This window comes from Microbacterium zouquanmingi (assembly GCF_052266675.1).
In the GTDB taxonomy this organism is placed as follows: Bacteria; Actinomycetota; Actinomycetes; order Actinomycetales; family Microbacteriaceae; genus Microbacterium.
The window spans coordinates 506,557-621,899 of record NZ_JBQPRA010000002.1; the positions used below are offsets into that span (position 1 = coordinate 506,557).

95 protein-coding genes and 1 riboswitch (2 of these 96 only partly in view) are annotated in these 115,343 nt (G+C 66.2%); of the genes, 52 read left to right on the plus strand and 43 right to left on the minus strand.

All coding sequences use genetic code 11. The features are described 5' to 3' along the window. Positions 1-980: the beginning of a LuxR C-terminal-related transcriptional regulator gene (locus tag ACTU6V_RS06485; protein ID WP_443475262.1), read on the minus strand. 1,588 nt of this gene lie to the left of the window's left edge; 980 of the gene's 2,568 nt are visible here — the first part of the coding sequence; the start codon lies at positions 978-980; the stop codon falls past the left edge of the window. A 16-nt stretch (positions 981-996) separates the two neighbouring features. Further along, positions 997-2,820 carry an Hsp70 family protein gene (locus tag ACTU6V_RS06490; protein ID WP_443467386.1) on the minus strand — a complete coding sequence of 608 codons (1,824 nt, stop codon included), beginning with the start codon at positions 2,818-2,820 and terminating at the stop codon, positions 997-999. Positions 2,821-3,136: 316 nt separating this feature from the next. Between ACTU6V_RS06490 and rarD the strand changes: the two genes are divergently transcribed. The 3 genes from rarD to ACTU6V_RS06505 all read left to right on the plus strand — a co-directional run bounded on the left by rarD (position 3,137) and on the right by ACTU6V_RS06505 (position 6,257). Continuing rightward, complete coding sequence (gene rarD, locus ACTU6V_RS06495; protein WP_443475263.1) at positions 3,137-4,054, plus strand: EamA family transporter RarD; 918 nt, start codon at positions 3,137-3,139, stop codon at positions 4,052-4,054. Between the two features lie 92 nt (positions 4,055-4,146). Continuing rightward, positions 4,147-5,409: an ABC transporter substrate-binding protein gene (locus ACTU6V_RS06500; RefSeq protein ID WP_443467384.1), complete on the plus strand. Its 1,263-nt coding sequence runs from the start codon at positions 4,147-4,149 to the stop codon at positions 5,407-5,409. 392 nt (positions 5,410-5,801) lie between these two features. Next, positions 5,802-6,257, plus strand: a complete 456-nt coding sequence (locus tag ACTU6V_RS06505; protein ID WP_443475264.1) for a putative endonuclease domain-containing protein — start codon at positions 5,802-5,804, stop codon at positions 6,255-6,257. 66 nt (positions 6,258-6,323) lie between these two features. Here ACTU6V_RS06505 and ACTU6V_RS06510 read toward each other — a convergent pair whose 3' ends face one another. From ACTU6V_RS06510 to ACTU6V_RS06525, 4 genes are read right to left on the minus strand one after another with little or no spacing between them, the layout of a single operon-like run. Continuing rightward, on the minus strand, positions 6,324-7,097 hold the full coding sequence (locus tag ACTU6V_RS06510; protein ID WP_443467382.1) for an ABC transporter ATP-binding protein: 774 nt from the start codon (positions 7,095-7,097) through the stop codon (positions 6,324-6,326). Then, entirely contained in the window at positions 7,094-8,032 is a 939-nt protein-coding gene (locus tag ACTU6V_RS06515; protein ID WP_443467900.1) for an ABC transporter ATP-binding protein, read from the minus strand. The genes ACTU6V_RS06510 and ACTU6V_RS06515 overlap by 4 nt, the downstream gene beginning before the upstream one ends. A gap of 31 nt (positions 8,033-8,063) precedes the next feature. Continuing rightward, on the minus strand, positions 8,064-9,041 hold the full coding sequence (locus tag ACTU6V_RS06520) for a branched-chain amino acid ABC transporter permease (RefSeq protein WP_443467381.1): 978 nt from the start codon (positions 9,039-9,041) through the stop codon (positions 8,064-8,066). A 2-nt stretch (positions 9,042-9,043) separates the two neighbouring features. Then, positions 9,044-10,402 (minus strand): ABC transporter permease subunit, encoded by a 1,359-nt coding sequence (locus tag ACTU6V_RS06525; RefSeq protein ID WP_443475265.1) that lies wholly within the window; start codon positions 10,400-10,402, stop codon positions 9,044-9,046. A gap of 225 nt (positions 10,403-10,627) precedes the next feature. Here ACTU6V_RS06525 and guaB point away from each other — a divergent pair, with 225 nt between their 5' ends. The 7 genes from guaB (at position 10,628) to ACTU6V_RS06560 (ending at position 23,022) form a co-directional block, all read left to right on the plus strand. Continuing rightward, positions 10,628-12,130, plus strand: a complete 1,503-nt coding sequence (gene guaB, locus ACTU6V_RS06530; RefSeq protein WP_443467379.1) for an IMP dehydrogenase — start codon at positions 10,628-10,630, stop codon at positions 12,128-12,130. A 107-nt stretch (positions 12,131-12,237) separates the two neighbouring features. After that, a complete protein-coding gene (locus ACTU6V_RS06535; protein ID WP_443475266.1) occupies positions 12,238-12,804 on the plus strand; it encodes an OsmC family protein in 567 nt (188 codons plus the stop codon). Positions 12,805-12,854: 50 nt separating this feature from the next. After that, on the plus strand, positions 12,855-14,288 hold the full coding sequence (locus ACTU6V_RS06540) for a glycoside-pentoside-hexuronide (GPH):cation symporter (RefSeq protein WP_443475267.1): 1,434 nt from the start codon (positions 12,855-12,857) through the stop codon (positions 14,286-14,288). Beyond that, positions 14,275-16,218 carry an alpha-glucosidase gene (locus tag ACTU6V_RS06545; RefSeq protein ID WP_443475268.1) on the plus strand — a complete coding sequence of 648 codons (1,944 nt, stop codon included), beginning with the start codon at positions 14,275-14,277 and terminating at the stop codon, positions 16,216-16,218. The genes ACTU6V_RS06540 and ACTU6V_RS06545 overlap by 14 nt, the downstream gene beginning before the upstream one ends. Positions 16,219-16,233: 15 nt before the next feature. After that, positions 16,234-17,349: a GuaB3 family IMP dehydrogenase-related protein gene (locus ACTU6V_RS06550; RefSeq protein ID WP_443467899.1), complete on the plus strand. Its 1,116-nt coding sequence runs from the start codon at positions 16,234-16,236 to the stop codon at positions 17,347-17,349. A gap of 55 nt (positions 17,350-17,404) precedes the next feature. Then, positions 17,405-18,178, plus strand: coding sequence for an SURF1 family protein (locus ACTU6V_RS06555; RefSeq protein WP_443467898.1), 774 nt, complete (start codon positions 17,405-17,407; stop codon positions 18,176-18,178). 179 nt (positions 18,179-18,357) lie between these two features. Then, on the plus strand, positions 18,358-23,022 hold the full coding sequence (locus tag ACTU6V_RS06560; protein ID WP_443475269.1) for an ExeM/NucH family extracellular endonuclease: 4,665 nt from the start codon (positions 18,358-18,360) through the stop codon (positions 23,020-23,022). Here ACTU6V_RS06560 and ACTU6V_RS06565 read toward each other — a convergent pair. Beyond that, positions 22,956-23,297: a hypothetical protein gene (locus ACTU6V_RS06565; protein ID WP_443467374.1), complete on the minus strand. Its 342-nt coding sequence runs from the start codon at positions 23,295-23,297 to the stop codon at positions 22,956-22,958. The genes ACTU6V_RS06560 and ACTU6V_RS06565 overlap by 67 nt on opposite strands. Before the next feature lie 107 nt (positions 23,298-23,404). Between ACTU6V_RS06565 and ACTU6V_RS06570 the strand changes: the two genes are divergently transcribed. The 5 genes from ACTU6V_RS06570 to ACTU6V_RS06590 all read left to right on the plus strand — a co-directional run bounded on the left by ACTU6V_RS06570 (position 23,405) and on the right by ACTU6V_RS06590 (position 28,706). Continuing rightward, positions 23,405-23,956 (plus strand): DUF3817 domain-containing protein, encoded by a 552-nt coding sequence (locus ACTU6V_RS06570; protein WP_443467373.1) that lies wholly within the window; start codon positions 23,405-23,407, stop codon positions 23,954-23,956. Further along, the gene (gene guaA, locus ACTU6V_RS06575; protein WP_443467372.1) at positions 23,953-25,530 is read left to right on the plus strand and encodes a glutamine-hydrolyzing GMP synthase; all 1,578 of its coding nucleotides are present in this window, start codon (positions 23,953-23,955) and stop codon (positions 25,528-25,530) included. The genes ACTU6V_RS06570 and guaA overlap by 4 nt, the downstream gene beginning before the upstream one ends. A 5-nt stretch (positions 25,531-25,535) precedes the next feature. After that, entirely contained in the window at positions 25,536-26,903 is a 1,368-nt protein-coding gene (locus ACTU6V_RS06580; protein WP_443475270.1) for a glycosyltransferase, read from the plus strand. Positions 26,904-26,998: 95 nt separating this feature from the next. Then, entirely contained in the window at positions 26,999-27,427 is a 429-nt protein-coding gene (locus tag ACTU6V_RS06585) for a YciI family protein (protein ID WP_443475271.1), read from the plus strand. A 1-nt stretch (position 27,428) separates the two neighbouring features. Beyond that, a complete protein-coding gene (locus tag ACTU6V_RS06590) occupies positions 27,429-28,706 on the plus strand; it encodes an RNA polymerase sigma factor (protein ID WP_443467369.1) in 1,278 nt (425 codons plus the stop codon). 4 nt (positions 28,707-28,710) lie between these two features. On the opposite strand, the gene ACTU6V_RS06595 is transcribed toward ACTU6V_RS06590, so the two are convergent. Then, entirely contained in the window at positions 28,711-28,983 is a 273-nt protein-coding gene (locus ACTU6V_RS06595) for a GlsB/YeaQ/YmgE family stress response membrane protein (protein WP_443467368.1), read from the minus strand. 143 nt (positions 28,984-29,126) lie between these two features. Further along, positions 29,127-30,047 carry a Bax inhibitor-1/YccA family protein gene (locus ACTU6V_RS06600; RefSeq protein ID WP_443467367.1) on the minus strand — a complete coding sequence of 307 codons (921 nt, stop codon included), beginning with the start codon at positions 30,045-30,047 and terminating at the stop codon, positions 29,127-29,129. Positions 30,048-30,138: 91 nt separating this feature from the next. Here ACTU6V_RS06600 and ACTU6V_RS06605 point away from each other — a divergent pair, with 91 nt between their 5' ends. From ACTU6V_RS06605 to ACTU6V_RS06615, 3 genes are read left to right on the plus strand one after another with little or no spacing between them, the layout of a single operon-like run. After that, on the plus strand, positions 30,139-31,143 hold the full coding sequence (locus tag ACTU6V_RS06605; RefSeq protein WP_443467366.1) for a glycerophosphodiester phosphodiesterase family protein: 1,005 nt from the start codon (positions 30,139-30,141) through the stop codon (positions 31,141-31,143). A gap of 4 nt (positions 31,144-31,147) precedes the next feature. After that, complete coding sequence (locus ACTU6V_RS06610; protein WP_443475272.1) at positions 31,148-32,080, plus strand: ABC transporter ATP-binding protein; 933 nt, start codon at positions 31,148-31,150, stop codon at positions 32,078-32,080. Beyond that, positions 32,077-33,102 (plus strand): ABC transporter permease, encoded by a 1,026-nt coding sequence (locus ACTU6V_RS06615; protein ID WP_443467364.1) that lies wholly within the window; start codon positions 32,077-32,079, stop codon positions 33,100-33,102. The genes ACTU6V_RS06610 and ACTU6V_RS06615 overlap by 4 nt, the downstream gene beginning before the upstream one ends. Positions 33,103-33,132: 30 nt before the next feature. Here the strand turns inward: ACTU6V_RS06615 and ACTU6V_RS06620 are convergent, their stop codons facing one another. After that, positions 33,133-33,771, minus strand: coding sequence for an HD domain-containing protein (locus ACTU6V_RS06620; RefSeq protein WP_443467363.1), 639 nt, complete (start codon positions 33,769-33,771; stop codon positions 33,133-33,135). Positions 33,772-33,894: 123 nt separating this feature from the next. Between ACTU6V_RS06620 and ACTU6V_RS06625 the strand changes: the two genes are divergently transcribed. Beyond that, positions 33,895-34,857 (plus strand): GlxA family transcriptional regulator, encoded by a 963-nt coding sequence (locus ACTU6V_RS06625; RefSeq protein WP_443467362.1) that lies wholly within the window; start codon positions 33,895-33,897, stop codon positions 34,855-34,857. Between the two features lie 155 nt (positions 34,858-35,012). Continuing rightward, the gene (locus ACTU6V_RS06630; protein ID WP_443475273.1) at positions 35,013-38,255 is read left to right on the plus strand and encodes a lamin tail domain-containing protein; all 3,243 of its coding nucleotides are present in this window, start codon (positions 35,013-35,015) and stop codon (positions 38,253-38,255) included. Between the two features lie 106 nt (positions 38,256-38,361). Here ACTU6V_RS06630 and ACTU6V_RS06635 read toward each other — a convergent pair whose 3' ends face one another. Together ACTU6V_RS06635 and ACTU6V_RS06640 are read right to left on the minus strand one after the other, a co-directional pair. Continuing rightward, positions 38,362-38,757, minus strand: coding sequence for a YccF domain-containing protein (locus tag ACTU6V_RS06635; protein ID WP_443467360.1), 396 nt, complete (start codon positions 38,755-38,757; stop codon positions 38,362-38,364). 15 nt (positions 38,758-38,772) lie between these two features. Further along, positions 38,773-39,168, minus strand: coding sequence for a pyridoxamine 5'-phosphate oxidase family protein (locus ACTU6V_RS06640; RefSeq protein WP_443467359.1), 396 nt, complete (start codon positions 39,166-39,168; stop codon positions 38,773-38,775). A gap of 61 nt (positions 39,169-39,229) precedes the next feature. Here ACTU6V_RS06640 and ACTU6V_RS06645 point away from each other — a divergent pair, with 61 nt between their 5' ends. From ACTU6V_RS06645 to ligD, 3 genes are read left to right on the plus strand one after another with little or no spacing between them, the layout of a single operon-like run. Then, positions 39,230-41,701 (plus strand): ATP-dependent helicase, encoded by a 2,472-nt coding sequence (locus ACTU6V_RS06645; protein WP_443475274.1) that lies wholly within the window; start codon positions 39,230-39,232, stop codon positions 41,699-41,701. Between the two features lie 49 nt (positions 41,702-41,750). Beyond that, positions 41,751-42,899 (plus strand): SseB family protein, encoded by a 1,149-nt coding sequence (locus ACTU6V_RS06650; protein ID WP_443467357.1) that lies wholly within the window; start codon positions 41,751-41,753, stop codon positions 42,897-42,899. A gap of 39 nt (positions 42,900-42,938) precedes the next feature. Beyond that, positions 42,939-44,012 (plus strand): non-homologous end-joining DNA ligase, encoded by a 1,074-nt coding sequence (ligD, locus tag ACTU6V_RS06655; RefSeq protein ID WP_443467356.1) that lies wholly within the window; start codon positions 42,939-42,941, stop codon positions 44,010-44,012. A 12-nt stretch (positions 44,013-44,024) separates the two neighbouring features. Here ligD and ACTU6V_RS06660 read toward each other — a convergent pair whose 3' ends face one another. After that, positions 44,025-45,068 carry an ATP-dependent DNA ligase gene (locus ACTU6V_RS06660; protein ID WP_443467355.1) on the minus strand — a complete coding sequence of 348 codons (1,044 nt, stop codon included), beginning with the start codon at positions 45,066-45,068 and terminating at the stop codon, positions 44,025-44,027. Positions 45,069-45,240: 172 nt separating this feature from the next. Further along, positions 45,241-46,692, minus strand: coding sequence for a phytoene desaturase family protein (locus tag ACTU6V_RS06665; RefSeq protein WP_443475275.1), 1,452 nt, complete (start codon positions 46,690-46,692; stop codon positions 45,241-45,243). A 78-nt stretch (positions 46,693-46,770) separates the two neighbouring features. On the opposite strand from ACTU6V_RS06665, the gene ACTU6V_RS06670 reads away from it, so the two are divergent. Continuing rightward, positions 46,771-47,262 carry a hypothetical protein gene (locus tag ACTU6V_RS06670; RefSeq protein WP_443475276.1) on the plus strand — a complete coding sequence of 164 codons (492 nt, stop codon included), beginning with the start codon at positions 46,771-46,773 and terminating at the stop codon, positions 47,260-47,262. A gap of 1 nt (position 47,263) precedes the next feature. Here the strand turns inward: ACTU6V_RS06670 and ACTU6V_RS06675 are convergent, their stop codons facing one another. Continuing rightward, positions 47,264-47,929, minus strand: coding sequence for a TetR/AcrR family transcriptional regulator (locus tag ACTU6V_RS06675; protein WP_443467352.1), 666 nt, complete (start codon positions 47,927-47,929; stop codon positions 47,264-47,266). Positions 47,930-48,065: 136 nt separating this feature from the next. On the opposite strand from ACTU6V_RS06675, the gene sucC reads away from it, so the two are divergent. Together sucC and sucD are read left to right on the plus strand one after the other, a co-directional pair. Beyond that, on the plus strand, positions 48,066-49,232 hold the full coding sequence (gene sucC / locus ACTU6V_RS06680; protein ID WP_443467351.1) for an ADP-forming succinate--CoA ligase subunit beta: 1,167 nt from the start codon (positions 48,066-48,068) through the stop codon (positions 49,230-49,232). Between the two features lie 24 nt (positions 49,233-49,256). Next, positions 49,257-50,159 carry a succinate--CoA ligase subunit alpha gene (sucD, locus tag ACTU6V_RS06685; RefSeq protein ID WP_443467350.1) on the plus strand — a complete coding sequence of 301 codons (903 nt, stop codon included), beginning with the start codon at positions 49,257-49,259 and terminating at the stop codon, positions 50,157-50,159. Between the two features lie 11 nt (positions 50,160-50,170). Here sucD and ACTU6V_RS06690 read toward each other — a convergent pair whose 3' ends face one another. Both ACTU6V_RS06690 and ACTU6V_RS06695 read right to left on the minus strand, forming a co-directional pair. Continuing rightward, entirely contained in the window at positions 50,171-51,145 is a 975-nt protein-coding gene (locus ACTU6V_RS06690) for a glycerophosphodiester phosphodiesterase (RefSeq protein WP_443475277.1), read from the minus strand. 143 nt (positions 51,146-51,288) lie between these two features. Continuing rightward, entirely contained in the window at positions 51,289-52,725 is a 1,437-nt protein-coding gene (locus ACTU6V_RS06695) for an NCS2 family permease (RefSeq protein WP_443475278.1), read from the minus strand. Between the two features lie 90 nt (positions 52,726-52,815). Here ACTU6V_RS06695 and ACTU6V_RS06700 point away from each other — a divergent pair, with 90 nt between their 5' ends. Genes ACTU6V_RS06700 through purH form a run of 3 tightly spaced genes read left to right on the plus strand, consistent with a single transcriptional unit; the run spans position 52,816 to position 56,342 of the window. Continuing rightward, the gene (locus ACTU6V_RS06700) at positions 52,816-54,102 is read left to right on the plus strand and encodes a cell division protein PerM (protein ID WP_443475279.1); all 1,287 of its coding nucleotides are present in this window, start codon (positions 52,816-52,818) and stop codon (positions 54,100-54,102) included. 9 nt (positions 54,103-54,111) lie between these two features. Continuing rightward, positions 54,112-54,693 carry a phosphoribosylglycinamide formyltransferase gene (gene purN, locus ACTU6V_RS06705; protein ID WP_443467346.1) on the plus strand — a complete coding sequence of 194 codons (582 nt, stop codon included), beginning with the start codon at positions 54,112-54,114 and terminating at the stop codon, positions 54,691-54,693. 38 nt (positions 54,694-54,731) lie between these two features. Next, a complete protein-coding gene (gene purH, locus ACTU6V_RS06710; RefSeq protein WP_443467345.1) occupies positions 54,732-56,342 on the plus strand; it encodes a bifunctional phosphoribosylaminoimidazolecarboxamide formyltransferase/IMP cyclohydrolase in 1,611 nt (536 codons plus the stop codon). A gap of 21 nt (positions 56,343-56,363) precedes the next feature. Here the strand turns inward: purH and ACTU6V_RS06715 are convergent, their stop codons facing one another. Further along, on the minus strand, positions 56,364-56,795 hold the full coding sequence (locus tag ACTU6V_RS06715) for an Lrp/AsnC family transcriptional regulator (protein WP_443467344.1): 432 nt from the start codon (positions 56,793-56,795) through the stop codon (positions 56,364-56,366). A gap of 124 nt (positions 56,796-56,919) precedes the next feature. Here ACTU6V_RS06715 and ocd point away from each other — a divergent pair, with 124 nt between their 5' ends. The 3 genes from ocd (at position 56,920) to ACTU6V_RS06730 (ending at position 60,030) form a co-directional block, all read left to right on the plus strand. Further along, complete coding sequence (ocd, locus tag ACTU6V_RS06720) at positions 56,920-57,957, plus strand: ornithine cyclodeaminase (protein ID WP_443475280.1); 1,038 nt, start codon at positions 56,920-56,922, stop codon at positions 57,955-57,957. 76 nt (positions 57,958-58,033) lie between these two features. Next, positions 58,034-59,530 carry an AlkA N-terminal domain-containing protein gene (locus tag ACTU6V_RS06725; RefSeq protein WP_443467897.1) on the plus strand — a complete coding sequence of 499 codons (1,497 nt, stop codon included), beginning with the start codon at positions 58,034-58,036 and terminating at the stop codon, positions 59,528-59,530. Further along, positions 59,527-60,030, plus strand: coding sequence for a methylated-DNA--[protein]-cysteine S-methyltransferase (locus ACTU6V_RS06730; protein WP_443467342.1), 504 nt, complete (start codon positions 59,527-59,529; stop codon positions 60,028-60,030). The genes ACTU6V_RS06725 and ACTU6V_RS06730 overlap by 4 nt, the downstream gene beginning before the upstream one ends. Here ACTU6V_RS06730 and ACTU6V_RS06735 read toward each other — a convergent pair. After that, positions 60,017-60,469, minus strand: coding sequence for a hypothetical protein (locus tag ACTU6V_RS06735; RefSeq protein ID WP_443467341.1), 453 nt, complete (start codon positions 60,467-60,469; stop codon positions 60,017-60,019). The two genes, ACTU6V_RS06730 and ACTU6V_RS06735, sit on opposite strands and share 14 nt — an antisense overlap. A 129-nt stretch (positions 60,470-60,598) precedes the next feature. On the opposite strand from ACTU6V_RS06735, the gene ACTU6V_RS06740 reads away from it, so the two are divergent. From ACTU6V_RS06740 to ACTU6V_RS06750, 3 genes are read left to right on the plus strand one after another with little or no spacing between them, the layout of a single operon-like run. Continuing rightward, entirely contained in the window at positions 60,599-62,467 is a 1,869-nt protein-coding gene (locus ACTU6V_RS06740) for an ABC transporter ATP-binding protein (RefSeq protein WP_443475281.1), read from the plus strand. Then, positions 62,464-64,278 (plus strand): ABC transporter ATP-binding protein, encoded by a 1,815-nt coding sequence (locus tag ACTU6V_RS06745; RefSeq protein ID WP_443475282.1) that lies wholly within the window; start codon positions 62,464-62,466, stop codon positions 64,276-64,278. The genes ACTU6V_RS06740 and ACTU6V_RS06745 overlap by 4 nt, the downstream gene beginning before the upstream one ends. Positions 64,279-64,318: 40 nt before the next feature. Continuing rightward, positions 64,319-65,143 (plus strand): hypothetical protein, encoded by an 825-nt coding sequence (locus ACTU6V_RS06750; RefSeq protein ID WP_443475283.1) that lies wholly within the window; start codon positions 64,319-64,321, stop codon positions 65,141-65,143. Between the two features lie 12 nt (positions 65,144-65,155). Here ACTU6V_RS06750 and ACTU6V_RS06755 read toward each other — a convergent pair whose 3' ends face one another. The 7 genes from ACTU6V_RS06755 to ACTU6V_RS06785 form a co-directional block, all read right to left on the minus strand. After that, positions 65,156-66,592, minus strand: a complete 1,437-nt coding sequence (locus tag ACTU6V_RS06755) for a GH1 family beta-glucosidase (protein WP_443475284.1) — start codon at positions 66,590-66,592, stop codon at positions 65,156-65,158. Beyond that, the gene (yicI, locus tag ACTU6V_RS06760) at positions 66,589-68,826 is read right to left on the minus strand and encodes an alpha-xylosidase (RefSeq protein WP_443475285.1); all 2,238 of its coding nucleotides are present in this window, start codon (positions 68,824-68,826) and stop codon (positions 66,589-66,591) included. The genes ACTU6V_RS06755 and yicI overlap by 4 nt, the downstream gene beginning before the upstream one ends. Further along, positions 68,826-69,713, minus strand: coding sequence for a carbohydrate ABC transporter permease (locus ACTU6V_RS06765; protein ID WP_443467896.1), 888 nt, complete (start codon positions 69,711-69,713; stop codon positions 68,826-68,828). The genes yicI and ACTU6V_RS06765 overlap by 1 nt, the downstream gene beginning before the upstream one ends. Then, positions 69,713-70,675 (minus strand): carbohydrate ABC transporter permease, encoded by a 963-nt coding sequence (locus ACTU6V_RS06770; RefSeq protein WP_443467335.1) that lies wholly within the window; start codon positions 70,673-70,675, stop codon positions 69,713-69,715. Before ACTU6V_RS06770 ends, ACTU6V_RS06765 begins: the two co-directional genes overlap by 1 nt. Before the next feature lie 59 nt (positions 70,676-70,734). Further along, positions 70,735-72,039: an ABC transporter substrate-binding protein gene (locus ACTU6V_RS06775; protein WP_443475286.1), complete on the minus strand. Its 1,305-nt coding sequence runs from the start codon at positions 72,037-72,039 to the stop codon at positions 70,735-70,737. A 126-nt stretch (positions 72,040-72,165) separates the two neighbouring features. Beyond that, positions 72,166-73,176: a LacI family DNA-binding transcriptional regulator gene (locus tag ACTU6V_RS06780; protein WP_443467333.1), complete on the minus strand. Its 1,011-nt coding sequence runs from the start codon at positions 73,174-73,176 to the stop codon at positions 72,166-72,168. A 189-nt stretch (positions 73,177-73,365) separates the two neighbouring features. Continuing rightward, positions 73,366-73,824, minus strand: coding sequence for a GNAT family N-acetyltransferase (locus tag ACTU6V_RS06785; RefSeq protein ID WP_443467332.1), 459 nt, complete (start codon positions 73,822-73,824; stop codon positions 73,366-73,368). A gap of 117 nt (positions 73,825-73,941) precedes the next feature. Between ACTU6V_RS06785 and ACTU6V_RS06790 the strand changes: the two genes are divergently transcribed. Further along, entirely contained in the window at positions 73,942-76,158 is a 2,217-nt protein-coding gene (locus tag ACTU6V_RS06790) for an NADP-dependent isocitrate dehydrogenase (RefSeq protein ID WP_443475287.1), read from the plus strand. 179 nt (positions 76,159-76,337) lie between these two features. Here the strand turns inward: ACTU6V_RS06790 and ACTU6V_RS06795 are convergent, their stop codons facing one another. The 3 genes from ACTU6V_RS06795 to ACTU6V_RS06805 form a co-directional block, all read right to left on the minus strand. Further along, complete coding sequence (locus ACTU6V_RS06795; RefSeq protein ID WP_443475288.1) at positions 76,338-77,798, minus strand: L,D-transpeptidase family protein; 1,461 nt, start codon at positions 77,796-77,798, stop codon at positions 76,338-76,340. 225 nt (positions 77,799-78,023) lie between these two features. Next, positions 78,024-78,503 (minus strand): hypothetical protein, encoded by a 480-nt coding sequence (locus ACTU6V_RS06800; RefSeq protein ID WP_443467329.1) that lies wholly within the window; start codon positions 78,501-78,503, stop codon positions 78,024-78,026. 116 nt (positions 78,504-78,619) lie between these two features. Then, the gene (locus ACTU6V_RS06805) at positions 78,620-79,027 is read right to left on the minus strand and encodes a RidA family protein (protein WP_443475289.1); all 408 of its coding nucleotides are present in this window, start codon (positions 79,025-79,027) and stop codon (positions 78,620-78,622) included. Between the two features lie 26 nt (positions 79,028-79,053). On the opposite strand from ACTU6V_RS06805, the gene ACTU6V_RS06810 reads away from it, so the two are divergent. The 5 genes from ACTU6V_RS06810 to ACTU6V_RS06830 are packed head-to-tail and all read left to right on the plus strand — an operon-like array spanning position 79,054 to position 86,437. After that, a complete protein-coding gene (locus ACTU6V_RS06810; RefSeq protein ID WP_443467327.1) occupies positions 79,054-80,271 on the plus strand; it encodes a type III PLP-dependent enzyme domain-containing protein in 1,218 nt (405 codons plus the stop codon). Continuing rightward, positions 80,262-83,507, plus strand: coding sequence for a family 20 glycosylhydrolase (locus tag ACTU6V_RS06815; RefSeq protein ID WP_443467326.1), 3,246 nt, complete (start codon positions 80,262-80,264; stop codon positions 83,505-83,507). Before ACTU6V_RS06810 ends, ACTU6V_RS06815 begins: the two co-directional genes overlap by 10 nt. Before the next feature lie 5 nt (positions 83,508-83,512). Then, a complete protein-coding gene (locus tag ACTU6V_RS06820; RefSeq protein ID WP_443467325.1) occupies positions 83,513-84,700 on the plus strand; it encodes an ROK family transcriptional regulator in 1,188 nt (395 codons plus the stop codon). Next, positions 84,700-85,665: an ROK family protein gene (locus tag ACTU6V_RS06825; RefSeq protein WP_443467324.1), complete on the plus strand. Its 966-nt coding sequence runs from the start codon at positions 84,700-84,702 to the stop codon at positions 85,663-85,665. Before ACTU6V_RS06820 ends, ACTU6V_RS06825 begins: the two co-directional genes overlap by 1 nt. Continuing rightward, complete coding sequence (locus tag ACTU6V_RS06830) at positions 85,658-86,437, plus strand: glucosamine-6-phosphate deaminase (protein WP_443467323.1); 780 nt, start codon at positions 85,658-85,660, stop codon at positions 86,435-86,437. The genes ACTU6V_RS06825 and ACTU6V_RS06830 overlap by 8 nt, the downstream gene beginning before the upstream one ends. Here ACTU6V_RS06830 and ACTU6V_RS06835 read toward each other — a convergent pair. The 6 genes from ACTU6V_RS06835 to ACTU6V_RS06860 all read right to left on the minus strand — a co-directional run bounded on the left by ACTU6V_RS06835 (position 86,434) and on the right by ACTU6V_RS06860 (position 93,693). Then, a complete protein-coding gene (locus tag ACTU6V_RS06835; RefSeq protein WP_443467322.1) occupies positions 86,434-86,865 on the minus strand; it encodes an NUDIX hydrolase in 432 nt (143 codons plus the stop codon). The two genes, ACTU6V_RS06830 and ACTU6V_RS06835, sit on opposite strands and share 4 nt — an antisense overlap. Further along, complete coding sequence (locus ACTU6V_RS06840; protein ID WP_443475290.1) at positions 86,858-88,219, minus strand: FAD-binding oxidoreductase; 1,362 nt, start codon at positions 88,217-88,219, stop codon at positions 86,858-86,860. Before ACTU6V_RS06840 ends, ACTU6V_RS06835 begins: the two co-directional genes overlap by 8 nt. Then, on the minus strand, positions 88,216-88,587 hold the full coding sequence (locus ACTU6V_RS06845; RefSeq protein ID WP_443467320.1) for a YrdB family protein: 372 nt from the start codon (positions 88,585-88,587) through the stop codon (positions 88,216-88,218). Before ACTU6V_RS06845 ends, ACTU6V_RS06840 begins: the two co-directional genes overlap by 4 nt. Before the next feature lie 9 nt (positions 88,588-88,596). Further along, positions 88,597-90,642, minus strand: coding sequence for a sigma-70 family RNA polymerase sigma factor (locus ACTU6V_RS06850; RefSeq protein ID WP_443475291.1), 2,046 nt, complete (start codon positions 90,640-90,642; stop codon positions 88,597-88,599). A gap of 373 nt (positions 90,643-91,015) precedes the next feature. Next, positions 91,016-92,164, minus strand: coding sequence for an N-acetylglucosamine-6-phosphate deacetylase (gene nagA / locus ACTU6V_RS06855; protein WP_443475292.1), 1,149 nt, complete (start codon positions 92,162-92,164; stop codon positions 91,016-91,018). Then, positions 92,161-93,693, minus strand: a complete 1,533-nt coding sequence (locus ACTU6V_RS06860) for a beta-N-acetylhexosaminidase (protein ID WP_443475293.1) — start codon at positions 93,691-93,693, stop codon at positions 92,161-92,163. The genes nagA and ACTU6V_RS06860 overlap by 4 nt, the downstream gene beginning before the upstream one ends. Before the next feature lie 74 nt (positions 93,694-93,767). Beyond that, a riboswitch (ZMP/ZTP riboswitch) is annotated at positions 93,768-93,852 on the plus strand. Positions 93,853-93,896: 44 nt separating this feature from the next. Here ACTU6V_RS06860 and glyA point away from each other — a divergent pair. Together glyA and ACTU6V_RS06870 are read left to right on the plus strand one after the other, a co-directional pair. Beyond that, complete coding sequence (glyA, locus tag ACTU6V_RS06865) at positions 93,897-95,171, plus strand: serine hydroxymethyltransferase (RefSeq protein WP_443467316.1); 1,275 nt, start codon at positions 93,897-93,899, stop codon at positions 95,169-95,171. Between the two features lie 115 nt (positions 95,172-95,286). Next, positions 95,287-96,174: a bifunctional methylenetetrahydrofolate dehydrogenase/methenyltetrahydrofolate cyclohydrolase gene (locus ACTU6V_RS06870; protein WP_443467315.1), complete on the plus strand. Its 888-nt coding sequence runs from the start codon at positions 95,287-95,289 to the stop codon at positions 96,172-96,174. 18 nt (positions 96,175-96,192) lie between these two features. Here ACTU6V_RS06870 and ACTU6V_RS06875 read toward each other — a convergent pair whose 3' ends face one another. Both ACTU6V_RS06875 and ACTU6V_RS06880 read right to left on the minus strand, forming a co-directional pair. Next, on the minus strand, positions 96,193-96,750 hold the full coding sequence (locus tag ACTU6V_RS06875) for a hypothetical protein (protein ID WP_443467314.1): 558 nt from the start codon (positions 96,748-96,750) through the stop codon (positions 96,193-96,195). Further along, positions 96,747-97,466: a DUF6882 domain-containing protein gene (locus ACTU6V_RS06880; RefSeq protein ID WP_443467313.1), complete on the minus strand. Its 720-nt coding sequence runs from the start codon at positions 97,464-97,466 to the stop codon at positions 96,747-96,749. The genes ACTU6V_RS06875 and ACTU6V_RS06880 overlap by 4 nt, the downstream gene beginning before the upstream one ends. Positions 97,467-97,651: 185 nt before the next feature. Here ACTU6V_RS06880 and ACTU6V_RS06885 point away from each other — a divergent pair, with 185 nt between their 5' ends. Genes ACTU6V_RS06885 through ACTU6V_RS06895 form a run of 3 tightly spaced genes read left to right on the plus strand, consistent with a single transcriptional unit; the run spans position 97,652 to position 101,729 of the window. Continuing rightward, positions 97,652-98,980, plus strand: coding sequence for an MFS transporter (locus ACTU6V_RS06885; protein ID WP_443467312.1), 1,329 nt, complete (start codon positions 97,652-97,654; stop codon positions 98,978-98,980). Then, positions 98,977-100,740, plus strand: a complete 1,764-nt coding sequence (locus ACTU6V_RS06890) for a glycoside hydrolase family 2 protein (RefSeq protein ID WP_443467311.1) — start codon at positions 98,977-98,979, stop codon at positions 100,738-100,740. The genes ACTU6V_RS06885 and ACTU6V_RS06890 overlap by 4 nt, the downstream gene beginning before the upstream one ends. Beyond that, a complete protein-coding gene (locus ACTU6V_RS06895) occupies positions 100,737-101,729 on the plus strand; it encodes a DUF2804 domain-containing protein (protein WP_443467310.1) in 993 nt (330 codons plus the stop codon). Before ACTU6V_RS06890 ends, ACTU6V_RS06895 begins: the two co-directional genes overlap by 4 nt. 3 nt (positions 101,730-101,732) lie before the next feature. On the opposite strand, the gene xylB is transcribed toward ACTU6V_RS06895, so the two are convergent. From xylB to ACTU6V_RS06910, 3 genes are all read right to left on the minus strand, one after another. Further along, positions 101,733-103,019, minus strand: a complete 1,287-nt coding sequence (gene xylB / locus ACTU6V_RS06900; protein ID WP_443475294.1) for a xylulokinase — start codon at positions 103,017-103,019, stop codon at positions 101,733-101,735. A 2-nt stretch (positions 103,020-103,021) separates the two neighbouring features. Next, positions 103,022-104,227, minus strand: a complete 1,206-nt coding sequence (gene xylA / locus ACTU6V_RS06905) for a xylose isomerase (RefSeq protein WP_443467308.1) — start codon at positions 104,225-104,227, stop codon at positions 103,022-103,024. A 96-nt stretch (positions 104,228-104,323) separates the two neighbouring features. Then, on the minus strand, positions 104,324-105,322 hold the full coding sequence (locus ACTU6V_RS06910) for a LacI family DNA-binding transcriptional regulator (protein WP_443467307.1): 999 nt from the start codon (positions 105,320-105,322) through the stop codon (positions 104,324-104,326). Between the two features lie 190 nt (positions 105,323-105,512). Between ACTU6V_RS06910 and ACTU6V_RS06915 the strand changes: the two genes are divergently transcribed. From ACTU6V_RS06915 to ACTU6V_RS06940, 6 genes are read left to right on the plus strand one after another with little or no spacing between them, the layout of a single operon-like run. Next, positions 105,513-106,805, plus strand: a complete 1,293-nt coding sequence (locus ACTU6V_RS06915; RefSeq protein ID WP_443467306.1) for an extracellular solute-binding protein — start codon at positions 105,513-105,515, stop codon at positions 106,803-106,805. 8 nt (positions 106,806-106,813) lie between these two features. Continuing rightward, the gene (locus ACTU6V_RS06920; RefSeq protein WP_443467305.1) at positions 106,814-107,821 is read left to right on the plus strand and encodes a carbohydrate ABC transporter permease; all 1,008 of its coding nucleotides are present in this window, start codon (positions 106,814-106,816) and stop codon (positions 107,819-107,821) included. Further along, positions 107,818-108,708 (plus strand): carbohydrate ABC transporter permease, encoded by an 891-nt coding sequence (locus ACTU6V_RS06925; protein WP_443467304.1) that lies wholly within the window; start codon positions 107,818-107,820, stop codon positions 108,706-108,708. Before ACTU6V_RS06920 ends, ACTU6V_RS06925 begins: the two co-directional genes overlap by 4 nt. 2 nt (positions 108,709-108,710) lie before the next feature. Further along, positions 108,711-111,134, plus strand: a complete 2,424-nt coding sequence (locus ACTU6V_RS06930) for a beta-xylosidase/alpha-l-arabinosidase (RefSeq protein ID WP_443475295.1) — start codon at positions 108,711-108,713, stop codon at positions 111,132-111,134. Further along, positions 111,131-112,705, plus strand: a complete 1,575-nt coding sequence (locus ACTU6V_RS06935) for a glycoside hydrolase family 43 protein (RefSeq protein WP_443475296.1) — start codon at positions 111,131-111,133, stop codon at positions 112,703-112,705. Before ACTU6V_RS06930 ends, ACTU6V_RS06935 begins: the two co-directional genes overlap by 4 nt. Before the next feature lie 35 nt (positions 112,706-112,740). Further along, entirely contained in the window at positions 112,741-113,901 is a 1,161-nt protein-coding gene (locus tag ACTU6V_RS06940; RefSeq protein WP_443475297.1) for an ROK family protein, read from the plus strand. Positions 113,902-113,910: 9 nt separating this feature from the next. On the opposite strand, the gene ACTU6V_RS06945 is transcribed toward ACTU6V_RS06940, so the two are convergent. The 3 genes in view from ACTU6V_RS06945 to ACTU6V_RS06955 are tightly spaced (at most 16 nt apart) and all read right to left on the minus strand, a layout consistent with a single transcriptional unit that may run on beyond the window. Then, the gene (locus ACTU6V_RS06945) at positions 113,911-114,363 is read right to left on the minus strand and encodes a flavodoxin family protein (RefSeq protein ID WP_443475298.1); all 453 of its coding nucleotides are present in this window, start codon (positions 114,361-114,363) and stop codon (positions 113,911-113,913) included. A gap of 16 nt (positions 114,364-114,379) precedes the next feature. Next, the gene (locus tag ACTU6V_RS06950) at positions 114,380-115,189 is read right to left on the minus strand and encodes an HpcH/HpaI aldolase family protein (protein WP_443467299.1); all 810 of its coding nucleotides are present in this window, start codon (positions 115,187-115,189) and stop codon (positions 114,380-114,382) included. Then, a protein-coding gene (locus ACTU6V_RS06955; RefSeq protein WP_443467895.1) for a 2-keto-4-pentenoate hydratase crosses the window boundary here: on the minus strand, positions 115,174-115,343 show its final stretch. It continues 613 nt past the right edge of the window; only the last 170 of its 783 coding nucleotides appear in the window; its start codon lies beyond the right edge, outside the window — the gene reads right to left on this strand; its stop codon occupies positions 115,174-115,176. Before ACTU6V_RS06955 ends, ACTU6V_RS06950 begins: the two co-directional genes overlap by 16 nt.

The following is a 115,343-nucleotide window of genomic DNA, read 5'->3' on the forward strand; positions in this document are numbered from 1 at the left end:
GCGGCGCGCTTCGGATGCGTGGGAAGAAGCGTATCGGCATATCGGATCAGCACTTCGCCCGGTGGACTCGGGTCGCCCGGGGTCGCGCCCGCTATGTGGGCGACGGCGGCATCCAGCGCGATCAGGCGACCGGCTGGCATCCCCGCCTGCACAGTGATGCGCACGAGCGGAACAGGCTGTCCGTTGCGCAGGAGAAGCCCTTCGGCGTAACCGTGCAGGGCATGGTCGCCGGACTCATCAGCAGCGTCCGGCATCCCGGCGTTTGAGACGCAGATCCGCTCGATCTGCGCGCGCAGGCCTGGTGCGGTCATGCTCAATCGGTGCGCGATCCGCTCTTCAAGTGCCATGCGCAGTTCGCTGTGCGCCGCACCGCCTCGACAGTCGCGGTCATCGTGGGCGCGCAGCGCCTCGCTGACCAGCCAGGACACGCCTCCGGTGATCTCGAGAATGTCGCTCAGGCATGCCTCCGACATGCGCAGATCATGCTGAGACAGATGCGTCAGCAGGTCGGCGCGCGATACGTGTCCGAGGACGACGCTCGGATGATGCTGCTCGAGATGCTGCGAGATCTCGGCGACCGTGTCGTCCCAGCGCGCTGGGCGCAGCGCGACGATGAGGGACGCATCCGGGTCTGCCGCGCGAATGCGCAGCTGTGCCAGTTGATCGCCGCCGAGTCGGTGCAGGTCGTCGACGATGAGCACGCGGGAGCGCGGAACCTCAGTGATATCCGCGGGGCCAGGGCGCATGTACACGGCATCGCGGGCCCGCTCTGTCAGCAGCGAATGCAGATGGCGCAGGGTCGTAGACTTTCCCGACCCGGCGTTTCCGACCACCAGCGCACGCGGAGCAGAATCGTCGATGGCTTCGAGCGCCGGACCGATCATGTGCTCCCAGAGTGCGGGCAATGACAACCGACGTGATGTGGCGCGCGCGGAATCGTCGTACGTCGTCGCGGGCTGTCGCTGTTGCTCGGCGAGCATGATCAGGCGTCTCCGATCAGGTGGGCGTGGCTACCGGACCTGAGGGCTGTTCGCTGGTCGTCGGGGCTGTTTCAGGGGTTTCTGACACCGGGGTCGGGTTCTCCGGTGCAGGGTTCTCTGGTGGTGGCGTCGTGTCAGCGGGCGGAGCGGTCGGGTCTGTCGGGTTGGAGACGTCGGGGGTGGTGTCTTCCGGGGCGGGGTCTTGCGGGTTCGTGTCTTCGGGAATCGGGTCTGTCGGAGTGGTGTCCGGCGGAGGCGTCGTGGTCGTGTCGCTCGTACCACCTGTGTCTGCCGGAGGCTGCGTGGTGTCGGTCTGGCCGCCGGTGGTGGGATCGCTGCTCGTGTTGGTCGAACCGGGAGTGACCGGACCAGACCCCGGTGTGCCTCCGGAATCGTTGGAAGGCGAGGTCGGTTCCACCTTCGGCCCGGACTGCCTGGTCTTGGGCGGAGTCTGTTTCGCGCCAGCATCCGATTTCGTGCTGCTCACCGGAAGGATGCCCGACTCTGCGGCCGGAGTTTGGGGGGTCGCGGGTGCGGCCGGCGCCGGGTTCGGAGCCGGCGACGGTTTCGTCGGCGCAGTACCGAGAGGTTTCGGCAGGCTCATGATCTTGGATGCCGCCTCCGTGATGAAGTCTGGCCAACGGGTGCCAGCGGCTGTCGTGTTGCTGAGGACGATCGTGGCGGCGATGAAGACCGCAGCCACAGCGAGCAGCGCAGGAGAGGTCGTTCGAGACGGCTTGGCGAACAATGTGCGCACGAACGCGGCGGCCCTCGTCGGCTGGTTCTCCGACTCGTCCTGCTCCTCCTGCTCGGTCTCCTGGCCAGGCTTCTTCCCGGTCCATTGTTCAATGGCTCGCGCTGTGCGTGCGCTCGGCGCCGGGGCTGCGTCGGCGGGGGCATCGACGCCGGAGATCAGGTCGCGCGCGATGCGCGCGGCGCCGAGTACCGTGGTGGCCTTCGTATCAGCATCCGCGACGATCGGGACGTCGAACCGTTCGGAGAGCCGCTGGGCGACCAGCGGAGTGCGAGAGGACCCGCCGGCGAGGACGATCCCCTTCAGCCGATCTCCGTGTGCGTCTGCCGACTCGATCGCGAGGTCGAGGGCTTCGACGGTCTTGTCGAGGTCATCGACGATCATGCCTTCGAGTTCTGAGCGAGTGATGCGCACGCTCGCGCCACCGGCGAGCGCGCCGAGCTGCACTGTCGCATCTCCCGCCGAGGAGAGGAGCTCTTTGGCCTTGACGATCGCGCCGCGCACTTCGGCCAAGGCAGCCAGTGGTGCGTCGGAGACATCAGTGCTCTGGCTGGCGAGCACATGGCGCATCAGCTCGTCATCGAAGTCCGCACCTCCCAGGTGCTCAATGCTCACCTGCTCGCCGACGGGCTGATAACGCCCCCCGGAACGCTGGCGCAGGACACGCGCGTCGAACCGGGTGCCGCCGAGGTCGTAGACCGCGAGCATGTTCCCCGGATCGAGGGGAAGGACCGTCTCGGACTGTCGAGCGGATGCTTCGGACTCGCTCACCAGCACGGGTGCATCGATGCCCGCGCGCTCGAGGGCCGCGCGAAGGCGTGACAGGCGGTGTCCGCCCCAGGATGTGGGATGAGTGATGGCGATCAGCGCGGGGCGCTCGCCCTCTGCCGCGGTGACCTCATCGACGATCCAGGCGCACAGCCGCGCAACGATGTCCTCTGCGAGTACGGCGTGTTCACCGATCAGCACGGGGACATCGTCGCCGACGTCGTGGGCGAATTCACGGACCAGCCGGTGCGGACTCGTCGATCCGTAGTGCGCGGCCTCGTCGCCGAAGAACAGCGTGCCGTCCTCTGCGATGTACACAGCAGAAGAAGCACTGGGCTCGTTAGCGCTTAACGAGAACAGAGCTGGGTTATCGTATGGCTCGCGTGAACCGTGGGCAACGGCAGCTGAAACCCTGCTGTTGCCGACGTCAATCGCGACCAGGAAAGAAGGTTCGCTCATGTCGCTGGGATGAGCCGAGACCGCGTGTGCGGCTCGGTTCAGGTAGTTCGAACTGCTGGGGTGGGGCTCACTATAGAACTGTTCGGCGTAGAGCGCCAGAGGTAATAGTCAATTCGACGGATTTATTTTTCTGAACGCGCAGTAGCGCCTCCGATCCGGGCCCTAAGGTGGAGCAGTGAGCATCGTCGCATCCCCGCGGACCCGGGCGACAGGGGCCGCATACGCCACCGCCGCCTACCTGCTCTGGGGCTTTCTTCCGCTGTACTTCCTGCTGCTCGTGCCCACAGGTCCCTGGGAGATCGTTGCGGCGCGCGTCGTCTTCTCGTTCGTGTTCTGCCTACTGCTGCTCACACTCGCCAGGGGATGGCGGCGCATCATCGCGATCATCCGGCAGCCCAGACTCCTCGGGTGGACGGCGCTGGCGGGGACGCTGATCTACATCAACTGGCAGGTCTTCGTCATCGGCACGCTGAGCGAGCGAGTGGTTGAGACGTCTCTCGGGTACTTCATGAACCCCATCTTCACCGTCCTGCTGGGCGTCTTCGTGCTGCGCGAGCGCATCCGCAGACTGCAGTGGGTCGCCATCGGCGTCGCTGTGCTGGCTGTGGTCGTCATCATCATCGGCTACGGGGCCTTCCCGTGGATCGCGCTGTCGCTGACAGCATCCTTCGGGCTTTATGGCCTGGTCAAGAAGAAGGTCGGACCGGCGGTGGATGCCGTGAGCGGCCTCACCCTCGAATCCTTCTGGTTGCTGCCGGTTGCGGCCGTGCAGCTGATCATCGTCGCGCAGACGACCGGGATCACCTTCGGTAACGTCAGCACTGGACACACGCTGCTGCTGCTGTTCGCCGGCATCGCCACCGCAGTGCCGCTGCTGCTGTTCGCCGCGGGCGCTCGCCGCATCAACCTCACCGTGATCGGGATGATCCAGTTCATCACTCCGATCATGCAATTCCTCACCGGAGTGCTCATCCTGCACGAGCCCATGCCGGCCGAGCGCTGGATCGGATTCATCATCGTGTGGGTCGCTGTCGGGGTGTTCCTCATCGACCTCGCTCTGGCGGCCAGGCGATCGCGCCGGACACACCGTTAACGCATCGCAACACACGCGTGACCTCTTCGCGTATACGTTAAGGGCACGGACGACGCCCGAGTCGTCGCGATCATGAATAGCAAGGGAGCAGCATGAGCGTCTTCACACACATGCGTACGCGAAAGGTCATCGGCGGCATCGCCCTGATCAGCGCGGGCGCGATGGTCTTGGCAGGGTGCAGCAGTGGCGGCGGCGGCGACGCCGAAGAGCCGGCGGCACCGACTGATCGTGAAGCACTCACGCTCAGCATCGGAACGGTCCTCCCGCAGACCGGTCAGCTCGCCTACCTCGGCCCGCCCGAGGAAGCAGGCGTCGGTCTTGCCGTCGCCGAGATCAATGAGGCAGATCTCGGCATCACGGTGGAGGTCGAATACGGAGACTCCGGAGACCCCGACAACAAGGCGTTCGAGACCACGGTCCCGCGTCTGCTCGACTCGGGCGTTTCGGCGATCATCGGTGCGGCATCGTCCGGTGTCACCAAGCTCTTCCTCGACCAGGCGGTCAGCGCGGGTGTCATCACCTTCTCGCCGGCCAACACCTCGCCGGACTTCACCGAATGGCCCGATGACAACCTCTACTGGCGCACCGCTCCGAGCGACCTGCTCCAGGGCGAGGTCCTCGCCAGCGAGATCGGCATCGACGGCCACGCGAACCTCGGGATCATCTACCTCAACGACGCGTACGGCTCGGGTCTTGAGAAGTCGTTGACCGAGAACTTCGAGGCGGGCGGCGGCACGGTCGTGGCATCCGAGGCGTACAACGCCAACGACACCTCGTTCGACGCGCAGATCTCGACCATCCTCGCGCAGAACCCGGACGCCGTCGCGGTGATCGGATTCGAGGAGACCTCGACGATCGTTCCGGCGTTCATCTCGAGCGGATTCGACGGCAGCAAGTTCTACTTCGTCGACGGCAACACGCAGCAGTGGGGTGCCGACATGCCCGTCTCGATCGAGGGCAGCAAGGGAACCCAGCCCGGGCCCGTGCTCGCGGATGACTTCCAGCAGCGTCTGATCGACCAGTGGCAGGAGCAGTCGGGCAAGGAGCTCGTCGACTTCAACTACGCCGCGGAGTCCTACGACGCGGTGGTTCTGCTCGCACTCGCCTCGCTGGTTGCGAACTCCACGGATGCGACCGACATCGCAGGTGCCCTCCAGGAGGTCTCCGGCGGCTCGGGTGACGGTGAGAAGTGCGACACCTTCGCGGACTGTGCACAGATCATCCTCGACGGCGGCACTGCTGACTACGACGGATACTCCGGCGCGATCACGTTCGATGAGAACGGCGACCCGACCGAGGCGACCATCGGCGTCTTCCAGTACGGAGCCGACAACACTCACACCCGTATCAACTGATACGTGCGCGAAGGGTCGGATGCCGCGGCATCCGGCCCTTCTGCGCGCCCGGCCGCGTTCTGCGCGCCCGGCCGCGTTCGGCGCGGGCGTGCGCGCGCGGGATGGATTTCGGGGCTGGGGAGGGCGCTACGCGACGGGTTGGGCGCGCGTCACTCGTTCTGCACAGGGCCGGCTTGGGTGGGTTGTCCACCCGTACACCGGCGTCCGCTCCATGACGATGCCAGAGACGTTCGATGACCGGGTGAGGTGTTGCGCGCTGCGGCTCAAACCCGGGCAACGATTCGGCAGAACGACCGCCGCGCGGCTATGGGGGCTGCCGCTGCCGACGCGATGGAAAGAGGGCGAAGAGATCGACGTGGTCGTCCCGACCGGCACGACACCGCCGAATGTTCATGTGCGCGCCGGATCTCACCGTCGATCAAGCCATCGTCATGATCGACGCTCTGGTGACGCCCGCGCTGAACCATCCAGACCTCGGACCAGGAAAACCGATGGCGACGCTCTCGGAGATCGAGGCGCGCCTACTGATCATCGACAGCGGCCTCCCGGAACCAGTGGTGCAGTTCGAGGTTCGCGTGGAGGGCGAGCTCATCGCCCGCCCGGACCTCGCCTACCCCGAGCTCAAGGTCGGCATCGAATACGACGGTGACGGGCACCGCACTGACAAAGACGAGTGGCGGCGCGACATCCAGCGTCACCGCGCGCTCACCGCCGCCGGATGGGTGAGTCTTCACCTCACGGAGGCCGACCTGGCCGCGGGTGCGCGGGATGCTTTTGTCGCGCAGCTTCGGCGAGCCATGGCCGAGCGCAGGATGGAAATCACGGCGCAAACAGCATCCAAGCCGTGAAATCCATCCCGCACCGCGCGTAGCGGGCGCGCAACGCGGACGCGACGCACGCGGGCGGGGCGCGCCTCAGTCCTCCCCGAGCGTGCCGAGGTAGAGCCCGATCACCTTCGGATCGTTGAGCAGCTCCCGACCGGTTCCCGTGTAGGCGTCGTGGCCCTGGTCGAGAACGTAGCCGCGGTCGCAGATCTGCAGGCAGCGGCGCGCATTCTGCTCGACCATGATCGTTGTCACGCCCGCCTTGTTGATGTCGGAGACGCGGATGAACGCGTCATCCTGGCGCACCGGTGACAGTCCAGCCGAAGGCTCATCAAGCAGCAGCACCGAGGGATCCATCATCAGCGCTCGCGACATCGCGACCATCTGGCGCTCGCCGCCCGACAGCGACCCCGCGCGCTGCTTCAGTCTGGCGCCCAGTTCGGCGAAGATGCCGGTGACGAACTCCAGCCGCTCCTTGTACGCCTTCGGCCGCTGGATGATCCCCATCTGCAGATTCTCTTCGATGGTCAGCGAGGGGAACACGTTGTTCGTCTGCGGGACAAACCCCACACCGCGCTGCACGAGCTCATTGGCCTTCAGCCCGACGATGCTCTCGCCGTTCACGAGGATTTCGCCTCCGCGCACCTTCACCTGTCCGAAGATCGCCTTCAGAAGCGTCGACTTGCCCGCGCCGTTGGGGCCGATGATGCCGACCAGCTCGCCCTTCGCAGCCGTCAGATTCGTGTCGTTGAGGATGTTCACCCCTGGCAGGTACCCCGCAGTGAGGCCCTTGACCTCGACGACGATGTCCCCGACGGGCTGCGCGGCTGTCTGTTCGGCTGCGGGGGCAGTTGGCGTGCTCATGGCTTGTCCTCCTCGGCGGCCTGAACCGCGGCTTCATGCTCCTCGCGGATCTCCTCGAGCATCTCGCTGGCAGACTCATCGATCTCGCCCTTGTAGCGCCCGGTGACGACCCCGAGGTCGACGTCCTGGTGACTGCCGAGGTAGGCATCGATGACGGCCTTATCCTGCATGACGGTCTGTGGCGGACCTTCAGCGACGATCCGTCCCTCGGCCATCACGATCACCCAGTCGGCGATGTGACGGACCATGTTCATGTCGTGCTCGACGAACAGCACGGTCATGCCCAGATCCTTGAGGTCGAGAATGTGGTCGAGCAGCGACTGGGTGAGGGCCGGGTTCACACCGGCCATCGGCTCGTCGAGCATCACCAGCGAAGGGTCGCGCATCAGCGCGCGCGCCATCTCGAGCAGCTTGCGCTGACCTCCCGAGAGGCTGGCGGCGTAGTCGGACGCCTTCGTGTCGAGCTTGAACCGGGCGAGCAGGTCCATCGCCTTCGCTTCGAGTTCGGTGTCCTGCTTGCGCCAGATCGCCGGAATCAGAGCGGGAAGGAACCCTTCGCCCTTCTGGTCCGGCGCCCCGAGCTTCATGTTCTCGAGCACGGTCAGCAGCGAGAGCGCCTTGGTGAGCTGGAATGTGCGCACCTGCCCCATCTGCGCGACCTTGAACGAGGGGATGCCCGAGAGCTGGTGCCCGTCGAAGCTCCACTTGCCGGTGTTCGGCTTGTCGAAGCCGCACAGCAGGTTGAACAACGTCGTCTTTCCGGCACCGTTCGGCCCGATCAGCGCCGTGATGGCGTGACGGGGGACCTCGATGTGATCGACGTCGACGGCGGTCAGACCGCCGAAGCGCCGCGTTACTTTGTCGGCGACGAGAATCGGATCGACTTTCTCGCAACCGGGGACGGCATCGCCCTTGTGAAGACCTGTCGTCTTGATCCGTCCGGTCTTCGGCGTGCTCTCTGCAGAGTTATTTGACAAAGGTCAGCTCCCTCTTGTTTCCGAGGAGTCCCTGCGGGCGGAAGATCACCAGCAGCATGAGTGCGACCCCGACGATCACGAAGCGGAGTGTTGCCGCCTGGATCGCCGACATCGGAAGGATGCCTTGCGCTGCCAAGCTCGGCAGCACACCCTCGAGGAACGCCATGATGACCCAGAAGATCACCGCTCCCAGCGCCGGCCCGAAGACCGTTGCTGCTCCACCGAGTAGCAGGATCGTCCAGAGGAAGAACGTCAGCGACGTCGTGTAGCTCGCCGGCACCACCGCCGATGGCAGCGCGAATACGGCGCCGCCGAGGCCACCCATGATTCCACCGATGACCAGCGCTTGCATCTTGTATGAGAAGACGTTCTTTCCGAGCGAGCGCACGGCGTCCTCGTCCTCGCGGATTCCCTTGAGCACCCGTCCCCATGGGCTGCGCATGAGCGCCCACACCAGGTAGATGCACGCCGCGAGCACCAGCAGACCGAACACGCGCACCCAGAGCTGGCTGGCGTTGTAGGTCCAGGGGCCGAAGCCGTAGGTGCCTTCGGGGAAGGGATTGGCCGCACGGAACCCTGCGTGGTAGCCGCCGAGGCCGTCAGCGGCGTTCGTCTGCTCCTCGAACGCAGTCGAGGTGAACAGCAGGCGCACGATCTCGGCCGCGGCGATCGTCGCGATGGCCAGATAGTCAGCGCGCAGCCGCAGAGTCGGGATGCCGAGGATGAAGGCGAATACCGTCGACATCACCATGCCGACGATGATGCCCACCCACCACGGCAGACCGAACGTCAGGATCGAGATCGCGTAGCTGTACGCACCGATCGCCATGAATCCGGCCATACCGAAGTTGAGCAGTCCGGCGTAGCCGAAGTGGACGGCAAGCCCGGTCGCCGCGATGGCATAGGCGATGGTGGTCGGGCTCAGCATCCAGGATGCGGTGTTTCCGAAGATTGCTCCCCAGTCCATGATCAACCGATCCTTTCTCTTCGACCGAGGATGCCCTGTGGTCGAAACAGCAGCACCAGAATGAGGACGGCCAGCGCTCCGACGTACTTCAGGTCAGAGGGCAGCCACAGCGTTGAGACCTCGACGAGGAGGCCGACGATGATCGAGCCGATCAGCGCGCCGAAGGCCGTTCCGAGGCCGCCGAGGCAGACGGCCGCGAAGATGAGCAGCAGGATGTGCACGCCCATGTCCCAGCGGACGCCGGGGCGGAAATACGCCCACAGGATGCCGCCGAGGGCGGCGAGAGCGGATGCCAGGATCCACACGATCCGGATGACCCGGTCGACGTTGATTCCGGATGCCGCGGCAAGAGAGGGGTTGTCGGAGATCGCTCGCGTCGCCTTGCCCGTGCGGGTGCGCAACAGCCAGAATGCGACGGCTACGAGGACGACGATGCTGAGTCCCATCGACATCATGTCGATCGAGCTGAGCCTGATCGGGCCCCAGATCTCGATCTTCGGAGCGCCCGCGTTGGGAAGCTGCACGGTGCCGCCGCCGAAGAAGAAGAGGAACACGTATCGCAGCGCGAACGAGAATCCGATGCTCACGATCATGAGCGGGATGATTCCCATTCCCCGTTTTCGCAGGGGCTTCCAGAGGCCGACATCCATCAGATAGCCGAATATCGCGCCGGAGATCACGACGAGTGGAATCGTCAGCCACATCGGTATCGCCAGGGATACGCCGAAGACCACCGCCATCACCGCGCCGAACGTCACCATCTCGGCATGGGCGAAGTTGGTGAGGTTCATGGTTCCGAAGATCAGCGAGACGCCGATCGCTGCGAGGGCGAGCAGCAGGCCGAAGTTGAGGCCGTTGATTATCCGCTCTACGAGCTGGTCGACGAAACTCGTGGTCTCGCGCACGCCCTCACCGAGGAATAGGTTGACGATGACGCGGTTGCCGAGCCCGAATTCGACATCCTGCGAGGCAGAGTCGCCTTCGACGATGACTCCATCCGGCAGGGTCGACTCATCGACGGTGAGCTCGTACTCGCCCTTCTCGGGGACGTAGAGCGTCCAGCGCCCTGTGTCGTCGGTCTCGGTCTCGGCCTCGAAGCCGTTGCCCTCGATCGAGACAGCGACCCCGGGCAGGGGGTCTGCGTTGTACTTGATGACTCCGGCGAAGAAGAAGTCTGTGACCTCCTGCTCGTCGCTGCCTGAATCGCTGGGGGACGCCGTCGTGGTGTCCGTCTCTCCGTCACCGGTATCGGCGAATGAAGCAGGTGCTGCCATGAACAGCATCGCTGCCGCGAGCAGGAAGCTCACCAGGGCGATCACCCACGGTATGCGCCCGCGTCTGTGGCTGGTCGTCAGTTCCACGAAACCTCCCTTGTCGTCCGAGGGGTGCCGAGGCTTCGGGTCGCATCGGCTGTGATGAACGACGCTTTGAGCGTAATGTCTCGGCTCGGTTTCACGCCACTGTTCGGTGTGTCGTTATAGAAACGGTGGGCTGCGCGAAGTGCTCAGTGGATGCCGTTCTGGGAATTTTCCCGGCATCCGCGCCCTTAGAATTGGTAGAACACCACGCCTGCAGGAGGATCATTCATGGACCAGCACGATCCCTTCGGTTTCGTCGGACTCACGTACGACGACGTCCTTCTTCTTCCCGGGCACACTGATGTGATCCCGAGCGAGGCAGACACCTCCTCTCGCATCACGCGCCGCATCTCGGTCGCGACACCTCTCCTCTCCAGCGCCATGGACACGGTCACTGAGTCCCGCATGGCCATCGCGATGGCACGCGAGGGCGGCATCGGCATCCTGCATCGCAATCTCTCCATCGCTGACCAGGCCACGCACGTCGACCGTGTCAAGCGCAGCGAATCCGGAATGATCACCGACCCGATCACCACATCGCCGGGTGCGACGGTCGAAGAGGTCGACGAGATGTGTGCGAAGTACCGCATCTCGGGCCTTCCCGTCGTCGATGAAGAAGGCCGGCTCGTCGGAATCATCACCAACCGCGACATGCGGTTTGTCTCCGCGTTCGAGCGCCCGACGACCTTCGTCAAGGACGTCATGACCAGTGAGAGCCTCGTGACGGCGCCCGTGGGCGTGGCAGCCGGCGAGGTCATCGCGCTGTTCGCGAAGCACCGCGTCGAGAAGCTGCCGCTCATCGACGACAACGGCAAGCTCGCCGGTCTCATCACCATCAAGGACTTCGACAAGAGTGAGAAATACCCCCTCGCGACCAAGGACGAGCAGGGGCGCCTCCGCGTAGGCGCTGCGATCGGCTTCTTCGGCGACGCGTGGGAGCGCGCTGAGGCCTTGCGCGACGCCGGTGTGGACGTCCTCGTGGTCGACACCGCCAACGGCCAGTCCCAGGGCGTCATCGACCTCGTCACGCGCATCAAGGCAGACGAGTCGTTCGCGCACATCGACGTCATCGGCGGCAACATCGCCACCCGCGAGGGCGCGCAGGCGCTCATCGAAGCCGGTGTGGATGCGGTGAAGGTCGGCGTCGGCCCCGGATCCATCTGCACCACCCGCGTCGTCGCCGGTGTCGGCGTGCCGCAGGTAACCGCTGTGTACGAGGCATCCCTCGCCGCGCGTCCCGCCGGCATCCCCGTGATCGCCGACGGCGGTCTGCAGTACTCGGGTGACATCGCCAAGGCGCTCGTCGCCGGTGCGGATGCTGTCATGCTCGGCTCGCTTCTGGCCGGCACCGACGAGTCGCCCGGAGAGATCGTCTTCCAGTCCGGCAAGCAGTTCAAGCAGTACCGCGGAATGGGATCGCTCGGTGCGATGCAGACGCGCGGCAAGCAGACCTCGTACTCGAAGGACCGCTACTTCCAGGCGGATGTGCCCAGCGACGACAAGCTCATCCCCGAGGGCATCGAGGGACAGGTGCCCTACCGCGGCCCTGTCGCCGCGGTGGCGTACCAGCTCGTCGGAGGCCTTCGGCAGTCGATGTTCTACGTCGGTGCACGCACGATCGAAGAGCTGAAGACCCGCGGCAAGTTCGTGCGCATCACGGCCGCAGGACTCAAGGAATCGCACCCGCACGACGTGCAGATCGTGGTCGAGGCGCCCAACTACAAGAAGTAGTCGCTACCCTTCGTGTGCGCGGGGGCTTTATTGCGTCCGATGACGGGTGATGACGGCATGTAACGCGGTCGCCGCGAGCGAGCGGATGCCGTGGCTACGGTCGCGTCATGACTCTTTTTCAGGAACAGGCTTTTCAGGAACAGGCAGAGACCGTCGCATCCGTCACGCCCGCTGAGCGGAACGAGCGCCTGACCGACGCGGGTACGGCATGGACCCAGCGCATCGCGCGCGATGTGGGCAACGCCGCGCTCACCTACCGGGTCAGCGGGCGCGGTGTGGGATCGGTGGCCACAGAGGTGCAGGCCGGCAGACACCGTTTCCTCGTGGATGAGCCCGGAGCTCTCGCCGGAGACGACGCAGCTCCGAGCCCGGTCGAGTATGCGCTCGGAGCCCTCGTCTCGTGCCAGGTCGTCGTCTACCGCCTGTACGCGCAGTCGCTGGGCCTCACGATCGATGAGATCGAGATCATCGCGGAGGGCGACCTCGACGCGCGCAGGCTGTTCGGAATCGACGGGTCGGGACGCGCCGGATTCCACGATGTGCGACTGAAGATCGATATCGCCGGGCCGAACACCGCCGAGGAGTACGCGAACCTTCGACGGGTCGTCGACGAACACTGCCCGGTCCTCGATGTCTTCGCGAACCCGGTGCCGGTTTCGAGCGTCCTCGCCTGAGGTGCCAGGGCGCCACCGCGACGGCGGCAGGGCGCCACTAAGCTGGCGCGATGACGGAACCTGTGGCCGTCGGCAGCGCAGCCGACGTCGTCCTGCCCCCACGCACCGGCCCCTCCCGGCGCAACGCGTGGGGGTTCGGATTGGGCACGCTCGGCCGGGACATGGCAGCCACCATGGTCACGATGTTCCTCATCGTGTATCTCACCGAGGTCGTCCAGATCTCGAACGCTGTCCTCGCCGCGATCACGGTTGTGCTGGTGGTGATGCGGCTCTTCGATGCGATCAACGATCCGGTGATGGGCCTGGTCGTCGACAACACGCGTAGCCGCTGGGGAAAATTCAAACCGTGGATCGCGGGCGGTGCACTGGCGTGGGCTGGCGCGACAGTGGTGATGTTCTCCGACTGGGGGGTCGACGGCCCGTGGTTCGTCGTCGTGTTCATCGTGGTCTACCTGGTGTGGGAGGTCGCCTACACGGTCAATGACATCTCGTACTACGGGATGCTCCCGTCGCTGTCGCGCAATCAGGTCGAGCGCGAGCGGATCGGAGTCATCGCCCGGGTGTGCGCGAACATCGGGATCTTCGGCGTCGTCATCGCCATCGTTCCGGTGACGTCTGCGCTGGAGAGCATGCTCGGCTCGGCGCAGTCGGCCTGGCTCACGCTGGCCGTCGTCGTGGCGGTATTCATGCTGGTCTTCCAGACCATCACCCTCGTGACCACGAAAGAGCAGGTCGCCGGCGAGCGGGTGCACACCCCGTTGCGCGAGCTCTTCGCGGTGATCGGCCGCAACGACCAGCTCCTCTGGGTGACTCTCGCGATGGTGCTGTTCATGACCGGGTACACGATCACCGCGAGCCTCGGTCTGTACTACTTCACCTATATCTACGGCGATGTGGGAATGTATCCGATGTTCGCCGCGATCCTCGGCGTCAGCCAGATCGGCGGGCTGCTGCTGTTCCCTCTCGCCTCGGCGCGTCTGGGTCGCCGCCGCGTGCACCTGCTGGCGACCGCGTCATGCGCAGTCGGGTACGCGGTGTTCTTGCTCGCAGGCACCTCGATGCTGCTCATCGGGATCGCAGGTCTCCTGCTGTTCGCCGGTCAAGCGTTCATCCAGCTGCTGATGATGATGTTCATCGCCGACTCGGTCGAGTACGGACAGTGGAAACTCGGTCGTCGCAACGAGTCGATCACCTTCTCGCTGCAGCCCTTCATCTACAAGGCATCCAGTGCACTGGCATCCGGTGCCGTGGGCATCACCCTCATCGTCTCCGGCATCAATGAGGCCGGAAGCGCTGCCGACGTCACCGACGCCGGTGCGCTGGCGTTCAAGATCGCGATGCTGGCGGTTCCGCTGGTTCTGGTCGTCGTGAGCTGGCTGGTGCTCGCCCGGCGGTACCGGCTGGACGAGACGCGGTATGCCGAGATCGTCGCCGATCTGCGGCTTCGCGAGAAAGCGGAGGAGCTACCCGATGGCGCGTCGTGACGCCGGCATCCGCTTCAGAGACGTGTACGCGCATCCGGTCGGACGGGACGCCGTCGACAAGATCCTGCTGCAGCTGGGGCGTTCGCCGCGCTGGGTCACCAACCCTCTCGTCGCCAACCTCCGCCTCCGCACGCTCGGCACGCTCGCCGCGCCCCTCATCGGCCCGGGGGTCGCCGATGCGTTCGCGCACATCCTGGCGGAGCATCCGGAGCGCATCGGACAGGCGACCGGATCCGATGAACAGGCGAAAAGGAGCTGGTGGGAGAGCGCCGTCTTCTACCAGGTGTATCCGCGCTCGTTCCAGGATTCCGACGGCGATGGGATCGGAGACCTCCGAGGGATCATCGACCGACTCGACTACCTGCACGATCTCGGCGTGGACTGCGTCTGGCTGTCGCCGATCTTCGATTCGCCGAACGAGGACATGGGCTACGACGTGCGCGATTATCGCGCCGTGATGACCGAGATGGGCACTCTCGCCGACCTCGATGAGCTCATCGCCGGATGCCACGACCGAGGCATGCGGATCATCCTGGACCTCGTCGTCAATCACACCTCCGCGCAGCACGAATGGTTCCAGGCGGCCATCGCCGACCCCGACGGGCCCTACGGCGACTACTACCACCTGCGACCCGGGGCGCCGGGGGAAGACGGGTCCGGTGCGCCGCCGAATAACTGGACCTCGTTCTTCAGCGGCAGCGCATGGCGGTGGATTCCCGAAGCGGAGCGCTGGGCTCTGCACCTGTTCGCACCGGAGCAGATGGATCTGAACTGGGAGAACCCGGCGGTCCGCGCCGAGGTCGCAGACATCGTCCGATGGTGGCGGGCCCGGGGAATCGACGGCTTCCGGATGGACGTCATCAACTACATCTCCAAGCGCGCCGGCCTCCCGGACGGAAATGAGGCGATCGGGCGCCTGATGGGCTTCTTCGGCATCGAGAACTACTTCTTCGGCCCGCGACTGCACGAGTATCTGCACGAACTGCGTACCGCGGGCTTCACCGGTGGTGGGGCGCTGGACGGATTGATGGTGGGGGAGACCCCCGGCGTCGGGATCGAGATGGGGCGTCTGCTGAGCGATCCGGAACGCGCAGAACTCGATCTGGTGTTCAACTTCGACGTGCTCGAGATGCCGGGGCGCATCCGCTGGGATGACTACTCCTACGACCTCCGGTACCTGAAGACCTATTACACCCAGCTGCTGACGCGGCTCGGCCCTGGCGATCACGCTGCGCTGTTCTTCGACAATCATGACAATCCGCGGATGCTGTCGAAAGTGCTGGGCGCGCGAGCCGACGACCCGCGGCTGCGCACCGCGGTGGGCAAGGCCCTCGCGACCATCCAGCTCATGCTGCGCGGGGTGCCGTTCCTGTTCCAGGGGCAGGAGATCGGTGCGATCGATCAGGATTTCGCGGGGTTGGACGAGCTCCGCGACGTGGAGTCGCGCAACCGCCACGCGGAGCTACGGGCGGCGGGGCACAGCGATGCCGAGGCGTTCGCGCAGGTGCTGCCCGGTGCGCGCGATCACGCCAGGACGCCGATGCGGTGGGAGCCGGGGACTCATTCCGGATTCACGACGGGCGCACCGTGGCAGGCAGGCAATGAGAACTCGATCGGCTTCACCGTGGCCGAGCAGATGGACGAACCGGACTCGGTGTGGAGTTTCACCCGTGACCTGATCCGGCTGCGCCGCGAGCATCGGGCGCTCGCCGCCGGCGGCATCCGCTTTCTCGCCCCGCGCTCGCGCGACTGCTTCGCGTGGGTGCGTACCGGGGGCGAGGGAGAGGACGAATGGCTCATCGAAGTCAACCTCACCGATCGGCAGATCTCGCGTCCGCGCGGGATGCCGAAGGCCGAACCCGTGCTCGCAAGCGCAGCGGATGACTCGATGCTCGGCCCGTACGGCGTGCTCGTGAGCCGCTGCGGGTAGGCTTGACTCGTGAGCATGGACATCGAAATCGGTCGGGCCAAGCGCGCGCGTCGCGCATACACGTTCGACGACATCGCGGTGGTGCCGTCTCGGCGAACCCGCAATCCCGAAGACGTCTCGACAGCATGGGCGATCGACGCCTTCTCGTTCGACACTCCGGTGATCGGCGCTCCGATGGACTCGGTCGTCAGCCCCGAGACTGCGATCATGCTCGGCAAGCTCGGGGGCCTAGGCGTCCTCGACCTCGAAGGACTGTGGACGCGCTACGAGAATCCCGAGCCGCTGCTCGCCGAGATCGCCGCGCTGCCGGACGCGAAGGCGACCGTCCGGATGCAGCAGCTGTACTCCGAGCCGATCAAGCCCGCACTCATCACCTCACGCCTCGCAGAGATCCGCGAGGCCGGTGTGACGGTTGCTGGATCCCTCACCCCGCAGCGCACCCAGGAGCTCTACGACACCGTCGCGGCCGCAGGCGTTGATCTGTTCGTGATCCGCGGCACCACGGTGTCGGCCGAGCACGTCTCCAGCGTCGCTGAGCCCTTGAACCTGAAGAAGTTCATCTACGACCTCGACGTTCCCGTCATCGTCGGCGGTGCCGCCACCTACACGACTGCTCTGCACCTCATGCGCACGGGCGCGGCGGGCGTGCTCGTCGGGTTCGGCGGGGGAGCGGCATCCACGACTCGCGCGACCCTCGGCATCCACGCGCCGATGGCGACGGCCGTCTCCGACGTCGCCGCCGCGCGTCGTGACTATCTCGACGAGTCGGGCGGACGCTACGTGCACGTCATCGCTGACGGAGGAGTCGGCACATCCGGCGACATCGTCAAGGCGCTTGCGATGGGTGCGGATGCAGTGATGCTCGGCGTCGCGCTGGCTCGCGCGACGGATGCTCCTGGACGAGGTTTCCACTGGGGTCCTGAAGCGCACCACCCGCAGCTGCCGCGCGGTCGCCGCGTGCAGACGCCCGGCATCGCGACGCTCGAAGAGATCCTGTACGGCCCGGCTCCGGTCGCCGACGGCACCGCGAACCTGATCGGGGCGCTGCGCAAGTCGATGGCCACGACCGGATACTCTGACCTCAAGGAGTTCCAGCGCGTCGAGGTCGTGCTCGCTCCGTACGAGTCGTGAGCTGCGTCGAGTACTCGTGACGATCCCGGAGTTCCCCCCGACTCTTCGCGAGGTCATGCTGCGTGGCCGCTGGATCGCGGTGCTGTGCGCATGCCTCGTCGTGGCAGGCGTTTTCGCCTTTCTCGGCCAGTGGCAGCTCGACCGCGCCATCGATACCGATCCGCCGCCCGCGGGCATCACCGAGGACGTGCGCGCCCTCACTGCCGTGGTGCAGCCGGGCGAGTACCTCCCTGAGCCGCTGGTCGGCCAGCGGGTCGAGGCCGCTGGCACGTGGATCGGCGGCGACTTCCTCGTCGTCTCGTCGCGATTCAACGAGGGCGACGGTTCTGATGAAGGCGTGGCCGGCTACTGGGTGACCGGGCAGCTCCGGGTTGCCGAGGGCACGTCGATCGCCGTCGCACTCGGGTGGGCACCCGACCGCGAGAGTGCGGATGCTGCGGCGGCTGCCCTTGAGCAGAGCGCGGCAGGCACCGAGGTGGACGTCACCGGCCGCATCATCTCCGATGAGGGCCCCGCACTGCCGACGACGGACGAACCCTTCGGGATGAGCAGGATGTCTCCCGCGATGCTGCTCGGCCAGTGGCACGACACGGAACAGCTTGCGATGTACCGGCCGTATCTCGCGTCGACGACGGCTCCCGACGGGCTGGTCGATATCGTCTCACCCGCGCCGCACGAACTCTCCCCCGTGAACTGGCTCAACGTCTTCTATGCGATCGAGTGGGCGGTCTTCGCCGGATTCGCGTTCTACATCTGGTACCGCCTGGCGAAGGACCGCTGGCAGCTCGAGGTCGAAGAGTTCGAAGAGCGCACCGGCTCCGCGCTCTGACGGCAACGCGCAGGAGAACTTCCGGTGAGCGATCTTCGAATTCCCTCGAGAATGTCTCATCCAGTTCATAGACTCGCTCTGAGGTAGAAGGGGCACTCGCGCTGATGCGAGCGGCCGTCCACCTCCGCGGTGCCTGACCAAGGAGCCGTGTATACGTCGACGTCGAGGAGTACTACCGCATGATGTCCACCCCCTACGGTGCAGCACCCAACGCTGCATCATCGATTTCACGCAGACGGGGGCGCATCGGCGCTCTCGCGCTGACCACCGCATGCGCGATGGGCTTTGGAACGCTCATCGCCTCACCTGCCTTCGCGGCAGCAGACGCCACTGGTGTCGTGATCAACGAGGCCTATCTCTCCGGCGGAAGCGCCGGTGCCGCGTTCACGAACAAGTTCGTCGAGCTCTACAACCCGACAGATGCAGACATCGTCCTCGATGGCATGTCGCTGCAGTATCGCTCCGCGACGGGAACCGGGAACTTCAACAGCGTCATCGCTCTTTCCGGCACGATCCCCGCTGGCGGATACTTCCTCGTGCAGGGCGGGAGCAATGGCACCGCGGGTGCGGCGCTGCCGACCCCTGACCAGACCAGCAGCCTCTCGCCCAGCGGCACGACAGGGACCCTCGCGCTCGTGCAGGGGACCTCGGCGGCGGCTCTCACCCCGGGCTCGATCGTCAGCGCCGACGGTGTCGTCGACCTGCTCGGTTACGGCGGTTCGAACACCTTCGAGACCGCCCCCGCCACCGCCCCTGCGAACAATCAGGACGTGAAGTCGCTGAACCGCGCCGATGGCGTCGACACCGACGACAACTCGGCCGACTTCAGCCTGTCGGCGACGATCACACCGCAGGGAACCGGGACGACGGATCCGGAAGAGCCGGAAGAGCCAGAGGAGCCCACTGAGCCCGTCGCGGTGTCGATCGCCGACGTGCAGGGCACAGGCGACGCCACACCCCTTGCCGGGCAGACAGTCACGGTCGAGGGAATCGTCACCGGCGACTACCGCACCGGCGGCTACCAGGGCATCTCGATCCAGACCGCAGGCAGCGGAGGAGACACAGACGCCACGCCCGGAGCATCCGATGGCATTTTCGTCTACCTGAACGCTCTCGCTCCTGAGCTCGCGATCGGCGACCTCGTCTCGGTGACCGGCGTCGCCGGCGAGAACTACGGACAGACGCAGATCTCACCGTCTGCAGTCACAGACGTCACGGTCGTCACCGCGGGCGTCGGAGCGCCTGCCGCGACGGCACTCGCCGAAACAGTCGTCGGGGCAGACCGCGAAGCGTACGAGAATATGCTCGTCGCGCCCGCTGGCACCTACCGGGTGGCCTCGAGCCACCAGCTCTACAACTACGGCACGCTGTGGCTGAACCCCGGGGACCTCAACGTCAAGAGCACAGAGGTCACTCGTCCCGGTGCGGAGGCTGACGCGATCGTCGCCGCCAACCGCGCGGACCGCGTGCTGCTCGACGACGGTTACAGCGTGCAGGTCAGCAATAACGCGCATCCGGGAGAGCAGCCGTACTTCACCGAAGACGTCGTCGTTCGAAACGGCGATGTCGTCGATTTCGCCGAGGCCGGCTACGTGCTGCAGTACGGCTTCGATGACTGGCGTCTGCAGCCGGTCATCCCCATCGATGACGCGAGCGATGCGACATACAAGGCGGCCTTCACGACCGACAACCCGCGCCCGCAGACGGCTCCGGAAGTCGGCGGTGACGTGCAGGTCGCCGCTTTCAACGTCTTCAACTACTTCACGACGATGAGCGAAGACGACCCTCTGGCCCGCGGCGCGAAGAACCAGGGGTTCTTCGATGTCCAGCGTTCGAAGATCGTTACCGCGATCAACGGGCTCGACGCCGACGTGGTCGCTCTGATGGAGATCGAGAACTCGATCCACTTCGGCGACGGCACGGCAGATGTCGCGCTCGCCGATCTCGTCGACGGCCTCAACGCCGACGCGGATGCTGAAGTGTGGGACTACGTTCCGACTCCTGAGGCACTGCTCGACACCGAGACGGACGTCATCACCAGCGCCATCATCTACCGCAAGGACGCTGTCACGCCGGTGGGCGACAGTGCAGCGCAGATCGACGAGTCGGTCTGGGGCAATGCACGCGAGCCCATCGCGCAGACCTTCGACATGGATGGCCGGATCGTCTCGGTCGTCGCCAACCATTTCAAGTCGAAGTCCGGCGACGGCGCAGAGCCGGCCGACGGCCAGGGACACTTCAACGCCGACCGCACCGCCCAGGCGCAGTCGCTGCGGGAATTCACCGACGAGCTCGCCGAGACAAGCGGCAGCGAAGACGTCCTGCTGCTCGGCGACTTCAACGCCTATGCGAAGGAAGACCCGATCGACGTCTTCGCGCAGGCCGGCTGGACCGACCTGGTTCCCACGAACGCAGCGGGGCAGTACACCTACACGTTCGACGGTGAGCTCGGTTCGCTCGACCACGCGATCGCTTCTCCGTCGCTGGCCGGTTCCGTGACGGGAACGGGCGTCTGGGGCATCAACTCGCCTGAATGGAGCGACCGCGGCTATGCGTTCGGCGCAGCCGAAGCGGGCACACCGTTCCGCTCCAGCGATCATGACCCGGTCATCGTCGGAATCTCGAGCGAGATCCCACCGGTAGACATCGACATCGTGACGATCAACGACTTCCACGGTCGGATCGAGGCTGATGGTGCAGCAGCCGGTGCCGCAGTGCTCTCCGGCGCCGTGAAGTCGGTGCGCGAGGCGAACCCGAACACCGTGTTCGCGGCAGCCGGTGACCTGATCGGTGCATCCACCTTCACATCGTTCATCAATGACGACAACCCCACGATCGACGCGCTGAACGCGGCAGGGCTCGAAGTGAGCGCCGCCGGCAACCACGAGTTCGATCAGGGGTGGGAGGACCTGCGCGACCGGGTGCAGCAGCGCGCGGACTGGGAGTACATCTCCTCGAACGTGTTCCTCACCGAGACCGGTGAGACCGCTCTGGCGCCCGCGTGGGTCAAGGAGATGGACGGTGTCCGCGTCGGCTTCATCGGTGCGGTGACGGAAGAGCTGGATTCGCTCGTGTCGCCCGAGGGCATCGCTGATCTCGAGGTGCGCAGCATCGTCGATTCGGTGAACACGGTGGCTGATGAACTCACCGACGGTGACGCTGCCAACGGCGAGGCCGATGTGCTGGTCCTTCTCGTGCACGAGGGTGCGACGTCGACCGACGTCGCGAGCATCACCCCGGAATCGGCGCTCGGCGAGATCGTCGCCGGTGTGGATGACAGCGTCAGCGCGATCGTCTCGGCACACACGCACCTCGCGTACAACCACGTCATCGACGGCCGCCCGGTCGTCTCGGCGGGTCAGTACGGCGAGAATTTCGGTCTGATGAACCTGCAGGTCGACCCCGAATCGAAGGAGCTGCTCTCAATCACGAACGAGATCAAGCCGCTCACGAAGACGGAGAAGGACCCGGTCACCGGCAAGGACGTCATCACGCCGCTGTACGACGCTGATGGTGCGGTGCAGGCCATCGTCGACGCAGCCAAGCAGGAAGCCGACGTGCTCGGTGCGGAGCCGGTGGGAAACATCACCGGTGACTTCAACCGCGCACGCCAGACCGACGGGTCGGAGAACCGCGGAGGCGAGTCGACCATCGGCAACTTCGTCGCCGACGTTCAGCAGTGGGCAACCGGTGCGGATCTCGCGATCATGAACCCCGGCGGCATCCGTGCGAACCTCACGTACGCCTCCACGGGCGAGAGCGACCCCGACGGCAACGTGACCTTCCGCGAGGCGGCGACGGTGCAGCCGTTCGCCAACACGCTGGTCACTCTGAACCTCACCGGCGCGCAGCTCAAGGGCGTGCTCGAGGAGCAGTGGCAGCCGGAGGGCGCGAGCCGTCCGTTCCTGAAGCTCGGTCTTTCAGAGGGTCTGCAGTACACCTACGACCCGACGGCGGCAGCGGGGGAGCGGATCACCTCGATCACGCTGAACGGCGAGCCGATCGACCCTGCGGTGTCGTACCTTGTTGCGGCGAACTCGTTCCTCGCAGCGGGTGGAGACAACTTCGCCACCTTCGCAGAGGGCACGAGCAAGGCAGACACCGGAAAGATCGACCTGCAGTCCATGGTCGACTGGTTCGACGCGAACGGCACGGCAGCACCCGACCTCGCTCAGCGCGCAGTCGGCGTGACGCTGAGCGCCGCGGATGCTGACGGCTACAGCGCCGGCGACGAGGTCACGATCGACCTCTCCTCGCTCGCATTCAGTGGCGGAGACCCGGTACCCGGCGAGGTCACGGTGTCGCTCGGCGACACGGTTCTCGCAACCGGTGCTGTCGACCCTGCCGTCGTCGACACGACCGACGAGGCAGGACGCGCCAGCCTCGCGTTCACGGTTCCTGAGGGAGTCTTCGGTGAGCAGCTGCTCACCGTCGCGACGGCCGAGGGCACAAGTGTGCAGGTGCCGTTCACGATCGCGGATGCGGGTGAGCAGGAGTTCGCTGGAACCATCGAGGTCGAGGGCAACACTGTCTCGGCAGGCAAGGCGCTTCGTCTCTCGGGCGTGGACTTCATCCCTGGCGAGACCGTCACGGTCGCGCTCGAGTCGAAGAAGGGGAAGGTGATCGACCTCGGCGCTGTCGTGGTCGGCGATGACGGCTCCTTCTCGGCCTCGCTCACCGTGCCGAAGAACACCGACGCCGGACGCTACACCGTGAGCGTCTCACAGGCCGACGGCGACCAGGCCACTGACATGGTCACCGTCAACAAGGGCGGCGGTCATGGCGGCGGCATCGTGGGGCAGATCCTCGACTGGCTCTGGGACCTCCTCACCAGCTGGTTCTGATCGAGCAGTGACGCAGACGGCCCGTCGGGATCAATCCCGGCGGGCCCTCTGCGGCCGCACGCCTCTCCGATCTGGCCAGCGCTGTCGTCGAGCAGCAATTGCGCGTTCGCCGGCTGCGACACGATGAGCGAGAGCGTGTATCCGCGGAACACGGAGGCGGCGGCATCCGATTCGCGAAGTCGAAGCCGGTCTCCGAGCGAGAATGCCTGGGCGTAGAACGCTTCGGTGGCTGAGAGGTCGGCGACTTCGAGTGTGATGCTTTCGATAGTGTTCATGCGCTCAGCGCTACGAGCGCGTGCACGGCGGGCGCTTCTCGCCCGCCCGCCGGCGGCATGATCGAGGACGACCGGGCGCACGGCCGGCCCCGGGTAGACTGAACACCATGCCAGAGCCGAAAGTCGCCTCCTTCCCGAAGATCCGCGGGGCGCTGAAGTTCTATCAGATCGCGTCGATCATCACCGGTGTCATGCTGCTTCTGCTGCTGGCCGAGATGATCCTGAAGTACAGCCCCATCCACCTCGAGCTGTTCGCAGGCGGATCGGGGGGAGTCCTCTGGCTCGCCGACGTCATCGTCGGAGACGGATGTCAGTGGTACTCGCTGTTCGTGCCCGGTGGCATGGGGTGCGAGCTGATCTCCGTCGGCGACGGCACCAACATCTCGCTGCTGATCCTCGTCGCGCACGGCTGGTTCTATGTCTTGTACCTCTTCGCGATCTTCCGCCTGTGGAGCCTGATGCGCTGGCCGTTCAGCCGGTTTATCGTCCTCGCGCTCGGCGGCGTCATTCCGCTGCTCTCCTTCTTCATGGAGGCTCGTATCTCCCGCGAGGTCAAGGCGTACCTCGCATCCCGTGACCCTTCGACGGGCTCAGGGACCGCGACAGGCTCAGGGACCTCTAGCACTGAAGAAACCCACACTCAGGAGGCAGCGCGATGAGCGCAGACACCGCCCAGCGCCCGGTCCTCGTCATCGACTTCGGTGCGCAGTACGCGCAGCTCATCGCGCGTCGCGTGCGTGAGGCCGGCGTCTACAGCGAGATCGTTCCGCACACCGTCAGCGCTGCGGAGATCGCCGAGAAGAATCCGGTCGCGCTCGTCCTCTCGGGTGGGCCTTCGTCGGTGTACGAAGAGAACGCGCCGACGCTCGACGATGCGATCTTCACCCTCGGCATCCCCACGCTCGGCATCTGCTACGGCTTCCAGGTCATGGCGCGCGCCCTCGGCGGCGAGGTCGCCAACACCGGCCTGCGTGAGTACGGCGCGACGGATGCTGCGCTCACCGGTGACGGCGGCGTGCTGCTCGGCGGACAGCCCCGCACCCAGAACGTCTGGATGAGCCACGGCGACCAGGTGTCCCGCGCCCCGGAAGGCTTCGAGGTGCTGGCCTCCACCACCGACACTCCCGTAGCCGCCTTCGGCAGCGACGAGAAGTGCTTCTACGGCGTGCAGTGGCACCCCGAGGTCAAACACTCCGACCACGGTCAGCAGGTGCTCGAGAACTTCCTGCACAAGGCTGCAGGCCTCGCTGCCGACTGGAACAGCGGCAACGTCATCGACGAGCAGGTCGCCCGCATCCGCGAGCAGGTCGGATCGGCGCGTGTCATCTCGGCACTCTCCGGCGGCGTCGACTCCGCCGTCTCGACGGCTCTCGTGCACAAGGCCATCGGCGACCAGCTCACCGCGGTCTTCGTCGACCACGGCCTCCTCCGCAAGGGCGAGCGCGAGCAGGTCGAGCAGGACTACGTCGCGTCCACCGGCGTGCGCCTGATCACTGTGGATGCCGCCGACACGTTCCTCGGACACCTCAAGGGCGTCAGTGACCCCGAGCAGAAGCGCAAGATCATCGGCCGCGAGTTCATCCGCGCCTTCGAGAAGGTTCAGCTCGATCTCGTCGCCGAAGCCAAGGCTTCTGGCGAACCGGTGAAGTTCCTCGTGCAGGGCACGCTCTACCCCGACGTCGTCGAGTCCGGCGGCGGCACTGGCACGGCGAACATCAAGTCGCATCACAACGTCGGCGGTCTTCCCGAAGACCTCGACTTCGAGCTGATCGAGCCGCTACGCACCCTCTTCAAGGACGAGGTGCGCCAGATCGGTCGCGACCTCGGCCTGCCAGAGGCGATCGTCGGCCGCCAGCCGTTCCCCGGCCCCGGCCTCGGCATCCGCATCGTCGGCGAGGTCACCGCCGACCGTCTCGAGATCCTGCGCGAGGCCGATGCCATCGCCCGCGAAGAGCTCACCAAGGCCGGCCTCGACAACGAGATCTGGCAGTGCCCTGTCGTGCTGCTCGCCGACGTCCGCTCGGTCGGAGTGCAGGGCGACGGCCGCACGTACGGCCACCCCATCGTGCTGCGCCCTGTCTCCAGCGAAGACGCCATGACGGCTGACTGGACCCGACTGCCGTACGACGTGCTCTCGAAGATCTCCAACCGCATCACCAACGGGGTGCGCGACGTCAACCGAGTAGTGCTCGACGTGACCTCCAAGCCCCCGGGGACCATCGAGTGGGAGTAGTCGCGGTGGGGGACAGGTCTCTGCCGGATGCAGAGTATCTGGTCCTCTCCAGCCGACTGATTCCCGACCTTGACGGCGGGTACACGGTCGCGACATTGGCGCGCGCCCGCGCGCTGGTGGGCGCCGGAGTAAACGTCTCGCTGCTCACGTTCGATCCGGGGGATGCTACGGCGCACGCCGAGCATCGGTCGATGTTCACCCAGCGCGGCGCGATCGACGCGCCCTCTCGCCTGCGCAACCTCTTCGATGAAGCGGTCACGCCAGAAGGCGGTGCGGCGCAGTGGCTGCGCACCGCGGCATCCGCTGATCTTTCCCAGCCCCGCGAGGCTCGTGAATACCGGATGCTGCGCGACGCCGAATACCGTCCGTTCGCCGCGCTGCCGGTGATCCCCGGCAATCCTGACTGGCATCTCACGGATGAGCCGGTGCTCGTCTACGACGAGTACGGCAGCGTCGTCGGCGGTGTGGCCGGCTTTCGCGGACTGTACCGCGCCTGGCTCGAGCACCTCACAGCGGGGTTCGGCGACCGGCCGATCGTCATCATCTGCGAGTCCCGTCAGCTCGGCGAGCTCATCGCGGACTGGGACGATCCGCGCGTGCGAATCATCCATACGATCCACACCATGCACCTCGAGGCGCCGTACACGCCGGATGCTCCGATGAACGCCCTCTGGACGCGCTGGTTCGCCCTCGCGGACCGCTTCGATGCTGTGGCCTGGCCCACGCAGCGCCAGCGCGATGATGTCGCAGCCCGCTTCGGCGAGAGCATCCGCAGCATCGTGATGCCCAACGGTATCGAGATCACCGCAGGGGAGCAGTGCGCACCCGAGCCGGGCCTGGTGATCTCGCTCTCTCGGCTCGCGCCGGGCAAGCGCATCGATCACATCATCCGTGCCTTCCTCGCAGCGGACGTTCCGGGTTCCACGCTCGAGATCTGGGGAGGCGGTCCCTCGAAGCAGGATCTGGAGACACTCATCGCCGAACTCGGCTGTGGTGACCGCGTGCTGCTGTGCGGAGTCACGGCCACCCCCGCAGAGGTGCTCGAACGCGCCGCCGTCGTGGTTTCTGCCAGTGCATTCGAAGGACAGGGGCTCTCGCTCGCCGAAGCCCTCGCACACTCCTGCCCTGTCGTCTCGTACGACATCCGGTACGGCCCGAGCGATCTTCTCGCGGCCGGCGGCGGTCTCCTCGTGCCCGATGGTGATGAACACGCTCTTGCGGCCGCACTGACACGCGTCCTCACTGAACCGGCGCTGTATGAGCGGCTGGCGCACGAGGCGCCGGCTGCGGCATCTGTCTGGAGCAGCGAGCGCTCTCTCGCCGCCCTCGCCGCCGCAGCGCGCGATGTTCTGGACGCTCCCGCACGCCGCTGAATAGTTTTTCTCGCTCTGTGTCGATCCGGGGTCTTCCCGTTCGACGTCTTCAGTGAGAGGGTCGAAACCGGCCCGGTGACTGGAGGAGAACAATCATGAAGTACATGCTGATCATGCGATCGACCGACGCAGGCGTAGAAGCGTATAAGACCATCCCGTTCGAGCAGGTCATCGAAGCGATGGGCACGTACAACGAGTCGATGATCAAGGCTGGCGTGCTGCTCGCCGGTGAAGGCCTGACCGATGCGGCAGAAGGATTCGTCGTCGACTTCAGCGCCGAGAAGCCGCTGGTCACCGATGGCCCTTATGGCGAGACGAAGGAGCTGTTCAACGGCTTCTGGATTATCGAGGTCGCCAGCAGGGAAGAGGCCATCGAGTGGGCGAGCCGTGCTCCTCTCATCGAGGGCGGGCTCCTCGAGGTGCGTCGTGTCACCGGGATGGACGACTTCCCGGCCGACAACGAGTGGATCCAGAAGGAACAGGGCTGGCGCGACGACGCCGAGCAGCGCGCGCAGCAGCAGTGACATGACCGCAGAAGCTGACGACGCGCCGGTGCGTTCCGCGAGAGATGCGGAGCACACCGTCGCCGCGGTCTGGCGCATCGAATCAGCGAAAATCGTGGCAACGCTGACGCGGATGGTCGGCGACTTCGCGCTCGCCGAGGATCTGGCACAGGATGCTCTCGTCGAGGCGCTGCGGCAGTGGCCCGCCGAGGGAGTGCCGCGGAACCCTGCAGCATGGCTCACGGCGGTCGCCAAGCGTCGCGCGATCGACGGGTGGCGACGCCAGGAGCGCCTCGACGACCGGGTCGCATCGATCGCCCATGACCTTGAGCGTGCGCAGGTGGGCGCTGACACCGATCCGTGGGACCCCGATCTCATCGATGACGACGTGATGCGGTTGATCTTCATCTCGTGCCACCCGGTGCTCTCGCGTGAGGCAAGCGTCGCGCTGACCCTGCGCGTCATCGGCGGTCTCTCGAGCGAAGAGATCGCCCGCGCCTTCGTCGTGCCCACCGCCACGGTGCAGCAGCGCATCGTCAGAGCCAAGAAGACTCTGGGAGCTGCGAAGGTACCTTTCGAGGTGCCGACGCGCGACGAGTATGCGCAGCGCCTGTCTGCGGTTCTCGGCGTGCTCTACCTGATCTTCAACGAGGGCTATGCGGCCAGCAGCGGCGAAGACTGGATGCGCCCTGACCTCAGCTACGAGGCGATCCGCCTCGCGCGCGTATTGACAGCGCTCGTGCCTCGCGAGCGCGACGCGCACAGTCTGCTCGCCCTCATGGAACTCACCGCTGCGCGCTTCCCCGCGCGCGTCGACGCGCAGGGTGAGCCGATCCTGCTCGCCGATCAGGACCGTCGCCGTTGGGATCGCGGATGCATCTCACGCGGTCGCTCGGCTCTCGAGAGGGCGGATGCTTTCGGCAGGGGCCGTGGTGCCTATGGCCTCCAGGCAGCGATCGCGGAATGTCATGCGGTGGCAGCCTCCGTTGAAGAGACGGACTGGGAACGGATCGTCGTGCTCTATGAGGCGCTGGGGCGGCTGGCGCCGTCGCCGGTCGTGGAACTGAACCGGGCAGCAGCGGTGGCGATGGCAACAGGTCCAGCATCCGCTCTGCGCATCATCGATCAGCTCGCCGCCTCCGATGCGCTGCGCGGCTACCACCTGCTTCCCGCGACGCGAGGCGAACTGCTGCTGCGGCTCGGCAGAAAAGAAGAAGCGCGCTCCGAGTTCGTGGCCGCCGCGAAACTCGCGGGGAACGACAGGGAGCGCGCCCTTCTAGAGGCGAAGGCCTCCGACTAGTAGGTCAGTCGCGGACCTTGTTGCCACGGCCGACGATGAGGCCGTAGATCAGTAGCACGATGATCGCGCCACCGATGGCGAGAGCCCAGGTGCCGAGATCCCAGAACTCAGTGAGTGGTCGGTTGAAGAGGAGGCTGCCGATCCATCCGCCGAGAATGGCTCCGACGACCCCGAGCAGCAGCGTGATGAACCAGCCGCCACCCTGCTTGCCAGGAAGGATCAGCTTCGCGATCGCACCGGCGATGAGGCCGAGAAGAAGAAAACCGAGGAAACTCATGATGCGCTCCTTTACGTCGTTGGTGACGATGTACACACATCATGCTCTTGCTGGAGATTCTCAGACAACCCCTTGACGGAGTGTCTCTGGTACGAGCGAGGGGCCCATCTCCGAAGAAATGAGCCCCTCTGCCGTGAAAATCTTTAGTTGCTGCCGCGGGCGATCGCGATGATGCGCAGGATCTCGACGTACAGCCACACCACGGTGACCATGATGCCGAAGCCGCCGACCCAGCCGTACTTGCGGGGTGCGCCGTTGCGGACACCCTGCTGGATCTGATCGAAGTCGAGCACCAGCGAGTACGCGGCCATGAAGACAACCAGGACACCGATGATCAGGCCCAGCGGGATGCCGGCGATCGTCATGCTGCGCAGGCCGAAGGCCTGGTCGCCGGGAAGGACGTTCGTCCACATGAGAATCAGGTTCAGCACCGAGAAGACGAGGTAGCCGAGCATCGCGATCATGAAGATCTTCGTCATCTTCTTCGAGGCGCGGATCTTGCCGCTGGCGAAGAGAGCGAGCGTCACACCGACAACAGCGACCGTCGCGAGCGTCGCCTGAATGACGATGCCGGGGTACATGGTCTCGAAGAATGCCGAGATACCGCCGACGAACAGTCCCTCAAGCGCTGCGTAGCCGAAGATCAGCGCCGGGCGCACCTTCTTGCGGGAGGTGAAGGTGATGATCATCGCAAGGACGAAGCCGCCGAGTGCGCCGATGAGCATCGGAGCCATCGAAGCGCCCGCGCCGGGGATCGCCTCTACGCCACCGAGGGTCCATACCCAGCCGATCGCGGCGGTGACGAGGAGAATGACGAAGAGTCCCGCAGTCTTCCAGACGGTGTCTTCGACGCTCATCCGGTCGGTCTCGATCGCGCCGGCTGGCGGGGCTGCGTACATTCCCTCGAGCTGTGCGTTGGCGGCGGCATCCACCGCGCCGTGCGCGAGCGATGCAGTCTGGGAGCCCTGAACACCGGGCTGGGAGCCGGGCGCACCAGGGTAGGTGGCGACGTTGCGCGGATCCTGCTTCTGGAACGCCGGGTTGTTGAACGCGAAATTGCTCATGGTGGTTGGGCCTCACTCCGAGAGGTTTGAAGGTCGCTTTCCTCTACGATACCGGCGGAAGCCTATGAGCGGGGTGTTCTAACCTGAAACCATGCTTAGGAAATCGCCGCTCGTCATCGGCCATCGCGGCGCTCCCGGCTACCGTCCAGAGCACAGCAGGTCCTCGTACGAACTCGCGCTCGCGATGGGGGTGGATGCTGTCGAGCCCGACGTGGTCGCCACCAAGGACGGCGTGCTCGTGGTCAGGCACGAGAATGAGATCTCCGGCACGACGAATGTCGCAGACCATCCGGAGTTCGCCGACCGCAAGATGACCAAGCGCATCGACGGGGAGCCGTTGACGGGGTGGTTCACCGAGGACTTCACCTGGGAGGAGCTGGCGACCCTCCGAGTGCGCGAGCGGCTGCCGGAGCTGCGCGTCACGAGCGCGTCCTTCGATGACACGCAGCCGATTCTGCGCCTGATCGATCTGCTCGACCTCGTGCGCGACGGATCCAGTGATCACGGTCGGGAGATCGGCGTCGTCCTCGAGGTCAAGCACGCCACCTACTTCGCAAGCATCGGTCTGGATCTGGCTCCGCTGATCGCGCGCGACCTGCGTGCGGCAGGCTGGGCGGACGGCGAGCTGCCACTGACCATCGAAGCCTTCGAATCGACCGTTCTTCGACAGCTGCGTGCCGCGGGCGTCTTCGCGTCGTACATCTACCTGATCGAAGCATCCGGCCGCCCTTACGACCAGCTCGTCGCTCACGGGCGCCAGGCGCTCACCTACAAGGCGACCGTCACGCCCCAGGGCTTGGACGGACTCGTCGGAGAAGTGGATGGCATCAGCGTCAGCAAGCGCATGCTGCTGGCCGCAGGAAACACGATCGTCCAAGACGCCCACGAACGAGGCTTGACGGTCTTCACGTGGACGGCGCGACCGGAGAATACGTTCCTCTCCGCGGAGTTCCGCGGTGACGGCAGCCCGCAGGCCTACGGAGACTACGAATCCGAGTGGTCGGTCATCGCTCGCACTGGCGTCGACGGCGTCTTCGTCGACCATCCTGATCTCGGGGTGGCATTCTTCCGCGAAGGATGGTCCCTGACAGACTGACCGGATGAGCGGAATCGCAGCCGAAGGTGTCAGCAGATCGTTCGGCGCGGTGCACGCAGTGCGAGCCGCGAGTTTTCGTGCCGAGCGCGGTCGCGTCACAGGTCTCGTCGGTCCCAACGGCGCCGGCAAGACGACGCTGCTGCTGATGCTGGCATCTCTGCTCGCCCCCGACTCTGGCACGATCCGCATCGGCGACGTTGATCCGATCGACGATCCGCTGAGCGCAAGACGACTGCTGGGCTGGATGCCGGATGCGCTCGGTGCCTGGCCGTCGCTCACCGCGCGCGAGACGATCGTCACGACCGCACGCCTCTACGACATTGAACGGGATGCTGCGGCGGCGCGCGCAGCGGAGTTGCTGGCCCTGGTCGGTCTGGACGAGCTCGCGGATGCCCCGGCGAAGGTGCTCTCGCGCGGGCAGAAGCAGAAGCTCGGCCTGGCGCGGGCGCTCGTGCACGACCCTCAGGTGCTGTTGCTCGACGAACCGGCATCGGGGCTTGACCCTGAAGCGCGCGTGCAGCTGCGCGTGCTGTTGCGGCGGCTCGCGGCCGAGGGGCGCACGGTGCTCATCTCAAGCCACATCCTCTCTGAACTCGAAGAGGTCATCGACGATGCGGTGTTCCTCGTCGCCGGTTCCGTCGTCGACGGTGCGCCGGCACAGGCCACCGAACGCGCCTGGCGCATTCGTCTTGCGGGGACTGATGCCGGGCGGCTGCCTGCCGATGCCGACCAAGTGGCCGCGGCACTGGCCATGGAGCCGGGTACGCTCGGCATCGACCGAAATGCCGTCATCGTCGGCTTCGAGACCGAAGCGGCGGCAGCCGCAGGGCTTCGCCGGATCGTCGAGTCGGGTCTGGGCGTGAGCGAATTCGCCCCCGCGCAGAGTGCGCTCGAACACACCTTCCTCAACCTGCCGCGGACGGAGCCTCGAGCATGAACTTTTCGCACATCGGCACCATTGCCCGGCTCGAACTGATCCAGCGGCTGCGCAGTGTCGGCTGGTACATCTTGCTCGGCGTCTTCGCGCTCATTCTGCTCGGTGTCACCGTGCTCTCCTTCGCGGTCTACTCATTCACTGAAGCGGCGGGCGCTGGCGTCTACTCGATCGTCGTCAACGTCGTGCTGCTGTTGGTCGTGCTTGTCTCGCCGACGCTGAGTGGCAACGCGATCAACGGCGATCGGGATGCCGCAACGCTGGCGGCGGTGCAGGTGACTGCGGTATCCACCGGCGACATCATGGTCGGCAAGCTCGTCGCTGCGGTCGCCACCGGCGGGGTGTTTCTTGTTGTCGCGGTGCCGTTCCTCGCGCTATCGCTGGTCGGTGGGGGAGTGCATCCGGCGACACTCGCGGTGTCGCTGCTCGTGCTCGCCGCCGAGATCGTCATCGTCGCAGGCATCGGGGTGGGCCTGAGCGGCCTCATCGCGCGCCCGCTGTTCTCGGTCGCGGCGACCTACCTCGTTGTTGCGGCATTGACGATCGGCACCCTCATCGCCTTCGGGCTCGGTGGCACGGCGCTGCGCAGCGAGGCAACGAGCTACAACCGTCCCTACGACAGCATGGGAAACGTCGACTGCGACCGCTGGGAGACCTACACGCACGATGTACCGCGCTTCGATCGGGTCTGGTGGGTGCTCGCGGCGAACCCGTTCGTCGTACTCGCGGATGCCACCCCCACCGTTTACGACACGAACGGCTGGCCGGTGGATATGTTCGGTCAGGTCAAGTACAGCGTGCGCAGCTCGCAGCTGCCGCCGGAGGATTACCGCTGGGACGAGTGCGATCGGCCGACGATGCAGAACCCTTCACCTGCACCGCGTGAGGTGATCGAAAGCACTGTGCCGAGCTGGTTCGTCGGTCTCGGCATTCAAGTCGTCCTTGCCGGCGGGCTATTCGCTGGCGCCTGGGCGCGTACGAGGACTCCGGCTCGGATGCTGCCACCGGGAACTCGGATCGCCTGAACATCGCGCACCATTTCGGGCCATTTCACATCACTCTGACCAAGCATTGTTGCGGATGACCTCAACAAAGTCTCCGCGCTGGAAGCCGGGAAGGAAGTGCTGGAGCACATCGGCCTTGACGTTGCCGAAGGTGGTGTCCGGTCGGTCCTTGAGGCCGTCGGTGAAAGCGGCCAAGATCTGGTTCTTGAAGTCTGGGCGCGGGTGGGCCTGGACGACATTCTGACGTTGCTGGTCGGTGATCGCGTTGTATCCGATGCCCAGCACGTCAAGTTCGACGCCGCGCGTCACGAGAGCGACCACGGGGTCCATGTGGAGTGGGATTTCCGGGGTGGTGTGCAACGCGATAGCGTTCCACACCTTGTCACCAGCCTCACCGTCGATACCGTACTCGCTGAGGAAACTGCGGGCCACATCGGCAGCGTCGATCTCAAAACGCTGGTCCGTACGGCGATACTTTTCGGTCAAGCCGAGGTCATGGAACATCGCTCCGATGTACAGCAGCTCAGGGTCGTAGTCGAGCCCCTGTTCTTGCCCACGTAGCGAGCCGAAGAGAAACACTCGACGGGAGTGATCAAAAACCAGGTCGTTGGCGACGTCACGCAGCAGGTCGGTGGCGTCTCGCGCCATTTTGCTGTCGGGAACTGTCACGCCGGCAATGATTTCAGTCATGGTAGGTGCCTTTCGTCGAAGTCATGAGTTTGCTTGCTTCTCATTTTTGCGCCGCGGGTAGAGTGAAGCCATGTCCCGATTGTCATATAACCCTCGGTTTCGGACTTGAGTCACCGTATCGGAGTGTTGGTCTTCGATGGCATGACGCTGCTCGATGCCAGCGGGCCAGCCGAGGTGTTTCACCTAGCCGACCCTTCGCGCAGTCACTACGAGGTGACTTTCATCTCGGTCGAGGGCGGGCCGGTGGCCTCGTCGTCCGGCCTCGTGCTCGCTGACACGATCGCTGTAGCAGAGGCAGGGCCGTGTGACACCGTGCTGGTAGCCGGTGGCGAGGCGCTGGTGAATTTCCCACAGGACCCTCAGCTGATGGCTGCGGCGGAGACCTTGTCCGCTTCAGCACAGCGCGTGGCTTCGGTGTGCACGGGCGCGTTCGTTCTAGCTGCGCTGGGATATCTGGACGATCGTCGAGCCACGACACATTGGCGTCACGCGCACCAGCTAGCGCAGTGGCATCCGCGAATTGTCGTCGAGCCGGACGTGATCCATGTTCGGGACGGTCGCTTCCTGACCTCGGCAGGGGTGACGGCGGGAATCGATTTGGCATTGGCGCTGGTTGAAGACGACCTCGGGGTGGAGGCGGCTCGGAATGTAGCTCGTGAACTGGTGATGTTCATGCACCGCCCGGGCGGGCAAAGTCAGTTCTCCACTGCATTGAGCCATCCTCCGGCAACGAACGGGCTACTCCGCGCGGTGATGGATATGGTCGTGGCCGATCCTGCGGGGGACCATACCGTGAGCTCGATGGCGGCGGCAGTAGGGGTGAGCGTGCGTCACCTCAACCGGATCTTCCATGCCGACATCGGGACCAGCCCTGCGCGATGGCTGGAACAGATCCGCGTAGACGCTGCACGAACCCTGATCCTGGACGGCCACCCGATCACTCTCGTAGCTCAACTCAGCGGAATGGGCACCGATGAGACTCTCCGGCGAGCATTCGCTCGTCAACTGGGCATAACGCCGACGGCCTTCAGAGCGCGGTTCTCTACGACGCAGGGTGTTCGCCAACAGCCGGACGCACCCATCTGAGCACGACCAGGCGGTCGCCACCGGGGATGCCGCGGAGCCGGTTTCCGACACGCCACGGTCCGTTCACCTCCCGGTCGGATGCCGTACTTCTCTCCGACAGCCGGAGTCGGTCGACTGGGCAGGTTCCTCTCCTCGTCCCGACCCCCTGGAGTCACATGTCTCGCTTGTCCCGCGGGCTTTCGGCATCCGTTGTGTGCGCCCTCGGCGCTGCCACGCTGCTCGCCGTGCCGACCGCTGCCACAGCTGCTGAAGAGCCGCTCGGCATCCGCATCAACGAAGTCGTGTCCAACGGGGGGAGCCCCGACGACTGGATCGAGTTCTACAACTACTCGGACAGCGACGTCGACCTGGGTGGCTACATCCTGCTCGACAACGCGCAGAAGGATGCCTATACGTTCGCGTCGACGACGGTCGTCGAGCCGGGCGAGTACCTCGTCCTGGACACCGACACGGACTTCGCCTTCGGTCTCGGCAAGGGCGACAGCGTCCGACTGTTCGCTCCGGGGGCAACGACTGCTACTGACACTCCGGTGCTTGAGACCTCCTGGCCAGCCGACACCCACGCCGTGCCCAGCTGGGGCGCTCAGGGCGACGGTGCGGACGCCGAGTACGTCATCACCGCAGAATCGAGCAAGGGCGCCGAGAACATCTTCGCGACCGATGGCGGCGAAGAAGGCACACCCGGCACCGACTCCGACGTCGTGCTGAATGAGATCATCTACGACGAAATCTCCGGTTACTCCGACCGCGTCGAGATCTTCAACAGGGGCACCGATACCGCATCGATCGCGGGATGGACGATCTCCGACGACAAGCGCGACCGCTTCAGCACGCCGTTCGCCCGGGGTACGGAGCTCGCGCCGGGGGCGTTCGTAGTGCTCGAGACCGACGTTGACTTCGCGTTCGGCCTGGGCAAGGGCGATGAGGTCGTCCTCTACGATGCCACCAGCGCCGAGGTCGACGCATACACGTACGAGAACACCGCGCCGATCGCGACTTTTGCACGCTGCCCTGACGGCACGGGCGACTGGGCGCACGCGACCGAGGCCACGCCCGGCGCGGCGAACAACTGCGCGACGGCGCCGGTCCCCGGTGCAGTCGTTCTCAACGAGGTCGACTCGCAGCCCGCCGACTGGGTCGAGCTGTACAACCCCGGCACCGAGCCGTTCGACATCTCGGGCTACGAGATCCGCGACAGCGATGATGACCTCGACCATCGCTGGGCTTTCCGCGACGGCACTGTGCTCGCCGCCGGCGAGTTCCTCGTCGTCGAACAGGGCGACGTGGGCCTCACAAAGGGCGTGGAGACAGAGTTCGGCCAGTTCGGAATCGGCAGCGCCGATGAGATCCGCCTTTTCGACCCGGCGGGCGAACTGAGCGATCGCACTGGCGCATGGACCAGCCACGCCGCAATCGACGGCGACTTCGGGGCTGCCTCGTTAGCGCGCTGCATCGATGGCATCGGTGACTTTGCGCTCGCATACGCCACACCGGGCGAGGCGAACAACTGCGTCCCGCCGACGATCGCGATCAACGAGATCGACTCCAACGGTTCCCCGGACTGGGCGGAGATCGTCAACACCGGAACGGAGCCAGTCGACATCTCCGGCTGGACCCTCATGGACAACGACCCGGTCGGACACGCCGCTGATGTGAACCCGCTTGATGCGGGTACGATCCTCGCACCCGGCGAGTACTTCGTCTTCAACGGCACTGACCACTTCACATTCGGCCTGGGCAATGGCGACACCGTCACCATCCGCAACGCGTCAGGACTCACCGTTGCTGAGCACGTCTACGACGCCCACGCAGAAGGCATCTGGGCGCGTTGCGAGGATGGCGCCGGCGACTTCGCGGATGTTGCAGTGGGCACTCCCGGCATCCGCAACGCCTGCGGCAATCCGGTGCGCATCAACGAGGTGGAATCCGACGGCGAGCCCGACTGGGTGGAGCTCGTCAACCCGACAGGTAACGCGCTCGACGTCTCCGGCATCGTGCTCAAGGACGACGATGACGCTCATGTGTACGAGATCGCTGCGGGCACCAGCATCCCGGCCGCGGGCTATCTCGTCATCGACGACCTCGGCTTCGGCATCGGCAAGGACGACACTGTTCGTGTCTTCGACGGCGACCGTCTCGTGGACTCCACCGTCTGGGGTGCAGGACACGCCCTGACCACGTGGGGACGCTGCCCTGACACCGCAGGCCCGTTTGCGGTCACCGCAGAGCCGACACCGGGCGAGGCCAACATCTGCGTCGGTGAGGTCGCCGTCTCGCAGTGGCCGGGCTCTGCCGACGTGCGGGTGCTTGATGGGGCGCCGATGTTCCTTGAGGACAGCTCGGGACTGGACGTGCAGGAGACGGCAGAGGGCACGTTCCTGTGGGCGATCGACAACGGTACCGGCACGATCTGGAAGCTCGTCGCCTCAGCAGACGGCTCCGTCGCCTTCGCCGACGGATGGGCGGATGGTAAGCGGGTGCGCTTCCAGAAGGATGCCGCGAACCCGGATGCTGCCGGCCCCGACACCGAAGGCATCACTGTCGACGGCGATGGGCTCGTCTATGCGGCATCCGAGCGCGATAACAGCGCGAAGGGCGTCAACCAGAACACGATCCTCCAGGTGAACCCTGATGCACCCGGCCGCGACCTCGTCGCGCTGACCGAGTGGGATCTCACCGCGCTGCTTCCTGCCGTCGGCGCGAACCTCGGGATCGAGGCCGTCGAGTGGGTGTCGGATGAGACGCTCACCGGTGCGCTCTTCGACGACAACACGAAGGCGGCGTACGACGGCGCCGCGTATCCCGGCGACGGACTGTTCTTCGTCGCCGTCGAGGACGGTGGCGGGGTCTACGCGTTTGCGCTCGCCGCAGACGGCTCTGCAGTGCTCGTCTCGACCATCGACCCGGGACTCGCGGGAGTGATGAGCCTCGACTACGACTCCGTGCTCGGCGTGCTCTGGGCCGTCTGCGATGACGGCTGCGGCGGCAAGTCGGCGCAGATCACGCTGAACGGCACGGCCGATCCTGCGATCGCACACTTCGCGCGTGCGGCGTCCATGCCCGACATCAACAACGAGGGCTTCGCGACGGCACCGGCCTCGCTGTCGGCGGACGGTCAGCGTGCGGTGTGGTGGTTTGCGGATGGTTACGCCGCAGAGGCGCTGCGCGCAGGCACGCTGGCCGGTGTTGAGGGCGGCGGCGGTGGCGGGAGTGACGGCGGCGCAGGCTCCGGCGACGGCTCCGGCCCGGATGACGCTGTCTCCGGCGAGGCAGGCGCGGACGGGCTCGCCACGACGGGATCCGAACTCCCCGCCATGGCCCTCGTCCTGGCGCTGACGCTTCTGCTGGCTGGCGCCCTCACCATCGTCGCCCGCCGAGTGCGGCGCCAGTCGGCATAAGGCGTACGGGGCGACTCGGCATAAGTCGCGGGATGGAAAACGCGGCCCGCACGGGCGTGCGGGCCGCGAAATCCATCCCGCGCGCGTCAATATGCGTCGCGCGCGTCTACTTCGTGTCGAAGGGGCCACGCCTGGTGGAGACGATGTCCTTGCCGAGCGGCATGAGTGAGACCGGCACCATCTTGAAATCGGCGATGGCCATCGGGATGCCGATGATCGTGAGGCAGAGCACGACACCGGAGATGATGTGACCGATGGCCAGCCACCATCCGGCGAGGATCACCCAGATGACGTTTCCGAGGAATGCGCCCACGCCGGCGCGCGGCTTCTCGACGACCTCGCGCCCGAACGGCCAGAACGCGTAGCCGGCCAGTCGGAACGAGGCGATCGCCCAGGGGATCGTGATGATCGGGATGCACAGCAGGATTCCCGCAAGCACGTACCCGAGGAAGAGGGCCCAGCCGGCGAAGATCACCCAGATGATGTTGAGAATCGTGCGCATGGAGCTTTCCTTTGCTCAGTGCCGGTTGCGACGCACGCGTCGGCCGGAGATACTGTCGATGCGGAATCGCAGGGGTTTCGCGCGGTCTTCGCCCGCCCAGGGTGAGACTCGATCGAAGCCGTCCAGACCGCCTTCGGGCGAGGCCGTGGACACCTGGCCGTGCATCAGGACGCTCCAACCGGTGCCGGCGAGGTCATCGTGATAATCGATCTCGAACGCCACCTGCGCGCGTTCGTCGCCGAGTCGGCTGAGGCTGCCGCCGGATGACGTGCGGATCAGCAGGTCGCGCCCCGACACGGAATAGTTCACGGGGAAGATCTGGATGCGGTCGTTCTCGGTGAATCCGAGCCGACCGACGGTCGTGGTGGTGAGCAGTTCGTAGCACTCCTGCTCTGGCAGGTCGCTGATCATGTCGTCCTCCTGATCCGGATCGCAACCGGGTGTCTGCGGCCCAGCCTAGACTCGTAACGCCATGACCGACGCTCCTCTCATCGTTCCCTCATCCACCGGCCCCGACTCTCCCTCCGCATCAGGCCAGGACGACCTCCTCGCGGGTCTCAACCCGCAGCAGCTCGCAGCAGTGACCTACCGTGGTCCCGCGCTGCTCATCGTCGCGGGCGCGGGATCGGGCAAGACGAGTGTGCTCACCCGTCGCATCGCCTCGCTGCTGCGAAATCGAGAGGCGTGGCCGAGTCAGATTCTTGCGATCACCTTCACGAACAAGGCCGCGGGTGAGATGCGTGAACGCGTCGCAGACATCGTCGGCGAAGCATCCCGAGGCATGTGGATCTCGACCTTCCACTCGGCGTGCGTGCGGATCCTGCGCCGCGAGGCGGACCAGTTCGGTTTCACCAAATCCTTCACGATCTACGACTCCGGCGACTCGCGTGCACTGATCAAGCGCCTGGTGAAGGAGCATGAGGCCGATGCTTACGGTCTGACCCCGGCATCGACGCAGGGCCGCATCTCCAAGCTCAAGAACGAACTGCAAGACGCCGAGTCGTACGCGCGCGACGCGAACATGAGCGACCCCGCCGAGCGCAAGTTCGTCGAGATCTTCGGCGACTACCAGCGTCGCCTGCGCAAGGCGAATGCCTTCGACTTCGACGACCTGATCGGCCAGACGGTCTACCTGTTCCGTGCATTCCCGAAGGTCGCCGACACGTACCGCCGCCGGTTCCGGCACATTCTCGTTGACGAATACCAGGACACCAACCACGCCCAGTACGCGCTCATCCATGAGCTCACCCGGCCGGTGTCGGCGGATGCACCTGACCCATATGCCTCAGACGGCATGATGATCTTCGAGCCAGAGACGACGCCGGGGCTGCCCGGCGCATCCCTCACCGTCGTCGGTGACTCCGACCAGTCGATCTACGCGTTCCGCGGCGCCGACATCCGCAACATCAGCGAGTTCGAGCGCGACTTCCCCGGGGCGAAGGTCGTGCTGCTCGAGCAGAACTACCGCTCGAGCCAGAACATCCTCTCGGCCGCGAACGCCGTGATCGGGCACAACTTCGATCGCAAAGCCAAGAACCTCTGGAGCGACCGCGGCGACGGCGACAAGATCGTCGGCTTCACCGGGTACTCGCAGCATGACGAGGCGCAGTTCGTCGCAGACGAGGTCGAGTCCCTGCGCCGCTCAGGCACGCCGTACTCCGAGATGGCCGTGTTCTACCGCACCAACTCGCAGTCGCGTGCGCTGGAAGAGATCTTCATCCGCTCTGCTGTGCCCTACAAGATCATGGGCGGCACGAAGTTCTACGAGCGCGCAGAGATCAAGGACGCCCTCGCGTATCTGATCGCGGTGGCGAACCCGGCCGATGAGATGTCGGTCCGCCGCATTCTCAACAGGCCGCGTCGCGGCATCGGCGATGTCACTGAGACTGCGATCGCACGGTTCGCAGAAGATCACGACATCTCGTTCCGCGATGCGCTGTCGATCCCGGCTCAGCTCGGTGTCGGCCCGAAGATCCAAGCGGCGATCACCCAGCTCGATGCCGTGCTGAAAGAGGCGACCGCGCTGATGCTGCCGCCATCCGGCGAGGTTCCCCCGCCCACCGCTGTCGCTGATGGGCTCAGCCTGCTGCTGGGTAAGAGCGGCTACCTCGACGCGCTGCGCGCCAGTCGCGACCCGCAAGATGAAGCCCGCGTCGAGAACCTCGACGAATTGGTCGCCGTCACGCGCGACTTCGCCCGCAACAACCCTGAGGGCACGATCGTCGACTTTCTCACAGAGGTGGCGCTCGTCGCCGATGCAGACGATCTCGATGATGAATCCGGATCCGTGTCGATGATGACGATGCACACGGCGAAGGGTCTCGAGTACGACGCGGTGTTCGTCACCGGTGTCGAAGAAGATCTCATCCCGCACCGCATCTCCGCGGGTGAGCCGGGCGGACCGCAAGAAGAGCGACGGCTGTTCTACGTCGGCATCACCCGCGCCCGAAAGCGACTGCATCTTTCGCTCGCGATGACACGCGCGCAGTTCGGCGAAGTGTCTGTAGCGATGCCGAGCAGATTCCTGCAAGAGATCCCTGCCGAGCTCGTCGACTGGCGGCAGTCTCCAGGAGACGTGAACTCACGCGGCGGCACGCAGTCCCGTGCGCTCAACGCGCGGCGGGGTGGGTTCGGCGGCGGCTCCGGCGGCTTCGGCGGCGGAGGCGGCAACGACCGGTTCGCCGTGAAGCCACTCGGCTCGCGCGACGGGATCAAGCCACTGTCGACGGCGATGGACAAGTTCCCCAACAAGGTCACCGGCAAGGTCCGCGACAACGGCGACCTCGAGCTCACAGCCGGCGACCGCATCCGGCACGATGACTTCGGCGAGGGGCGAGTGGACGCTGTGACCGGTGAAGGCGCCAAGCGCATCGCCCATGTGCGATTCGATTCCGCAGGGCTCAAGAAGCTCCTCATCAAGATCGCTCCGATCCAGAAGCTCTGAAGCCCCCGCTGAGGCTCGCACGCGGCATCCCCACGTTAGGCTGATCGATATGGCAATGTTCTCCCGCCGCAAGAAGACCGGCGACGCGCTGTCCGAGTCGCAGACGCCGAACCAGGCGGATTCTCCGGACGAGCTTCCTGAATACGCACAGCCCGCAGAACCGGTCCCCGAGATCGGCATCTCCGTCCAGGCCTTCCGAGGTGTAGGCGCTGCGGCGGGTCCCGAGATCGCGTTGCCAGACCCCGCTCAGCCAGCCGCAGCGCGTCCTGCAGGATCAGCACCCGCAGCATCCGCACCCGTGCAGCAGACGGCGCCCGCCGCACCCGCGGCGGAGCCGAAGCGGACTCTTCCGCTGGCGCCGCTGCTTCCGCCGGAGCCGACCGAGTCGATGCCGGGCATGAAGGACAACGTGCTGCTGCGCACGGCCCTTGCCGAGCTCGCTGAACTCGCCGAGAGTGCTGAAGGCTCGACGAACGAACAGCTCATCGGCGTGCTGCGTCAGATGATGCAGAACCACCTGTACCTGCGGGTGCACGGTGATGCGCGCGCCCAGCTGGCCGAAGGTAAGCCGCTGTCCATCGCCGTGGTCCGCGACGCAGAGCGCAGCTACATGCTCGCGTTCAGCTCCGCTGCCGCCGTGCGCGAATCCGTGCAACGCGAGACCGAACCCACCGCGACGTCTGCGATCGCTCAGCCGGTGACGGCCGTGTTGCAGCAGCTCGTCGCCGGAGACTTCGCCGGCCTCATCCTCGACAACGCCTCCGGCGCGCGCCGGGCGGTGTTCCCCGCTGAGGTGCTCAAGAAGGCGCTCGAGCAGGCCGACGTCAACATGACCGTCAAGATGCTGCTCGCAGCCCCGCGCGAGCAGGATACCGTGCAGAAGGTCGGTGACGCGCTCGCGAAGACCAAGATGTGGGTGGCGGTCAACGACGGCGGAGGCAAGGGCGAGGTCGGCATCGCCGAAGCGCGCACCGCTGACGGTCGACGCTTTCTGCAGCTGTTCTCGCACCCGCTCGAGATCGTCGCCCTCGGCCGGGGCGACAAGCCGTTGCCCTTCGAGCCGGATCAGCTCGCGAAGGTGCTCTCCGCTCACACCGCCCTCTCCGGCGTGATCATCGACTCGGCTGGGCCCTCGCTCGTCGTCGAGCGTGACGCTCTGGGCGCGGTGCTGGTGCGCGCGGTCGACGTCAGCGACTGACCCCTACCGCAAGCCGCGCGACGCCCGTAGGGTCGGTGCATGGCTTCCGAGCGCGTGACATTGACGATCGCTGACCCTGAGGGGAAGCGCGACGTGGACCTGTCGAGTCCGAACAAGGTCATCTGGCCAGACCCTTCAACAGGCTCAGAGGGCATCACGAAGGCCGAGCTCGCCGAGTACGTGCAGACCGTCGCCGAGCCGTTCCTGAACGCGAACGGTCATCGGCCGGTGTCGCTCGAGCGGTTCCGCAACGGTGTGGGCCCTTCTTCGGAGAGCTTCTTCTCGAAGAACCCGCCCAAGGGAACCCCTGATTTCGTGGATGCGGTGACGGTCACGTACAACAGCGGTCGGCGGCATCCGCAGATCGTCCTGAACCGTCCGAGCGCGATCGTGTGGGCAGTTCAGATGAACACGATCGTGTTCCATCCGTGGGCGTCCCTCGCCTCGGATACCGACAAGCCGATCGAGCTGCGCATCGATCTCGACCCGCAACCGGGAACGGATTTCTCGGATGCCGTGACCGCAGCCCACGGCCTCCGAGAAGTGCTGCGTGAGGCGGAGCTGGAAGCCTTCATCAAGACCAGTGGCAACCGAGGACTGCACGTGTTCTGCCCGATCGAGCCCACGCACGAGTTCCTCGATGTTCGGCACGCGGTGATCGCTGCCGGCCGTGAGCTCGAGCGACGGATGCCCGACGAGGTCACCACGAACTGGTGGAAGGAAGAGCGCGGCGAGCGCATCTTCGTCGACTTCAACCAGGCCAATCGTGACCGCACGATGGCAGGAGCCTATAGTCCGCGCGCACTGCCGACCGCGAGCGTATCGACGCCGGTCGAGTGGGACGAACTCGACGACGTCGCCCCGCAGAGCTTCACTGTCCGAACCATCCCGCAGCGTCTTGCCGACGTGGGCGACCCCTGGGCGCGCATGCAGGAGAACCCTGGCCGCATCAGCACCCTGCTCGAATGGTGGGAGCGCGACGTGTCGAACGGTCTCGGAGAGCTGCCGTTCCCGCCTGATTTTCCCAAGATGCCCGGGGAACCGCCGCGGGTTCAGCCGAGCAAGCGGGTCGACGCGAATTGGGATGCCGACGGCAACCGCATCGAGGACTGAAACCCCGCGCGGTCACGCGAGCACGTCGGCCAGGTCGTACCCCGCGACGGTCTCCAGCTGCTCATACGTGCACGAGCGCGCGTCGCGGTCAGGGCGCCAGCGTTCGAACTGCACTGTGTGGCGAAACCGCGCACCCTCGAGCTGGTCATAGCGCACCTCGAGCACGCGCTCGGGGCGGAGTCGCACGAACGAGACATCCTTCGCGCCGGTGAAGCGGCTGCGCTCGCCCTCGCCCGTGACTGCGTCGCCGGACTCGTCCCGTTCGACCAGCGGCGCGAGTTCGTCGACGAGCTCCTGGCGGCGCTTGTCGCTCCAGGCCGCGACTGCGCCGACCTGGCGAAGCGTGCCGTCGCTGTCGTACAGTCCGACCAGAAGTGATCCGACGCCGGAACCGGACTTGTGAATGCGGTAGCCGAGCGCCACGACATCCGCGGTGCGTGCGTGCTTGATCTTGATGAGCGTGCGCTTGCCGGGTGCGTACGGCTGGTCCAGCGGCTTGGCGACGACGCCGTCGAGCCCCGCACCCTCGAACTGGGCGAGCCACTGCACGGCAACCGCGTGGTCACGTGTCGTGCGGGTGAGGTGGAGAGGGTGCGGCACACCACCCAGCAGCTTCTCCAGGCGGGTTCGGCGCTGGTGGAACGGGTCGGCCAGCAAGGACTCCTCGCCGAGGGCCAGCAGGTCGAACGCGATGAACATCGCGGGAGTCTCTTCTGCCAGTCGCGCGACTCGTGATGCGGCGGGGTGGATGCGTTGGCTCAGAGCCTCCCAGTCGAGGCGCTGTGCTCCCGGTGCGCCGGTGGCGACGACGATCTCGCCGTCGAGCAGGCACGGTTCCGAGAGGATCTGCGGCAGAGCGTCGACGAGCTCGGGAAAGTAGCGGGTGAGCGGCTTCGCACCGCGCGAACCGATCTCAACGGTGTCGCCGTCCCACGCGATCAGCCCTCTGAACCCGTCCCACTTCGGCTCGAACAGCATCCCGCCCACTGTTTTCACTGGGTCGGGAACGGATGTGGCCGCCTTCGCGAGCATCGGTGCGGGGATCTCGTAGCGCATGGCCCCATCTTCGCGCGTGTGCGCGCGGAGCGACAGGGACACATGTCAGTCGAAATGCGCGGACGGCTGGGAAACCGGCCGAAACACGCTGGCAGGTGTGAAAATCCACTGACAAGTGTCCGGGCCGCGGGCGGGCGGTCGGGCAGCCGCGGGGGCGCGGCCGCGCGGCCGATCAGGCGAACAGCTCGGTGAGCATGGACGGCCGCCCGGCATCTTCGAGCACGGTCCTGGCCGCGTGCCAGCCCGCCATTCCGTTCACCCCGGGGCCAGGCGGCGTGGATGCCGAGGCCAGATACACCCCGCGCATCGGAGTTCGCCACGGATGCGTCGACAGCACCGGGCGCGCCAGTGCCTGTGGGATGGTGAATGCCCCGCCCAACACGTCCCCGCCGATCTCGGAGGGGTTGATCGCTTCCCGATCGGATGCCGGGACCGAGTGCGTTGCGAGGATGAGATCGCGGAAGCCCGGCGCGAAGCGCTCGATCTGCGCGGTGATGAGGTCGGTGGCGTCCAGGTCGGATCCGAAGGGAACGTGGACGTACGCCCAGAGCACTGCCTTGCCCGCAGGGGCGCGAGAGCCATCAAGCACGGAGGGCTGCACGGCGAGCACGTACGGGCGGGCACAGACGCGACCGGCCATGACAGCGTTCTCGCTCGCCCAGATCTCTTCGCGGGTGCCGCCCACGTGGACGGTGGGGGACTGTGCGACCTGCGCGTCGAGCCACGGCACGGGGCCATCAAGAGCGAAATCGACCTTCGCGGCAGCGGGTCCGTACCGGTAGCGTCGCAGGGCGCGCGCGTACGACGCGGGGGTATCCGGATGCGTCAGCGCAAGGCGCGGCGACGAGTTCAGCAGCAGCACGTCGCCGTGATTCGGATCTCCCCAGTCGAGCGAGGCGAGATCGCGCACATGCACGCCGGTCTCGACCGTGCCGCCGTGTGCCTCCAGATCAGTCACGAGAGCATCCGCGATGCGCTGCGCCCCGCCGCGCGGATACATCCAGCCGCCCGCATGGCCCTGCGCGGCCAGCAGGAGTCCTGCCGCGGCTCCCGCCAGCGACGGCTGCGGAGTGTTCGCGTGGGCGAAGACCCCCGACAGCAGTGCGGCGGCCTCGGGTGTGCGGAATGCGCGTCGTGCGAGCGGTGTGCCGTGCTCGAGCATTCGCATCGCGAACCGCATGGCCGTGACCGGTTCGTGCGGCAGTCGCACCATCTGGTTGCCGGTGAAGTCGACGACGCCGTCGATGTGCGAGCTCAGCGGACGCAGCAGCGCGAGCCAGGAGCGCTCATCTGCACCCAGATCCTTCGCGGTGCGCTCGATGTCGCGCCAGGCGATGGCTGCCCTACCGCCATCCAAGGGGTGTGCGTATGAGATCTCCGGCGTGATCCAGTCCACGCGCTCGGCGAGCCCGAACGCCTGGAAGAACGGCGAAGCGAGTGCCGCGGGGTGCACCGCAGAGCACACGTCGTGCGCAAAGCCGGGGAGGGTCGCCTCTGTCGTGCGGATGCCGCCGCCGATGCTGTCCGCAGCTTCGAGGACGCGGACCTCGTAGCCGCCACGGGCGAGAGATACGGCTGCGGCGAGTCCGTTCGGCCCGCTGCCGATGATCGTCGCGCGTGTCATGCCTTCAGTATCCCAGGCCGATCCGCCCCGCGACCGGCGTTCGTCAGAATTCCCCAGTCGGACGTGAGACCCTTGGAGATGATGAATGAGATTCAGGGCCCTACGCCCGCAGGCACTTCCCGTCCATACCGCAATCTCTCCGACGCGCTGCGCGCGCATAGAACCGACCCGGCGAACATCGAGTTCATCACCGCGATCGTGGATGCCGTCGGTATCAGCTCGCTGATCGACCGAGGCCGGTACATCGAGGCGATCCGCCTCGGTGAAGGAGCACCGCTCCACATCGGCAAGACCTACACGAACGGCTTCACCGAGGACGAGCAGATCCTCGTCGGCTCCGCCGCGCTGCGACTTCGCCCGAGCGAAGGGCGCGCCCCTTACTTCTACGTCTCGCACCCGAGCGAGTTCCGACCGCTGAGCCCGCTCAAGAAGCCTGCATCGCGCGCACCGCGTGCGAGCTCGGCGGCTCCGGCCAAGCCGAAGGCGACGCCGGTGGCCGAACGCGAATACGGCGTGTGCGACGTGTGCTTCATGGTGCGCAACGCCTCCGGCGGCTGCAACTGCGACTGAGCTACGACTCCAGCTCAGACTGCAGCCGGCGCGATACCTCCGCGATCGGCATGGCCCGTGGGAACACCGCGACGATGACGTCGTCTGCGGCGGCATCCGGGGCCTCCGGCAGCACGCCGTATCGGCGGCGCACATCGTCGAGTGCTGACTGCAGCACCGATGGTGCCACGCGCTTCGTGCCGCGCAGCAGTTGGCGGAGCACGTGATTGTGCACCGCGGTGACGAGGGCGGCGAAGCCGACAGCATCCAACGGGTCGATCCCGGGAAGCGCACGGCGCAGGTAGTCATCGAAGAGCCGCTCGTAGCGGAACACCGTCACGATCTCGCGTTCACGCAGCGCCGGGACCTGCCGCACGACCTGGTAGCGGAGCCGGGCGATCTCTGGGTCGTGCGCGAAGTGCGAGAACACGTGCTGCGACGCGCGGCAGACTGCTTCCCAGGGGTCGCGATGCCCTTCGGCGAGAAACTCGCGCAGCTCTCCGAGGAGCACTTCATGATCGGCGAAGACGACGTCTTCCTTACCGCCGAACTGTCGGAAGAACGTAGACCGGGACACACCCGCGGCTTTCGCGATCTGCTCGACAGAAGTCTGGTCGAACCCCTGCTCGCGGAACAGAGCCAGTGCTGCGGCAACGACGCCGCCCGGCATTTTTGCGGACTCATGCATAGCACGAAGCCTAGGGCTATGCGCCATCACGGCGGTGCCGGATTACCCATTCAGACGAGAGTAGTAGGCTGTACTACTGGTCGATATCTCGATATCGAGAGACTTTCCGCCCCCGCAGCCCAGTGAAGGAAGCACAGTGGATCTGTACGAGTACCAGGCACGAGACGTTTTCGAGAAGTACGGAGTGCCGGTCCTCGCCGGCATCGTCGCGGACACCCCCGAGGAGGTGAAAGCGGCAGCGGAGAAGCTCGGCGGCGTGGTCGTCGTCAAGGCTCAGGTCAAGACCGGTGGTCGTGGCAAGGCAGGCGGTGTCAAGGTCGCCAAGAACCCCGATGAGGCGTACGAAGCAGCCAAGGCCATCTTCGGCCTGGACATCAAGGGCCACATCGTCAAGCGCGTCATGGTCGCAGCCGGTGCCCGCATCGCCGAGGAGTTCTACTTCTCCGTGCTGCTCGACCGCGCCAACCGCTCCTACCTGTCGCTGTGCAGCGTCGAGGGCGGCATGGAGATCGAAGAGCTCGCTGTCGAGCGTCCCGAGGCTCTCGCCCGCATCGAGGTCGACCCGCTGACCGGAATCGACAAGCAGAAGGCCGTCGAGATCGCTCGCGCCGCGAAGTTCCCCGAAGACCTCATCGAGAAGGTCTCCGACGTCTTCGTGAAGCTCTACGAGGTCTACAAGGGCGAGGACGCAACCCTCGTCGAGGTCAACCCGCTGGTTCGCACCGAAGAGGGCGACATCATCGCGCTCGACGGCAAGGTCACTCTCGACGAGAACGCCTCTGAGATCCGTCACCCCGAGCACGAGGCGCTCGAGGACAAGGATGCCGCTGACCCGCTCGAGGCCAAGGCCAAGAAGTCTGGTCTGAATTACGTCAAGCTCGACGGCCAGGTCGGCATCATCGGCAACGGCGCAGGCCTTGTCATGTCGACGCTCGACGTGGTCGCCTACGCCGGTGAGAACCACGGTGGCGTCAAGCCCGCGAACTTCCTCGACATCGGTGGCGGAGCATCCGCCGAGGTCATGGCGAACGGCCTCGACGTCATTCTCGGCGACCCGCAGGTCAAGTCGGTCTTCGTCAACGTCTTCGGTGGCATCACCGCGTGTGACGCTGTCGCCAACGGCATCAAGGGTGCGCTCGAGACTCTCGGCGCCGCGGCATCCAAGCCGCTCGTCGTGCGCCTGGACGGCAACCGCGTCGAAGAGGGACGCGCGATCCTCGCCGAGTACGCCCACCCGCTTGTGACTCTCGCCGCCACCATGGACGAGGGCGCCGACAAGGCCGCCGAGCTGGCGAACGCCTGAGATCTTAGAAAAGGAATAAGAGAAATGTCGATTTTCCTGAACAAGGATTCCAAGGTCATCGTCCAGGGCATCACCGGCGGCGAGGGCACCAAGCACACCGCCCTCATGCTCAAGGCCGGCACCCAGGTCGTCGGCGGCGTCAACGCCCGCAAGGCCGGCACGACCGTCTCGCACACCGACAAGGACGGCGCGGCCGTTGAGCTCCCCGTCTTCGGCACGGTCGAAGAGGCGATGAAGGAGACCGGCGCAGACGTGTCGATCGCCTTCGTCCCCGGCGCCTTCACCAAGTCCGCCATGATCGAGGCCATCGACGCCGAGATCCCGCTGCTCGTCGTCATCACCGAGGGTGTTCCCGTCGGCGACTCGGCTGAGGCATGGGCATACGCGAAGAGCAAGGGCAACAAGACCCGAATCATCGGCCCGAACTGCCCCGGCATCATCACGCCCGATGAGGCGCTCGTCGGCATCACCCCGGCGAACATCACCGGCAAGGGCCCGATCGGTCTCGTCTCGAAGTCGGGCACGCTGACCTACCAGATGATGTTCGAGCTGCGCGACCTCGGCTTCTCGACCGCCATCGGCATCGGCGGCGACCCGGTCATCGGCACCACGCACATCGACGCTCTCGAGGCGTTCGAGGCAGACCCCGAGACCAAGGCGATCGTCATGATCGGCGAGATCGGCGGCGACGCCGAAGAGCGCGCGGCCGAGTACATCAAGGCGCATGTCACCAAGCCGGTCGTCGGCTACGTCGCGGGCTTCACCGCACCCGAGGGCAAGACCATGGGCCACGCAGGTGCCATCGTCTCCGGCTCCGCAGGAACCGCACAGGCGAAGAAGGAGGCACTCGAGGCCGCCGGCGTCAAGGTCGGGAAGACCCCGTCCGAGACTGCAGACCTGATGCGCGAGATCGTGAACGCTCTGTAAGCACGTGTAAGCTAGAACTGAAGGCCCCGGGCTCCACCCTGGGGCCTTCTTCTATCTGCACTGCGCTGATGAGACCACGCCTGGAGTGCGTCAGGGCGATTCGTGACGATCCCGTCGACGCCCATCGCGGTGAGCTCCTCCCAGTCGGCATCCGCGTCGTGCGTCCACACGAAGACGCCGAGCCCTGCATCGTGCGCGAGAGCCACGGCTCGTGCGCTCGCGACCGCAGGGTTGACGGCATCCGCACCGATCTGGCGAGCGGTTGAGATGGTCTGTGCGTCAAGGGCGTGGGTGAGCCAGCCGACGACGAGATCGGGAGCGGCTTTTCTGAGCTGCGCGACGGTCTTCTCACTGAAGCTCTGCGCGATGACCCGGTTCTCCAGACCGGCATGGTCGATCATCTCGATCGTCGCCCTCACGCCCGCCTTGGTCCAGCGGCCCTTGTACTCGATGACGACGTCGGTGCGGTGAGGGCCGGCGACGAGAGCGAGCACGTCGTCGAGCGCGGGGATACGGGCGCCGGCGTGGGACTCGTCGAACCAGGATCCGGCGTCCAGAGCCTCGAGCTCGGCGATCGTCAGATCGGCCACCGCTCCCGTGCCGTCGGTCGTCCGATCGACAGTGCTGTCGTGCATGACGACAGGGACGCCGTCTTTCGACATCCGGATGTCGACCTCGAAGTACTCCGCGCCGACGCTCGTCGTCAGTTCGAACGCGGCCATGGTGTTCTCGGGAGCTGCAGCGGAATCACCGCGGTGCCCGATGATCGCCGCGGTCTGACCCGGCTCGCGCAGCACGGCCAATGGGCGAAGAGTGACCAGGTCGAGCAGCGACGCCGAGCTGGTGGCTGCACTCGTGATGTGCCGGGCGGCGTCGGGTGGAGAAGCGAGAGCATGAGCGACGGGTGAGACGAAGCCCGTGAGCAGTGTGCACACGGTTGCACAAGCCGCCCCTGCACCCCACAGGCGTCGTCGTCGAACGCTCATGATCAGCATCTTGACAGAGCGGACCCTCGGCGTCGAGACCTTTTCGTTACATTTGTCTGACCGTAGAGACGAAGATTCCCTCTGCGCCGTTCAGCGCAGAGGGAATCTCAGCAGGTCGCGGCCCTGGTCGGGGCGCGGAGCGATCAGGCGACGCCGAAGGCGGCCTCGATCGGCCCGCGGGCGAAGAACAGCACGAACCCGAAACCGACGATCCACAGCAGCGGGTGGATGGTCTTGGCGCGGCCGGACAGTGCGTTCACGACGATCCAGCTGACGAAGCCCGCGCCGATGCCATTGGCGATCGAGTAGGTCATCGGCATGACGGTCGCAGTGAGGAAGACCGGCAGCAGCACGCGGAAGTCGCTGAAGTCGATGTTCTTGATCTGCGAGAGCATGAGGGCACCGACGAGCACGAGCGCCGCTGCGGCGATCTCGCCAGGCACCAATCCGGTGAGCGGCGCGAAGAACATCGCCAGCAGGAACAGCACACCGGTGATCGAGGTCGCGAATCCGGTGCGTGCACCTTCACCGATACCGGAGCCGGATTCGACGAACACGGTCGCAGACGAGGAGGATGTTGCACCACCGGCGATCGCGCCGACGCCCTCGATGACCAGCGCCGACTTGATGCGCGGGAAGTCGCCCTTCTTGTCGGCAAGGCCTGCTTCACCGGCGAGGCCGGTCATCGTGCCCATGGCGTCGAAGAAGTTCGAGAAGATCAGCGTGAAGACGATCATCACGAGCGCGACGCCAGAGACGCGGCCGAGGTCGAAGCCGAAGTCGACCTGTCCGATCAGGCTGAGGTCGGGAACGCCGACGATTCCGCCGGAGAAGTCGAACACGAATCCGGAGTCGGGCCAGATCGCGGCGATGATCGCCGAGATGATGGTGCCGGAGACCAGAGCGATCAGGATCGCGCCCTTGGTGCGCAGCGACATCAGCACGCCGCCGATGAGCAGCGTCACGACGAACATCAGCGTCGGGATCGTGGCGACCGAGCCGCCGACACCGAGGTCGATCGGCGGCGAGGGGTTGCCGGTCGCGGTGACGAATCCGGCGTTGACGAAACCGATGAAGGCGATGAACAGGCCGATGCCGACCGTGATAGCCAGCTTCAGCTGCACGGGGACGGCGTCGAAGATCATCTTCCGAAGGCCCGTTGCAGCCAGCAGCACGATCACCGCGCCGTTGATCATGACCAGCGCCATGGCCTCCGGCCAGGTCACCGATCCAACGACCGAGAAGGCCAGGAAGGCGTTGATGCCGAGTCCCGCGGCGAAAGCGAACGGAAGGCGGGTGACGATGCCGAACAGCAGAGTCATGACACCGGCGGTGAGGGCGGTGGCCGCTGCGACCGCGCCGCCGTCGAGGACGTTGCCGTCGATGTCAGGGGTGGAGAGGATGATCGGGTTGAGGATCACGATGTAGGCCATCGTGACGAACGTGACGATGCCGCCACGGATTTCAGTGCCGATCGTCGAGCCGCGCTTGGTGATCTCGAAGAAGCGGTCAAGCGCGTTCTTCGGCTCGGCTGGCGGCGCGGCGGGGGCGTTGGTGGCGGGTGAGGGGGCAGTTGTCATCGGGAAACCTCCTTCGGAACGATATCGTGTCCGCGCGCTCGCGCGCGCCCACGCGAGGCGATCAGGTTCTCGTCGTAGTCTCGTTGAGTCATGCAACGCCTTCTTGTCGCGATTCTCGCTGCCGTCGATGCCGCCATCGCGGCGGCCGTCGGACTGGCGGTGCTACTCGCGCCCCTGACCCTTCTCTGGACCCTCACGCTCGGCGCGACAGCCGATTGGGGAGGCCTCTGGCCCGTCACCGGCACGCTCTGGCAGTTCGGTCACGGGGTGCCGATGGACATCGTCATCCCGGATGCCGTCGTCTCCGCCGTCGGAATCGCCCCGGAGGCTGCGCGCTTCACGCTCTCGCTGACGCCCCTGGCGTTCCTCGTGTTCACCCTGCTGTTCGCTGCTCGCTCCGGCGTACGCGCCGCGCGCTCGGGAGCCGGGCTGCTCGGCGCTGTGGCTGGCACGATCGTTTTCACCGCGATCGCCGTTCTCGTCGCGCTCACGGCGCGCAGCGCGATCGCGGAGGTGCAGATGTGGCTGGCGATACTCCTGCCCTCAGTCGTCTATCTCGTCGGCGCGCTCTGCGGGGCCGTGTCCTACGCGTGGCGTGAGGGAGATGGCGGGGTCATCGACCGCATCCACGACCGGGTCGACGGCTGGGGAGACTGGAGAGTCGTCCCCGGTGAAGTCGTTCGCGGCACCGCCGCAGTGACCGTCGCTCTGATGGGAGCAGCCGCGCTCGCCGTCGCACTCGCGGTCGCTGTGCGCGGGGGAGAGGTGGTCGCCCTGTTCGAATCGGCGCGCGTGGACGCGACGGGAGCGACAGTGCTCACCCTCGGGCATCTCGCCTATCTCCCGACGCTGCTGGTGTGGGCGACCGCGTGGATCGCAGGACCCGGCTTCGCCGTGGGCGCAGGCACGGCGGTCTCGCCCGCAGGGACGCAGCTCGGCGTCGTTCCCGGTGTGCCGATTTTCGGACTGCTACCGGAGAACAGCTCGATCTGGATGCTCATCGTCGTGCTGCTTCCGGTCGGCGCTGGTGCGTTCGCCGGCTGGCTGATCCGATCACGTCTTGTGTGGAGCGATGCTGCACACGCCGTCGGGCCGCGGGTCGCGATCGCTTCGGCCGTCGCGGGGCTCACCGCCGGAGTTGTCGCCATCGCCTCGGCGTTGGCCTCGGGGTCGATCGGCCCCGGGCGCATGGCAGAGATCGGGCCCCACGCCGGGTGGACAGCGCTCGCCATCGGAGCCGAAGTGCTGGTCGGTGCGGCCATCATGCTTCTCGCACCGCGCAATCGCGATGAGATCGCCGAGGAGCGCACTGACCGCTGGGTCGCCGAGATGGGCACGTCGCCGCTCGAAGACGGCAGCACTCCCACGCCCCGCTAGACTGGCCGGGTGCTCACGGTCGCCGTTCTCATCTCTGGCGCCGGCTCGAACCTCCGCGCCCTCCTCGAAGCCGCACGCCACCCGGATTTCCCCGCGCGGATCGTCGTCGTCGGCGCTGATCGCGATGCCGATGGGCTCGCGCACGCTGAAGAATTCGGCATCCCGAGCTTCGCTGTTCCTTACCGCGCATTCGAGAGCCGCGAAGCATGGGGCGAGGAGCTCGGCCGGCAGCTCGACGTCTGGCAGCCCGACCTCATTGTCCTGAGTGGCCTCATGCGTCTGCTCCCGGCGGACCTCGTCGCTCACTACGCACCGCGCATCATCAACACACACCCGGCGTACCTTCCGGAGTTCCCCGGAGCGCACGGCGTCCGTGACGCGCTCGCTGCCGGTGCGACACAGACCGGTGCCAGCGTCATTGTCGTCGACGACGGCGTCGATTCGGGGCCGATCCTCGCGCAGGAGCGGATCCCCGTGCAGTCCGGCGACACCGAGCACACCCTGCACGAGCGCATCAAGCCCGTCGAGCGCAGGCTGCTCATCGACGTCGTGCGCCGCATCGCCACCGGCGACCTCGCTCTCATCCCCTGACCGAACCCCCGCACGCCCCCGCAAGAAGGAGAACATCTATGGCCGGTCCGAGCCACGATTCATCCCTGTACCGCGATCGCGACGTCGTCCCGATCAGACGCGCATTGGTGTCGGTCAGCGACAAGACCGACCTGCTGGTGCTGGCAGCGGCCCTGGTCGACGCCGGTGTCGAGATCGTCTCGACGGGATCCACCGCGGCGACGATCCGTGAAGCCGGGCACGCGGTCACCGATGTCGCCTCGGTGACCGGCACTGCCGAGATGCTCGATGGGCGCGTGAAGACTCTGCACCCCAGCATCCATGGCGGACTTCTCGCCGACCTACGTCTCGAAGACCACGAGCGACAGCTCGCTGAGCTCGAGATCGCACCGTTCGAGCTCGTCGTCGTGAACCTGTACCCCTTCGTCGAGACCGTCGCATCGGGAGCAGCAGACGATGTCGTCGTCGAGCAGATCGACATCGGCGGTCCTGCCATGGTGCGCGCCTCGGCGAAGAACCACGCCAACGTCGCGATCGTCGTCTCGCCCGAGTCCTACCCCGCGATCATCGAATCCATCCAGGCGGGCGGCACGAACTTCACCCAGCGCCGGGAGCTCGCCGCTCGCGCGTTCGCGCACACCGCGGCATACGACGCGGCTGTTGCCGCCTGGTTCTCCGAGGGCACGCTCAACGACGAAACCGGTGAACTGCCCGAACACCTCACGATCAAGGCCGAGCGCCTGTCCACCCTGCGCTACGGCGAGAACTCGCATCAGCGCGGTGCGATCTACACACGCGTCGGCGAGCACGGCATCGCCCAGGCAGTTCAGCTGCAGGGCAAGGAGATGTCGTACAACAACTACGTCGACGCGGATGCCGCGCTGCGCGCCGCCTTCGACATGGTGTTGCCCGCGGTGGCCATCGTGAAGCACGCGAACCCCTGCGGCATCGCGACCACGGCACCCAACGCACTTGACCCGATCGCCAGCGCGCACCTGCGCGCGCACGAGTGCGACCCGGTCTCCGCCTACGGCGGCGTCATCGCCACCAACGGCACCGTGACGCTGAAGATGGCGGAGAACCTCAAGGACATCTTCACCGAGGTCATCGTCGCCCCCTCCTTCGAACCCGCAGCGCTCGAGGTGTTCAAGGCGAAGAAGAACCTTCGCCTGCTGCAGTTGCCGGATGACTGGCAGCAGGAGCGCATGGATGTGCGCCTCGTGTCGGGTGGTCTGCTGCTGCAGGACGCTGACCGCTTCCCCGACGACATCCTCTCGGTCGCGAAGAACTGGGAGCTGGTCTCCGGCGAACGCCCGGATGACTCCGAGCTCGAGAACATGATCTTCGCCTGGAAGGCGTGCCGCGCGGTGAAGTCCAACGCGATCGTGCTCGCCAAGGGCAACGCCACGGTCGGCGTAGGCATGGGGCAGGTCAACCGCGTCGACTCTTGCCGCCTTGCGGTGGAGCGCGCGGGGGATCGCGCAACGGGGTCGGTCGCCGCATCCGATGCGTTCTTCCCGTTCGCCGATGGCCCCCAGGTGCTCATCGACGCCGGCATCTCGACGATCATTCAGCCGGGTGGATCCGTGCGCGATGACGAGGTGATCGCTGCGGCGAACGCCGCAGGCGTCACGATGTTCTTCACGGGAGAGCGGCACTTCTTCCACTGACGCCGCTCGCGGCATCGCCGGTCATGCGGTCGCGGAGCTGAGCAGAATGCTCGTTTCGCTGTCGCGGATCCCGTCGATGCCGCGCACCGCGCCCAGCGTCTCGTCGAATGACGCGAGGCTGTCGCAGATGATCTCGGCGACGAGATCCCAGCGTCCGTTCGTCGTGTGGAGGGCTGCGATTTCCGGGATGCCGCGGAGGCTGCGGATGACATCGTCGGTGTTGCGCCCCTCGACTGCGACCATCATGAGGGCTCGCACGGTCGAGGCCTCGGCGGGGTCGCGCACGCGCACGGAGAAGCCGACGATGGTGCCGTTGTCGAGGAGTCGTCGCAGACGGTTGTCTACCGTCGCGCGTGTGACGCCGAGCCTTCTGGCCAGGGTGATGACAGGCTCGCGTCCGTTCGCGCGCAGCAGCGAAACCAAGCGTCGGTCCAGGTCGTCCAGGGCAGCCATGACACAGAATGTATGCCAGAAGTGTGCATTATGTCTACGAAGTAGCAGGAATGACTCATGCTGCTGATTGAAAGTGCGCTCGCTCTGTCTCTACCGTGGGAAGACTGAGCGAAGGAGTGCGCGGATGGTCCGTTTCGTGGATGTGCCGGGAATGCAGCGCTGGGTCAGGATGACCGGGCTGGAGGCGGCGATCACGGGGATCGCGGCTGCGATCGAAGCGGACTTCCTGCGCTGGCCGGAGTTCGACAAGTCCGCACGGGTGGCGAACCATTCCGAGGTCGGTGTGATCGAACTCATGCCGATCAGCGACGACCGCACCTACGCGTTCAAGTTCGTCAACGGCCACCCGGGGAACCCGGCGCGCGGCCTGCAGACGGTCACCGCATTCGGCGTGCTGGCCGATGTCGCCAGCGGCTACCCGACGCTGTGGACGGAGATGACGGTCCTCACGGCGCTGCGCACGGCGGCGACTTCGGCGCTGGTCGCACGCGTGCTCGCGCCGCAAGGCGCCTCGACCATGGCGATGATCGGCACCGGGAGTCAGTCAGAGTTCCAGGCGCTCGCATTTCGTGCCATGCTCGGGATCGACCGCCTGCGCATCTGGGACACTGACCCCGCGGCCATGGACGCGTTCGAGCGCAACATCCGCCCGCTCGGTTTCGACGTCGTCAGGGCCCAGAGCGCCGAAGAGGCCGTGCAGGGTGCCGAGATCATCACCACCTGCACCGCAGACAAGGCCTACGCGACGATCCTCACCGACGACATGGTCGGCAAGGGCGTGCACGTGAACGCCATCGGCGGAGACTGCCCCGGCAAGACCGAGCTCGACCCGCGCATTCTGCGACGCTCAGACATCTTCGTCGAGTACCCGCCGCAGACCAGGGTGGAAGGCGAGATCCAGCAGCTGGCAGCCGATCACCCGGTGACCGAGTTCTGGCGCGTGTTGCGCGGTGACGCGCCTGGACGCACGTCGGCCGAACAGGTAACCGTGTTCGACTCCGTCGGCTTCGCGCTGGAGGACTTCTCGGCGCTGCGCTACCTCGCTGACGCAATCGAGGGCACGGACGTCTACCAGGACGTCGATCTCATCGCTGATCCCGTCGACCCCAAGGATCTGTTCGCGCTCGTGGCCGACGCGGCTGCTGTCAGCGCTCACATCTGAGCTGCACTGTCATGTCCGATTTCCGCGAGCCCGCGGCATCCGGACGTGTCAGAGTGGAGCTGTGACTTTCCAGACGATGACCTTCGACGAGCGGTATCGCGCGATCGACGCGCGCGATACCCGCTTCGACGGGCAGTTCGTCACGGCCGTGCACTCCACCGGCATCTATTGCCGCCCCTCATGCCCCGCGCGCACGCCGAAGCAGCAGAATGTCAGCTTCTATCCGACCAGCGCCGCAGCCCACGAGGCGGGATTTCGGGCGTGCAAGAGGTGTCTTCCGGAGGCTGCTCCCGGCTCGCCTGCCTGGGATCTGCGAGGGGATGCCGCGGCCCGGGCCATGCGTCTGATCGCTGACGGAGTGGTCGAGCGCGAGGGCGTTCCCGGGCTGGCTGCGCGACTCGGCTACTCCCGCAGGCATCTGACTCGTCTGCTGACCGCAGAACTCGGCGCAGGTCCTCTTGCGCTGGCTCGCGCGCATCGCGCGCACAACGCCAGGATGCTGCTGGTGGGCACTGACCTTCCGGTCGCAGATGTCGCGTTCTCGGCAGGGTTCTCGAGCATCCGCCAGTGCAACGAGACGATCCGCGAGGTGTTCGGCCTGACGCCGAGCGAGCTGCGGGCGCGCCGCCGTGCCGCACAGGAGCCGGAGACCGTCCTCGGCGAGATCGATCTGCTGCTGCCGCACCGCGAGCCCATGGATGCCGCCGGCATCTTCGCATGGATGACCGCCCGTGCGATCCCCGGGGCCGAGACGTCGACGGCGAATTCCTTCGCTCGTCACCTGCGGATGCCCGGTGGGCCCGCGTGGTTTGAGGTGCGCCAGGAGTCTGACGGCCGACTGCGTCTGCGAGTGCGCGTCGCACACCTGGGCGACCTCGCCCCGCTCGTCGCGACCGCCCGCCGCGTCTTCGATCTGGATGCCGACCCTGTTGCGGTGGACACGGCGCTCTCGCGGCATCCGCTGCTCGCGCCGCTCGTGGCCCACGTCCCCGGCATCCGGGTGCCGGGTTCGGCCGACCCGCACGAGATGCTCATCCGCGCGATGGTGGGCCAGCAGATCACTGTCGCGGCCGCACGCACGGCGCTGACCGCTCTGACCCAGGCGCTCGGGGAGCGGGTCGCGGCGCCCGATGGTGAAGAGGGGATTCTGTTCCCGACGATGACGGCGATCGCCGAGCGCGGCGCGGAGGTGCTGAGGGGGCCAGCGGCCAGGATTCGCGCGATCACGGGCGCTGCCGCGGCTCTTGCCGACGGCACGCTCACCCTCACCGTCGGCGACGACCGTGCCGCGCAGCGCCGTGACCTTCTCGCCATGCCGGGAATCGGCCCGTGGACTGCGGACTACGTGCGAATGCGCGTCATCGGCGATCCGGACGTCTTCCTCCCCGGTGACGTCGCGATTCGCGCGGGAGCCGGGGCCTCCGGCATTCCGGCGGATGCTGCGCCGCTCACAGTCTGGGCAGAACGGGCCGCACCATGGCGCAGCTACCTCTCCGCACACCTCTGGCGTGCCGCTCCCGTGCGGGCGCCGCGCCGACAGAAGACCGCACGCCACGACGAGGAGCTCTCATGACCGCTCTCATCCAGACCATCGACACCGCAGACGGCGCGTTCACCATTCTGGTGGACGAACACCAGCGAGTGCTCGCCTCGGGGTGGACCCCCGACCAGGCAGAGATCATCGCCCGGCTGGCGGCGAAGAATCGTCCCGCCGAGATCCGTGAGGGACAGACCCAGGCCGCGTCTGCCGCTCGCGCGTACTACGCGGGAGACCTCACCGCGATCGATTCCGTCACGGTGCGCCAGTTCGGCACAGAACTGCAGCAGGTCGGCTGGGACGGGCTGCGAAGGATCGCACCGGGTCAGCCGCTCAGCTATGCGGAGTTCGCCGCGGAGCTCGGCAGTCCGAGCGCGGTGCGTGCCGCGGCATCCATCTGCGCCCGCAACGCTCCCGCACTCTTCGTTCCGTGCCATCGCGTGCTGCGCTCGGACGGCTCGCTGGGAGGCTTCGCGTGGGGCCTTCCGGTCAAAGAATCACTGCTTGCGCGCGAGCGCGCACTCAGCTCGCGCTGACCGGCGCCGCTGTCTCGGAGTCGATATCGCTGATGAAGCCGACCGCCGAGTAGACGATCTTGGTGAAGTCGAGCACTTCATCGCGCAGCGCGGTGTTGTCGACGACGTAGGCGAGCATGACGGGGAAATCCTTCATGCCGGCGTGCGGATGCGAGCCCGCGATGCGCGCCGCGATCACAATGCCGAATACGAGCAGGTCGACGGTGCCGTCTTCGTGGATGCGGATGAGCTGCGGGTCCGCGGCATCCGGATTCACGCCCAGCTCGCGCAGCGCTGTCAGCGACGTGCGATACCTGATCGCTTCGTCGAGCACCGCGAAGAAGTAGTCAGGACGGTCAGGGCCCGGGATCTGACGCAGCAGCCGGGCCTCGGCGGGCAGCTGTTCGCTCAGGTCGTCGGGACCCGTGTCGATACCGGTGACGCGCAGTCGTGAGCTCATCCGCCCAGCCTACGGTGCCGGATCCGGTGGTGTGATCGAGGAATAATGGTTGCCAGGCGGAGGTTTGGAGCCTTAGGCTGTAAGGCTGTCGCGTCGACCGCCTTCCGCACCACAACTTGTTTGAGAGTCATGTCTTCCTCCCCGTCTTCGCACTCCGCTTCGCTGTCGACTCCTCAGGCGCTCTGGCGCCTCGCCCCCTTCGTCAAGCCGGTCGTCTGGCGCTTCGCCGGCGGTGCCGCCAGCGCACTCGCCGCGGCAATCATCGCCCTGATGATCCCGATCGTGCTCGAGCAGATCCTGCGGGGACCGATCGAGTCCGGTGAGATCAGTCTCATCGTCGTCGGCGCGGTTGCCGTTCTCGCACTCGGGCTCGGCGAGGCGGTGATGGTGTGGCTGCGCCGCTGGTTCATCCTCAAGCCCTCCACCGAGGTCGAGTACCAGATGCGCACGCAGCTGTATTCGCGGCTGCAGGCGCTGCCGGTCGCCTTCCACGACCGCTGGCAGTCCGGACAGCTGCTCAGCCGCATGATGCAGGACATCGGTCTGATCCGCCGGTGGCTCGCGTTCGGGCTCATCCTGCTCGTCGTGAACATCCTCACGATCCTCATCGGCTCAGTGCTGCTGTTCCGCTGGCACTGGCTGCTGGGGGTGATCTTCCTGGTCACCGGCATCCCGATGTGGATCCGCGGATACCTGTTCGAGAAGCGCTACGGCGTGCTCACGCGCCGCAGCCAGGACCAGACCGGTGATCTCGCCACCAGCGTCGAGGAGAGTGTGCACGGCATCCGCGTGCTCAAGGCCTTCGGTCGCGGACAGCACGCCCTCAAGCGCTTCTCCGGCCAGGCCGAGACTCTGCGCGAGACCGAGATGAGCAAGGCGCGCTCTGTCGGTGCGCTGTGGTTCTTCCTCGATCTGATGCCGCAGATCGCTTTCGGTGTGAGCCTGATGTCGGGCATCTGGCTCATCTCGCAGGGCTCCATCGATGCCGCGCAGCTGTTCGCATTCTTCGCGATGGCGACCGTGCTGCGGTGGCCGATCGAATCGATCGGGTTCCTCTTCTCGTTCATGCTGGATGCCCGCACCGCGACCGACCGCGTGTTCGACATCTTCTCCGAGACGAACAGCATCACAGACCCGGAAAGCCCCGTGCAGATCAGCCAGCCGCGCGGTGAGCTGGTCTTCGAGAACGCGCACTTCCGGTACCAGGATGCCGGAGCCGCCGAGCGCGACCTCCTGGACGGCATCGACCTCGTCCTGCGCCCCGGGGAGACGATGGCACTGGTGGGCCTCACCGGAAGCGGCAAGACCACGCTGACGACACTGCCCGCACGCCTGTACGACGTGACGGGTGGGCGAGTGCTGCTCGACGGTGTCGATGTGCGCGATCTCTCGCTCGTCGAGCTGCGTCGACACATCGCCATGGCGTTCGAGGACGCCACGCTCTTCTCCGCATCCGTGCGCGAGAACGTGCTGCTCGGACGCGCCGAGCTCGACATCCACAGTGCGGAAGGCGAGCGTGTGCTGCGCGAAGCGCTCGGTGTTGCGCAGGCCGGCTTCGTCGACGAGCTGCCCGAGGGCGTGGAGACCGTGATCGGCGAAGAGGGGCTGAGTCTCTCAGGCGGTCAGCGCCAGCGACTTGCTCTTGCCCGCGCGGTGGCCGCGGCTCCCAAGGTGCTCGTGCTGGATGACCCGCTGTCGGCGCTGGACGTCGACACTGAGGCGCTCGTCGAAGAGGCGCTACGCCACGTGCTCGCCGAGACGACAGCGCTGATCGTCGCGCACCGTCCGTCGACGGTGGCGCTCGCGGATCGTGTCGCACTTCTCGAGCGGGGACGGATCACGGCTGTCGGCACGCACTCGGGGCTTCTTCGATCGAGCTCGCACTACCGCCACGTGATCTCCAGTCTCGAGGCCGAGGAGGCCGCGCGCACCGGTGCGATTCCGATCATCGACATGCAGAACGATACGCAGACCGAAGAAGAGGAGGTGCAGGCATGAGTGCGTCGCTGAGCGGCACCCAGGATGAAGACCGCTCGAACTACACGCGCGAAGAGAGCCGCGCGATCCGTCAGCGCTCTCTGCGGCTGCTCGGCTCGCTCGTCTCGCCGCTGCGCACGAGGATCATCCTGGCCGCGGTCGTTCTCGTGATCTCCACGGCGCTGCAGGTCGCCGGACCCATCCTCATCAGCATCGGAATCGACTGGGCTCTGCCGCAGGTACTGGACAACGCCGACTGGATGCCGACGTTCCTGATCGGCACCGTCTACCTGGTCGCGGGAGCTGCGGCTGCGGCACTGATCGGCTGGTACGTCGTCCTCGCCGCGCGCATCACCCAGGCGGTGCTCATCGACCTCCGCAAGCGCATCTTCCTGCACACGCAGCGGCTGAGTCTCGAGTTCCATGAGACGTACACATCTGGTCGCATCATCTCCCGTCAGACGAGCGACCTCGACTCGATCCGCGAGCTTCTCGATGGCGGCCTCAACAACCTGGTCTCCGGCGTGCTCTTCGGTGCGTTCACGTTCATCGCGCTGATGGTGTGGGACTGGCAGTCCGGCGTCATCCTGCTGCTGGCAGGGGTGCCGCTGGTGCTGCTGATGCGCTGGTTCTACACGCGTTCCCAGGTCATCTTCCGCGAGTCGCGCGTGATCAGCGCCAAGGTGATCGTGCAGTTCGTCGAGACGATGACCGGCATCCGTGCGGTGAAGGCGTTCCGCAAGGAGCCGCGCAACGACGTCGCTTTCCAGAAGGTCGCCGGCGACTACCGCGACGTGAACCGTCGCTCGATGCTGCTGTTCGGCACGTTCGAGCCCGGCCTGATGGCCGTGGCGGCCCTCACCCTGGGGCTTGTCGTGCTGTGGGGCGGCATCCGTGTCGCCGACGGCGCGCTGACTGTCGGCGTGCTGCTTTCCGCCGTGCTGTATGTGCGCAACTTCTTCGCGCCCATGCAGGAGATCGCGATGTTCCTGAACTCCTACCAGTCCGCCACGGCGGCGCTGGAGAAGGTCTCTGGCGTGCTCGATGAGGTCCCGACAGTCCCTGACCCCGAAGAGCCCGTCGACCTGTGGGAGTCTCGCGGGCACGTGAACTTCGACGAGGTGACGTTCGGGTACTCGGGAGAGAAGACGATCCTGCCGCACTTCTCGCTCGACATTCCCGCAGGCCAGACGATCGCCCTGGTAGGGACCACGGGAGCGGGCAAATCGACGCTCGCCAAGCTCATCTCGCGCTTCTACGATCCCTCGAAGGGGAATGTGACGCTCGACGGCGTGGATCTTCGTTCGCTGCATCCGAAGGATCTGCGCCGTGCGATCGTGATGGTCACACAGGAGGCGTATCTGTTCAGCGGCACTGTCGCCGACAACATCGCGCTCGGAAAGCCGGATGCGACGCTCGACGAGATCAGGGCGGCTGCCCGGGCTGTGGGTGCGGACGAGTTCATCTCCGCCCTGCCGGACGGCTACAGCTCCGACGTGAACAAGCGCGGCGGGCGAGTGTCGGCGGGGCAGCGCCAGCTGATCTCGTTCGCTCGCGCGTTCCTCGCGGACCCCGCGGTGCTGATCCTCGATGAGGCCACGGCATCCCTAGATATTCCGTCAGAGCGACTCATCCAGGACGCGCTGCAGACTCTGCTCGCCGACCGCACCGCGATCATCATCGCGCACCGGCTGTCGACGGTCGCGATTGCCGACAGGGTGCTCGTGATGGAACACGGCAAGATCATCGAGGATGACACTCCGGATGCTCTGATCAGCGGAACCGGCAAGTTCGCCCAGCTGCATGCGGCCTGGCAGGAGACGCTCGTCTGACGACCGCCGGCGGCCAGCGCGCGACCGATACCATCGGAGAGTGGATCCGTTGTGGATGCTGGCTGCCGAGTGGTGGTGGGTCGCTCCGACCGCGGTCGGAGCGGGCGCCGTCACCGCCGTCGGCGTGCGCCGCGGCGTCAAGAACAGCGGCCGCCGGCTGGCGTTGGATGCTGCGCGCAAAGATCTGCGCGACGCTCAGCGCGACGCCGGTGAACGCCGCAGAGCGATCAAGATCGCCCGTGCAGAGCACGCACGCCTGGTCGCAGAACGCACGGCATCTCGAGCATCCGCGTTAGACGTGGCAAGTGCACGTCGTGCGCTGAAGCAGGCCGAGCAGGATGCCAGAGCTGCACGTGCGGATGTGCGCGCTCGCCGCGTGCGCGTGAGCGTGGCGCAGGCGGAGGTGCCATCGGCATCCCAGCGCGAGCGCTATCCGATCGCCCGACTGCACCGGGCCCACGACACGATCACCGCCCGCTGGATGGCATACGAGACCGACCCGGCACTGCTCATCGCGTACCCCGTCATGAGCGATGGCAAGGATCCGGCGATGGCCGCGTTCCTTGCCGCTGCACGCGCGGCGCGTGATCTTCGTCCTTCGTCGAGCGCCGGTCTCTCGATCGAAGAGTACTCCGCATACCGGGAAGCGGTGGCACGCCTCGAGCGCACCTTCGACATCGCTGAGCACACAGCGAAAGAGCGCGCTGCTGGCCGCAACCCGAACAGTGCGAACGGGTGGCAGGAGAGCGCGCAGGAGATGCTCAATCGTTCCGCGGAGGCGTTGGATAAGGCCGCGGGAGCCGCGGCATCCGCCTTCGCGGTCTGGTCGTCACGCAAACGTCCGCGCGACGACCAGGACCGCTGAGCCCAGCGCTGCTCAGGCAGGCAGAGAGCGAGTGTGCACGAGCTCCTGGTACCAGCGCCCGGAGTCCTTCACCGTGCGCTCCAGAGTGTCAAAATCGACGCGGACGATGCCGAATCGCTTCGCGTAACCATAGCCCCACTCGAAGTTGTCCAGCAATGACCAGACGAAGTAGCCGCGCAGGTCGACACCGCGCTCCATGGCACGGTGCGCTGCGGTGAAGTGGCGACGCAGATAGTCGGTGCGCTCGGGGTCGGGAATAGTCCCGTCCTCTGCGACCTCGTCTTCGAACGCGGCGCCGTTCTCGGTCACCATGAGCGGCTGCTTCGGGAACTGCTCCGAGAGCGAGACCAGCAGTTCCTCGAGGCCCTCCGGCGCGATGTTCCAGCCCATCGCTGTGTACGGCCCAGGCTGCTGTACGAACTCGACGGCCTGGTCGCTGCCCGGCCATGCGGTGCCGGCCGAGGTGCCCTTATGCCCGTCGTTCTGTTGCTTCTCGGACACGCCGTCCCACAGCCGGACAGTCGCCGTGGAGTAGTAGTTCACACCGAGCACGTCGATGGGCTGGTTGATCGTGGCAAGGTCGCCGTCCTGCACGAAAGACCAGTCGGTGACCTCCGCGGTGTCGGCGAGCAGATCGGCGGGATACTCGCCGCGCAGCATCGGATGCGTGAACGCGCGGTTCGCGAGACCATCGATGCGGCGCATCGCCTCGGCAGCACCGTCGCCCTGGCCGCGCAGCACGTGGAAGTTGAGCGTGACCGAGTAGTCGGGGTCTCCGGTGGAGGTTGCCCGCAGCGCCTGGATCGCGCGGCCGTGCGCGAGGTTGAGGTGGTGCACGGCAGCCAGCGCGGATGCCGGCTCGGTGCGCCCTGGTGCGTGGCCGCCCTGGCCGTAGCCGAGGTAGGCCGAGCACCACGGCTCGTTGAGCGTCGTCCAGGTGTGCACGCGGTCGCCGAGCGCGGTGCCCATGATCTCGGCATAGCGTTCGAAGGCATCGGTGGTGGCGCGCGAGGTCCAGCCGCCGGCGTCTTCGAGGTACTGCGGGAGGTCCCAGTGATAGAGCGTGGCGACGGGGCGGATGTCGCGCTCGAGCAGACCGTCGACCAGACGCGAATAGAAGTCGATGCCCGCCTGATTGACCTCGCCGGTGGCGGTCGGCTGGATGCGCGGCCACGCGATCGAGAAGCGGTACGCGCCGAGACCCAGGTCCTTCATCAGGTCGAGGTCCTCCGAGGCGCGGTGGTAGTGGTCACAGGCTATGTCTCCCGTGTCGCCGTTCCAGACCTTGCCGGGCGTCTTGCTGAACGTGTCCCAGATGGAGGGGGTTCGGCCATCCGCGGCAGCCGCACCCTCGATCTGGTATGACGCGGTCGCCGATCCGAACGTGAACGAGGGCGGGAAGACGAGACCGGAGTCGCGATAGTCAGCGGAACCGGTGATGGAAGTCATTCGGTGGTCTCCTCAAGGTCTGCAGTGTAAGTGCGGCTTGTACCGTCGGGGGCGGTGACTGTTACCGATGCGGTTCCGGAGCCTCCGCGGAACACCCGCAGCGTCAGGCCATCGTGGTAGTCGTAATCGGGACGGTCCTCGCGCGCGCCCCATGGCACAACGCTACCGGGCCGGACGTAGAGAGGCAGAGATGTGTAATCATGTGTTTCACGGCGCCAGCCGCCGCCCTGCACGACCTCACCCGTCAGCAGCGAGGTCCACTCACCTTGTGGCAGATAGAACTCCACCTCTCCGGTCTCGGAGAACACCGGTGCGACGAGCAGATTCCCACCCAGCATGTACTGGCGATCCAGGTGTGCGACTGAGGGATCGTCAGGGAACTCGAGCTGCATCGGGCGCATGATCGGCACACCGGTCGCCGCAGCGTCCACGCCGAGTTGGAACAGATAGGGCATCAGCCGCATCTTGAGGTGGGTGAAGATGCGGGTCACTTCGACCGCTTCCTCATCGAACGCCCACGGCACGCGATACGAGCTCGAGCCGTGGAAGCGAGAGTGCGAGCCGAGCAGGCCGAACGCCGTCCAGCGCTTGAAGACCCCGGCATCTGGCGTGCCCTCGAAGCCGCCGATGTCATGGCTCCAGAACGCGAAGCCGCTGAGTGCGAGCGAAAGCCCCCCGCGCAGCGTCTCGGCCATCGACGCGAAGGTCGAGGTCGAGTCCCCGCCCCAGTGCACGGGCATGCTCTGGCCTCCGGCGGTCGCGGAGCGGGCGAACAGCACCGCCTCGCCCTCGCCGCGAGCCTCGGTGAGCACTTCGTGCACGGCACGGTTATAGAGCTGGGTATAGAGGTTGTGCATCCGAGCGGGGTCTGACCCGTCGGCCCAGATCACATCGGTCGGGATGCGCTCGCCGAAGTCGGTCTTGAAGCAGTCCACTCCCTGTGCGACGAGTCCTCGCAGCTTCGACTGGTACCAGGCGACAGCATCCGGGTTGGTGAAGTCGACCAGCCCCATTCCGGCCTGCCACAGGTCCCACTGCCAGATCGATCCGTCGGCGCGCTTCACGAGGTACCCCGCGTCACCCGCCTCGCGGAAAAGCGGCGAACGCTGCGCGATGTACGGGTTGATCCACACCGAGACGCGCAGATCCTTCTCGTGCAGCCGCTCGAGCATTCCGGTGGGGTCGGGGAACACCCGGGGGTCCCACTCGAAATCGCACCAGTTGAACTCGCGCATCCAGAAGCAGTCGAAGTGGAACACCGAGACCGGAAGCTCGCGTGCAGCCATCTCGTCGATGAACGAGTTGACGGTCTTCTCGTCGTAGTCGGTTGTGAAGCTGGTCGACAGCCACAGGCCGTACGACCAGGCCGGAACCACCGGCGGGCGCCCGGTGAGCGCGGTGTACCGCTCCAGCACGTCCTTCGGAGTGGGGCCCGCGATCACGAAGTATTCGAGCACTTCGCCTGGCACCGAGAACTGCACGCGCTCAACGGCTTCCGAGCCGATCTCATACGAGACGTGGCCCGGATCGTTGACGAGGATGCCGTAGCCGCGGTTGGAGAGATGCAACGGCACGCTCTTGTAGGCCTGCTCGCTGGAGGTTCCACCATCAGCGTTCCAGATCTCGACGGTCTGGCCGTTCTTGACCACGGGGCCGAAGCGCTCGCCGAGCCCATAGATGAGTTCTCCGACGCCCAGATCGAGCTGCTCGTGCACGAACGTCGTCTCGGCGGGCACCGGCGATGCGGCGCGCGCGTTGCCGACGATGCCCTGGTCGACCTCGGCGTCCGGGGCGACGCGCAGGTAACCCTGCGATTTGTGTCCGCTGCCGGTCACCCGGCGCCCGTCGATCTCGAAAGAGAGGTTCCACGGGGCGCCAGGGGTGACGCGCGCGGTCAGGGGGCCAGCGGTGAGCACACCGCTGGCCGCGGTGACGGATGCTGCTCCCGCTCCGCCTTCGGATGCGCCAGGCAGCTCGAAACCGCCGTGCCAGTGGCCGCCTTCGTGATGTGCAATGCGTACCCGGATCACACCGTCCGCGGGGGAGGAGAGGGTCGTGGTCAGCACCGGGCGGTTGAGAGTGTCGCCGCGCTTGGAGATGACGAAGGTCGGAGCGGTGATCACCAGACCCTGCCCGTCCGGGGTGTTCGACGTGGGCTCGATGTCGTACGCCTCCTGTGCGTACAGCGCGGTGACGCCTGGGCGCAGCTGCCAGAATCCGTCGGTGAACTTCATTATTTGATGGCTCCTGCCGTGATGCCACGCGTGAGCGTGCGCTGGAAGATGAGGAAGAAGATGAGCGTGGGGATGATGCCCAGGAGGGCTGAGGCGCTCGTCGTGGTGACATCCATGAGCCGGTCGCCCTGCAGAACGCTGATCGCCACGGGGACGGTCTGATTCGCATTGGATGCCAGGAACGTCAGCGGGAGGAGGAACTCGTTCCATGTCCAGATGAAGAAGAAGATGAGGAGCACCGACAGGGTCGGCCTGCTGATCGGGAACACCACCCGCCAGAGGATCTGCCATTTGGTCGCACCATCGATCGATGCGGCCTCGAGCACCTCTTTCGGGAACGTGCCGTACACGGAAGAGAGCAGATAGGTGCCGAATGCCGCTTGCACGACGGTGAAGACGATGATCACCGACCAGACGTTGTCGTAGAGACCTACCGACTTGAACATGTAGTAGAGCGGGTAGAGCAGCGCTTCCTGCGGCAGCAGGTTCGCCATCAGGAAAAGCAGCACGATCCAGCTGCGTCCGCGCACGCGGCCGATGCCGATGGCGAAGGCGTTGAACATCGAGATGACGACGGCGAGAACCGAGACGACACCCGAGATGAAGATCGAGTTCCAGACCTTCTCGGGGAAGTTCACGCGCTCCCAGAACGCGACCATTCCGCTGAAGTCGAGACTTGCCGGGAGTCCCAGAGGTCCCGCTGTGGCGTACTCGGTGGGGGACTTGAACGAGTTGACCAGCACGAGGTAGAACGGGGCGAGCACAGCGATCGCTCCGATGATGACGAGCGCGAGCAGCAGCCAGTCGACTCCGCGCTTCTTGGTCATTCCCCCGCGGGGGCGGCTCTTCCCGTGCTTGCCGGTGACGATGGCAGTGGTGGCGTGCATCACAGTCCCGCCCTCTCTTTGCGCTCGAGTGCGTTCTGCACCCGGATGAATACGATCGAGACGATGACGACGACGATCGTCAGAACTGTGGCGATTGTGGCGCCATAGCCGACGTTCCGCTTCGTGAAGAACTCCTGGTACGCGTAGTACGCGGGAACCAGCGTTGACCCTGCGGGTCCGCCGCCGGTGATGACGTAGACCGGGCCGAAGACCTTCAGAGCCGCGATCGTGCAGGTGAGGGTGACGACGAAGATCTCGGGGCGGATGATGCTCATCGTGATGAGACGGAACCGCTGCAGCCAGTTCGCTCCATCGAGCTCGGCGGCTTCGTAGAGTTCGGGGTCGACGCGCTGGAGGGCCGCCATGAAGACGACGACGGGGTAGCCGATCTGCACCCAGATCAGCACGACCATGAGCACGATGAGCGCCGAGGGCATCTTGCCGAGCCAATCGACCGCACCGATGCCGAAGGCGCCGAGGATCTGGTTCAGCGCTCCGTCCGATCCTGGGCGCACGATCCAGCCGATCACGATGCCGGCCACGACGACCGGAAGGATCTGCGGGAGGTAGAAGGTCGCACGCAGGAAGCTGGCGGTGCGCCCGCCGAACTTTCGCCCTACGACATCGAAGAGGAGAGCCGCGATGACCAGTCCGAGGATGGTCGGCAGCACCACCATGGCAAGAACCATCCAGATGGAGTTCGTGAACGAGGTCCAGAAGTCGTCGTCGCCGAAGATCTTCACCCAGTTCTCGAGGCCGATGAACTCGGGGGCGCGCACCCCCTTCCACTTGGTGAAGGTGAGGTACACGTTCCAGATGAGCGGCACGATCACGATGACCAGCAGCAGGACGAAGCCCGGGAGAAGGTACGCCCAGTAAGCCTTCGTGCCGGAGCCGCGCTGTGGGATCGACGGCTGCTCAGCCGGCGGGCGCACCCGCTTGGTGCGTGTGAGTTGTGACATGGTGGTTGCCTTTCCCTGCGAGAGGGTGGGGGCGGTGTTGAGCCGCCCCCACCGATCGATCAGCGGTACTCCGCAGTTCCTTCGTCGTACTGCTCGCCGAGGTTGGCGTTGGTCGTGGCGACGTCCTGCGCACCGGTGATCAGTCCCTGCAGCTCCTGCACGATCACGTCATAGAAGCCGGGGGCCGGCCAGTCCGGGAAGAACGACAGGCCATCAGCATCGAGGACGCCGTTGAAGGCGGTGATGAGCTCCTGGCTCTTCTCGTCGGTGATGTCTGCCGGGTCAGCGGCGACCGGAAGGCCACCGTTGTTGCCGATGATCGCCTGGATCTCCGGGCGCATGGTGATGTCGATGAACTCGTACGCGAGCTCCTTGTTCGATGCGTTCTCCGGCACAACCCACAGGTTGCCCGACGAGCCCAGCGAGAGCTCCGCCTCGGGGAACGCCTGCAGCGTCCAGTCGAAGCCGGTGGCCTCGTTGACGAAGCGTCCGTACCACCAGGAGCCGGAGACGAAGATGGGCGAGGTTGCGTTGATGAACGAGACTCCGGCATCCTCCGCCTTGATCGACGAGACGTCGCTGGCGATGTATCCCTTGTCGACGTAATCCTGGAGCGTCTGAGTCGCGTAGGTGATCTCGTCGCCCTCCCAATCGACCGGGTTCTCATAGAGCTGGTAGTCGTCGACGAAACCGCGGTCGGCCTGGGTCAGCGCCAGCTGATACCAGAGCTGTCCGAGAGGGTACTCCGCGCCGGCCTCGGCGAGGGGAGTGATGCCCTGTGCGACGAATGCATCCATGACAGCGACGAACTCGTCGTACGTCTCGGGGATCTCGAGCCCTGCCGCGGCAAAGGCATCGTTGTTGTAGTAGACACCGACGAACTCGCCGTAGTTCGGGACGCCGTACCAGGAGTCTCCGCCCATGACGCCGTCTTCGCTGTAGCGCGCTGTCGTCTGTAGCGAAGGTGCGAGCTTCTCGTCCCAGCCGTATTCAGCGACAGCGTCAGAGATGTCGGTGATCAGACCGGTCGATGCGAGGAAGCCGGCGGTGGCGTTTCCCTTGTTGAACTCCATCAGGTCGGGCGCGGCATCGGTGTCGAGCACCTGGCTGGCCGTCTTCTGAATCTGCTCGAAGGACTTCTCCTCGAACTCGACCGTGGCGCCGGTCTCTTTTTCGAAGATCGAGATCGCCTCGGCCCAGGCCTTGCCCATCGCGCTGTCAGCACCCTCGTAGTGCCAGAGCTTCAGGGTGTCGGATGCTCCGTCGTCACCCCCACCGGCGGAGCATCCGCTCACCGTGAGTCCTAGGGTGGTGACCGCGGCCAGTGCGGCCAGGGTCTTCGTACTGCGGGTGAATCGTGCCATCGTCGGCACTCCTTTCTCGGGTCCGGCGGTGCCGGGCAGTGCTTTCAGGTGTTGTTCGCTGTGTGACGGGTGTGGAATCGAAGCGCTTCGACAGCGGGCATGGCGCAACGATCGACTGCGGATCGGTCACGCCCGTGGGGGTGCGACTGACCCTTCCTCTCGATACTCGGGAGGAATCAGGTGTACAGACGGAACAAGCGATTCGTCGAGGCTTCGGACCGCGAGGTCGACGGCGAGATCGCAGGACAGCTGGGGGATGAGGGGGATGGTGTCGATGGCAACGGCCAGCGTCGTGGTGTCGAACGAGGCGCACGCGGAGATGACCGAGATGTCCACGCCGATGCGCAGGCCGCGTTCTGCGAGGACGGACAGGACGATCTCGTGCACATCGTCAGCTGCGTGGAGCACGAGTGCTGTCGCTCCCTCGTCGAGTGCGGAGGTGACAGCGCGACGGACGATGCGCTTGTCGGTGACGGATGCTCCGCTCGCACTGAACGCGGGTGCAACGCCGCGCTCCTCGGCGCGGGAGAGGAAGCCCGCACGGAGCCGGCGCGGGAAGTTCGAGCGGCGATAGGCGGTTTCGCTCTGCCCGATGAGTGCGATGTTCTCGTGTCCCGCATCGACGAGTCGGTCGACCGCCAGAGCGCCAGCACTCTCGAAATCGAGGTCGACGCAGTGCAGCCCTTCGTGATCATCGGGAATGCCGATGAAGATCGTCGGCGTGCGAATCGAGCGAGCGATCTCGACACGCTCATCGTCGGGGGCGACGTCGAGTACCAGTACGGCGTCGACCAGGTCGCTCGCCGTGACGCGGCTCATGCCTGCGGAGGCCTGCTCGTCGGTGAGGAGCAGGATGTCATAGCCGCGCTTGCGTGCTGCGACCGAGGCGGCAAGGACGAAAGCCATGTGCGTCGGCGCGTGAGTATCGGGACGCAGAGGCTCGGTGAGTGCGAAGATGTGCGTGCGTCGCCCTGCGAGCATCCGCGCGCCGGCATTGGGGAGGTAGCCGAGTTCTCGGACGGCATCCTCAATGCGGCGACGCGTCTTCTCAGAAACCGGTCGATTGCCGCTGAGCGCATAGGAGACCGTGCTGATCGAGACGCCAGCGGCTTTGGCCACGTCGTGGATCGAGGTCATGCGGACTCCATCGTCTCGGTGAGATCAGTTCATCGAAGCGTTTCGCGAAGCGCTTCGACGAAATGATATGCAGAGACGATGGCAGAGCGCAACCCTTTTGTGGGGTTGGGCAACAAAAAGAATGCCAGCGATCGAAGGAAGGCGACGGAGCCTCGGTGGGGGAGGGGATCCGAGACCCCGCCGCCGGTATTAGGGGGCGACCTGGATGGACGCGATTACCTCGCCGTACTCGGTCTCGCCGACCTGCGTGAAGCCGACGCGCTCGAAGAATGCGCCAGGGCCGCCATCGCCTGCCTCGTAGATGACATCGACGTGGCCCATGTCGCGCGAGCGGGCTTCGTCGATCAGCGCTGCTACCGCGAAGCGGCCGACGCCTCGACCCTGATCGTCGGCATCGACATTGATGCGCCACAGCACGGAGCGGAAATGCTCTTCGGGCGCCTCAGGGTCGAAGTTGGCGCTGACGAAGCCGACGACCTCGTTGCGATCGAGGACCACACGCTGCCAGGACGTCTGCGGGTTGATCACCGTAGCGGCGATCCCATACGAGACAGGTGCGAGGAACTGCTCCTGCCCTGGCTTGAGAGACAGGTTGTTGACCGCGACGATCGTCGCAGCGGACAGTTCGACCACGCGCAGTTCAGTCATACGCCCAGGGTAACGTCTCTGCGCAGTGTGTGCGCCAAGTTGTCAGCGAACGTTGATAAGTCGACTCAGGTATCTTGGTATCGAGACAAATTTGACTCGTGAACGGAGAATCTCCCGGTGACCGACGACGCCATCATCTATACGTACACGGACGAGGCACCGGCTCTGGCCACCGCGTCGCTCCTCCCGATCGTTCAGGCTTACGCAGGCAAGGCGGGAATCGAGATCGAGACCCGCGACATCTCGCTCGCCGGCCGCATCCTCGCAGCGTTCCCGCAGCGGCTGACGGCTGATCAGGAAGTGTCCGACGCGCTCGCTGAGCTCGGCGGCCTTGCCACACTGCCCGAGGCGAACATCATCAAGCTGCCGAACATCTCGGCATCCATCCCGCAGCTGAAGGCGGCCATCGCCGAACTGCAGGCGCAGGGCTACGAGATCCCCAGCTTCCCCGATGAGCCGTCCTCGCTCGAAGAGAAGGACATCCGCGCACGCTACGACCGCATCAAGGGCTCTGCTGTGAACCCCGTGCTGCGCGAGGGCAACAGCGACCGCCGCGCGCCGCTGGCCGTGAAGAATTACGCCAAGAAGCACCCGCACACGAACAAGCCGTTCGCCGAAGGCTCGAAGACCCGTGTCGCCACGATGAGCGAGAACGACTTCAAGCACAACGAGAAGAGCTGGGTCGCCGCCCACGACGACGTCCTCACGATCCGTCACACCGCAGAGGACGGCACGGTCACCGTGCTCAAGGACAACCTCAAGGTGCTGCCGCGCGAGATCATCGATGCGACCTTCCTGTCAGCATCCGCTCTCGATGCTTTCCTTGCTGAGACCCTCGAGGCGGCCAAGAGCGACGACGTGCTGTACTCGGTGCACCTGAAGGCGACGATGATGAAGGTCTCTGACCCGATCATCTTCGGCCACGTCGTGAAGGCCTTCTTCGCGGATGTGTTCGCTCGTTTCGGCGACCAGCTGGCATCGGCCGGCCTCAGCGCCAACGACGGCCTCGGCTCGGTCCTCGACGGCCTGGCAGAAATCGAGGGCGGCAAGGCGATCGCCGACGAGTTCGCCGCGAAGATCGCAGCAGGTCCCCGCCTGTCGTATACGAACTCCGACAAGGGCATCACGAACCTGCACGTCCCCTCGGACGTCATCGTGGATGCCTCGATGCCCGCGCTCGTCCGCAATGGCGGCAAGCTCTGGGGGGTCGACGGCGGAGAGGATGACACGCTCGCTGTCATCCCGGACTCCTCGTACGCCGGTGTGTACCAGGCCGTGATCGAGGACGTCATCGCGAACGGTCCGCTGAACCCGGCCACGATCGGCACCGTGCCGAACGTGGGCCTCATGGCGCAGGCCGCTGAGGAGTACGGCAGCCACGACAAGACGTTCGAGATCGCTTCGGCCGGCCGCGTCGAGGTTCTCGATGGTGAAGGCCATGTCGTGATCGAGCACCGCGTGGGTGCGGGCGACATCTGGCGTGCAACGCAGACCAAGCACATCCCGGTCATGGACTGGGTGAGGCTTGCGGTTTCTCGTGCACAGGCGACCGGCGACCCGGCCGTGTTCTGGCTCGACCTGAACCGCGCCCACGATGCACAGCTCATCGCGAAGGTGCACCAGGCGCTTGCAACCCTCGACACCGATGGGGCGCAGATCTCGATCCTGGCCCCTGAAGAGGCGACGCGCTACACGCTCGCGCGCATGCGTCACGGCCTCGACACCATTTCGGTAACGGGCAACGTGCTGCGCGACTACCTCACGGATCTGTTCCCGATCCTCGAGGTGGGCACCTCGGCGAAGATGCTCTCGATCGTTCCGCTGCTCGCCGGCGGTGGACTGTTCGAGACCGGTGCCGGTGGATCGGCGCCGAAGCACGTGCAGCAGCTCGTCGAGCAGAACTATCTGCGTTGGGACTCGCTGGGCGAGTTCTTCGCGCTGGCAGCCTCGCTCGAGCACTTCGCGAACCGCACCGGAAACGAGAAGGCCCGCGTCCTCGCCGAGACCCTGGATGCCGCAACCGGCACCTTCCTCGAGGAGGACCGCTCGCCCGGGCGCAAGCTCGGCACGATCGACAACCGCGGCAGCCACTTCTACCTGGGGCTGTACTGGGCTCAGGAGCTCGCGAAGCAGACGAAGGATGCCGAGCTCGCGGCAGCCTTCGCCCCCATCGCTGAGAAGCTCGCAGCCGACGAGGCGGAGATCGTCTCCGAGCTCATCGACGCTCAGGGCTCTGCCGCGGACATCGGCGGGTATTACCGGCCCGACGTCGAGAAGGTCGCGAAGATCATGCGTCCCTCGCAGACGCTGAACGCGATCATCGACGCGATCTGACGCTGATTACGTGAAAGGCCGGATGCTTCAGCATCCGGCCTTTTACGTATTCATCACGCTGCTCGCGCGGCTCATTCCTGCTCGCGCTGCTTATTCCTGTTCGCGCGGCGCAAATATCAGCAGCGCGAACGGTTTTGAGCAGCGCGAAGCAGGGAACTGCAGCATGGAGCAGGGCGGCGTCAGTAGTGCACGTTGACGGTGACGCCCTCGGGCGACCAGTTGTACAGCCACTGGGCCTTTCCGATGGGCATGCCCACGCAGCCGTGGCTCATCGGGTTGCCCCAGTTGCTGTGCCAGTAGACACCGTGCAGCGCTTCATCACCGTTGAAATACATGACCCACGGCACATCCGGCTGGAAGTAGTTGGGCGCCTTGGTGAGATCGCGGTTGCCCATGTTCTGGCTGGAGGTCTTCCAGCCGATCTGGAACGACCCGGTGTGCGTAGCGTTCTCGCCGATACCTGAGGACACATACCAGGAGTCGACGACAGCGCCGTTCTCGATAGCCGAAACCGTCTGGTTCGAGAGGTTGATGTCGATCTCGCGAACGAGCGCCGTGCTCTCGAATGGAGTCTCTGTGACCGCGATCGGCTGGACGGCATCGCCAGCCTCGATCTTCTCGGCGAAGTCTGCGGCGACCGTGCTGGTGTCTCCAAGTGCGCGTCCGTTGACACCGGCCGTCAGCTCTCTGAGCACGGTGCCGTTGGCGTTGGTGATGGTTTCTGCGGACACGGGTGCGCGATCGACCGCGGCAGGAAGGGCATCGACAGTTGCTTGGATGGCAGCTTCGTCTGCAACGACACGCAGCGTGCCGTCCTCGTCGACGACATCGATCCAGGTCGCAGCGACAGCGGGAGCCACCGGAACGGTGCGCTCTTCTCCGATATAGAAGCCGAGCGTGGTGAGCATCGTGTTCAGGTTGGTGGCGACGTCTGTGGCGTCGGCATCGCTGACGGCGGCAGGCGCCTCAGAGGGCGCGCCGGAGTACTCACCGGCATTGTGGTCTGAGGCGACGGCATCGGTCATCGCCGCGGTGAGGCCAGTGAGGTCGACGCCGGTTCCGGCGATGGCCGGGGTGGTCGCATAAGTGCCAGTGGCCTCATCGAAGACGACGGCCGCGTCGACAGCGTCTTCGTAGCTTGTCGGAGCCAGCGCGCGCAGAGTCTTGTGCGCCAGCGCGGGGTCAAGGGCGATGTCGCCTGCGATCGGGGCCGACATCCATGAGCCGACATTCCACATGGGGTGCTCGGTGAATGCCGCATCAGCAAGCGCCGCGGCATCGACGCTCGCGCCGATCTCGGAACCGGTGACGACCGGTTCGCCGTTGACATCGGTCAGCGTGATCTCCACGTCAGCGAGGCGGGACTCGACGACGTCAGCGGCGGCGCCAGGGGTCAAGCCGCCGACCGGGATCCCCGCAATCGTCGTGCCAGGAGCGATAAGGACCATCGAGGCGGCGCCCAGAGCCACCAGCAGTGCACCCGCGCCGAGTCCTACCCAGAGGGCGGTGCGGTGCTTCTTGGGTGCGGGCTCGCGAGGTGCCCACTCGAGTGGCTGATCGCCATCGTTCGGCGGCAACGCCTCTGTAACCGCTGCGCTCGGAGCGGTCTCTGCACCAGGTGATGCGATGAGATCGGTCACGAATTCACCCCCCGTGAGTTGACGTGACATATCCCACTATCATACGGGGCTGTTTATAACGGCGAGGCAACGGTGTGTCAAGCAGAGGCGCCCCGGCATCTGACGATGCCGGGGCGCTTCGAGGNCCCCTCCCCTCTGTTTCTGTTAGCAGCGTCGAGACAGCGGTGCTCCAGGCGGGTCCACCCCTGGGTCTGATGGCCTTGGTCCGCTTCGAGGTTCCGCCGATCAGCTGCAGAGTTCCTGCAGTGCGGTGGCCGAGTCCGTCATGTCGGTGGTGATGGTGCTGAGGTCGGATGCTGCCGACATGTCCTGGTCGACGAGAACTTTGGAGAGCACCTCGCTCAGCGCTCCGAAGTCTTCGTAGACCGCGGTGGTCGCAGCCTTGACCTCTTCGTTGGAGACGCTGTCTGCTGCGTCGCCGAAGGCGGCGACGACGGTGTCGAACTGGTCGACAGTGGTCTGCGGGTCGGTCGCCCCGGTCGTGTCGATCTCACCGGCGGCGGTGCTCGCCTCCTGGAGCTTGGGCAGCACGATGCCACAAGCCTCTTCGACGGACTGGTCGGTGTTGGTCTCTTCTGCGGGCGCCGAGCTGTCAGCCGAGTCGGCCGAATCATTCGAGGTGTCCTCGGATGCGCCTCCCGAACATGCGGTGAGGCCGAGGACGGCGACGGTGGCGATGGCGAATGCTGCGATACGACGGTTCATATGTGATTTCCTCAATGACGGCACCACGAAGAGTGGTGCGTTTCTCCGGTCGGTGACCAAGTCAAACACATCAGAAGGGTCGCCGCCGATGGGGAGGAGCACCCATGGGGGAAAGCTCAGCTCTCGACAATCGCGATTCCGTCAATCTCGACGAGCATCTCCTCGCGGGGAAGGCCGGTGAACACGGTGGTGCGCGAGGGAAGCACGCCGCTGGGGGTGTGCGCGGTCACGAAGGCGCCATAGGCGTCGTTCATGGCGGCGAAGTCCGATCGCTCGGTGAGGTAGACCCGCAGCATCACGACGTCGTCGAAGCTCGCACCGGATGCCTCGATGATCGCCTTGACGTTCTCGAGGGTGCGTGTGGTCTGGGCGGCGACGTCGCCGGGGTAGAGGTATTCGTTCGTCGTCGGGTCGACGGGGCCCTGACCGGAGACCTGGATGAAGGGTCCTTTGCGCACTCCCTGTGAGAAGGTGTGCGCGGGAGCCGGTGCGGCGTCAGTGATGATTCGGGTCTTCATGGTCATGCTTTTTACCCTAGTAGCATTGTTAGATGCCTCTACTAATTCCGGATCCGGTCGTCGGGCGATGGGCCAAGGCGTTCCCCACTCGAGCGCACGGACTGCGGCTCTCTGACATCGCCGATGCGGGACTACGGCTGTCCGAGTTCCGCACCCCGGTGATGACCGTGAATGAGACAGCCCTCGCGCACAACGAGACCACGGTCTTCGACTGGGCTGCGGAGCAGGGAGTCGTCCTCGCCCCGCACGGCAAGACGACGATGGCGCCGGCCCTCTGGCAGCGTCTTCTCGACGCCGGTGCATGGGGGATCAGCGTGGCCACCCCATGGCAGGCCTCGATCGCGATCGAGGCGGGTGTTCGCCGAGTGCTCATCGCGAATTCCGTGACGGATGCCGCGGCCGCGGCCGAACTGGGCCGGGCGCTCGCCGCCGATCCTGATCTGCGGATCATCTGCTGGGCGGATTCGGTGGACACGATCACGATTCTCGCGAGCGCGGGCATCGATCCTCGGTATCCGCTCGATGTGCTCGTCGAACTCGGCGGCGCCGGCGGGCGCACCGGTGCACGGACGATCGACGAGGGCGAGAGGGTCGCTCAGGCGATCACCGATGCCGCGGGGCTCCGGCTCGCCGGCGTCGGCGGTTACGAGGGGCCGTTCGGTCCCGACCGAAGTGCGGAGTCGGTGCAGGCGGTCGATGCCTTCCTCGGCACCATCCTCGAGCTGCACCATCGACTGTCGTACCTGACCGGCATCCGTCCGATCCTCACGGCCGGAGGCAGCTCGTTCCCGGATCGGGCGGCGACAGTGCTCGCATCAGAAGGCGACGACGTCGAGATCGTGCTGCGATCGGGGGCCTTCCAGATCCACGACGACGGTTTCTACGAGCGGATGTCCCCGTTCGGGCCGCTCACCGGTACAGCGCGGCTGCGTTCGGCGATGCATGCGTGGGCACGAGTGGTCTCACAGCCGGAGCCGGGACTCGCGCTTCTGGATGCCGGCCGCCGAGACGTGCCGTTCGACATCGACCTTCCCGTCCCCCAGTCTGTGCAGGGTGAGATCACCGCGCTGAACGATCAGCATGCGTTCTTGCAGTTCGCCCCAGGGGGGCAGGTTCCGGTCGGCACCGTGGTGCGTCTCGGGCTGTCGCACCCGTGCACGGCCTTCGACAAATGGCGGGTCGTGCCGGTGATCGACGATCCGGATGCGGATGACCCGAACATCATCGGTGCGGTGGCGACATGCTTCTGAGCGCGGAACAGGCTGCCGCGGGACGCGTGCGGATCTACCGCCGCGCCACAGTCATCGACGGCAGCGGTGCTCCGCGGTACACGGCAGATGTCGCTGTCGAGGGAGAGCGGATCGTCGCCGTCATCCGCACAGGCGACGAGCGAACTCTCGAGTTGCCGGCCGGTGCGGTCGAAGTCGAGGCGAGCGGTCTCGTCCTCGCCCCCGGCTTCATCGACATGCACGCGCACAGCGATCTTGCCGTGCTCACCGGCGCCGCGCACGAGGTGAAGCTGCGCCAAGGCGTCACCACCGAGGTCGTGGGCCAGGACGGCCTCGGATATGCTCCGCTCGATGACGCGGCGGCGTCGGTAATTCCCGCGCAGATCGCCGGATGGAACGGCCCGTGCGATGCGCCATGGCGCACGATGGACGACTTCCTCACCGCGATAGACGCGGCAACGGCGGCGAACGTCGCCGTGCTGGTTCCCCAGGGGAACCTCCGGATGATGACCGTCGGTCATGAGAACCGGGCCGCGACCGAGGCGGAGATCGGCCGGATGTGCGCGCTGCTGGGCGCAGCGCTCGACGCCGGCGCATTCGGAATGTCGAGCGGACTCACGTACACGCCGGGAATGTACGCCTCCACCGCTGAGCTCGAGGCCCTGTGCCGCGTCGTGGCCGAGCGAGGTGGATACTGGGCCCCGCATACCCGCAGCTATGGCGGGGGAGCCCTTGACGCTTACCGCGAGGCGCTCGATATCGGTCGCCGCACAGGCTGCCCCATCCACCTCACTCACGCCACGATGAACTTTGCGCCCAATCGCGGTCGTGCCGCCGACCTGCTCGCGCTGGTCGATGCGGCCATCGCTGACGGCGTCGACGTCACTCTCGACACCTACCCGTATCTGCCGGGCGCGACGACGCTCGCCGCCCTCCTGCCGAGCAGGCTCGCGGGCGGCGGAGACCTCATCGCCGCCATCCGAGCGCTGGATGCCGCTGGTCGTGAGCAGGTGCGCGTCGAACTCGAAGAAGTCGGCTGCGACGGCTTCCACGGAGAACGGGCGGACTGGTTGCAGATCGAGATCTCCGGCACCGCGAATCCCGCCCTCTCCGGGCTGGTCGGATGCACCATCGCCCAGATCGCTGCTGACCAAGTCCGACGCCCCATCGATGTCGTGCTCGACACGATCGTGGAGGATGCCGGGGCCACCGGCATCCTCATGCACATCGGTGACGAGCAGAACGTCCGCGAGATCATGCGGCATCCGCATCACACCGGGGGCAGCGACGGGATCCTGATCGGCGCGAAGCCGCACCCTCGCGGATTCGGAGCGTTCCCGCACTACCTGGGGCGCTATGTGCGAGAGCTCGGCGTCCTCAGTCTGGAAGAGGCTGTGCAGCATCTCTCGGCCACACCGGCGCGCAGACTGGGGCTCGATCGCGCGGACGCACCGCGTGGTGTGATCCGAGAGAGAGCCGCGGCCGACCTCGTGCTGTTCGATCCTGATACCATCGCCGCCGGCGCGACCTTCGACGATCCGAGAGCACGACCGGTCGGAATCATCGAGGTGCTCATCGCGGGCGCCCCCGTCGTCGCGAATGGCGATGTCACGGGTGCCGCACCCGGTCGCGCACTTCGGATGCCGCCGCCGCCTCACCGGGCGACCATGCCGCTGATCGAGGCCGAGATCGACCCGCACCGCGCGTCGTTCGTGTTGCATCGCGATGCAGCCGTCATCGCGCCGGAGTCGCTCGGCGGCGTCGGCGCGATTCTGCGCGAGAGTCTCGGACTGAGCGATGCGACGAATCCGGATGCTCCGCGGATCGTGCTGCGAATCGATGACAGTCTCGAAAGGGATGAATCGTTCCGGATCGAGGCCGATGGCGACCAGATCGTGCTCGCCGGGGCTGCACCGGTAGCCGTCTTCCGGGCAGCGATGACTCTGCGTCAGTTGTGCGCTCCCGACGCGGCGATCGGCTCTCGCATCCCCGCTGGCACGTGGGCGGGCGCCCCCGCTCACCGCTGGCGCGGCGCGATGCTCGACGTCGCACGGCACTTCCGGCCGGCGGCCGACATCCGCCGACTGGTCGACCTGCTCGCCGCCCACCACCTGAATGTGCTGCACCTTCACCTCACCGATGACCAGGGCTGGCGCTTCGAGGTGCCCGGATTCCCCCGGCTCACCGAGATCGGTGCGCGCCGCGACGCCACTCAGCGCGGTCACGGGCCCCGTGCGAGCGTTGTTGCCGGTGTGCACGAAGGGTTCTACACGACGACGGAGCTTCGAGAGCTCGTCGAGTATGCGGCAGCTCGCTTCGTCACGATCGTGCCGGAGGTCGAACTGCCGGGTCACGTGCAGGCTGCGCTTGCGGCCTATCCCGATCTCGGCAACGTCGACGTCGGCGAGGCGGCCACGGCGCCCTGGGAGCGATTCGGAGTCAACCCCCGCGTCCTGGCGCCGACGCCAGACGCATTGGCATTCGGTCGTGCGGCGATCGATGCGCTGTGCGACGTCTTCGACTCGCCCTGGATCGGGATCGGCGGTGACGAGGTTCCGGTCGACGAATGGGCGCAGAGTCCCGCGGCGGCCGAGCGGATGCAGGAGATCGGCCTTGCTGCACCGCACGACGTGCAGCCGTGGTTCACCCGGCACTTCGTCGAGCATGTCCGCGCCCGCGGGCGCACGGCTATCGCGTGGGATGAGGTGCTCGAAGGCGACGTCCCCGATGGTGTGACGATTCTCGCCTGGCGCGGCCCCGTGGCCATGGCGGAGGCGCTGCGCCGCGGCATCCCGGTCATCGGATGCCCCGACCTGCACACCTATCTCGACTATCGCCAATCCGCATCCGATGATGAGCCGGTGCCGGTCGGTCCTCCGCTCTCGCTCGAGCGGGCGTACGGTCTGAGCCTGCCGGACGGCGTCATCGGTGGGCAGGCGAACACCTGGACCGAGCACCTGACGACCCGTGACCGCGTGGACTTCGCAATGTTCCCGCGTCTGAGCGCCATCGCGGAACGACTCTGGGCCGGGGGCGCACCGGGCGACATCGAAGGCTTCCTCCGCCGTCTCCCGGTGCAGCAGAGCCGACTGGCCGCCGCCGGCGTGCAGTATCGTCAGCTCGACGGGCCGACACCCGACCAGCGTCGGCCCGGCATCCCCGGGAAGCCGATCAGCATCGCCGACCGCGAGCAGATCGTGACGGAGCTCGTGAAAGAACTCCGACTTGCGCAGACCCCTGTTCGTAAGGTGAACTAACAAACATGTCCGAAACGGGTGAGCCGCGGGATTCGACCCCTGTCCAGTACGTCAGCGCGCAGCCGCATGCCTTCGGGCCGGCGCGCTCTCTGCGTTCCCGCGCCAAGGTGCTCCCCGAACATGCCCGCGGGCACAACAGGGCGCTGGTGCTGCAGACGCTGTACCACGCGGGGTCGATGAGTCGCGCCGATCTCTCGCGCGAGACCGGGCTGACCCGCGTGACCATCTCCGATCTCGTCGCCGAATTCATCACAGACGGGATCGTCATCGAACTCGGCATCCGCGAGACGAGCGGCCCCGGAAAGCCGCCTATCCTCATCGACATCGATCGCCTCGGGCACCAGATCATCGGGCTCGATCTCTCGGACACCGAAGTGTTCCGCGGCGCGGTTCTCAGCCTCGACGGCGACGTGCTGGTGCGCCGTGAGGTCGCACGGCCCGCGCAGTCCGACGGAGGCGCAGCTTATGACGCGGTTCTCAGCCTCAGTCGCGCACTCGTGTCTGCGGCCACCGCGTCGCTGCTGGGCGTGGGCGTCGGCACCCCTGGCGTCGTGCGCCCGGACGGGGTCGTCCTGAACGCTCCCAACCTCGGCTGGAGGGACTTCCCTCTCGAGGCCCGACTCGGAGCTGACCTCGATCTGCCTGTGCTCGTGCGCAATGACGCGAACGCCGCGGTGCTCGCCGAATACACGTTCGGGGACGCTCGGTCCGACTTCATCCTGATTAAGATCGGATTCGGCGTCGGCGCAGGTCTCATCTCCGGCAGTCAACCGCTGATGGGAAGCCGTTTCGCCGCCGGTGAGATCGGGCACGTCATCGTCGGCACCGACGGGGGGCCGCACTGCGTCTGCGGACGAGACGGATGCCTGGAGGCCTGGCTCAGCGTCACGCGACTGCGCGACGAAGTTGCAGCACACCCCGATGCCCGCGACGTGATCCTGCGCGATGCGGGAGCGCGCATGGCGATCGCTATCGCTCCCATCGTCACAGCGCTCGACCTCTCTGAAGTGGTGCTCTCCGGACCATCCGATCTGCTCGACGGGCCGCTCATCGAGGCGGCCACCGAAACGCTGCGCGCCCGCACGCTCGAAGGTGTCTTCGACGACGTCGTGATCCGGCTCACCCGCCAGGACGACATCGTGCTTCGCGGTACTGCTGTCATGGTGCTCTCCGGTCAGTTGGGAGTCTCGTAGTGCCACTGGCAGACCTTTCCCGCGTCGTTGCCGTTCGCATCGGTCTTGACATCGGCGGGACGAAGACAGATGCCGTCGCCGTCTCGGATGCGGGCGACATCATCGGCCGCGTTCGTCGCCCGACAGGGCACGGAGCGGATGCTGTCGTCGCAGATGTCGTGGACAGCGTCCGCGAGTTGCAGGCAGAAGCGGGCTTCGATCTTGCGGATGTGCGCAGCGTCGGCGTCGGCATCCCTGGCCTCGTCGACGCAGCACATGGTCGGGTGCTGCACGCGGTCAATCTCGGTGTGGAGTCGCTTGATCTGGCCACGCTCGCCGGCGCCAGGCTCGGTGTTCCTGTCGCCGTGGAGAATGATGTGAAGGCCGCCGCTCTCGGCGCAGCATCCCTGCGCGGATCGCAGGCTGCTCCCTCGATGGCGTACCTCAACCTCGGCACGGGAGTGGCCGCCGGAATCGTCGCAGACGGTCGCCTCTGGAGAGGCGCCAGAGGCACGGCGGGTGAAGTGGGCCACATCTCCGTCGATCCGACCGGACGAGTGTGCACCTGCGGTCAGCGCGGCTGCATCGAGACGCTCTGCGGCGGAGGCTCGGTCGCCCGCGCCTGGGGACGACCCGGTGCCCTCCCTGTGCGCGACATCTTCGACGCGGCCGACGCAGGCGACACCGAAGCGCTGATGCTTCGCACCGACCTCGCGCGCGGCGCAGCGGCCGCCGTGCGGGTGCTCGTGCTCAGTTGTGACGTCGAGACGGTCGTCATCGGCGGCGGAATCACCGCCCTCGGTGAGCGCCTCGGCGTCCTCATCCGAAACTCTCTCATCGCCGATGCGGCAGGGTCGCCGTTCCTGCGGTCGCTGCATCTCGATGAGAGAATCGAATTGCTTCCCTCCGGTTCTCCGGCGGCCGCCCTCGGCGCCGCGCTGGTCGGAGCGCTCGCCCCCGAACAGGAGATTGCTATTCATGGCTGAAGTCGTCATCGTCGAGAACCCCGCTGCTGCGGGAGCGCTGGTCGCGGATGAGATCGTGCGATTGATCGCGCGGCGTCCGGATGCCGTATTGGGCCTTGCCACCGGATCGACTCCGCTCCCGGTGTACGAGGCGCTGCACGGACGTCTCGCGGGAACAGATGTGTCGCAGGTGCGCGGATTCGCTCTCGATGAGTACGTCGGCATCGACCCCGCTCACCCCGAGAGCTACCGGTCTGTGATCACCCGCGAGGTCGTGGAACCGCTGGGTCTGAACCCCGAGCGCATCCACACTCCGAACGGTGCTCTGGAGAGCGTCCAGCATGCCGGTGCTGACTACGAGGCCGCGATCGAGGCTGCTGGCGGCGTCGACCTGCAGATTCTCGGAATCGGCACCGATGGTCACATCGGATTCAACGAGCCCGGCTCATCCTTCGCTTCGCGCACGCGCGTGAAGACCCTCACCGAGCAGACCCGCAAGGACAACGCCCGCTTCTTCGACTCGATCGACGATGTGCCGATGCACTGCATCACTCAGGGCCTCGGCACGATCCAGCGCGCGCGGCATCTCGTGCTCCTCGCGTTCGGCGAAGGGAAGGCACGGGCCGTCGCCGGTGCCGTCGAGGGGCCAGTCAGCGCGCTGCTGCCGGGGTCGGCCATTCAGCTGCACGAACACGTGACGGTCGTCGTCGATGAAGCCGCAGCCTCCCAGCTGAAGCTCGCCGACTACTACCGTTACGCCTTCGACAACAAGCCGGAGTGGCAGGGGCTCTAACGCCGGGAGGGCGCGTCCTGGTCCCGCGCGAGCGCGGGCCAGGCGATCGGCAGCAGGTGCTCGAGGCTCAGCGGCGCGAGCTCGAGCGTGCCGATGTCTGCCGGGGTGATCCATCGCAGCTCGGCGAGCTCGGCCTGCACGCTGACCGCATCCGCGTCGATCGTGAGCGCGAACGCGTCGGCGATGACGCGGTGACCCGGTTCATTCGCGGCGGCGGACGTGAATCTGCCCAAGGGCTCCAGTTCGGTCTCGGCAACGATCAGCCCGAGCTCTTCATCGAGTTCGCGGGCGAGCGTCTGGGCCGGGCTCTCGCCGGCCTCCGGCTTCCCTCCCGGCTGCATGAACGCGGTCGTGCCCTGCTTGCGCACGACGAGCACGCGTCGGGTCTGATCGTGGATCACCGCCGCGCTGACGTGGATATCAGGCATGATCGAACACCTTTCCGGGATTCAGGATGCCGAGGGGATCGAACACGCGTTTGATCTGTCGCTGGATCCCCCACTGATCCTCGCCGAGTTCTTCGGAGAGCCACCGGCTCTTCAGTATCCCGATGCCGTGCTCGCCGGTGAGGGTGCCGCCCAACCGGATCGCGGAACGGAACAGATCATCTGCGGCGGCCCACACGACGTCGGGGACCTCTTCGCCTTCGAAGATGAAGTTCGGGTGCAGGTTTCCGTCGCCGGCATGGGCGACCGAGGGGATGATCAGCCCATACTGCTTTTCGATGCGGGCGATCTCGTCGTACATCGCCGGCAGGGCGCTGCGCGGCACCGAGACGTCTTCGATCAGGGTCGTGCCGAGACTCGCGAAGGCGCCATGCATCGAGCGGCGGATCGTGAGCCGCCGCTCGCCCTCGGTGCGGTCATAGGTGAGCGCGACCTCTCCGCCTGCCGTGCGCAGGACCTCTGCGATGCGATCGGCATCGGAGCGGGCAGTGGGCCCATCGGTCTGGATGGTCAGCTGTGACGTCGCGGGCGGGGGAGCGGACAGCGACAGGTACGCGTGCACTGCGGCGAGGCTGGTCGCGTCGATGAGCTCCATGATCGCCGGCTGGACACCGGATGCCGTGACCGCGGCCGACCCCATTGCCGCTGCGCGCACACTCGAGAACAGTGCGGTGAGCGTGCACGTCTCGCCCTCGACGACGCGGCGAAGTTTGAGAGTGGCGCCGACGACGACACCGAGGGTGCCCTCCGAGCCGATGACGAGCGACGTCAAGTCGAGACCGGTGACGCCTTTCACGCTCCGGTGCCCCAGGTGCAGGAGGCGCCCGTCGGCGAGCACGAGATCGATGGCGAGCACGCAATCGCGGACCACGCCATATTTCGCACACAACAGGCCGCCGGCGCCGGTGGCGATATTGCCTCCGACGGTGGAGATGTCGCGGCTGGCGGGGTCAGGTGGCCACCACAGTCCGCTTTCGGCGAGCAGGGCGCCCAGATCCGAATTGAGGATGCCGGGCTCGACGACCGCGATCAGATCATCTGGGCGAATCTCGAGCACCCGATTCATCCGTACGGTCGACAGCACGATCTCGCCGGGGCCGGCATTCGCAGCCCCTGCGAGCCCAGTTCCGGCGCCGCGAACAACGACCGGAGTGCGATGCTCGGTAGCAAGACGCATCGTCTGCTGCACGTGGGTGATGTTCTCCGCGTGCACGATTGCGAGCGGTCTGCCAGGGGAGCGATGTCCCGACCGGTCAGAGCGCGCGGCCTCCAGAGAATCTTCGGCGACGTCGACAATGTCGCCGAGTGCTTCCCTCAGGGCCGCGAGGGCGGTCAACGCAGGTTTCTCCTACCCGTGACGACACCGGTTGCCACGGCGACGACCGCGAAGGCGATGCCAGCCCACGCCTGTCCCATCGACCACCACGCCAGCGTGACGCCTGCGTAGATCAGCAGTTCGACAGCCGCGCGGATGAACGGATGCAGCTGCAGTACGGCGCGAGGAGAGAGGAAGAGCGCCCAGACCAGCAGCACGACGGCGGGTGTGCCGAGACCGAGGACGAGGCTCCACGGGAAGCCCCACATCGAGAAGCCCCAGATCGCAAGCGACGCCAGCGCGACGATCAGGACGACGGTCCGAATGATCTCGAGTGGACTGATCCTGGGCCGGGTGGGATCGGGGACGGCGTCTACTGCTTCGGGCATGATCCCAGTCTATTCGGCCGGGATCGATTCCTCAGTCGGCGCCGGTTCGGGCTCCTCGATGGCAGGTTCGTCGGAGGGGACTTCCGCCGCGGGAGCGGTCTCAACGGCATCGGTGGACTCGTCGGCAGCGGGCTGCTCAGGAACCATGGTCTCTTCGATGGCGACCTCGTCTGCTGGCATCGCCGCTGAGGGAGTCTCGACGGCGCTCTGCGGCGCCTGCGCGAGAGGTTCGACGTCGGTGGGCTGTTCGGCAGAGGCTGCTGAATTGCGGTTGGCGCCAAGGGACCAGAGTGTGCTCATGAGCGGATACTCCGCACCATCGTCAGTGAAGTACTGGATGGTGACGCTCGCATTGCGCACGATCTGGATGAAGGTAGGACGCAGGTCCAGCACGCCAGCGCCGTCCGCATCGAGAACGATCTGCCCCGCACCGTTCGAACTGCCGTTGATGAGCGCCTGCACGGTGGTGCCGGGAACCCCGTTCACGGTGATGTTGAGATGGGTCTTTCCTGCGCTGTCGATCGAGACCGATGTGCCGACGATCGTCACAGGAGCGGTGGGACCGGCTGGTTCGGCGGGGTCCGTCGGGTCGACAGGAGGCTCCGTAGGATCCACGGGAGGGTCCGTCGGATCGGTCGGGTCCGTGGGGTCGGTGGGGTCGGTCGGGTCCGTGGGGTCGGTCGGGTCGGTCGGGTCCGTGGGGTCCGTCGGATCGGTCTCCCCACCGTCGCCGGGGTCGGTCGGCTCCGTCGTCTCTATGCCGTCGTTACCCTCACGGTCGCCGGACTGCTCGTCGTCGACAGGCGCAGAGGCCTCTTTCACCGGTGCCTCGGCGACGGGCGGCGCGACGGGCGGCTGCAGGTCGGGAGCATCCTTCGGCGTCTTCTTCTCCGGAACGTCGAGAACGAGGGTGTCCTTCGACTCGATGCTGCCATCGGGCGCGACATCCGAAGAGATGGATGAGCTGTCTGCATCACCAGCGCTGGGCAGTGACGTCACGGGACTGGCAACGAGAAGACCGGGGACGATCGCCGCGGCTGCGACTACGCCGGCGACGACCAGCGCCGCCGATCCCGCGCCGACGAGTGCACCGATGCCCGTGATGGCTCCGCCACTCGCACCGCTGCCCGCTGAGCTGCTGCCAGCGGTGCTCGCCGCAGCCTCCACACCGGCCGGTGTCGCACCGGTGACGACGACGCCGCCAGCGACCACGCTGGAAGGCATTGCGGCGATGGCGACGACAGGAACACCGCCGGTCTGCAGCATGGCTGCGTAACCGCTGGCTCCGGCGATACCCAGGACCAAGGGCAGCAGAACCAGCGCGAGTCGGCTGGAGACCTCATCGGCCTCGCCGGCGACGATGAGGCAGCGTGCGCAGCTACCGAGGTGCGCGTCGACGCGTGCGCGGTCTCGTGTGCTGACGTTGCCGCGTGAGTAAGCTCCGAGATGCTCTATCGTCCAGTGGCATTCCGAATCGGAAGCTGTGCTGCGAAGGTGCGCCTGCACCCATGCCTCGCGCAACCCCTCGCGGGCGCGGAAGGCGAGCTGGGACACGGCACCGGCCTTCATACCCAGCAGGGGGCCGATCTCGGCAGGCTTCATCTGCTCGATTTCGGAGTACCAGAGCACCTCTTGCCAGCGCGTGGGCAGGCTGCGGAACGCTTGCGCTGTCAGTCCGCGGTCGAGCGCGTCGTTGGTGGCCTGTTCAGTGCTGTCAGGGTCGGGAACGGTCTCGAGCTCGTCCATCGCGGTCTCGCGACGCGCGCGTCCCCACGCGGCGGCAGTATTGCGGATGCTCGTGAACAGGTAGGCGCGGAACGAACCGTTCGGGCCGCCGCCCTTCAGGATCGCCTGATAGATGCGTGCGTACGACTCCTGGACCAGGTCATCAGGATCGATGCTCGACGTGACTGAGCGGGCGACCGCGACGCCCGACGGGTAGTGGCGGCGCCAGAGCTCACCGAACGCTTCACCGTCTCCTGAGCGGGTGCGCAGGATCAGGTCAGCATCAGCTGCCGGTTCGGTCTCAGAGGTTTCGTCGTTATGCACTGTCATCCGTTGGTTGTGGGGCGTGTCGTTGGCCTCCACAAGAAGAGACGCGTGAATCGCTCATTCATCACGCGCCCGAGCTATTCTCTCGCGAAATTCCCAGCCTGGCCAGCCCTGGGGATAACTCGGAGACAATTCTCAAAAAATCTTTTCGATCTCGCGTAATGAATCGGCATGACGCTCGTCTCCTAGGTGAGAGACAGCCACAAGAACTCCACCGGGGGGCGGAGTTCGGCTCCGATGCAAGGGGTAAACGCACCGGTCGGGCAGGCTCAGGACCCTCGGGGGAGGAGATCCTGGGCCTCCCGCTCTCGGCCCGGAGGGAGCCGGGGTCCGCCGCTGGGGAGGGCGGCCCCTCCACCTCTCATCGCGCGTGTGCTCAGCGCACTGCCGCGCCCGTCTGCACGTGCTTCACCTGCAGCGCTGCGTCCAGCACCACGGCATCGCCGACGAATCCGGGTGCGAGCTGTCCCAGACGCGCGCCCAGACCGATCGCTGCCGCTGGCGTCTGCGTGAGTGCACGGACAGCGTCGACCAGAGGCACTCCTGCCTGCACCGCGCGCTGGAGTGCGATGTCTTGAGTGAGAGTCGATCCCGCAATGGATCCGGTGGCATCCGTGCGCGCAATGCCGTCCTTTACCGTCACCCGCACTGCACCGAGGTCGTAACTGCCATCGGCGCTGCCGGCGGCCGCCATGGCATCGGTGACAAGCGCCACCCGGCCAGGAGCTGAGTCGAACAGCAGCTTGATGACCTTCGGGTCCAGATGCACGTTGTCCGCGATCGCCTCGAGCACGACGCGGTGGTCTGCCGCGGCGGTGAGCACAGGACCGGGCGCGCGGTGATGGATGCCGGGCATCGCGTTGAACGCGTGAGTGAGGATCGTCGCTCCTGCATCGAACGCGGCACCAGTCTGAGCGGCATCTGCGCTCGTGTGGCCGACCGCGGCCGCAGCGCCGGCCGCGACGATCAGTCGGATCGCCTCGATACCGCCGGGCAGTTCCGGGGCGAGCGTGACCTGGCGCACCGTGCCACGCCCCGCGTCGAGCAGCCGCTGCACGTCCTCCGCCAGTGGAGCGCGAAGCAGAGACGGCTCATGCGCGCCGTGGTGCGCGACATCGAGGAACGGTCCTTCGAGGTGCGAACCGAGAACATCGGCATCCGTCTGCATCAGGTCTGCGATCGCACCGACCTGGCCGATGAGATCGTCAATAGAGGCCGTGACGAGCGAGATCACCGCACGTGTCGTGCCGTGATGCCTGTGCATCGCGCGTGCGGCGCGGATCGCCTCCGCGCCGTCGTCATAGGATGCTCCGGCGCCGCCATGCCCGTGGATGTCGACGAAGCCCGGCGCGAGCACGGCATCCGGGCCGGCGATCGTCGTGGCGTCGAGGATCGTGTCGGCATCGGGCCAATCAGACTCGGTGCCGACTTCGACGACCAGACCGTTCTCGAAGCGCACCCAGGCGTTCTCAGTCTCGGTCCCGTTGGTGATCAGACGGGCGGAATGGATCACGGTGGTGCTCATCGGCTGCTCCAATTGACCTCGGCGGGGCGGTGGCCTCCCCATTCTGCGGCATCCCACACGGCGCCGAGTCCGCCCACCCGCTCCTGGAACGACGACCACTCGCGGCGGTCGGTAGCCGACCAGGCCGTCTCTGCGAGCGCGGCGGCACGGGGGAAGAAGAGCTGATCGATGTCGGCGAGCGTCGCGATCGTCTCGCTCCACAGCGGACCCTCCACTCCGATGACGGCTTCGGCGGGGAGATCGTCGACGATCGCCGTGGGCTCCCATTCGTAGGCGGTCTTCAGATCGATGAGTGCTGCCCAGTCGAGACCCAGCGCAAAATCGGCGTCGTACTTCTGGTCGAGGTATGCGGTGTCAGACGGTGACATGATCACCCGGCCCCCGCGCTCTGCGAAGCGTCGCGCCTCATCGGCGTGCGCCGCGGATGGTGTGACGCTTCCCCAGTACTGGCCGATCGTCCCCTCGGCTACCTGCGCGGAGCCCGCCTCGTGCCACGTGACGGGTGTCTTGCCCAATTCTGCGACCAGGGCGGTGACCCGCTCCATGAAGGCGTCGAAGTCCGCGGGTGGGGTGCCGAGTGCTTCGTCGCCGCCGACATGAAGATACGGTCCGGGAGTGAGGTCGGCGAGTTCGGAGAGGACATCCCGCAGGAACTCCCACGTGCTCTCGTCGTGGATCTTCACCGAGGAGTGTCCGACGCCCCAGCCCAGGTACGGCTCGCCGCTGATCGGCAGCGGCTGGTTGAGTGATTCTGCCTGCGCGATGAGCGCATCGTTCATGACCGGCTCCTCGACGATGCCGGGATACGCGAGGCCGATCGCGTGCGTGTGACCCGGCACGTCGATCTCCGGTACGACGAGCATGTGGTGCGCGCTCGCGTGACGCACGATCTCCTGGAAATCGGCCTTCGTGTAGAACCCTCCCGGACGCCCGAACACTGCCGTCGTCGCCCCCTTCTCGGTGAGCAGCGGACGACTCTCGATCTGCAGCCGCCATCCCTGGTCGTCGGTGAGGTGAAGGTGCAGACGGTTGAATTTGAGGGATGCCGCCCGCTCGATGAACGCCTTCACCGTGTCGACGTCGAAGAACGTGCGCGCGACGTCGAGCATCACCCCCCGGTACTCGAAACGCGGGGCGTCATCGATGTCGACGCGCGGCAGCGTCCATTCGGCGCCATCGCGCATGAGCAGCTGACGAACGGTCTGGATGCCGTAGAAGAGACCGGCGGCCGCGCCCTCAATGCGCACGACCTCGCCGACGCGCACGGTGTAGCCCTCCGCGCCGTGGTCGGGATCGTGCCGGAGAACGAGATCGCCCGGTTCCGCGGCGCCGTCCACGATCTCCGGACGGCGCCCAACGCGCTCGGCGATCACATCCGCCAGGACGGATGCTGCGGCATCCACCTGCTCTCGGTGCGTGCTGGCCCCGGGAGCGCCGTCCTCGACGACGATGCGCGCACTCGAAGCGAGGGCGAGTGCGCCGGTGCGCTCGACGAGGATGGAGGGAGCGGGAACAAGTGGAAGGGTCATGAACAAAAGGTACTCCGTGCAGGCCGCAACGTCGAAGTGCGAGCGCTGTTCGGGCGCCAGTGATTCCGGTATGCTCGAACGGTCGCGACTGGCGTCTGGGTGGGCTACCACCGGGGAGCGACCGTTACGGAAATTCGACCGCGCGCCTGGGCCGATGACATCCATTCCCCGATGACATTCATTCCGCAACGAAAGAGGACGACATGACCGATCCGTACTTCAACGCCCCGCTCTCCGAGGTCGACCCCGAGATCGCCGAGGTCCTCGACCGCGAGCTGAAGCGTCAGCGCACCTTCCTCGAGATGATCGCATCCGAGAACTTCGTGCCCGTCTCCGTGCTTCAGTCGCAGGGCTCGGTGCTCACGAACAAGTACGCCGAGGGCTACCCCGGTCGTCGCTACTACGGCGGCTGCGAAGAGGTCGACGTCGCAGAATCCCTCGCGATCGAGCGCGTGAAGAGCCTGTTCGGCGCCGAGTTCGCGAACGTTCAGCCGCACTCCGGTGCCACGGCGAACGCCGCCGTCATGCACGCGATCGCCCGCCCCGGCGATACGCTCCTGGGTCTCTCGCTCGACCACGGCGGACACCTGACCCACGGCATGAAGATCAACTTCTCCGGCCGTCTCTACGACATCGTCGCCTACGGCGTCGACCCAGAGACGTCGCTCGTCGACATGGACGAGGTCCGCCGTCTCGCCATGGAGCACAAGCCCAAGGTCATCGTCGCCGGCTGGTCGGCATACCCGCGTCAGCTGGACTTCGCTGCGTTCCGGGCGATCGCCGATGAGGTCGGTGCTCTGCTCTGGGTCGACATGGCGCACTTCGCCGGCCTCGTCGCGGCAGGTCTGCACCCGAACCCGGTTCCGCACGCACACGTCGTCTCATCGACCGTGCACAAGACGATCGGCGGCCCCCGTTCGGGCTTCATCCTCTCGAACGACCCTGAGATCGCGAAGAAGATCAACTCCGCTGTCTTCCCCGGTCAGCAGGGCGGACCGCTCATGCACGTGATCGCTGCGAAGGCCACGGCGTTCAAGCTCGCAGCGACGCCGGAGTTCAAGGACCGTCAGGTCCGCACGCTCTCCGGTGCCAGCATCCTCGCCGACCGCCTCACCCAGCAGGACGTCAAGGACGCCGGAATCGCCGTGCGCTCGGGCGGCACCGACGTGCACCTCGTGCTCGTCGACCTTCGGGATGCCGCGATCGACGGCAAGCAGGCCGAAGACCTGCTGCACGACATCCACATCACCGTCAACCGCAACGCTGTTCCGAACGACCCTCGCCCGCCGATGGTCACCTCGGGGCTGCGCATCGGCACAGCTGCGCTCGCCACCCGCGGGTTCGGCGATGCCGAGTTCACCGAGGTCGCCGACATCATCGCCGAGGCGCTGATCCCGGACGCCGACGTCGAGGCTCTCAAGGCCCGTGTGGACGCCCTCGCCGTGCAGTTCCCCCTGTACCCCGACCTGCAGCAGTAAGCCGCGCCCCGCCCACATTCACCGCGAGAATCGGTTTGCCGCGCGAGGATTCTGCTGCCACGCAGATTCTCGCGCGGCAGAGCAATTCTCGAGGGATGCTCGAGAGGAAGACAACATGACCGCACAGGTACTGGACGGCAAAGCCGCAGCTGCGGAGATCAAGAGCGAGCTGACAGCGCGGGTCGCCGCCTTGCGCACGCAGGGAATCGTGCCCGGCATCGCCACCGTGCTCGTCGGTGCGGACCCGGCATCACAGCTGTATGTCGGGATGAAGCACCGGCAGTCCGAGGCGATCGGGATGAATTCGATCCAGCGCGAGCTGCCGGCGGATGCTGCGCAGCAAGAGGTCGAGGCGCTGATCGACGAGCTCAACGCCGACCCCGACTGCCACGGTTACATCGTGCAGCTGCCGCTGCCGAAGCACCTCGACACCGACGCGATCCTCGAGCGCATCGATCCGGCGAAGGATGCGGACGGCCTCCACCCCACGAACCTCGGCCGCCTCGTGCTGAACGTCAACAACCCGATCACTACGCCGCTGCCATGCACCCCGCGCGGCGTGATCGAACTGCTGCAGCGCAATGGCTACGACCTGGGCGGCAAGCACGTCGTCGTCGTCGGGCGAGGTGTCACGATTGGCCGGCCGATGGGCCTGCTGCTGACCCGTCGCGACATCAACGCGACCGTCACCCAGGTGCACACCGGTACCCCTGACATGTCGCCGTATCTGCGCCAGGCCGACGTGATCGTCGCGGGCGCCGGAGTCAAGCACCTCATCAAGGCCTCAGACGTCAAGCCGGGCGCAGCGGTGCTCGATGTCGGCGTCACCCGTGAGGATGACCCCGAGACCGGCAAGAGCCGCGTGTTCGGCGACGTGCACCCCGATGTCGCAGAGGTCGCCGGCTTCGTGTCGCCGAACCCCGGCGGCGTGGGCCCGATGACCGTCGCGCTGCTGATGACGAACGTCGTCGAGGCAGCCGAGCGGCTCGTAGCATCCCGCTGAGCGGGATGGCGAGAGCGCCTAGAGCTCGTCGAGCATGCGGCGCTGCTCTGGCGTGAGCCCGTCGTCCAGTTCCGCGCGCCCTGCGGCCTGGGCGGGCGACGGCCCCGCAGAAGACGATGGGGCGGATGCCGCGGCACCCCTGCCCTTGACCTTCGAGGCGACCGAACCCATGAGCTCTCCGGTCTTGGCCTCCATGCGGTCGTCGATCTGGTCGTAGATGACCCAGGCGATCAGCAGATAGAGCGGGGGAAGCACGTACCCCCAGAACCACCCGTTCACGTTCACGCCGCTGAGCACCACGGTGAGCACCCAGACGATGAGCTCGACGATGAAGACGAGCAGGTACTGAACGAGCTTCTCTGCCAGCTTCGAGCGCGAGTCAGCCGATTTCGCTGCCGAGCCGCGGAACGCCTTGAGCAGCGTGGGCTTGAGCGCAAGAGTCGCCAGCGTGAGGATGATCGATGCCCACAGTGCGTGCCAGCCGACGCTGACACTGCGCATGATCAGGCCGATCAGGAACAGTACGACGACATTGAAGACGTACAGCGAAACTGCGCGGATCAGCCAGTTCTTCATGCGCCGAGACTACCCTCGATGCCGGTGATCCGAGCCTGCTCATCGAATCGGAATGTCGCTGTGCCCGAAGCATCCGAGACCTTCGCGCCGGTGAACTCGGCGTCGGTCCATTCCAGGTTCCAGCCGGCGAGGCGCGCGGCATCCCACACAGACGAGCGGGCATCGCTGAGGGCAAGGCCCGAGAGGATGCGAGGCGCCTTGGCGGCGGCATCCGCGACAGTCGTGGCGGGGAGGGGCGCATCGAGCAGGAACACGGCTCGCGTGCCACCGCCGATCGGCGCGGAGTAATAGGGGGAGCGCCCGGTGATCTCGGTGGCGATCGCACCGATCTGGTGCGCGGTGTCGGAGATCCAGGCTTCTGCATCAGCGCCGACGTCGTCGGGGAACGCGAGCTCGGACTGGGTCAGCTCGACCAGATCGTACTGTGCTCCGTAATCGCGCAGCTGCGCGGCGATGCCCTGCGGGTCGCCCTGAGGGTGAGCCCAGGCCCACAGCAGCGAGCGGGGCCCCGGCGCGATCGTCGCGATCAGATGCGGCCGCGTGACGATGTTCTGCGCGGGGTTGGTGATCGAGCTGAACGTCAGCGTGCCGGCAGCCATGTCGGCATCCCAGCGGTGCTCGCCGAGTGCGTCGACGGCACTGGTGAGCGCGTCCTGGCGGAGAGCGGCGAAAAGGGACGCGCGATCGGCGAGTGGCTGAAGGGCTGCGAAAGTCATGCCTCCAGTGTGGCCGCACATCCTATGAGTCCGCCACTGTCGCGGCCGGGGCAGTCCTACCCATTCGCCACACGCTGGGCGCTGCTGCACTAGAGTGTTAGAGCTTTGCCACGTGGAAAAGTGTGGCAAGAGCACACGCACTGCACTCCGCCGCACACCGCACCCGGCCGCAAGGGGTAACGACGATGACGTCAGCACAACAGAACTCTGCACCGCGCAGTCGCGCAGACCTTGAGGAGCGCCCAGGCGCGCGACTGTGGTTCACGGTGATCGTGATCGGGCTGGTCGGCCAGCTCGCCTGGACCGTCGAGAACATGTATCTCAACGTGTTCGTGTACGAGACGATCACGCCGGACCCCGCGGCGATCGCCACGATGGTCGCCCTCAGCGCCGTGGCGGCCACCGCGGCGACCATCTTCGTCGGCGCGTGGTCAGACCGGCTGCGCAGACGCCGCGTCTTCATCGCGATCGGCTACATCGCCTGGGGCCTGTGCACCGCGGGCTTCGGGCTGCTGGCGCCGGATTCAGGTGCCGTCGCGGCGCCGTATGTGCTCGCAGCGGTCGTCGGCGTGATCGTCCTGGACTGCGTGATGAGCGTGTTCGGCTCTGGGGCGAACGATGCCGCTTTCGGCGCCTGGGTGACCGAGTCGACGACTGTCCGCACCCGTGGGCGGGTCGACGGCGTCCTGGCGATCATGCCGCTGATGGCCATGCTGCTGGTGTTCGGTCTTCTGGACCCTCTGACACGCGCGGGGGAGTGGCGGTTGTTCTTCGCCGTCGTCGGTGCTGCCACCGTGGTCACGGGATTCATCGCCTGGTTCCTCGTCAAAGAGGTGCCGCGGGATGCCCTTCCGGCAGGCTCCCACGGTCCATCGGTGGCCGCACGGCTGATCGAGGGATTCCGCCCCGCGGTGATTCGCGCGAACGCGCCGCTGTACCTCTCGCTGGTTCTCTGGCTGGTCATCGGCACCTCAAGTCAGGTCTTCTTGCCGTACGTGATCATCTACCTGCAGTACTGGCTGCAGGTCGACTCCTACGCGCTCGTGCTCGGCGTATCGCTCATCGCTGCGGCCGTGATCAGTGTGCTCGGAGGTCGGGTCATGGACCGGGTGGGCAAGCGGCGGGTGCTGCTTCCCGCGGCAGCACTGTTCGCGGTCGGTCTCGTGCTGATGTTCTTCGCTCGAGACATGGTGTTCGTCATCGTCGCGGCATCCCTCGCGCTTGGCGGCATGATGCTCGCGGTCGCGTCGATCTCGGCGACGGTGCGCGACGAGACGCCGGACGGACGCGCAGGGATGGTGCAGGGACTGCGCATGGTCACGGCGATCATGGTCCCGATGATCGTCGGACCATTCCTCGGTGCGTGGGTTATCTCCGGGGCTGGGCAGACGTACGTCGACCTCGGTGTGTCCAAGCCCGTCCCAGGTCCTGAGATGTTCCTCGCCGCTGCGGCGGTGCTCGTCTTCGTGCCGGTGCTTGCCATCGTCCGTGCGCGGATGGAGCGACGCCGATGACGACGGATGCTGTGCCGTTCCCCGAGTATCCCAGGCCGCAGTTGCGGCGCGAGAACTTCATGATCCTCAACGGACGATGGGACTGCGCGTTCACCGCCGCAGGAGTCTCGCCCCAGTCTTGGGACGGCAGCATTCTTGTGCCCTTCTCGCCCGAGGCCGCGCTCTCCGGCGTCGGACGACAGCTGCAACCGGACGAGTCGTTCTGGTACCGCCGGAGGCTTGATGTCGCAGCGAAGCGAGGGCATCGCACCCTGCTGCACTTCGGCGCGGTCGATCAATCGTGCCGTGTGCTCATCGACGGAGTCGAGGTCGCCGCGCACATCGGCGGCTACCTGCCGTTCACCGTCGACATCACACGCGCTCTGGGCGTCGGCGACGTGCACGAGCTCATCGTCGAAGTACGCGACGTCAGTGACACATCGCACCATTCGGTCGGCAAGCAGCGACTCGACAGAGGGGGCATCTGGTACACCGCGCAGTCGGGAATCTGGCAGACCGTCTGGCTCGAGATCGTTCCAGACGAGCACGTCACCGGGCTGCGCCTGCGGACCCCCGATGCGCGGACGGGAGCGGCGACCGCATCCGTCGAGATCACCGTCGAGGCGGCGAGTGCCGCCCCGGTTGCGGTGATGATCAGTCAGGCCGGACAGCGCGTCGCGACCGCCCATGGGGCCCCAGGAGAAGCCCTCCAGCTGCAGATCGCCGAGCCACGGCTGTGGACACCGGAGGATCCCCATCTCTACGACATCGAAGTGACCCTCGGCGATGACCGGGTCACCAGTTACGCAGGGGTCCGAAGTGTCGGTGTGCAGCCGGATGCGAACGGGATCCCGCGCCTGCATCTGAACGGCGACCCGTACCCGCACATCGGCGTGCTCGATCAGGGGTACTGGGAGCGCGGTCTCTACACCCCGCCTGACGATGCGGCACTGGAAGCAGACGTCGTCGCGATGAAGGATCTCGGATTCACGATGATCCGCAAACACATCAAGATCGAGCCGCTGCGCTGGTACCACCACTGTGACCGGCTCGGCATCCTGGTGTGGCAGGACGCGGTAAACGGCGGTGAGCGCTACAAGCGGTGGGTCGTCTCGGCCCCCGCCATCTCACCGCATGTCGGGATCTCCGATCACCGCTACGGCGCGTTCGGAAGAGCAGATGCCGAAGGCCGGGCAGAGTTCCTCGACGAGCTGGATGCCACGGTGGATCTGCTGCGCAACTCGCCGGCGGTTGTGACCTGGGTTCCCTTCAACGAGGGCTGGGGGCAGTTCGATGCGGCGGAGGTCGCTGAGCGGGTGCGCCAGCGCGACCCGGATCGGGTGATCGATCATGCGAGCGGATGGCATGACCAGGGCGCAGGAGACCTGCGCAGTCTGCACGTGTACTTCCAGCCGATCCGTCCTGCGCGCTGGTGGCGGCGCGATGGCAGGGTGCTGGTCGTCTCCGAATACGGTGGATACAGCCTGCGCCTGCCCGGGCACAGTTATCCCGAGAAGGAGTTCGGCTACCGGCGCTTCGAGACGCGCGAAGCGCTCACCGAAGCGTATGAGAAGCTGCATCGTCGTGAGGTGCTTCCCGCGATCGCCCAAGGGCTGTCAGCGACGGTGTACACCCAGCTGGCAGATGTCGAGGACGAGTCGAACGGCCTGCTCACCGCTGATCGGAGCGCTGTGAAGCCGGACCCCGATATCGTGCGCGCGTTGAACGCGCAGTTCCGCGAGATGTTCGAAGAATCAGTCAAGGAGAGTGCTGAACGATGACCGAGCGCGAGATCACGAGTCCCGTCCCGTTGTGCTTGCCCAACGGCGATCTCAACCCGGATGCCGTCGGCTGGAGCCGGACGCCGCTGCATGACACCTCGGGAATCGCGCGCGGCATCCGCGACCGCGGCCGCAACAAGCGCTGGGAGTACTGGGCGATCGTCAGCCCGACCCACATCATCTCGATCACCGTGTCGTCTCTCGACTATGCCGCCGTGCACGGATTCTGGGTGCGCGATCGGCGGACTGGAGTTACGACCGATCGAGGCAAGATCGGCGGTCCGTGGACGGCGACGCTGCCGCCAACACTGGGTGAAGGACCGGCGACGGCGAAGACGCGTGATCTCGAGATCGAGATCACCGAGGTGCGAGGCGCCACCAAGATCACCGCGAAGGCACCGGGGCTGTCGGTGTGCATCAGCGCGGAACGGGAGACCAGTCACGAGTCGATGGCGGTCGTCGTGCCGTGGAGCAGGAGGCGCTTCCAGTACACGGTGAAGGACGTCGTGCGTCCGGCGATCGGGCACATCGAGATCGATGGGGTCGTCACAGAGCTCGAGAATGCGTGGGCCGTGCTCGACCACGGGCGCGGGCGCTGGCACCACGACGTGCGCTGGAACTGGGCTGCCGCGGTCGGCCACACCGACGGGCACCTGGTCGGGCTGCAGTTCGGTGCCAGATGGACCGAGGGCACCGGCATGACCGAGAACGCCCTGATCGTCGATGGGCGGACGACGAAGATCTCGGAGCAGCTGCGCTGGGAGTACGACCTCGAGCGTCCCATGGAGCCTTGGCGCATCACCGGAACGGACGTCGACGTCACACTGACGCCCGAGTACGACCACACCTCGCGCACCAATCTGGGGGTGATCGGAACGCGAGGCGATCAGGTGTTCGGAACCTTTGACGGCTGGGTGCGCGTCGATGGCAGACGCATCGAGATCAGCTCACTGTTCGGGTGGGCAGAGGACGTCGCCAACCGCTGGTGATGCTCAGCTGACGAGCGCTCCGGCCTGTTTGGCGGCGCCGAGAGCGACGTACTCCGCGGGCTCCGGCACCTCGATGGGAAGGCCGAGAACCTGGGCGGCGACCTGCCGCACAGCTTCGGACTGCGCTCCGCCGCCGATCAGGAGCGCGCGCTCAAGCGGGATGCCGAGAGCGCGAAGCGCGTCAAGACCTGCACCGAGCCCGCTCAGCATGCCTTCCACAGCCGCGCGGGCGAGGTTGGGGCGGGTCGTGGAGGCCAGAGTCATTCCAGACACCGTCGCCGTGGCATCCGGCAGGTTCGGGGTGCGCTCGCCCTCGAAATACGGCACGAGAGTGAGCCCGCCGGCGCCAGCGTCCGCCTCCAGCGCGAGTGCGCTGAGGTCGTCGAGAGAGACACCCAGCAGGGATGCTGTGACAGCCAGCACCCGCGCCGCATTGAGCGTCGCCACCAGGGGGAGGAAGTTGCCGGTCGCGTCGGCGAAGCCGGCGACCGTACCGGACGGATCCGTGACAACGCGCTCGCTGACCGCGAAGACCGTTCCGGACGTGCCGATCGAGACGACGACATCGCCGGGGGCTGCGCCGAGTCCGAGGGCTGCGCCCGCGTTGTCTCCGGCGCCCGCTCCGACCAGGCGATCAGAGGCATCGCGCACTGACTCGTCGGGGCCGAGAACGCGGGGGAGCGCCGCGTCATGACCGAGAGCGGCGATCAGCAGTTCGCGGTCGTACTCGCCGGTGGCTGGATCCCAGTATCCGGTGCCTGAAGCATCCGAGCGGTCGGTGACGAGCTCGTCGAGCACGGGGCTCTCCGGCCCGAAACCGCGCAGCCGCCAGGTGAGCCAGTCGTGCGGAAGCGCGACGGCCGCGACGCGAGATGCGCTCTCCGGCTCGTTGTCGCGCAGCCAGCGCAGCTTGGTGATGGTGAACGACGCCACTGGGACGAGCCCTGTGCGAGCAGCGAGCTGCTCGGCGCCGAACTCAGCGATGAGCTCTTTCGCGGCATCCGCAGAACGAGTGTCGTTCCAGAGGAGTGCATCGCGGATGACGCGGCCTTCGGCGTCGAGCGCCACCATTCCGTGCTGCTGGCCGCCGATCGCCCACGCGGAGACGTCATCGAGTCCGCCGGCCTCCGTGAGCGCGATGTTCAGCGCCGTCCACCACGCCTCGGGGTCGACTGACGTGCCGTCAGGATGGGAGGCGCGACCGGTGCGCACGACGGCACCGGTCGCGGTGTCCACCACGACGACCTTGCAGGACTGGGTCGAGCTGTCGACCCCGAGAGCAAGCGGCATGATCAGCGCGCGCCGAGAAGGTGCTCTGTGGCGAGCTGCTGCAGGCGAACGAAGCCGAAGCCCTTGCCGCCGAGGTAGGCGTCTGCGTCGAAGTCCTCGTAGGCGCTGCGGTCGGCGAGGAAGTCGTCGTAGCTCTCGCCCGGGTTCAGAGTCGGCTGTGCGAGCTCGTCGACCTTGGCAGCAGCCAGTGCTTCCTGGACCTCGGGGTCGGCGCGGAACGCAGCGGCACGCTCCTTGAGGAGCAGGTAGGTGTGCATGTTCGCTGCGGCCGAGGTCCAGACACCCGTCTCGTCCTCGGTGCGCGACGGCTTGTAGTCGAAGTGGCGAGGGCCGTCGTAGGCGGGAACGGGCTGGGTTCCTGAGCCTGTCGAAGGGCCACCGTTCTCGAGCAGGTCGACGAGCGAGAATGCGTTGTGCAGATCGCCGTGACCGAACACGAGGTCCTGGTCGTACTTGATGCCGCGCTGGCCGTTGAGGTCGATGTGGAAGAGCTTGCCGTGGTACAGCGCCTGCGCGATGCCAGCGGTGAAGTTCAGGCCCGCCATCTGCTCGTGGCCGACCTCGGGGTTCACGCCGAACAGCTCGGAGCGCTCCAGCGAGTCGATGAAGGCGATCGCGTGGCCGAGCGTGGGCAGCAGGATGTCGCCGCGGGGCTCGTTGGGCTTGGGCTCGATGGCGAAGCGGATGTCGTAACCCTTGTCGGTGACGTAGTCGCCGAGCAGGTTGACGGCCTCGCGGTAGCGCTCGAGTGCCTGGCGGACGTCCTTGGCCGAGTCGTACTCTGCGCCCTCGCGGCCGCCCCACATGACGAAGGTCTTTGCTCCCAGCTCGGCACCGAGGTCGAGCTGGCGGAAGACCTTGCGCAGCGCGTAACGACGCACGTCGCGGTCGTTCGAGGTGAAGCCGCCGTCCTTGAAGACGGGGGCGCTGAACAGGTTCGTGGTGACCATCGGCACGATCAGCCCGGTATCAGCCAGCGCGCCCTTGAGGCGGTCGATCTGGGTCTGACGCTCGGCGTCGGTGGAGCCGAAGGCGAAGAGGTCGTCGTCGTGGAAGGTCAGACCGTAGGCGCCGAGCTCAGCGAGCTTCTCGACAGCGTGCACGACATCGAGTGCCGGACGGGTAGGGCCGCCGAAGGGATCGGTGCCGTTGTAGCCGACGGTCCAGAGACCGAAGGAGAACTTGTCTTCGCGGGTGGGGGTGGGCATGGCTGCTCCTCTTCAAGCGGTGGCTCAATATAAGTTGTGATAGACAACATAAGCCATCGAGGGCCCGTCCGCAATTGCAATCGCCGGAGACGATTCTCAGCGTCGAGGGGCGGCGGTGGATTCGCGCACGACGAGTGTCGTCGGCATCCGGATCGGCTCCGGTGTGTGTCCCCGCAGCACGTCCAGCAGCATCCGCACGGCGGCGGTTCCCATCTCGGGCAGCGGCTGGCGCACGGTCGTGAGCTGTGGTGTGTGCGAGGCGGCATCGAGGATGTCGTCGAAGCCGACAACCGAGATATCGTCCGGCACTCGCAGTCCGCGCTCCGAAGCGATGCGGATCATCTCGATGGCAGACAGGTCGTTTGCCGCGAAGACCGCGGTCGGGGCGTCCGGCAGGTCGAGAATCTCTCGTGCCGCCTCTGTGGAATCCGAGGTGCGGTATCCGCCATCGGCGATGAGTTCGGGATCGAAGGGGATGCCGGCCGACTCGAGGGCCTCACGGTATCCGCGCTCTCGTTCCCGAGCGGATTCGAGATCGATGCGCCCGCGCAGGTGCGCGATCCGGCGGTGGCCGAGCGAGATGAGGTGCTCGGTCGCTGCGCGCGCCCCCTCGACGTTCGCAACCCCCACGGTGGCGGGGTCATCTGCGCCGATGTGGGGGTCGACGGAGACGATCGGCACCGAAGTCTTCGTGCGCGTGGTGGTGGGTGTGACCAGGATTGCCCCGTCGATGAGTGTGCCGCCCAGGCGTGACAGGGATCGGTGCTCCCAGCCGAGGTGGTCGCCGGCCGATACCGTTCCGGCGTACGCGAGAACGTCGTAGTCGGTGTCCTGGAGCGCGCTGGAGACTCCGCGCAGCAGCTGGAGCGAGAACGGCTCGAACTCGGCCACCAGCACGCCGATGACGTTCGTGCTGCGACGGCGCATCGAGGTGGCGACCAGTGAGCTCTCGTATCCGAGATCGGAGACGACGCCCATCACGGTCGCCATCGTCTCGGGGGAGACCCCGTATCGCCCGTTGATCGCTTTGGACACCGTTGCGACCGAGACTCCGGCAGCACGGGCGACGTCGTTGATCGTGATCCGGCCATTCATGGCTTCACTATAGCCAAGGTGTCGAAAACGTTATCGATAACGTTTGACACAACGTGATCTCGGATGCCAGAGTAGGCGCACGGCATATTGGGGTTGCTGGCAACAAATGACCGCAACGGCCGTATCATCGCTCACGCAGCGGTGCGAACACCCTACAAAGGCAATCACTCGACGAAGAGGAGAACACGGCATGAAGATGCGCAGCGCGAGGGGGGCGGCGGTAGCCGTCGCAGCCCTGATGGTAGTGGGCCTGACGGCCTGCTCTGGTGGATCCGGCGACACCGCAGAGGGTGGAGACGTCGAACTGACCATGTGGCACAACTCCACCACCGGTGATGGGAAACAGTACTGGGATGATGCGTCCGCAGCATTCACCAAAGAAAACCCCGAGGTGACCATCAAGGTCACCTCCATCCAGAACGAAGACATGGATGGCAAGCTGCAGACCGCCGTGAACTCGGGCGACATGCCGGACATCTTCATGGCTCGCGGTGGCGGCAAACTCGCAGACATCGTTTCTGCGGGCAAGGTCAAAGACCTGACTGACGCCATCGACCCCGATGTGAAGAGCGCATTCGGCGAAGCGCCGTTCGCGGCCTTCACGGTCGACGGCAAGATCTACGGCATGCCCAGTGCTGTGCTGCCGGGTGGAATCTTCTACAGCAAGGACCTGTTCGAGCAGGCCGGCATTGCTGAAGAGCCCAAGACGCTCGATGACCTCGATGCCGCCGTCAGCAAGCTCAAGGATGCCGGCATCCAGCCGATCGCCCTTGGTGCAAAGGACGCATGGCCGGCAGCGCACTGGTATTACTTCTTCGCGCTGCGCGCCTGCGGCCAGGACGTCATTTCCAACCTTGTCACCGACCCCGACTTCACGAACGAGTGCTGGCTGACTGCTGCGGAGAACCTGGCAGACTTCGCGGGCACCGATCCCTTCAGCGAGGGCTTCCTGACGACCTCCGCACAGGAGGGAGCAAATTCCTCGGCAGGACTCGTGGCGAACCACAAGGCAGCCATGGAGCTCATGGGCGCCTGGAACGTCGGCGTGATCGCGAGCCTGACTCCCGACGAGCAGCCGCTGCCTGACCTCGGCTGGTTCCCCTTCCCCGAGGTTCCCGGCGGCGAAGGCGAGGCCGGAGCGATGATGGGTGGCGTTGACGGCTACTCCTGCTCGACAGATTCTCCGGCAGCGTGCGAGGACTTCCTCAACTTCGTCTCCTCGAAGCAATGGCAGGAGAAGTACGCTGAGGCCTTCCAGACCATCCCCGCGTCGCAGGAGGCTACCGGTGCTGTCACCGACCCGTCGCTGATACCGCTGATGGAGGCCTACAGCCAGGCTCCGTACGTCGCGCTGTGGCTGGACACCGCGCTCGGCCAGAACGTCGGAAACGCGCTGAACGTCGGCGTCGTCGAGATGCTCGCAGGTCAGGGCACGCCCGACAAGCTCGTCGAGCAGATCACCACGGCTGCAGCGAGAGGCTGAACCGGCACATGATCGACACCCAGGTCACGGCGAACGCCGTGCCTGAGAACGCCCACACCGGGGCCGGCAACTCGCCGGCCCCGGTGCGGCGGCCGCGACGCGTCGACTGGCGCAAGCGCGGTGAGATCGCTCTCCTCTCAGGTCCCGCCCTCATCGTCTTCGTCGGCTTCGTCATCTTCCCCGTGGTGATGGCGTCGTACTACGGCTTCTTCAAATGGAACGGGTTCGGTTGGCCGACCGAGTTCGTCGGGCTGGACAACTACGTTCTGCTCTGGCAGGACGAGAGCTTCCGCAACGCGGTGACGCACAACTTCATCATCGTCGTGCTGTCGCTCGTCATGCAGGGCCCGATCGCGATTCTGTTCGCACTGCTGCTGAACCAGAAGATTCGCGGTCGCTCCATCATCCGTGTGCTCATCTTCATGCCCTACGTGATCTCCGAGGTCATCGTCGGCATCGGATGGAGCCTGATGATGCAGGACGCGGGGGCACTGAACTCTCTTCTCGAGAAGTGGGGCCTCGGTGCATTCCAGCAGTCCTGGCTCGCTGACCCCTCCATCGCGATCTGGACGCTGATGGTCATCATCACGTGGAAGTACATCGGCTTCGCTGTGATCCTCATGCTCGCGGGCATGCAGTCGATCCCCGAAGAGCTCTACGAGGCGGCTGCCATCGACGGCGCCGGCTTCTGGAAGATCCAGTGGCACATCACGCTGCCGTTGCTCGGACCCACGATCCGCATCTGGGCGTTCCTGTCGATGATCGGCGCGCTGCAGCTGTTCGACCTGGTCAACATCATCTGGGGCCAGTACATCTCTGCCACCGCAGGCACGTCGACGATGGCGACCTACATGTATCAGAACGGTCACCTCGCCGGCAGCTACGGCTTCGGAAACGCTGTGGCGGTGACGCTGTTCCTCATCTCCCTGGTCGTCGCCCTCGTCTACCAGCGCTTCGTGCTGCGTCGCGACACCGAGGGTGCAGTGACCGGCGAAAGCGGAAGGAAGAAGAAGTGACGACCGAGAACCTGAGCACGTCGCTGCTCGTCCAGCCGAAGAAGCCCGGCGGTGTGCGCCGTGCGCCGAAGGTGCGCTGGGGAAGCCCCGGCGTCTACCTCATCGCGATCGTCCTGATCACCATCTGCATCACGCCCGTGCTGTACATCATCATCGGCGGGTTCCGCACGAACTCCCAGATCACCCTGGATCCGTCCGGCTTCCCGGCACCCTGGCAGCTCGCCAACTACGGTGACGTGCTGGCGAGCTCCGAGTTCTGGACTGCGATGCTGAACTCCACGATCGCCGCAGTCGGCACCACAGTGGGCGCGGTGCTGCTGGGGCTCATGGCCAGCTACGTGATCGCCCGTTACGACTTCGGCGGACGAGGCCTGATGTACTCGGTGTTCGCTGCAGGGCTGATGTTCCCGATCACCGTCGCGATCACGCCGCTGTACCTGCTGATCCGCAACCTCGGGCTCGTCAACAGCCTGGCCGGGATCATCCTGCCGCAGATCGCTTTCGCTCTGCCGACGACCATCATCATCCTCGTGCCGTTCCTGCGAGCGATCCCGAAAGAGCTCGAAGAGGCTGCATCCATCGACGGTGCATCCCGACTCGGGTTCTTCTGGCGGATGGTCATCCCACTGAGCCTGCCCGGCGTCATCACCGTAGGCATCCTGGCTTTCGTCGGCTCCTGGAACGGCTACATGCTGCCGCTGTTCATCCTCAGCGATCAGAGTCTGTTCACGCTCCCACTGGGTGTGCAGAGCTTCGCCTCGCAGTATTCCGTCGACACGGCACGTGTGCTCGCATACACGTCGCTGTCCATGGTTCCTGCCCTGATCTTCTTCAGCTTGTTCGAGCGCCGCATCGTCGGCGGACTCACCGGCGCGGTGAAGGGCTGATCATGACGAGCGATACTTTCTTGGAGGCACCTCAGATGACCGCGGAGATTCCCGCATTCCCCGTCGCATCAGAGCGGGTGAGCGCACTGCTCGCGCAGATGACGCTCGAGGAGAAAGCGGCACAGCTGGTCGGCTATTGGCTCGACCAGGGTGGCGAGGTCGTCGCACCGATGCAGAACGAGATGGGAGGCGGCGGTCACTCTGAGGCGCTGGCAGAGATCACCCGTCACGGCATCGGGCACTTCACCCGCGTGTACGGCACGAGGCCAGTCGACCCCGTGGAACGAGCGGCGTGGCTGTGGACGGAGCAACGGCGCCTGAAGAGTGAGACGCGCCTCGGCATCCCCGCCATCGTGCATGAGGAGTGCCTGACGGGGCTTGCGGCGTGGAAGGCTGCGACGTTCCCGACTCCGCTCGCATGGGGAGCCTCGTTCAACCCTGATCTGGTTGCCGAGATGGGTGCGCTGATCGGGAAGTCGATGCGGGAGCTCGGGATCCATCAGGGGCTCGCTCCGGTGCTCGATGTGGTCCGCGATCCTCGCTGGGGGCGGGTCGACGAGTGCATCGGAGAGGACCCGTATCTGGTCGGTACCGTCGGCACTGCGTATGTGCAGGGGCTGCAGTCCGCAGGGGTCCACGCGACTCTCAAGCATTTCCTCGGGTACTCGGCGTCGCGCGCGGGGCGCAACCACGCGCCGGTCTCGGCCGGTCCGCGCGAGATCGCCGATGTGTTCCTCCCGCCGTTCGAGATGGCGATCCGCGACGGCGACGTCCGCAGCGTCATGAACAGTTACGCGGCGATCGACGAGATCCCGGTGGCATCCGACCCGGAGCTGCTGACGCATGAGCTGCGGGAACGCCTCGGCTTCGACGGTGTCGTGGTCGCAGACTACTTCGCGGTCGCCTTCCTCGAAGTGATGCACGCGGTCGCTGCCGATCGCGGCGAAGCCGCGGAGCTCGCGCTGAAGGCAGGCATCGATGTCGAGCTGCCTTCGGGGGACGCGTATCTCGCACCGCTCCTCGATCGGGTGCGCGCAGGCGTCCTCGACGAGGCGTACATCGACCGCTCCGTGATCCGTGTGCTCATGCAGAAGGAGCAGCTCGGTCTGCTCGAGCCCGACGTGTTCGAAGACGGCCCGCCCGCGGAGATCGACCTCGACACTCCGCGCCACCGGGAGGTGGCGCGGCGGCTGGCTGCGCAGTCGCTGGTGCTGCTGTCGAACGATGGCGTCCTGCCGCTGGCATCCTCTGCCCGGCGCATCGCGCTGATCGGACCGAACGCCGATCGCACGGATGCGTTGCAGGGATGCTATTCCTTCGCGAACCACGTGCTGGCCCACCACCCGGGATTCGAGAACGGGTTCGAGATCCCGACGGTGCGCGAAGCGCTCGTCGCCGCGATTCCGGATGCCGAGATCGTGCATGTCCGCGGTGGCGAGGTCGAAGGCGATGACCGTTCCGGCTTCGCCGAAGCCGAGCAGGCTGCGGCGGACGCCGACATCGCGATCGTGATCATCGGCGACCAGGCCGGGCTCTTCGGCCGCGGAACGGTGGGGGAGGGAAACGACGTGGAGTCACTGGACCTTCCTGGTGTTCAGCGCGAGCTCGTCGAGCGGATCGCGGCGACGGGAACCCCCGTCGTCATGGTGCTGCTCACGGGTCGCCCCTATGCGATCGAGTGGGCGCTCGACACGGGTGAGGCACGTCCTGGCGCAGTGCTCCAGGCGTTCTTCCCCGGCGAAGAGGGAGCGACAGCAATCGCAGACGTGCTGACCGGCGCCGTTTCGCCATCCGGCAGGATGCCGCTGAGCCTGCCTCGGGCAGCGGGTGCGCAGCCGTACAGCTACCTGCATCCGATTCTCGGCGGACCGTCGGACGTGACCTCGACCGACCCCACGCCGGTGCGTCCGTTCGGGTTCGGCCTGACGTACACGTCCTTCGAGTACACGGACTTCGTCGTCGATGCGCAGGCAACGACTGACGGACGCTTCAGTGCCTCGGTCACCGTGACGAACGTGGGCTCCCGAGAGGGCGCGGACGTCGTGCAGCTGTACGGGCGCGACCTCGTCGCATCCGTCACTCGCCCCGTGACTCAGCTGCTCGGCTACGCGCGGGTGCCGCTCGAGCCAGGCCAGTCGCGTCGAGTAAGTTTCGATGTTCCTGTGACGAGGTTCGCCTTCACCGACCGGCGACGGGTGAAGGTCGTCGAACCCGGTGATGTCGCTGTCTGGGTGGGGTCGCATGCGGCTGCGACCCCTGACCTCGAGCGCGGAGATACGACCGGTGGTGCGATCGTGAACTCGCGTGATCGTCATCACCGCGACTTCGGTGCCTCCGCCACGCCGGCACGGGTGCTTCCGCTCATCGGTGAGGTCCATGCCGTCACGGGGGCCGATGCTCGTCTGGTGGAAGTCTCGTATTCGTGATCACGGCGGCCAACCCCATCCTTCCCGGGTGCTTTCCGGATCCCTCGATCTGCCGGGTCGGTGAGGACTACTACCTCGTGACGTCGACCTTCGAGTACCTGCCGGGTCTCCCGATTCTGCGATCGCGCGACCTCGTGCACTGGGAGACCATCGGCTGCGCGATCGATCGCAACGGGATGCTCGATTTCGACCGGATCGCGTCGTCCGGCGGACTGTACGCGCCGACGATCCGACATGACGGAGAGCGGTTCTGGATCGTCTGCACGATCGTCGATCAACAGGATGATTCGCGCGGAGGCAACTTCGTCATCACCGCAGAGGACCCCGCAGGTCCATGGAGTAATCCCGTCTGGCTCGATGTCCGAGGGATCGATCCCTCGGTGGCGTTCGACGAAGACGGTCGGGTGTGGATGCATGGGACCAGGCTCGCCGACGATCCGCTGTGGTTCCATCAGACCGAAGTCTGGGTGCGGGAGTACTCCCGCACCCAGCAGACACTCGTCGGTGAAGAGCACGTGATCTGGCATGGAGCGGTGGATGGGGTGGTGTGGGCTGAAGCGCCGCACCTGTACCTGATCGACGGCCGCTGGTACCTGATCGCGGCGGAAGGCGGCACGGAGTTCCATCACGCAGTGAGCGTTGCACGCGCTGACGAGGTCACTGGCCCCTACGTCGGCAACCGGGCCAATCCGGTGTTCACCCATCGGCACCTCGGTCGGAGCTCGCGCGTGATCGGTGCGGGACACGCCGACCTCTTCCAGGCCCCGGACGGCTCATGGCAGGCAGTCATGCTCGCAATGCGTGCGGCGGACGGTCATCACTACCCGCTGGGACGCGAGACCTTCTTGTGCGCCGTCGCGTGGGAGGACGGCTGGCCCGTGTTCGCCCCTGGGCGTGGAAGCCTGGCCCAGGCGATCGAGATTCCGTGGTCGGATGCGGCCGTGGACGATCGCACCTGGCAGCCGGACGCGCGAAGGGCAGGCATCGTGCTTCCCGATGACCCGCGCTGGACGTCTCTGCGCGCGGTGCCGCGATCGATCGCCACCTCTGACGGCGACGGATGGACGCTGCCGGTGAGGTCAGAGACTCTGACCGATGCGGGAACAGTGGCATTCGTCGGTGTGCGGCAGCAGCACGACCACGTCGATGTGACGGTCGATCTCGACGTGTCCGCGCTCGCCGTGGGTGAGACAGCCGGGCTGGTCGTGCGGCAGTCCGAGAAGGACCACGCGAGCGTGCAGGTCACAAGAACGGATGCTGGACTGCAGCTGAGCAGCGTGCAGTGCAAGGCGGGCCGCGACACAGTCAGTGACGGACAGGTCGTCCCAGCCGAAGCAGCCGTCACTCTCGGTGTGCGCGCTCGCGGGTACGACTACCAGCTCGTCGCAGGCGGCGAGGTGCTGGCGCGCGCTGACGGGCGCGAACTGGATGCTTCGTCGACAGGCGGCTTCCTCGGAATCTGGCTGGGCGTCTTCGCGACCAGTCATGGGCGTGAACCGCACGGCTGCGTGGGAATCCGCGACTTCCGCTACGAGCCCTCCGAGGATGAGGCGGTCGCGCCGGTAGCCTGAGAACAATCGACCATGACACAGGAACGAGCACCTCGATGAAGGAACGCGCGACCGCAGTCGAAGAGGTGCGCCGTACCAACCTCGGCGAGGTGCTGCGTCTGGTGCATCACCTCGGTCCAAGATCGCGCTCGCTCATCACCGCGGAAACGGGCCTCAACAGGTCGACGGTCGCGGACCTCGTGACGGCACTGGCAGAGCACGGACTTGTCGTCGAGCAGCAGCCCGATCCGACCAAGAGGGTTGGACGGCCGAGCCCCATCGTCGCGGGCAGTCGTGAGATCGTGGCGATCGGGGTGAACCCTGAGGTCGACGCCATCGAGATCGGGGCGGTCAGCCTCGGCGGAGCGGTGCGCGTGCGCGCCCGCGTCGACGCTGTGCGCCCAGGGGTCGCGGAGGTGGTCGAGACCGTCGCGCGCGTCGTCGGCGAATGGATGGACGGCGAGCTCGCGGGCAGCCGCATCGTCGGAATCGGCGTGGCGGTTCCGGGTCTCGTGCGCTCCGGCGACGGACTGGTGCGCCTGGCGCCTCATCTGCAATGGCGTGATGAAGACATCGCGACGCCGCTCTCCGAAGCACTCGGCGTGCCGGTGGCCGTCGACAACGATGCATCGCTGGGTGCGCGTGCTGAGCATCTCTTCGGCGCCGCTCGCGAGCATGCCGACATCGTCTACCTGAACGGTGGTGCCAGTGGTATCGGTGGAGGTGCGATCCTCGGCGGTGCGCTGATCCGGGGAGCGGGCGGCTATGCCGGTGAATGGGGACAGACCAGGCCCGGCATCGCGAACGAATCACATCGCCGCACTCATGACGGCGTTCTGGAGGATGAGGTCGGGAGGGCGCGGCTCATGTCAGCAGCGCAGCTGGTGGGCGGGGATGATGCCGCTCTTGCCGCCGCTCTCGCCAGTGACCCGGGACCCACCGCGGACGATGAGGTCGACCGTCAACGCGGCGTGCTCGCTGCGACCATCAGCAACGCCGTGAATGTCTTGAACCCTTCGATGATCGTGCTCGGCGGATTCCTCGGCATTCTGCGCGATCGGGACCCAGAGGGGTTCGACGCGGCGGTACGCGAGCGTTCGCTCGCCATCTCTGCGGAAGAACTGCATATCGCATCCGCTGCCCTCGGGCAGGACCGTCTGCTGATCGGCGCAGCCGAGGCAGCCTTCGCAAGGCTCCTCACCGACCCGCTGCGGTGAGTGCGCCGCTCACAGCGTGAGCGACCAGGCGACGCTTGCGCCCATGTCCTCGGCTTCTTCGAGGTGCTCTTCGGTCATGTCACCGGTGAACACCACGGGCGCGGCGGCGAGCCGGAAGCCGTAACCGGTCGTCATCGACGTCATCGCGTGCTCGGCGCCTGTCGTGTCGTGGCCGCCGTGGATCCAGTAGGAGAAGGGGAGACCCTTCGTGTGTTCGAGCGTCTCGTAGAACGTCGTATCGAAGAAGTGCTTGAGGGCACCGGAGATGTATCCGAAATTCGCCGTCGTGCCCAAGATCACGGCATCCGCGTCGAGCAGATCCTGCGCTGTCGCCTCGAGGGCAGCACGTTCAATGACCTCTACGCCTTCGCCCTGCGCCGTGCGCGCGCCACGCAGTACCGCTGCGGCGAGCTCGGCCACCCCCGACGACGGTGAGTGATGCACGATCAGCAGGTGAGGCATGCTCTCACGCTAGTCGTCAGTAGCTGGCCCGGTCAGATGCCTCTGCCGCAGGAATCCACTCCGCAGCCAGATTCTCGGTCGCACGCGCGAGGATCGATACGTCGGCGGCGACCAGCACGAATTCTGCCCCGGCCTCAAGATAGCGGCGGGCAGTGTCGGGGGCGAATGCGTTCACTCCGACGGGCTTTCCGGCTGCGCGCACCTCAGCGATCGTGTGCTCGACAGCTGCGACGACGTCGGGATGCTCCTGCTGGCCGAGCAGCCCCATGGAGGCTGCGAGATCGCTCGGACCGATGAAGACCGCGTCCACGCCATCGACTTCGGCGATCCGACGAGCGTTCTGCACTGCGGCATCCGTCTCGATCTGCACCGTGAGCGAGGTGATCTCGTGAGCGCGCTGCAGGTAGCCCTCGATGCGGTTGAACTGCGCTGCGCGCGCAAGCGCGCTGCCCACGCCGCGGACGCCGAGAGGCGGGTAGCGGGTGGCGGCGACAGCGGCGGCGGCATCCTCAGCGGAGTTCACCATCGGCACCAGCAGGTTCTGCGCTCCGAGGTCGAGGACCTGCTTGATCCAGGTCGGATCCGCCGATGGCACACGAACGACCGGGGTGATCGGGTAGGGCGCCACAGCCTGCAGCAGTGCGAGGATCGCCTCCAAGCCGATCGGGCTGTGTTCGCCGTCGATCAGCGTCCAGTCCAGGCCAGAGCCCGCGACGATCTCGGCCGCGACCGGGCTGCCTGAGCAGATCCACGCGCCGATCAGGGGCCGAGAGCTCGCCGCGAGGCGATCGCGGAACGACGGAGGCGGGGTCAGATGAAACGACATGTGATCTCGCCCATCTCTGCGTAGTCGCAGCGCACCTCGTCGCCCTTGTGCACCCACATCGGGCGCGTGAAGGAGCCAGCGAGAATGACCTCGCCGGCCTCCAGGCGCGCACCGTGCTGGTGGAACTTGTTCGCCAGCCATGCCACTCCGGTCG

Excerpts from the sequence above, each read along its gene's own strand:
- ACTU6V_RS06500 (WP_443467384.1), top strand. The coding sequence starts at position 4,147 with ATGAGCGTCTTCACACACATGCGTACGCGAAAGGTCATCGGCGGCATC.
- ACTU6V_RS06505 (WP_443475264.1), top strand. The coding sequence starts at position 5,802 with ATGTGCGCGCCGGATCTCACCGTCGATCAAGCCATCGTCATGATCGAC.
- ACTU6V_RS06510 (WP_443467382.1), bottom strand. The coding sequence starts at position 7,097 with ATGAGCACGCCAACTGCCCCCGCAGCCGAACAGACAGCCGCGCAGCCC.
- ACTU6V_RS06520 (WP_443467381.1), bottom strand. The coding sequence starts at position 9,041 with ATGGACTGGGGAGCAATCTTCGGAAACACCGCATCCTGGATGCTGAGC.
- guaB (WP_443467379.1), top strand. The coding sequence starts at position 10,628 with ATGGACCAGCACGATCCCTTCGGTTTCGTCGGACTCACGTACGACGAC.
- ACTU6V_RS06535 (WP_443475266.1), top strand. The coding sequence starts at position 12,238 with ATGACTCTTTTTCAGGAACAGGCTTTTCAGGAACAGGCAGAGACCGTC.
- ACTU6V_RS06540 (WP_443475267.1), top strand. The coding sequence starts at position 12,855 with ATGACGGAACCTGTGGCCGTCGGCAGCGCAGCCGACGTCGTCCTGCCC.
- ACTU6V_RS06545 (WP_443475268.1), top strand. The coding sequence starts at position 14,275 with ATGGCGCGTCGTGACGCCGGCATCCGCTTCAGAGACGTGTACGCGCAT.
- ACTU6V_RS06550 (WP_443467899.1), top strand. The coding sequence starts at position 16,234 with ATGGACATCGAAATCGGTCGGGCCAAGCGCGCGCGTCGCGCATACACG.
- ACTU6V_RS06555 (WP_443467898.1), top strand. The coding sequence starts at position 17,405 with ATGCTGCGTGGCCGCTGGATCGCGGTGCTGTGCGCATGCCTCGTCGTG.
- ACTU6V_RS06560 (WP_443475269.1), top strand. The coding sequence starts at position 18,358 with ATGATGTCCACCCCCTACGGTGCAGCACCCAACGCTGCATCATCGATT.
- ACTU6V_RS06565 (WP_443467374.1), bottom strand. The coding sequence starts at position 23,297 with ATGAACACTATCGAAAGCATCACACTCGAAGTCGCCGACCTCTCAGCC.
- ACTU6V_RS06570 (WP_443467373.1), top strand. The coding sequence starts at position 23,405 with ATGCCAGAGCCGAAAGTCGCCTCCTTCCCGAAGATCCGCGGGGCGCTG.
- guaA (WP_443467372.1), top strand. The coding sequence starts at position 23,953 with ATGAGCGCAGACACCGCCCAGCGCCCGGTCCTCGTCATCGACTTCGGT.
- ACTU6V_RS06585 (WP_443475271.1), top strand. The coding sequence starts at position 26,999 with ATGAAGTACATGCTGATCATGCGATCGACCGACGCAGGCGTAGAAGCG.
- ACTU6V_RS06590 (WP_443467369.1), top strand. The coding sequence starts at position 27,429 with ATGACCGCAGAAGCTGACGACGCGCCGGTGCGTTCCGCGAGAGATGCG.
- ACTU6V_RS06595 (WP_443467368.1), bottom strand. The coding sequence starts at position 28,983 with ATGAGTTTCCTCGGTTTTCTTCTTCTCGGCCTCATCGCCGGTGCGATC.
- ACTU6V_RS06600 (WP_443467367.1), bottom strand. The coding sequence starts at position 30,047 with ATGAGCAATTTCGCGTTCAACAACCCGGCGTTCCAGAAGCAGGATCCG.
- ACTU6V_RS06605 (WP_443467366.1), top strand. The coding sequence starts at position 30,139 with ATGCTTAGGAAATCGCCGCTCGTCATCGGCCATCGCGGCGCTCCCGGC.
- ACTU6V_RS06610 (WP_443475272.1), top strand. The coding sequence starts at position 31,148 with ATGAGCGGAATCGCAGCCGAAGGTGTCAGCAGATCGTTCGGCGCGGTG.
- ACTU6V_RS06615 (WP_443467364.1), top strand. The coding sequence starts at position 32,077 with ATGAACTTTTCGCACATCGGCACCATTGCCCGGCTCGAACTGATCCAG.
- ACTU6V_RS06620 (WP_443467363.1), bottom strand. The coding sequence starts at position 33,771 with ATGACTGAAATCATTGCCGGCGTGACAGTTCCCGACAGCAAAATGGCG.
- ACTU6V_RS06630 (WP_443475273.1), top strand. The coding sequence starts at position 35,013 with ATGTCTCGCTTGTCCCGCGGGCTTTCGGCATCCGTTGTGTGCGCCCTC.
- ACTU6V_RS06635 (WP_443467360.1), bottom strand. The coding sequence starts at position 38,757 with ATGCGCACGATTCTCAACATCATCTGGGTGATCTTCGCCGGCTGGGCC.
- ACTU6V_RS06640 (WP_443467359.1), bottom strand. The coding sequence starts at position 39,168 with ATGATCAGCGACCTGCCAGAGCAGGAGTGCTACGAACTGCTCACCACC.
- ACTU6V_RS06645 (WP_443475274.1), top strand. The coding sequence starts at position 39,230 with ATGACCGACGCTCCTCTCATCGTTCCCTCATCCACCGGCCCCGACTCT.
- ACTU6V_RS06650 (WP_443467357.1), top strand. The coding sequence starts at position 41,751 with ATGGCAATGTTCTCCCGCCGCAAGAAGACCGGCGACGCGCTGTCCGAG.
- ligD (WP_443467356.1), top strand. The coding sequence starts at position 42,939 with ATGGCTTCCGAGCGCGTGACATTGACGATCGCTGACCCTGAGGGGAAG.
- ACTU6V_RS06660 (WP_443467355.1), bottom strand. The coding sequence starts at position 45,068 with ATGCGCTACGAGATCCCCGCACCGATGCTCGCGAAGGCGGCCACATCC.
- ACTU6V_RS06665 (WP_443475275.1), bottom strand. The coding sequence starts at position 46,692 with ATGACACGCGCGACGATCATCGGCAGCGGGCCGAACGGACTCGCCGCA.
- ACTU6V_RS06670 (WP_443475276.1), top strand. The coding sequence starts at position 46,771 with ATGATGAATGAGATTCAGGGCCCTACGCCCGCAGGCACTTCCCGTCCA.
- ACTU6V_RS06675 (WP_443467352.1), bottom strand. The coding sequence starts at position 47,929 with ATGCATGAGTCCGCAAAAATGCCGGGCGGCGTCGTTGCCGCAGCACTG.
- sucD (WP_443467350.1), top strand. The coding sequence starts at position 49,257 with ATGTCGATTTTCCTGAACAAGGATTCCAAGGTCATCGTCCAGGGCATC.
- ACTU6V_RS06690 (WP_443475277.1), bottom strand. The coding sequence starts at position 51,145 with ATGAGCGTTCGACGACGACGCCTGTGGGGTGCAGGGGCGGCTTGTGCA.
- ACTU6V_RS06695 (WP_443475278.1), bottom strand. The coding sequence starts at position 52,725 with ATGACAACTGCCCCCTCACCCGCCACCAACGCCCCCGCCGCGCCGCCA.
- ACTU6V_RS06700 (WP_443475279.1), top strand. The coding sequence starts at position 52,816 with ATGCAACGCCTTCTTGTCGCGATTCTCGCTGCCGTCGATGCCGCCATC.
- purH (WP_443467345.1), top strand. The coding sequence starts at position 54,732 with ATGGCCGGTCCGAGCCACGATTCATCCCTGTACCGCGATCGCGACGTC.
- ACTU6V_RS06715 (WP_443467344.1), bottom strand. The coding sequence starts at position 56,795 with ATGGCTGCCCTGGACGACCTGGACCGACGCTTGGTTTCGCTGCTGCGC.
- ocd (WP_443475280.1), top strand. The coding sequence starts at position 56,920 with ATGGTCCGTTTCGTGGATGTGCCGGGAATGCAGCGCTGGGTCAGGATG.
- ACTU6V_RS06725 (WP_443467897.1), top strand. The coding sequence starts at position 58,034 with ATGACCTTCGACGAGCGGTATCGCGCGATCGACGCGCGCGATACCCGC.
- ACTU6V_RS06730 (WP_443467342.1), top strand. The coding sequence starts at position 59,527 with ATGACCGCTCTCATCCAGACCATCGACACCGCAGACGGCGCGTTCACC.
- ACTU6V_RS06735 (WP_443467341.1), bottom strand. The coding sequence starts at position 60,469 with ATGAGCTCACGACTGCGCGTCACCGGTATCGACACGGGTCCCGACGAC.
- ACTU6V_RS06740 (WP_443475281.1), top strand. The coding sequence starts at position 60,599 with ATGTCTTCCTCCCCGTCTTCGCACTCCGCTTCGCTGTCGACTCCTCAG.
- ACTU6V_RS06745 (WP_443475282.1), top strand. The coding sequence starts at position 62,464 with ATGAGTGCGTCGCTGAGCGGCACCCAGGATGAAGACCGCTCGAACTAC.
- ACTU6V_RS06755 (WP_443475284.1), bottom strand. The coding sequence starts at position 66,592 with ATGACTTCCATCACCGGTTCCGCTGACTATCGCGACTCCGGTCTCGTC.
- yicI (WP_443475285.1), bottom strand. The coding sequence starts at position 68,826 with ATGAAGTTCACCGACGGATTCTGGCAGCTGCGCCCAGGCGTCACCGCG.
- ACTU6V_RS06765 (WP_443467896.1), bottom strand. The coding sequence starts at position 69,713 with ATGCACGCCACCACTGCCATCGTCACCGGCAAGCACGGGAAGAGCCGC.
- ACTU6V_RS06770 (WP_443467335.1), bottom strand. The coding sequence starts at position 70,675 with ATGTCACAACTCACACGCACCAAGCGGGTGCGCCCGCCGGCTGAGCAG.
- ACTU6V_RS06775 (WP_443475286.1), bottom strand. The coding sequence starts at position 72,039 with ATGGCACGATTCACCCGCAGTACGAAGACCCTGGCCGCACTGGCCGCG.
- ACTU6V_RS06780 (WP_443467333.1), bottom strand. The coding sequence starts at position 73,176 with ATGACCTCGATCCACGACGTGGCCAAAGCCGCTGGCGTCTCGATCAGC.
- ACTU6V_RS06785 (WP_443467332.1), bottom strand. The coding sequence starts at position 73,824 with ATGACTGAACTGCGCGTGGTCGAACTGTCCGCTGCGACGATCGTCGCG.
- ACTU6V_RS06800 (WP_443467329.1), bottom strand. The coding sequence starts at position 78,503 with ATGAACCGTCGTATCGCAGCATTCGCCATCGCCACCGTCGCCGTCCTC.
- ACTU6V_RS06805 (WP_443475289.1), bottom strand. The coding sequence starts at position 79,027 with ATGACCATGAAGACCCGAATCATCACTGACGCCGCACCGGCTCCCGCG.
- ACTU6V_RS06810 (WP_443467327.1), top strand. The coding sequence starts at position 79,054 with ATGCCTCTACTAATTCCGGATCCGGTCGTCGGGCGATGGGCCAAGGCG.
- ACTU6V_RS06815 (WP_443467326.1), top strand. The coding sequence starts at position 80,262 with ATGCTTCTGAGCGCGGAACAGGCTGCCGCGGGACGCGTGCGGATCTAC.
- ACTU6V_RS06820 (WP_443467325.1), top strand. The coding sequence starts at position 83,513 with ATGTCCGAAACGGGTGAGCCGCGGGATTCGACCCCTGTCCAGTACGTC.
- ACTU6V_RS06830 (WP_443467323.1), top strand. The coding sequence starts at position 85,658 with ATGGCTGAAGTCGTCATCGTCGAGAACCCCGCTGCTGCGGGAGCGCTG.
- ACTU6V_RS06835 (WP_443467322.1), bottom strand. The coding sequence starts at position 86,865 with ATGCCTGATATCCACGTCAGCGCGGCGGTGATCCACGATCAGACCCGA.
- ACTU6V_RS06845 (WP_443467320.1), bottom strand. The coding sequence starts at position 88,587 with ATGCCCGAAGCAGTAGACGCCGTCCCCGATCCCACCCGGCCCAGGATC.
- ACTU6V_RS06850 (WP_443475291.1), bottom strand. The coding sequence starts at position 90,642 with ATGACAGTGCATAACGACGAAACCTCTGAGACCGAACCGGCAGCTGAT.
- nagA (WP_443475292.1), bottom strand. The coding sequence starts at position 92,164 with ATGAGCACCACCGTGATCCATTCCGCCCGTCTGATCACCAACGGGACC.
- ACTU6V_RS06860 (WP_443475293.1), bottom strand. The coding sequence starts at position 93,693 with ATGACCCTTCCACTTGTTCCCGCTCCCTCCATCCTCGTCGAGCGCACC.
- glyA (WP_443467316.1), top strand. The coding sequence starts at position 93,897 with ATGACCGATCCGTACTTCAACGCCCCGCTCTCCGAGGTCGACCCCGAG.
- ACTU6V_RS06870 (WP_443467315.1), top strand. The coding sequence starts at position 95,287 with ATGACCGCACAGGTACTGGACGGCAAAGCCGCAGCTGCGGAGATCAAG.
- ACTU6V_RS06875 (WP_443467314.1), bottom strand. The coding sequence starts at position 96,750 with ATGAAGAACTGGCTGATCCGCGCAGTTTCGCTGTACGTCTTCAATGTC.
- ACTU6V_RS06880 (WP_443467313.1), bottom strand. The coding sequence starts at position 97,466 with ATGACTTTCGCAGCCCTTCAGCCACTCGCCGATCGCGCGTCCCTTTTC.
- ACTU6V_RS06885 (WP_443467312.1), top strand. The coding sequence starts at position 97,652 with ATGACGTCAGCACAACAGAACTCTGCACCGCGCAGTCGCGCAGACCTT.
- ACTU6V_RS06890 (WP_443467311.1), top strand. The coding sequence starts at position 98,977 with ATGACGACGGATGCTGTGCCGTTCCCCGAGTATCCCAGGCCGCAGTTG.
- ACTU6V_RS06895 (WP_443467310.1), top strand. The coding sequence starts at position 100,737 with ATGACCGAGCGCGAGATCACGAGTCCCGTCCCGTTGTGCTTGCCCAAC.
- xylB (WP_443475294.1), bottom strand. The coding sequence starts at position 103,019 with ATGCCGCTTGCTCTCGGGGTCGACAGCTCGACCCAGTCCTGCAAGGTC.
- xylA (WP_443467308.1), bottom strand. The coding sequence starts at position 104,227 with ATGCCCACCCCCACCCGCGAAGACAAGTTCTCCTTCGGTCTCTGGACC.
- ACTU6V_RS06910 (WP_443467307.1), bottom strand. The coding sequence starts at position 105,322 with ATGAATGGCCGGATCACGATCAACGACGTCGCCCGTGCTGCCGGAGTC.
- ACTU6V_RS06915 (WP_443467306.1), top strand. The coding sequence starts at position 105,513 with ATGAAGATGCGCAGCGCGAGGGGGGCGGCGGTAGCCGTCGCAGCCCTG.
- ACTU6V_RS06920 (WP_443467305.1), top strand. The coding sequence starts at position 106,814 with ATGATCGACACCCAGGTCACGGCGAACGCCGTGCCTGAGAACGCCCAC.
- ACTU6V_RS06930 (WP_443475295.1), top strand. The coding sequence starts at position 108,711 with ATGACGAGCGATACTTTCTTGGAGGCACCTCAGATGACCGCGGAGATT.
- ACTU6V_RS06940 (WP_443475297.1), top strand. The coding sequence starts at position 112,741 with ATGAAGGAACGCGCGACCGCAGTCGAAGAGGTGCGCCGTACCAACCTC.
- ACTU6V_RS06945 (WP_443475298.1), bottom strand. The coding sequence starts at position 114,363 with ATGCCTCACCTGCTGATCGTGCATCACTCACCGTCGTCGGGGGTGGCC.
- ACTU6V_RS06950 (WP_443467299.1), bottom strand. The coding sequence starts at position 115,189 with ATGTCGTTTCATCTGACCCCGCCTCCGTCGTTCCGCGATCGCCTCGCG.